This is a genomic window from Photobacterium sp. DA100, assembly GCF_029223585.1.
Lineage (GTDB): Bacteria > Pseudomonadota > Gammaproteobacteria > Enterobacterales > Vibrionaceae > Photobacterium.
This window is the reverse complement of sequence record NZ_CP119423.1, coordinates 2,936,786-3,050,854: the sequence shown is the minus strand read 5'-3', so window position 1 is coordinate 3,050,854 and position 114,069 is coordinate 2,936,786. Positions and strand designations below refer to the sequence as shown.

Annotated in this window: 116 protein-coding genes and 2 tRNA genes (1 of these 118 running past the window's edge); 88 read left to right on the top strand and 30 right to left on the bottom strand. The window is 51.3% G+C overall.

Annotated elements, in window-relative coordinates:
- Together PTW35_RS13950 and PTW35_RS13945 are read right to left on the bottom strand one after the other, a co-directional pair.
- Positions 1–228, bottom strand: partial view of a YajG family lipoprotein gene (locus tag PTW35_RS13950; RefSeq protein ID WP_281025509.1) — the start only. The gene continues 342 nt to the left of window position 1, outside the view; 228 of the gene's 570 nt are visible here — the first part of the coding sequence; its start codon is at positions 226–228; its stop codon lies beyond the left edge, outside the window.
- A gap of 64 nt (positions 229–292) precedes the next feature.
- A complete protein-coding gene (locus tag PTW35_RS13945; RefSeq protein ID WP_281025508.1) occupies positions 293–1,423 on the bottom strand; it encodes a methyltransferase in 1,131 nt (376 codons plus the stop codon).
- 181 nt (positions 1,424–1,604) lie between these two features.
- Between PTW35_RS13945 and bolA the strand changes: the two genes are divergently transcribed.
- From bolA to dinB, 10 genes are all read left to right on the top strand, one after another.
- Positions 1,605–1,919, top strand: coding sequence for a transcriptional regulator BolA (gene bolA, locus PTW35_RS13940; RefSeq protein ID WP_281025507.1), 315 nt, complete (start codon positions 1,605–1,607; stop codon positions 1,917–1,919).
- A 664-nt stretch (positions 1,920–2,583) separates the two neighbouring features.
- A complete protein-coding gene (locus PTW35_RS13935) occupies positions 2,584–3,924 on the top strand; it encodes a Na(+)-translocating NADH-quinone reductase subunit A (RefSeq protein WP_281025506.1) in 1,341 nt (446 codons plus the stop codon).
- 3 nt (positions 3,925–3,927) lie between these two features.
- Positions 3,928–5,172: an NADH:ubiquinone reductase (Na(+)-transporting) subunit B gene (locus PTW35_RS13930; RefSeq protein WP_281025505.1), complete on the top strand. Its 1,245-nt coding sequence runs from the start codon at positions 3,928–3,930 to the stop codon at positions 5,170–5,172.
- A complete protein-coding gene (locus tag PTW35_RS13925; protein ID WP_281025504.1) occupies positions 5,162–5,956 on the top strand; it encodes a Na(+)-translocating NADH-quinone reductase subunit C in 795 nt (264 codons plus the stop codon). The genes PTW35_RS13930 and PTW35_RS13925 overlap by 11 nt, the downstream gene beginning before the upstream one ends.
- Positions 5,949–6,581 carry an NADH:ubiquinone reductase (Na(+)-transporting) subunit D gene (locus PTW35_RS13920; protein WP_036831972.1) on the top strand — a complete coding sequence of 211 codons (633 nt, stop codon included), beginning with the start codon at positions 5,949–5,951 and terminating at the stop codon, positions 6,579–6,581. Before PTW35_RS13925 ends, PTW35_RS13920 begins: the two co-directional genes overlap by 8 nt.
- A gap of 7 nt (positions 6,582–6,588) precedes the next feature.
- Positions 6,589–7,185: an NADH:ubiquinone reductase (Na(+)-transporting) subunit E gene (nqrE, locus tag PTW35_RS13915; protein ID WP_039460611.1), complete on the top strand. Its 597-nt coding sequence runs from the start codon at positions 6,589–6,591 to the stop codon at positions 7,183–7,185.
- Positions 7,186–7,207: 22 nt separating this feature from the next.
- Positions 7,208–8,431, top strand: a complete 1,224-nt coding sequence (nqrF, locus tag PTW35_RS13910) for an NADH:ubiquinone reductase (Na(+)-transporting) subunit F (RefSeq protein ID WP_281025503.1) — start codon at positions 7,208–7,210, stop codon at positions 8,429–8,431.
- A gap of 165 nt (positions 8,432–8,596) precedes the next feature.
- A complete protein-coding gene (locus PTW35_RS13905) occupies positions 8,597–9,592 on the top strand; it encodes an FAD:protein FMN transferase (protein WP_281027514.1) in 996 nt (331 codons plus the stop codon).
- Positions 9,593–9,602: 10 nt separating this feature from the next.
- Positions 9,603–9,824, top strand: a complete 222-nt coding sequence (gene nqrM / locus PTW35_RS13900) for a (Na+)-NQR maturation NqrM (protein WP_107350587.1) — start codon at positions 9,603–9,605, stop codon at positions 9,822–9,824.
- 127 nt (positions 9,825–9,951) lie between these two features.
- Positions 9,952–11,037 (top strand): DNA polymerase IV, encoded by a 1,086-nt coding sequence (gene dinB, locus PTW35_RS13895; protein ID WP_281025502.1) that lies wholly within the window; start codon positions 9,952–9,954, stop codon positions 11,035–11,037.
- 231 nt (positions 11,038–11,268) lie between these two features.
- On the opposite strand, the gene PTW35_RS13890 is transcribed toward dinB, so the two are convergent.
- Positions 11,269–12,729, bottom strand: a complete 1,461-nt coding sequence (locus PTW35_RS13890; protein WP_281025501.1) for an aminoacyl-histidine dipeptidase — start codon at positions 12,727–12,729, stop codon at positions 11,269–11,271.
- Between the two features lie 132 nt (positions 12,730–12,861).
- Complete coding sequence (locus PTW35_RS13885; RefSeq protein WP_281025500.1) at positions 12,862–14,505, bottom strand: methyl-accepting chemotaxis protein; 1,644 nt, start codon at positions 14,503–14,505, stop codon at positions 12,862–12,864.
- Between the two features lie 1,076 nt (positions 14,506–15,581).
- Here PTW35_RS13885 and PTW35_RS13880 point away from each other — a divergent pair.
- Together PTW35_RS13880 and gpt are read left to right on the top strand one after the other, a co-directional pair.
- Positions 15,582–16,871 carry an NCS2 family permease gene (locus PTW35_RS13880; RefSeq protein ID WP_281025499.1) on the top strand — a complete coding sequence of 430 codons (1,290 nt, stop codon included), beginning with the start codon at positions 15,582–15,584 and terminating at the stop codon, positions 16,869–16,871.
- A gap of 53 nt (positions 16,872–16,924) precedes the next feature.
- A complete protein-coding gene (gene gpt, locus PTW35_RS13875) occupies positions 16,925–17,383 on the top strand; it encodes a xanthine phosphoribosyltransferase (RefSeq protein ID WP_281025498.1) in 459 nt (152 codons plus the stop codon).
- A 66-nt stretch (positions 17,384–17,449) separates the two neighbouring features.
- Here gpt and PTW35_RS13870 read toward each other — a convergent pair whose 3' ends face one another.
- Positions 17,450–17,746, bottom strand: a complete 297-nt coding sequence (locus PTW35_RS13870; RefSeq protein ID WP_281025497.1) for a hypothetical protein — start codon at positions 17,744–17,746, stop codon at positions 17,450–17,452.
- A gap of 272 nt (positions 17,747–18,018) precedes the next feature.
- Here PTW35_RS13870 and frsA point away from each other — a divergent pair, with 272 nt between their 5' ends.
- From frsA to PTW35_RS13850, 4 genes are all read left to right on the top strand, one after another.
- Positions 18,019–19,281: an esterase FrsA gene (gene frsA, locus PTW35_RS13865; RefSeq protein WP_281025496.1), complete on the top strand. Its 1,263-nt coding sequence runs from the start codon at positions 18,019–18,021 to the stop codon at positions 19,279–19,281.
- Between the two features lie 102 nt (positions 19,282–19,383).
- The gene (crl, locus tag PTW35_RS13860) at positions 19,384–19,788 is read left to right on the top strand and encodes a sigma factor-binding protein Crl (protein WP_281025495.1); all 405 of its coding nucleotides are present in this window, start codon (positions 19,384–19,386) and stop codon (positions 19,786–19,788) included.
- 114 nt (positions 19,789–19,902) lie between these two features.
- Positions 19,903–21,093 (top strand): glutamate 5-kinase, encoded by a 1,191-nt coding sequence (proB, locus tag PTW35_RS13855; RefSeq protein ID WP_281025494.1) that lies wholly within the window; start codon positions 19,903–19,905, stop codon positions 21,091–21,093.
- A 29-nt stretch (positions 21,094–21,122) separates the two neighbouring features.
- Positions 21,123–22,379, top strand: coding sequence for a glutamate-5-semialdehyde dehydrogenase (locus tag PTW35_RS13850; RefSeq protein WP_281025493.1), 1,257 nt, complete (start codon positions 21,123–21,125; stop codon positions 22,377–22,379).
- Between the two features lie 269 nt (positions 22,380–22,648).
- Here the strand turns inward: PTW35_RS13850 and PTW35_RS13845 are convergent, their stop codons facing one another.
- The 5 genes from PTW35_RS13845 to PTW35_RS13825 all read right to left on the bottom strand — a co-directional run bounded on the left by PTW35_RS13845 (position 22,649) and on the right by PTW35_RS13825 (position 25,557).
- On the bottom strand, positions 22,649–22,876 hold the full coding sequence (locus PTW35_RS13845) for a DUF2897 family protein (protein WP_039460638.1): 228 nt from the start codon (positions 22,874–22,876) through the stop codon (positions 22,649–22,651).
- Positions 22,877–23,587, bottom strand: a complete 711-nt coding sequence (locus PTW35_RS13840; RefSeq protein ID WP_281025492.1) for a M15 family metallopeptidase — start codon at positions 23,585–23,587, stop codon at positions 22,877–22,879.
- Positions 23,587–24,717, bottom strand: coding sequence for a succinyl-diaminopimelate desuccinylase (gene dapE, locus PTW35_RS13835; RefSeq protein WP_281025491.1), 1,131 nt, complete (start codon positions 24,715–24,717; stop codon positions 23,587–23,589). Before dapE ends, PTW35_RS13840 begins: the two co-directional genes overlap by 1 nt.
- Positions 24,718–24,731: 14 nt before the next feature.
- Positions 24,732–25,085 carry an ArsC family reductase gene (locus tag PTW35_RS13830; RefSeq protein ID WP_281025490.1) on the bottom strand — a complete coding sequence of 118 codons (354 nt, stop codon included), beginning with the start codon at positions 25,083–25,085 and terminating at the stop codon, positions 24,732–24,734.
- Between the two features lie 73 nt (positions 25,086–25,158).
- Positions 25,159–25,557: an MAPEG family protein gene (locus PTW35_RS13825; protein ID WP_281025489.1), complete on the bottom strand. Its 399-nt coding sequence runs from the start codon at positions 25,555–25,557 to the stop codon at positions 25,159–25,161.
- A 415-nt stretch (positions 25,558–25,972) separates the two neighbouring features.
- On the opposite strand from PTW35_RS13825, the gene ompW reads away from it, so the two are divergent.
- Positions 25,973–26,611, top strand: a complete 639-nt coding sequence (gene ompW, locus PTW35_RS13820) for an outer membrane protein OmpW (protein WP_281025488.1) — start codon at positions 25,973–25,975, stop codon at positions 26,609–26,611.
- Positions 26,612–26,853: 242 nt separating this feature from the next.
- Complete coding sequence (locus tag PTW35_RS13815) at positions 26,854–27,135, top strand: helix-turn-helix domain-containing protein (protein WP_281025487.1); 282 nt, start codon at positions 26,854–26,856, stop codon at positions 27,133–27,135.
- A 40-nt stretch (positions 27,136–27,175) separates the two neighbouring features.
- Here PTW35_RS13815 and PTW35_RS13810 read toward each other — a convergent pair whose 3' ends face one another.
- Genes PTW35_RS13810 through narQ form a run of 3 tightly spaced genes read right to left on the bottom strand, consistent with a single transcriptional unit; the run spans position 27,176 to position 29,836 of the window.
- Complete coding sequence (locus PTW35_RS13810) at positions 27,176–27,508, bottom strand: DUF4156 domain-containing protein (RefSeq protein WP_281025486.1); 333 nt, start codon at positions 27,506–27,508, stop codon at positions 27,176–27,178.
- Positions 27,508–28,134 carry a response regulator gene (locus PTW35_RS13805; RefSeq protein ID WP_044624035.1) on the bottom strand — a complete coding sequence of 209 codons (627 nt, stop codon included), beginning with the start codon at positions 28,132–28,134 and terminating at the stop codon, positions 27,508–27,510. The genes PTW35_RS13810 and PTW35_RS13805 overlap by 1 nt, the downstream gene beginning before the upstream one ends.
- 4 nt (positions 28,135–28,138) lie before the next feature.
- Positions 28,139–29,836, bottom strand: coding sequence for a nitrate/nitrite two-component system sensor histidine kinase NarQ (gene narQ / locus PTW35_RS13800; protein WP_281025485.1), 1,698 nt, complete (start codon positions 29,834–29,836; stop codon positions 28,139–28,141).
- 384 nt (positions 29,837–30,220) lie between these two features.
- Here narQ and napF point away from each other — a divergent pair, with 384 nt between their 5' ends.
- The 6 genes from napF (at position 30,221) to PTW35_RS13770 (ending at position 34,788) form a co-directional block, all read left to right on the top strand.
- A complete protein-coding gene (gene napF, locus PTW35_RS13795; RefSeq protein ID WP_281025484.1) occupies positions 30,221–30,712 on the top strand; it encodes a ferredoxin-type protein NapF in 492 nt (163 codons plus the stop codon).
- 2 nt (positions 30,713–30,714) lie between these two features.
- The gene (locus tag PTW35_RS13790) at positions 30,715–30,987 is read left to right on the top strand and encodes a chaperone NapD (protein WP_044624032.1); all 273 of its coding nucleotides are present in this window, start codon (positions 30,715–30,717) and stop codon (positions 30,985–30,987) included.
- Positions 30,984–33,470, top strand: a complete 2,487-nt coding sequence (napA, locus tag PTW35_RS13785) for a periplasmic nitrate reductase subunit alpha (RefSeq protein ID WP_281025483.1) — start codon at positions 30,984–30,986, stop codon at positions 33,468–33,470. Before PTW35_RS13790 ends, napA begins: the two co-directional genes overlap by 4 nt.
- 88 nt (positions 33,471–33,558) lie before the next feature.
- Positions 33,559–34,026 carry a nitrate reductase cytochrome c-type subunit gene (locus PTW35_RS13780; protein ID WP_039460653.1) on the top strand — a complete coding sequence of 156 codons (468 nt, stop codon included), beginning with the start codon at positions 33,559–33,561 and terminating at the stop codon, positions 34,024–34,026.
- A gap of 31 nt (positions 34,027–34,057) precedes the next feature.
- Positions 34,058–34,633: a NapC/NirT family cytochrome c gene (locus PTW35_RS13775; RefSeq protein WP_039460654.1), complete on the top strand. Its 576-nt coding sequence runs from the start codon at positions 34,058–34,060 to the stop codon at positions 34,631–34,633.
- Between the two features lie 20 nt (positions 34,634–34,653).
- A complete protein-coding gene (locus tag PTW35_RS13770) occupies positions 34,654–34,788 on the top strand; it encodes a TIGR02808 family protein (protein ID WP_082008502.1) in 135 nt (44 codons plus the stop codon).
- Between the two features lie 58 nt (positions 34,789–34,846).
- On the opposite strand, the gene PTW35_RS13765 is transcribed toward PTW35_RS13770, so the two are convergent.
- From PTW35_RS13765 to PTW35_RS13755, 3 genes are all read right to left on the bottom strand, one after another.
- Positions 34,847–35,044 (bottom strand): hypothetical protein, encoded by a 198-nt coding sequence (locus tag PTW35_RS13765; protein ID WP_281025481.1) that lies wholly within the window; start codon positions 35,042–35,044, stop codon positions 34,847–34,849.
- Between the two features lie 80 nt (positions 35,045–35,124).
- A complete protein-coding gene (locus tag PTW35_RS13760; RefSeq protein ID WP_281025480.1) occupies positions 35,125–35,583 on the bottom strand; it encodes a DUF1499 domain-containing protein in 459 nt (152 codons plus the stop codon).
- A gap of 19 nt (positions 35,584–35,602) precedes the next feature.
- On the bottom strand, positions 35,603–35,950 hold the full coding sequence (locus PTW35_RS13755; RefSeq protein ID WP_281025479.1) for a DUF2956 domain-containing protein: 348 nt from the start codon (positions 35,948–35,950) through the stop codon (positions 35,603–35,605).
- A gap of 496 nt (positions 35,951–36,446) precedes the next feature.
- Between PTW35_RS13755 and PTW35_RS13750 the strand changes: the two genes are divergently transcribed.
- The gene (locus PTW35_RS13750; RefSeq protein WP_044624029.1) at positions 36,447–36,908 is read left to right on the top strand and encodes a DUF2919 domain-containing protein; all 462 of its coding nucleotides are present in this window, start codon (positions 36,447–36,449) and stop codon (positions 36,906–36,908) included.
- A gap of 5 nt (positions 36,909–36,913) precedes the next feature.
- Complete coding sequence (locus PTW35_RS13745; RefSeq protein ID WP_044624028.1) at positions 36,914–37,324, top strand: hypothetical protein; 411 nt, start codon at positions 36,914–36,916, stop codon at positions 37,322–37,324.
- Positions 37,325–37,424: 100 nt separating this feature from the next.
- Here PTW35_RS13745 and PTW35_RS13740 read toward each other — a convergent pair whose 3' ends face one another.
- Positions 37,425–37,739 carry a hypothetical protein gene (locus tag PTW35_RS13740; protein WP_281025478.1) on the bottom strand — a complete coding sequence of 105 codons (315 nt, stop codon included), beginning with the start codon at positions 37,737–37,739 and terminating at the stop codon, positions 37,425–37,427.
- 470 nt (positions 37,740–38,209) lie between these two features.
- Here PTW35_RS13740 and PTW35_RS13735 point away from each other — a divergent pair, with 470 nt between their 5' ends.
- Positions 38,210–39,106 (top strand): Dyp-type peroxidase, encoded by an 897-nt coding sequence (locus PTW35_RS13735; RefSeq protein WP_281025477.1) that lies wholly within the window; start codon positions 38,210–38,212, stop codon positions 39,104–39,106.
- Between the two features lie 139 nt (positions 39,107–39,245).
- Here the strand turns inward: PTW35_RS13735 and PTW35_RS13730 are convergent, their stop codons facing one another.
- Positions 39,246–40,136, bottom strand: coding sequence for a hypothetical protein (locus PTW35_RS13730; protein ID WP_281025476.1), 891 nt, complete (start codon positions 40,134–40,136; stop codon positions 39,246–39,248).
- Positions 40,137–40,272: 136 nt separating this feature from the next.
- Here PTW35_RS13730 and PTW35_RS13725 point away from each other — a divergent pair, with 136 nt between their 5' ends.
- A complete protein-coding gene (locus PTW35_RS13725; protein WP_281025475.1) occupies positions 40,273–40,398 on the top strand; it encodes a hypothetical protein in 126 nt (41 codons plus the stop codon).
- Between the two features lie 7 nt (positions 40,399–40,405).
- On the opposite strand, the gene crr is transcribed toward PTW35_RS13725, so the two are convergent.
- From crr to cysZ, 5 genes are all read right to left on the bottom strand, one after another.
- Positions 40,406–40,915, bottom strand: coding sequence for a PTS glucose transporter subunit IIA (gene crr, locus PTW35_RS13720; protein WP_039460662.1), 510 nt, complete (start codon positions 40,913–40,915; stop codon positions 40,406–40,408).
- A gap of 40 nt (positions 40,916–40,955) precedes the next feature.
- Positions 40,956–42,683, bottom strand: a complete 1,728-nt coding sequence (ptsI, locus tag PTW35_RS13715) for a phosphoenolpyruvate-protein phosphotransferase PtsI (protein ID WP_281025474.1) — start codon at positions 42,681–42,683, stop codon at positions 40,956–40,958.
- 53 nt (positions 42,684–42,736) lie between these two features.
- The gene (locus PTW35_RS13710; protein ID WP_039460664.1) at positions 42,737–42,994 is read right to left on the bottom strand and encodes an HPr family phosphocarrier protein; all 258 of its coding nucleotides are present in this window, start codon (positions 42,992–42,994) and stop codon (positions 42,737–42,739) included.
- Positions 42,995–43,308: 314 nt separating this feature from the next.
- On the bottom strand, positions 43,309–44,277 hold the full coding sequence (cysK, locus tag PTW35_RS13705) for a cysteine synthase A (RefSeq protein ID WP_281025473.1): 969 nt from the start codon (positions 44,275–44,277) through the stop codon (positions 43,309–43,311).
- Positions 44,278–44,571: 294 nt separating this feature from the next.
- The gene (cysZ, locus tag PTW35_RS13700) at positions 44,572–45,345 is read right to left on the bottom strand and encodes a sulfate transporter CysZ (RefSeq protein ID WP_281025472.1); all 774 of its coding nucleotides are present in this window, start codon (positions 45,343–45,345) and stop codon (positions 44,572–44,574) included.
- Positions 45,346–45,772: 427 nt separating this feature from the next.
- Here cysZ and zipA point away from each other — a divergent pair, with 427 nt between their 5' ends.
- The 4 genes from zipA (at position 45,773) to PTW35_RS13680 (ending at position 51,469) form a co-directional block, all read left to right on the top strand.
- Positions 45,773–46,996, top strand: coding sequence for a cell division protein ZipA (gene zipA, locus PTW35_RS13695; RefSeq protein ID WP_281025471.1), 1,224 nt, complete (start codon positions 45,773–45,775; stop codon positions 46,994–46,996).
- A 130-nt stretch (positions 46,997–47,126) separates the two neighbouring features.
- Positions 47,127–49,142, top strand: coding sequence for an NAD-dependent DNA ligase LigA (ligA, locus tag PTW35_RS13690; protein WP_281025470.1), 2,016 nt, complete (start codon positions 47,127–47,129; stop codon positions 49,140–49,142).
- Positions 49,143–49,678: 536 nt separating this feature from the next.
- Entirely contained in the window at positions 49,679–50,725 is a 1,047-nt protein-coding gene (locus PTW35_RS13685) for a porin (protein WP_281025469.1), read from the top strand.
- 75 nt (positions 50,726–50,800) lie between these two features.
- Complete coding sequence (locus PTW35_RS13680) at positions 50,801–51,469, top strand: DUF2057 family protein (RefSeq protein WP_281025468.1); 669 nt, start codon at positions 50,801–50,803, stop codon at positions 51,467–51,469.
- A 49-nt stretch (positions 51,470–51,518) separates the two neighbouring features.
- On the opposite strand, the gene PTW35_RS13675 is transcribed toward PTW35_RS13680, so the two are convergent.
- Positions 51,519–51,719, bottom strand: coding sequence for a hypothetical protein (locus PTW35_RS13675; protein WP_281025467.1), 201 nt, complete (start codon positions 51,717–51,719; stop codon positions 51,519–51,521).
- Positions 51,720–52,457: 738 nt separating this feature from the next.
- Here PTW35_RS13675 and gltX point away from each other — a divergent pair.
- The 6 genes from gltX (at position 52,458) to PTW35_RS13645 (ending at position 60,262) form a co-directional block, all read left to right on the top strand.
- Positions 52,458–53,882 carry a glutamate--tRNA ligase gene (gene gltX, locus PTW35_RS13670; RefSeq protein ID WP_281025466.1) on the top strand — a complete coding sequence of 475 codons (1,425 nt, stop codon included), beginning with the start codon at positions 52,458–52,460 and terminating at the stop codon, positions 53,880–53,882.
- A 258-nt stretch (positions 53,883–54,140) separates the two neighbouring features.
- Positions 54,141–54,216 (top strand) — tRNA-Ala (locus tag PTW35_RS13665).
- Positions 54,217–54,512: 296 nt separating this feature from the next.
- Entirely contained in the window at positions 54,513–55,016 is a 504-nt protein-coding gene (locus PTW35_RS13660) for a hypothetical protein (RefSeq protein WP_281025465.1), read from the top strand.
- 206 nt (positions 55,017–55,222) lie between these two features.
- On the top strand, positions 55,223–55,981 hold the full coding sequence (locus PTW35_RS13655; RefSeq protein WP_281025463.1) for a methyltransferase domain-containing protein: 759 nt from the start codon (positions 55,223–55,225) through the stop codon (positions 55,979–55,981).
- Positions 55,982–56,536: 555 nt separating this feature from the next.
- Positions 56,537–58,444, top strand: coding sequence for a methyl-accepting chemotaxis protein (locus PTW35_RS13650; RefSeq protein ID WP_281025462.1), 1,908 nt, complete (start codon positions 56,537–56,539; stop codon positions 58,442–58,444).
- A gap of 117 nt (positions 58,445–58,561) precedes the next feature.
- Positions 58,562–60,262: a pyridoxal-dependent decarboxylase gene (locus tag PTW35_RS13645; RefSeq protein ID WP_281025461.1), complete on the top strand. Its 1,701-nt coding sequence runs from the start codon at positions 58,562–58,564 to the stop codon at positions 60,260–60,262.
- Positions 60,263–60,380: 118 nt separating this feature from the next.
- Here PTW35_RS13645 and PTW35_RS13640 read toward each other — a convergent pair.
- Both PTW35_RS13640 and PTW35_RS13635 read right to left on the bottom strand, forming a co-directional pair.
- A tRNA-Arg gene (locus PTW35_RS13640) sits at positions 60,381–60,457 on the bottom strand.
- 47 nt (positions 60,458–60,504) lie between these two features.
- A complete protein-coding gene (locus PTW35_RS13635; protein WP_281025459.1) occupies positions 60,505–61,641 on the bottom strand; it encodes a flagellar assembly protein FlgT in 1,137 nt (378 codons plus the stop codon).
- A gap of 227 nt (positions 61,642–61,868) precedes the next feature.
- Between PTW35_RS13635 and PTW35_RS13630 the strand changes: the two genes are divergently transcribed.
- The gene (locus PTW35_RS13630; RefSeq protein WP_281025458.1) at positions 61,869–62,504 is read left to right on the top strand and encodes a FlgO family outer membrane protein; all 636 of its coding nucleotides are present in this window, start codon (positions 61,869–61,871) and stop codon (positions 62,502–62,504) included.
- A gap of 8 nt (positions 62,505–62,512) precedes the next feature.
- Positions 62,513–62,938, top strand: coding sequence for an LPP20 family lipoprotein (locus PTW35_RS13625; RefSeq protein ID WP_281025457.1), 426 nt, complete (start codon positions 62,513–62,515; stop codon positions 62,936–62,938).
- A gap of 39 nt (positions 62,939–62,977) precedes the next feature.
- Here PTW35_RS13625 and flgN read toward each other — a convergent pair whose 3' ends face one another.
- The 3 genes from flgN to flgA all read right to left on the bottom strand — a co-directional run bounded on the left by flgN (position 62,978) and on the right by flgA (position 64,573).
- Positions 62,978–63,406 carry a flagellar export chaperone FlgN gene (flgN, locus tag PTW35_RS13620; RefSeq protein ID WP_281025456.1) on the bottom strand — a complete coding sequence of 143 codons (429 nt, stop codon included), beginning with the start codon at positions 63,404–63,406 and terminating at the stop codon, positions 62,978–62,980.
- Positions 63,407–63,423: 17 nt separating this feature from the next.
- Entirely contained in the window at positions 63,424–63,735 is a 312-nt protein-coding gene (gene flgM, locus PTW35_RS13615) for a flagellar biosynthesis anti-sigma factor FlgM (RefSeq protein WP_281025455.1), read from the bottom strand.
- A 103-nt stretch (positions 63,736–63,838) separates the two neighbouring features.
- Complete coding sequence (flgA, locus tag PTW35_RS13610; RefSeq protein WP_281025454.1) at positions 63,839–64,573, bottom strand: flagellar basal body P-ring formation chaperone FlgA; 735 nt, start codon at positions 64,571–64,573, stop codon at positions 63,839–63,841.
- A gap of 163 nt (positions 64,574–64,736) precedes the next feature.
- Here flgA and PTW35_RS13605 point away from each other — a divergent pair, with 163 nt between their 5' ends.
- From PTW35_RS13605 to flgJ, 11 genes are all read left to right on the top strand, one after another.
- Positions 64,737–65,654 (top strand): chemotaxis protein CheV, encoded by a 918-nt coding sequence (locus PTW35_RS13605; RefSeq protein WP_281025453.1) that lies wholly within the window; start codon positions 64,737–64,739, stop codon positions 65,652–65,654.
- Positions 65,655–65,692: 38 nt separating this feature from the next.
- Complete coding sequence (locus tag PTW35_RS13600) at positions 65,693–66,523, top strand: protein-glutamate O-methyltransferase (protein WP_281025452.1); 831 nt, start codon at positions 65,693–65,695, stop codon at positions 66,521–66,523.
- 176 nt (positions 66,524–66,699) lie between these two features.
- Positions 66,700–67,095, top strand: coding sequence for a flagellar basal body rod protein FlgB (flgB, locus tag PTW35_RS13595; protein WP_039460683.1), 396 nt, complete (start codon positions 66,700–66,702; stop codon positions 67,093–67,095).
- A gap of 3 nt (positions 67,096–67,098) precedes the next feature.
- A complete protein-coding gene (flgC, locus tag PTW35_RS13590; RefSeq protein ID WP_281025451.1) occupies positions 67,099–67,515 on the top strand; it encodes a flagellar basal body rod protein FlgC in 417 nt (138 codons plus the stop codon).
- Between the two features lie 18 nt (positions 67,516–67,533).
- A complete protein-coding gene (locus PTW35_RS13585; RefSeq protein ID WP_281025450.1) occupies positions 67,534–68,259 on the top strand; it encodes a flagellar hook assembly protein FlgD in 726 nt (241 codons plus the stop codon).
- 6 nt (positions 68,260–68,265) lie between these two features.
- Positions 68,266–69,576 (top strand): flagellar hook protein FlgE, encoded by a 1,311-nt coding sequence (flgE, locus tag PTW35_RS13580; RefSeq protein ID WP_281025449.1) that lies wholly within the window; start codon positions 68,266–68,268, stop codon positions 69,574–69,576.
- A 258-nt stretch (positions 69,577–69,834) separates the two neighbouring features.
- On the top strand, positions 69,835–70,587 hold the full coding sequence (flgF, locus tag PTW35_RS13575; protein WP_281025448.1) for a flagellar basal-body rod protein FlgF: 753 nt from the start codon (positions 69,835–69,837) through the stop codon (positions 70,585–70,587).
- A gap of 17 nt (positions 70,588–70,604) precedes the next feature.
- Complete coding sequence (gene flgG, locus PTW35_RS13570) at positions 70,605–71,393, top strand: flagellar basal-body rod protein FlgG (RefSeq protein ID WP_281025447.1); 789 nt, start codon at positions 70,605–70,607, stop codon at positions 71,391–71,393.
- Between the two features lie 13 nt (positions 71,394–71,406).
- Entirely contained in the window at positions 71,407–72,186 is a 780-nt protein-coding gene (locus tag PTW35_RS13565) for a flagellar basal body L-ring protein FlgH (protein WP_281025446.1), read from the top strand.
- A 3-nt stretch (positions 72,187–72,189) separates the two neighbouring features.
- Entirely contained in the window at positions 72,190–73,308 is a 1,119-nt protein-coding gene (locus tag PTW35_RS13560) for a flagellar basal body P-ring protein FlgI (protein ID WP_281025445.1), read from the top strand.
- Between the two features lie 14 nt (positions 73,309–73,322).
- Positions 73,323–74,408 carry a flagellar assembly peptidoglycan hydrolase FlgJ gene (gene flgJ, locus PTW35_RS13555; protein WP_281025444.1) on the top strand — a complete coding sequence of 362 codons (1,086 nt, stop codon included), beginning with the start codon at positions 73,323–73,325 and terminating at the stop codon, positions 74,406–74,408.
- Between the two features lie 20 nt (positions 74,409–74,428).
- Here flgJ and PTW35_RS13550 read toward each other — a convergent pair whose 3' ends face one another.
- A complete protein-coding gene (locus PTW35_RS13550) occupies positions 74,429–74,611 on the bottom strand; it encodes a flagellar hook protein (protein WP_281025443.1) in 183 nt (60 codons plus the stop codon).
- A gap of 669 nt (positions 74,612–75,280) precedes the next feature.
- On the opposite strand from PTW35_RS13550, the gene flgK reads away from it, so the two are divergent.
- The 37 genes from flgK to PTW35_RS13365 all read left to right on the top strand — a co-directional run bounded on the left by flgK (position 75,281) and on the right by PTW35_RS13365 (position 113,912).
- Complete coding sequence (gene flgK, locus PTW35_RS13545; RefSeq protein ID WP_281025442.1) at positions 75,281–77,257, top strand: flagellar hook-associated protein FlgK; 1,977 nt, start codon at positions 75,281–75,283, stop codon at positions 77,255–77,257.
- Positions 77,258–77,271: 14 nt separating this feature from the next.
- Positions 77,272–78,492, top strand: a complete 1,221-nt coding sequence (flgL, locus tag PTW35_RS13540; RefSeq protein ID WP_281025441.1) for a flagellar hook-associated protein FlgL — start codon at positions 77,272–77,274, stop codon at positions 78,490–78,492.
- Positions 78,493–78,831: 339 nt separating this feature from the next.
- Entirely contained in the window at positions 78,832–80,310 is a 1,479-nt protein-coding gene (locus tag PTW35_RS13535) for a flagellin (RefSeq protein ID WP_281025440.1), read from the top strand.
- A 79-nt stretch (positions 80,311–80,389) separates the two neighbouring features.
- Positions 80,390–80,809, top strand: a complete 420-nt coding sequence (locus PTW35_RS13530) for a flagellar protein FlaG (protein ID WP_281025439.1) — start codon at positions 80,390–80,392, stop codon at positions 80,807–80,809.
- 78 nt (positions 80,810–80,887) lie between these two features.
- Positions 80,888–82,294 carry a flagellar filament capping protein FliD gene (gene fliD / locus PTW35_RS13525; protein ID WP_281025438.1) on the top strand — a complete coding sequence of 469 codons (1,407 nt, stop codon included), beginning with the start codon at positions 80,888–80,890 and terminating at the stop codon, positions 82,292–82,294.
- 9 nt (positions 82,295–82,303) lie between these two features.
- Positions 82,304–82,600, top strand: coding sequence for a flagellar biosynthesis protein FliS (locus PTW35_RS13520; protein WP_281025437.1), 297 nt, complete (start codon positions 82,304–82,306; stop codon positions 82,598–82,600).
- A 9-nt stretch (positions 82,601–82,609) separates the two neighbouring features.
- Positions 82,610–83,005: a flagellar export chaperone FliS gene (gene fliS / locus PTW35_RS13515; protein ID WP_281025436.1), complete on the top strand. Its 396-nt coding sequence runs from the start codon at positions 82,610–82,612 to the stop codon at positions 83,003–83,005.
- A gap of 272 nt (positions 83,006–83,277) precedes the next feature.
- Complete coding sequence (locus tag PTW35_RS13510) at positions 83,278–84,717, top strand: sigma-54 dependent transcriptional regulator (protein WP_281025435.1); 1,440 nt, start codon at positions 83,278–83,280, stop codon at positions 84,715–84,717.
- A gap of 206 nt (positions 84,718–84,923) precedes the next feature.
- Entirely contained in the window at positions 84,924–86,033 is a 1,110-nt protein-coding gene (locus PTW35_RS13505) for an ATP-binding protein (protein WP_281025434.1), read from the top strand.
- Entirely contained in the window at positions 86,030–87,460 is a 1,431-nt protein-coding gene (locus PTW35_RS13500; RefSeq protein WP_281025433.1) for a sigma-54 dependent transcriptional regulator, read from the top strand. Before PTW35_RS13505 ends, PTW35_RS13500 begins: the two co-directional genes overlap by 4 nt.
- Positions 87,461–87,553: 93 nt before the next feature.
- Positions 87,554–87,865 carry a flagellar hook-basal body complex protein FliE gene (gene fliE, locus PTW35_RS13495; RefSeq protein WP_281025432.1) on the top strand — a complete coding sequence of 104 codons (312 nt, stop codon included), beginning with the start codon at positions 87,554–87,556 and terminating at the stop codon, positions 87,863–87,865.
- Positions 87,866–87,895: 30 nt separating this feature from the next.
- Positions 87,896–89,647, top strand: a complete 1,752-nt coding sequence (gene fliF / locus PTW35_RS13490) for a flagellar basal-body MS-ring/collar protein FliF (RefSeq protein WP_281025431.1) — start codon at positions 87,896–87,898, stop codon at positions 89,645–89,647.
- Positions 89,640–90,680: a flagellar motor switch protein FliG gene (gene fliG, locus PTW35_RS13485; RefSeq protein ID WP_039467359.1), complete on the top strand. Its 1,041-nt coding sequence runs from the start codon at positions 89,640–89,642 to the stop codon at positions 90,678–90,680. The genes fliF and fliG overlap by 8 nt, the downstream gene beginning before the upstream one ends.
- A 50-nt stretch (positions 90,681–90,730) precedes the next feature.
- Positions 90,731–91,570, top strand: a complete 840-nt coding sequence (gene fliH, locus PTW35_RS13480; RefSeq protein ID WP_281025430.1) for a flagellar assembly protein FliH — start codon at positions 90,731–90,733, stop codon at positions 91,568–91,570.
- Positions 91,570–92,892: a flagellar protein export ATPase FliI gene (gene fliI / locus PTW35_RS13475; protein ID WP_281025429.1), complete on the top strand. Its 1,323-nt coding sequence runs from the start codon at positions 91,570–91,572 to the stop codon at positions 92,890–92,892. The genes fliH and fliI overlap by 1 nt, the downstream gene beginning before the upstream one ends.
- 41 nt (positions 92,893–92,933) lie before the next feature.
- Complete coding sequence (gene fliJ / locus PTW35_RS13470) at positions 92,934–93,383, top strand: flagellar export protein FliJ (RefSeq protein ID WP_281025428.1); 450 nt, start codon at positions 92,934–92,936, stop codon at positions 93,381–93,383.
- Positions 93,384–93,473: 90 nt separating this feature from the next.
- Positions 93,474–95,048: a flagellar hook-length control protein FliK gene (locus PTW35_RS13465; protein ID WP_281025427.1), complete on the top strand. Its 1,575-nt coding sequence runs from the start codon at positions 93,474–93,476 to the stop codon at positions 95,046–95,048.
- A 48-nt stretch (positions 95,049–95,096) separates the two neighbouring features.
- Complete coding sequence (gene fliL / locus PTW35_RS13460) at positions 95,097–95,591, top strand: flagellar basal body-associated protein FliL (protein WP_281025426.1); 495 nt, start codon at positions 95,097–95,099, stop codon at positions 95,589–95,591.
- Between the two features lie 7 nt (positions 95,592–95,598).
- Positions 95,599–96,651 carry a flagellar motor switch protein FliM gene (gene fliM / locus PTW35_RS13455; protein WP_281025425.1) on the top strand — a complete coding sequence of 351 codons (1,053 nt, stop codon included), beginning with the start codon at positions 95,599–95,601 and terminating at the stop codon, positions 96,649–96,651.
- Positions 96,652–96,677: 26 nt separating this feature from the next.
- Positions 96,678–97,070, top strand: coding sequence for a flagellar motor switch protein FliN (gene fliN / locus PTW35_RS13450; protein ID WP_039467383.1), 393 nt, complete (start codon positions 96,678–96,680; stop codon positions 97,068–97,070).
- Positions 97,071–97,072: 2 nt separating this feature from the next.
- Positions 97,073–97,408 (top strand): flagellar biosynthetic protein FliO, encoded by a 336-nt coding sequence (gene fliO, locus PTW35_RS13445; RefSeq protein WP_281025424.1) that lies wholly within the window; start codon positions 97,073–97,075, stop codon positions 97,406–97,408.
- The gene (gene fliP / locus PTW35_RS13440; protein WP_281025423.1) at positions 97,395–98,228 is read left to right on the top strand and encodes a flagellar type III secretion system pore protein FliP; all 834 of its coding nucleotides are present in this window, start codon (positions 97,395–97,397) and stop codon (positions 98,226–98,228) included. The genes fliO and fliP overlap by 14 nt, the downstream gene beginning before the upstream one ends.
- Complete coding sequence (fliQ, locus tag PTW35_RS13435) at positions 98,225–98,494, top strand: flagellar biosynthesis protein FliQ (RefSeq protein WP_281025422.1); 270 nt, start codon at positions 98,225–98,227, stop codon at positions 98,492–98,494. Before fliP ends, fliQ begins: the two co-directional genes overlap by 4 nt.
- Positions 98,494–99,279 carry a flagellar biosynthetic protein FliR gene (gene fliR, locus PTW35_RS13430; RefSeq protein ID WP_039467395.1) on the top strand — a complete coding sequence of 262 codons (786 nt, stop codon included), beginning with the start codon at positions 98,494–98,496 and terminating at the stop codon, positions 99,277–99,279. The genes fliQ and fliR overlap by 1 nt, the downstream gene beginning before the upstream one ends.
- A complete protein-coding gene (flhB, locus tag PTW35_RS13425; RefSeq protein WP_281025421.1) occupies positions 99,279–100,409 on the top strand; it encodes a flagellar biosynthesis protein FlhB in 1,131 nt (376 codons plus the stop codon). The genes fliR and flhB overlap by 1 nt, the downstream gene beginning before the upstream one ends.
- A gap of 325 nt (positions 100,410–100,734) precedes the next feature.
- On the top strand, positions 100,735–102,834 hold the full coding sequence (gene flhA / locus PTW35_RS13420) for a flagellar biosynthesis protein FlhA (RefSeq protein ID WP_281025420.1): 2,100 nt from the start codon (positions 100,735–100,737) through the stop codon (positions 102,832–102,834).
- An 81-nt stretch (positions 102,835–102,915) separates the two neighbouring features.
- On the top strand, positions 102,916–104,592 hold the full coding sequence (flhF, locus tag PTW35_RS13415; RefSeq protein ID WP_281025419.1) for a flagellar biosynthesis protein FlhF: 1,677 nt from the start codon (positions 102,916–102,918) through the stop codon (positions 104,590–104,592).
- Complete coding sequence (locus PTW35_RS13410) at positions 104,585–105,475, top strand: MinD/ParA family protein (RefSeq protein WP_281025418.1); 891 nt, start codon at positions 104,585–104,587, stop codon at positions 105,473–105,475. Before flhF ends, PTW35_RS13410 begins: the two co-directional genes overlap by 8 nt.
- Complete coding sequence (locus PTW35_RS13405; RefSeq protein ID WP_281025417.1) at positions 105,468–106,190, top strand: RNA polymerase sigma factor FliA; 723 nt, start codon at positions 105,468–105,470, stop codon at positions 106,188–106,190. The genes PTW35_RS13410 and PTW35_RS13405 overlap by 8 nt, the downstream gene beginning before the upstream one ends.
- 53 nt (positions 106,191–106,243) lie before the next feature.
- Positions 106,244–106,615, top strand: a complete 372-nt coding sequence (cheY, locus tag PTW35_RS13400; RefSeq protein ID WP_039467413.1) for a chemotaxis response regulator CheY — start codon at positions 106,244–106,246, stop codon at positions 106,613–106,615.
- A gap of 34 nt (positions 106,616–106,649) precedes the next feature.
- Entirely contained in the window at positions 106,650–107,369 is a 720-nt protein-coding gene (locus PTW35_RS13395) for a protein phosphatase CheZ (protein ID WP_281025416.1), read from the top strand.
- A gap of 9 nt (positions 107,370–107,378) precedes the next feature.
- Complete coding sequence (locus PTW35_RS13390) at positions 107,379–109,679, top strand: chemotaxis protein CheA (protein WP_281025415.1); 2,301 nt, start codon at positions 107,379–107,381, stop codon at positions 109,677–109,679.
- Positions 109,680–109,830: 151 nt separating this feature from the next.
- Positions 109,831–111,012: a chemotaxis response regulator protein-glutamate methylesterase gene (locus PTW35_RS13385; RefSeq protein WP_281025414.1), complete on the top strand. Its 1,182-nt coding sequence runs from the start codon at positions 109,831–109,833 to the stop codon at positions 111,010–111,012.
- A gap of 10 nt (positions 111,013–111,022) precedes the next feature.
- Positions 111,023–111,802, top strand: a complete 780-nt coding sequence (locus PTW35_RS13380) for a ParA family protein (RefSeq protein WP_281025413.1) — start codon at positions 111,023–111,025, stop codon at positions 111,800–111,802.
- A complete protein-coding gene (locus PTW35_RS13375; protein WP_281025412.1) occupies positions 111,792–112,925 on the top strand; it encodes a chemotaxis protein CheW in 1,134 nt (377 codons plus the stop codon). The genes PTW35_RS13380 and PTW35_RS13375 overlap by 11 nt, the downstream gene beginning before the upstream one ends.
- 64 nt (positions 112,926–112,989) lie before the next feature.
- Positions 112,990–113,484 carry a chemotaxis protein CheW gene (locus tag PTW35_RS13370; RefSeq protein ID WP_039467430.1) on the top strand — a complete coding sequence of 165 codons (495 nt, stop codon included), beginning with the start codon at positions 112,990–112,992 and terminating at the stop codon, positions 113,482–113,484.
- On the top strand, positions 113,484–113,912 hold the full coding sequence (locus tag PTW35_RS13365; protein WP_281025411.1) for a DUF2802 domain-containing protein: 429 nt from the start codon (positions 113,484–113,486) through the stop codon (positions 113,910–113,912). Before PTW35_RS13370 ends, PTW35_RS13365 begins: the two co-directional genes overlap by 1 nt.
- Positions 113,913–114,069 lie beyond the last annotated feature (157 nt).

The following is a 114,069-nucleotide window of genomic DNA, read 5'->3' as shown; positions in this document are numbered from 1 at the left end:
GCGCAGGTTTTCGTTGCTGTGCAGCGGCTGGACATTTTCGCGGCCGCTGTCGACCACAGCAATGAATTGGGCGGTGCGAAGATCACGGCTATCGAGGTTCATGCTTTTGCCTTGTACCAGAGGCTGTGAGGCGATCACCGGCTCAGGGTTGATCGAGAGCTGGGGCTCTGACGGGCTAGAGCAGGCTGTCAGGGCAAGTATGGAGGCAGCAACAAGAAGCTTCTTCATAGTTATTCTATCCTTGGGTAAAGCGGGGGCTGCGCTAGCTCCCCGTAAAAAGTGATATTGTAATTTACTTATCTGATTGATAAACGACAAACTTGTTATTTTGGGCAATCACAGTGACATTGCCAAACAAACGCTTTAGCTTTGCGCCATAACCTAAGTGGCGGTTGCCAATCACAACCAACTTGCCGTTGGCGCGCAGGGCATGCTTGGCGTCGCAAAACATTTGCCAGGCAATATGGTCGGTGATAGCGGCCTGCTGGTGGAATGGCGGGTTACACAACACCAAATCAGCACTTTGGGCCGGAAAGCCGTCCAGGCAGTTATTGACCTTGGCGGTGAACTGGGCGGGATGGTCAAGGTTGCGTTCGGCATTCATTTGGGCCGACGCCGCAGCCATGTAACTCTCATCCACACAGACCACACGTGCCTGCGGGTTGAGGCGGGCGGCCTTGATACCGATCACCCCATTACCGCAGCCCAGATCGATGATGTCCTGATACTGCTCACCGCTAGGGATGTGCTCGAGCAGCAAGCGGGCACCGATATCCAGGCTATCACTGGAAAACACGTTGGCATGGTTGGCCAGGGTCATCTTATGCTCGGGGACATCCCATTGCTGAGGGGCCGGCAGCGGCTGGGCTAGTGCCGGGTTGGCTTGGCAGAAAATCAGCCTTGCCTTCTTCACTGCCAGCGAGGTCTTGGTCTCTCCCAGGTGCTTTTCGAACAGCTTCAGGGTCGAAGAATGGATATCGCGGGCTTTGGCTGCTGCAATGATCTGGCAATCAGCCGGCAGCAACTGGCAAAGTTGCTGCAGTTGCCATACCAGCAGGCGATTGTTTTTCGGCAGTTTCATCAACACCAACTGCGGATTGGCAGGCAGTTCTGCCAGGCAGTCGATGATGTTGGCTGCGGGCAGTTGGTTCTCGGCGAGGTTGGCAGTGCAACCTTGCTTGGAGATGAAAGAGTCGGTAACCGCTGTGACTTTCCCGTCCTCGGCAAACCAGCAGCTCAGCGCCCCGAAACTATCGTTGAGGATGAGGATTGGGCGGGCCGGGTCGAGGGGGATCTCCGCTTCTTTGACGTGGTTGATCAGGTACTCGTCTGCGGCGTCCCATGCCTGTAGGGTTTCATTGTTCCTTACTGGGTAGCGCTGCAGGGTCAGCGTACGCCCATGAAGGGTTAGCTCTGGTTTCATTAACGGTTACTTTACGGTATGTTTACTCATTGGGCGGTATTTTCGCAAAACCCGCCACCAGTTAAAACCCATTTTATGTCAGTCTTTATGCCTGAGTACCTCGCTGTTACTCGGATTTACTTTGCTACCCCACGCCAGTTGTCGGCGGTAGCGATGATTTTACCGTTGGAGAAGGCCCACCATGATCCAGGAACGTATACAAATCAAACTAGAGCAAGCGTTCTCGCCCCTTCATCTCGAGGTGATCAATGAGAGTTACATGCACAATGTGCCGGAAGGCTCGGAAAGTCACTTCAAGGTGGTTGTCGTCAGTGAGCAGTTCGAGGGGATGCGCCTGATCGGTCGTCATCGCGCCGTTAATACGGCACTGGCTGACGAGTTGGCCAATGATATCCATGCGCTGGCCGTGCATACCTACACCGAAAGCGAGTGGCAGAGTCAGCAGCAAGGTGCACCGGCCTCACCGGCATGCCGCGGTGGCAGCAAGCTGGGCTGACTGACAGCTGAACCAGATATTAAACCGCAGCCTTTGCGGTTTTTTTTATTCTGAAGTTTGAGATTTGCAGCATCATTTTTGCACTCGATTTCGTACTATTGCAGAGATACGGCCTATTATTGGTAGATTGAAATCGTATCCAGTGGCCGTGCCTAAATTCTGGCTTGGTAGAAACCTTGGAATTTTGCTTGTTTTTGTGGTGGAAACGTAAGGCTGCCAAGGGATTCTAAACACATTAGTTGTTAACAATGATTAACATGGCGACATATTTGAAACATATAATAATGGGGCATTTTGCCCCATTGTTGTGAGTGTATGGTAAATGTTGGTTTTTTATTAATATTCTGGTGGCTATGAAAAATAAATGATAATCGCACCAGATTGTCACTTTTGTGTGTCAGTTCAAAATAATTACCCAACAATGATATTGCGTTTAAAGAGTTAGCTGATTTTCAGCCCGATTAGCGTTGTTTGCCATGGTAAAATCCAACGAAATAATGCTAAAATTCCGGCCTCAAAATTACTCGTCGCCTAAAGTGTGACAGGTAAGTGAATAGGATGTTGCGTTGCTGGTTGCGGATCAAGCCGGCTTCGGACGAAGGAAAGTCGTGTCTAAATTGCGCAATAGAAAAGTTTTTTTCCCGTTAATGTAGTGCAAGTGCGTATGATTACAATAAAGAAGGGTCTGGATATCCCTATTTCAGGGACTCCTACCCAGGCGATAAATGATGGCAAGGCCATCACACGTGTCGCCTTGCTTGGCGAAGAATATGTTGGTATGCGTCCTACAATGCATATCCGCGTAGGGGATGTAGTGAAAAAAGGTCAGGTTCTTTTTGAAGACAAGAAGAACCCTGGCGTTAAGTTCACTGCTCCAGCCAGCGGCAAGGTTGCAGAAATCAATCGTGGTGCAAAGCGCGTTCTACAATCCGTAGTGATTGATGTAGAAGGCGACGAGCAGATTACATACAACAGCTACGACGCAGGTCAGATTGCTCAACTTGAGCGTTCTGTACTGGTAGACCAGCTGGTTGAGTCTGGTATGTGGACAGCGCTTCGTACGCGTCCTTTCAGCAAGGTCCCTGCGATCGATGCTGAAACGCAGGCTATCTTTGTAACTGCTATTGACACTAACCCTCTAGCGGCTAACCCAGAAGTTGTTATCAACGAGCAAAGCGATGCATTTACTGCAGGCCTGACAGTACTGTCACGTCTAACTAGCGGTAAAGTATTGGTTTGTAAGTCTGGTGCAAGTCTACCTCGCTGCAGTGAAGCCAATGTGGAAGAGCATGTATTCAACGGTCCGCACCCAGCGGGTCTGGTTGGTACCCACATCCACACCCTGTTCGGCGCAAGCATCGAGAACGTGGCATGGCACATCAACTATCAGGACGTTATCGCATTCGGTAAATTGTTCCTGACAGGTGAGATCTTCACTGACCGTGTGGTTTCTCTGGCTGGTCCTGTGGTTAACAACCCTCGTCTAGTTCGTACCCAGATCGGTGCGTCTATCGAGCAGATCACAGATGCTGAAATGATGCCGGGCGAACTGCGTATCCTTTCTGGTTCTGTACTGAATGGTGTTCACGCCGAAGGCCCTCACGCCTACCTAGGTCGCTACCACCTACAAGTTTCTGCCCTTCGCGAAGGCCGTGAGAAAGAATTCTTGGGCTGGATCGCGCCAGGTAAAAACAAATTCTCTGTTACTCGCTCTTTCCTAAGCCAGTTCTTCCCGGGTCAGCTATTTAACATGACTACGTCGACGAACGGTTCTGAGCGTGCGATGGTGCCAATCGGCAACTACGAAAAAGTGATGCCGCTTGATATCGAGCCGACTCTGCTTCTTCGTGACCTGTGTGCAGGTGACGTGGACAGTGCTCAGCAGCTAGGTGCACTAGAGCTGGACGAAGAAGATCTAGCACTATGTACCTTCGTATGCCCAGGTAAGTATGAATTTGGTCCTTTGCTACGTCAGTGCCTGGACACAATTGAGAAGGAAGGGTAATTCATGAGCCTCAAGAATTTACTCGAGCAGGTTGAACACCATTTTGAGCCGGGTGGTAAGCACGAGAAGTGGTTTGCGCTTTATGAAGCGTTTGCAACTTTGATGTACACACCGGGTCAGGTAACCCGTACAAGCGCACACGTTCGTGATAGCGTTGACCTAAAACGCATCATGATCATGGTGTGGTTTGCGGTTTTCCCAGCAATGTTCTGGGGTATGTACAACACCGGTCACCAAGCTATCGCAGCGCTTAACCACCTTTACGTGGGTGAGCAACTGGCAACTATCGTTGCTGGCGACTGGCACTACTGGCTAACAGAAATGCTAGGCGGCACTATGTCAGCAGATGCTGGCTGGGGTAGCAAAATGCTACTGGGTGCGACCTACTTCCTACCTATTTATGCTGTTGTATTTGCAGTAGGTGGTTTCTGGGAAGTCCTATTCTGTATGGTGCGTAAGCACGAAGTTAACGAAGGTTTCTTCGTAACCTCGATCCTTTTCGCACTGATCGTACCGCCAACACTACCACTATGGCAGGCAGCTCTGGGTATTACCTTCGGTGTTGTTGTTGCTAAAGAAATCTTCGGTGGTACTGGTCGTAACTTCCTTAACCCTGCATTGGCAGGTCGTGCGTTCCTGTTCTTCGCATACCCAGCTCAGATCTCTGGTGATCTAGTATGGACCGCGGCAGATGGCTTCTCTGGTGCAACAGCACTAAGCCAGTGGGCACACGGTGGTCAGGCGGCAGTGATCAATACTGTGACTGGCGATACTATCAGCTGGATGGACGCGTTCATCGGCCGTATCCCTGGTTCTATCGGTGAAGTTTCAACCCTAGCTATCATCCTTGGTGGCGCAATGATCGTGTTCATGGGCATCGCTTCATGGCGCATCATCGCGGGTACTATGATCGGTATGATCGCGACAGCGACGCTATTCAACATTATCGGTTCTGACACCAACGCAATGTTCAGCATGCCATGGCACTGGCACCTAGTTCTAGGTGGCTTCGCATTCGGTATGATGTTCATGGCGACCGACCCAGTGTCTGCGGCATTTACCAACAAAGGTAAGTGGTGGTACGGCGCACTAATCGGTGCAATGGCTGTTATGGTTCGTGTGGTTAACCCTGCGTACCCAGAAGGTATGATGCTAGCAATCCTATTTGCTAACCTATTCGCACCTCTATTTGACAACCTAGTAGTTCAGGGCAACATCAAGCGGAGACTAGCTCGTCATGTCAAGTAATAACGATAGCATTAAAAAGACGCTAATTGTTGTTATCGCACTGAGCCTAGTGTGCTCAATCGTGGTATCAGCAGCAGCGGTTGCTCTGCGTCCACTACAGCAGAAAAATGCTGTGCTTGATGTTCAGCGCAACATCCTTTCAGTAGCGGGCCTTCTGCAAGATGGCACCAACATCACTGAAGCTTACGACCAGTTCATCGAGCCTAAGCTTGTTAACCTGGAAACCGGTGAGTTCGTTGAGCAGACTGAAGAAGGTGTAACTGCATCTGAGTACAGTCAGCGTGACGCAGCGAAAGATCCAGCTCAGTCTATCCGCCTAACTGGTGAGCAAGACCTAGCGAAGATCATTCGTCGTGCAAACGTTGCAACAGTTTACCTAGTGAAAGATGCGAACGACAACGTTGAGAAACTGATCCTGCCGGTACACGGTGGTGGTCTGTGGTCAATGATGTACGCATTCATCGCGGTAGAAACTGACGGCAACACGCTTGCGGGTATCACATACTACGAGCAGGGTGAAACTCCTGGACTTGGTGGTGAGATCGAGAACCCGAACTGGCGTGCACAGTTCGTTGGTAAAGAACTGTTCGACAGCAACAACAAGCCAGCTATCCGCGTCGTTAAAGGCGGTGCACCTGAAGGTGACATCCACGGTGTAGATGGTCTGTCTGGTGCAACCCTAACTGCAAATGGTGTTCAGCACACCTTCGACTTCTGGTTGGGTGACATGGGCTTTGGTCCATTCCTGGCTAAAGTTCGTGAAGGAGGCCTAAACAATGGCTGATACTAAAGAAATGAAGAAGATTCTGTTTGCGCCGTTTATCGACAACAACCCGATCGCGCTTCAGATTCTTGGTGTTTGTTCTGCGCTTGCAGTAACAACCAAACTAGAGACGGCATTCGTAATGACCCTAGCGGTAACATTCGTTTGTGCATTCTCTAACTTGTTCGTATCTCTGATCCGTAACCACATTCCAAACAGCGTACGTATCATCGTACAGATGGCGATCATCGCATCGTTGGTAATCGTGGTAGACCAGGTACTGAAAGCCTTTGTTTACGATATCTCTAAGCAGCTTTCTGTATTCGTTGGTCTGATCATCACGAACTGTATCGTTATGGGTCGTGCTGAAGCATACGCAATGAAGTCTGAGCCTCTACCATCTCTTGTAGACGGTATTGGTAACGGTCTTGGTTACGGCTTCGTACTTATCACTGTAGCTTTCTTCCGTGAACTATTCGGTTCAGGCAAACTATTTGGTGTGGAAATCCTGCCGCTAGTGTCTGACGGTGGTTGGTACCAGCCAAACGGTATGATGATCCTAGCACCATCAGCGTTCTTCCTGATTGGTTTCATGATCTGGGCTATCCGTATCATCCGTCCAGAACAAATCGAAGCGAAGGAGTAAGGGGAACATGGAACATTATCTAAGCCTTCTGGTTCGTTCGATCTTTATCGAGAACTTGGCACTGTCGTTCTTCCTAGGTATGTGTACATTCCTAGCCGTATCGAAAAAAGTGAAAACTTCTTTCGGTCTGGGTGTAGCGGTAATCGTTGTACTAACGATCGCTGTTCCTGTGAACAACCTGATCTACAACCTACTGCTAAAAGACGGCGCCATTGTTTCAGGTGTTGACCTTAGCTTCCTGAACTTCATTACGTTCATCGGTGTTATCGCGGCACTGGTACAGATCCTGGAAATGGTTCTGGACCGCTTCTTCCCGCCGCTATATAACGCGCTAGGTATTTTCCTACCATTGATCACCGTAAACTGTGCGATCTTCGGTGGTGTATCTTTCATGGTACAGCGTGATTATAACTTTGCTGAATCTGTAGTATACGGTCTTGGTTCTGGTATCGGTTGGATGCTAGCAATCGTTGCTCTTGCGGGTATCCGTGAGAAGATGAAATATTCAGACGTACCTCCTGGTCTTCGCGGCCTAGGTATTACATTCATCACCGTTGGTCTAATGGCGTTGGGCTTCATGTCCTTCTCCGGCGTTCAGCTGTAATCAGGATAATAAGGAATAATCAATGGATATTATTCTTGGCGTAGTCATGTTCACCCTGATTATCCTGGCTCTAGTTCTAGTGATCCTATTCGCTAAATCTAAGCTAGTACCATCAGGTGACATTACTATCTCAGTAAATGGCGATCCGGAAAAAGCGATTAAAACCGCTGCCGGTAGCAAACTGCTAAATGCTCTATCAGCAAATGGTATCTTCGTATCATCTGCTTGTGGTGGTGGTGGTTCATGTGGCCAGTGCCGCGTGAAGGTAAAATCTGGTGGCGGCGATATCCTGCCAACAGAGCTTGACCACATCACTAAAGGTGAAGCGCGTGAAGGCGAGCGTCTAGCGTGTCAGGTTAACGTTAAAACTGACATGGACATCGAGCTTCCAGAAGAAATCTTCGGCGTTAAGAAGTGGGAATGTACCGTTATCTCTAACGATAACGAAGCAACCTTCATCAAAGAGCTTGTGCTTCAGATCCCTGAGGGCGAAGAAGTACCGTTCCGCGCGGGTGGTTACATCCAGATCGAAGCTGAACCGCACCACATTAAGTACTCTGATTTCGATATTCCTGAGGAATACCGTGAAGACTGGGACAAGTTCAACCTGTTCCGCTACGAGTCTATCGTGAAAGAGCACTCAATCCGTGCATACTCTATGGCGTCATACCCAGAAGAGAAAGGTCTGATTAAGCTGAACGTGCGTATTGCTACGCCGCCGCCTAACAACCCAGATGTACCACCTGGCGTAATGTCATCATACATCTGGTCGCTTAAGGCTGGTGACAAGTGTACTATCTCTGGTCCATTCGGTGAGTTCTTCGCGAAAGAAACTGACAATGAAATGGTCTTCATCGGTGGTGGTGCTGGTATGGCACCAATGCGTTCGCACATCTTCGACCAGCTTCTACGCCTGAAATCGAAGCGTAAGATGACTTACTGGTACGGTGCGCGTTCTAAGCGTGAAATGTTCTACGTAGAAGATTTCGATACGCTAGCGGCTGATAACGACAACTTCGAGTGGCATGTTGCGCTGTCTGATCCACTACCAGAAGATAACTGGGATGGTTACACAGGCTTCATTCACAACGTGATCTACGAGAACTACCTGAAAGATCACGAAGCACCTGAAGATTGTGAGTACTACATGTGTGGTCCACCAATGATGAACGCAGCTGTTATCGGCATGCTGAAAGATCTTGGTGTTGAAGACGAAAACATCCTACTGGATGACTTCGGTGGCTAATTAGCTGCACACTGAAAAACTGGCTGATCCCACTTGGGGTCAGCCTTTTTTCGTAATAAGCACATAATAACGGCATGCAGTTTAAGGTTATTAGCTTGCATGACAAAAATGACTGTCTTTCATTTGGGGAGTAGTTGGATGAAGACATTGCTACACCGCGCATTGATGATGCTTGCGTTGGTTTTTACCCTTTCGGCCTGTAGTGATCAGCGTGAGATGATCCACCTGAACGGCTCGACCATGGGAACCTACTATTCAATTAAGTTGATTAAGCAGGAAGGCTTACCCTCTGCCACGGATATTCAGGCAGAAATTGACCGTCGACTGGAGCTGGTTAACGACCAGATGTCGACGTACCGTAAGCATTCCGAGCTCAGCCAATTTAACCAGTCCCGCTTGACCGAACCGTTCGAGGTTTCGGCCGACACCGCCAAGGTCGTGACAGAGGCTATTCGTCTCGCCAAGCTGACTGACGGTGCACTGGATGTAACGGTTGGGCCAATCGTCAACCTTTGGAGCTTCGGCCCAGAAGCACGCCCGGAGAAAACACCGACCGAGCAAGAGCTGGCAGAGCGCCGCAAGATAGTGGGTATTCACCACCTAAGTGTGGACGGCAACACCCTGATCAAGGATATTCCGGAGCTGTATGTCGATCTGTCCTCGATTGCCAAGGGATTTGGGGTTGACGTGGTCGCCGATTACTTTGATGATCTAGGCGTGGCGGATTACCTGGTTGAGATCGGTGGCGAGCTGAGCTTGAAAGGTAATAACTTGGAGGGTGTGCCTTGGCGCATCGCGATCGAAAAGCCAACCGAAGACGGCAGCCGTGCTATCCAGGAAGTGATAGAGCCGGGTGACATGGCGGTTGCAACTTCGGGTGATTACCGCAACTACTTCGAAGAAGATGGCGTACGTTACTCGCATCTGATTGATCCAAACAGCGGCATGCCGATTTCCAACCATGTGGTATCGGTAACAGTGCTGCACCCATCAAGCATGACCTCGGATGCCCTAGCGACGGCGTTTTCTGTGATGGGTGAGGAAAAAGCACTGGCATTGGCCAACCAAGAGCAAATCCCGTTGCTATTGGTTGTGAAAACAGAGCAAGGCTTCAAGGAATATACCTCGGATGCTTTTGCCCCTTATCTGAAACAAAAGTAGAGATTGAACAATGGTAATCTATGTAACTACCTTTGCTGTGTTTTTGCTGGTCATCGCGGCGATGGCTGTCGGTTATATCTTCCAGCGCAAAAGCGTGAGCGGCAGCTGTGGCGGCCTTGACGGTATCGGTATTGCCAAAGAGTGTGATTGCCCGGAGCCGTGTGATGCCCGCCTGAAGCGCGAGGCCCGTGAAGCTCGCGCGGCAGAATGGAAGAAAAACCAGATCATCTGATCAGCGTGCATCAAGCTCATCGACTTCCAAGCCCGGCACTGCCGGGCTTTTTGTTAGGCTTCACAGTACAAGCCCTTGCCTCTATAATATTACTGTATAAAAAAACAGTAACCAGGTATTAGCGCGCATGTCTCTGTTGTCCCCCCCCAAGCCAGATAAGGCACAGAAGAAGATCATCCATGTTGATATGGACTGTTTTTTCGCGGCGGTAGAGATGCGTGATAACCCTGAGCTGCGCGATATCCCCATTGCGATCGGTGGCCGATCCGAGCAGCGTGGGGTGATCAGTACCTGTAATTACCTGGCACGTAAATACGGCGTACGCTCGGCCATGCCGACAGGCAGGGCGATGCAGCTTTGCCCCCACCTGACCCTGGTTTCCGGCCGAATGGGTGTTTACAAAGAAGTCTCGGGCCAGATCCGTGAGATCTTCCAGCGTTATACCGATAAGATCGAACCACTTTCCCTTGATGAAGCCTACTTGGATGTCACCGACTGTGAGTTGTGCCATGGCTCGGCCACGCTGATCGCCGAAGATATCCGCCGGGCTATTCGCGAAGAGCTGAACCTGACGGCGTCTGCCGGGATAGCCCCGGTCAAATTCATCGCCAAGATAGCGTCGGATCTCAACAAGCCGGATGGTCAGTATGTGGTGACGCCCGATCAGATCCCCGCCTTCGTGGCGGATTTGAAGCTTGAGAAAATACCCGGTGTCGGCAAGGTAACGATCCAGAAGCTCCATGATAAAGGTCTCTATGTTGGTAAGGATGTGCAGCAATACGACAGGCATCTACTGTTGCAGCAGTTCGGTAAGTTCGGTCAGTCTCTATGGTCGCGGGCCCACGGAATCGACGAGCGTGAAGTGGTAGTGGAAAGGGAGCGCAAGTCGGTCGGGGTAGAGCGGACGTTCTCACAAAATATCAGCACTTATGAGCAGTGCTGGGAGGTGATCGAGCGTTTGTTTCCCGAATTGGAAAAGCGGCTCAAGCGGGTCCGTCCCGAGCTCAATATTGCCAAGCAGGGCGTGAAGGTGAAATTCGCTGACTTCCAGCAAACCACGGTGGAGCATACTCAGCCGAAGTTGGACAAGGCCCAGTTCGAGGGCCTCCTGAAAGAGGCCCTGACCCGTCAGCAAGACAGGGAAATCCGCTTGATAGGGATCAGTGTCGGTTTGGAGCTTGGCACCCGGGCGCAGCAGCTATCGTTGTTTTAAGGGCGGGCCCTAGGAAAAGCGGGTACGAGGCCCTCGGAAGAGCAAAAAATAAGAGCGAAGTACTTTATTTCGTATAGCTATTAGAAAACGCTTTTGCAGGACCCAGGACCCAGGACCCAGGACCCAGGACCCAGGACCCAGGACCCAGGACCCAGGACCCAGGACCCAGGACCGATTTCGCGATCAAAAAAGCAGGCCGAAGCCTGCTTTTGTCGTGTTAGGTTAAGTGGACTAACCTTTCACCGGAATATTCTTCAGGATCGCAACCATTTGCTCCCAGAACAGGGCAACGGTGTCGATCTGGACTTTTTCGTCCGGCGAATGCGGGAACTTGATCGTCGGACCGAAAGAGATCATATCCATGTTCGGGTATGGTTTCTTGAACAGGCCACACTCAAGACCGGCGTGGATCACCATGATATTCGGTACGCGGCCGTAGATGCTCTCGTACGTTTCGCGGAACAGGTGCATGACTTCAGAGTCAGCGTCTGGTTTCCAGCCCGGGTAGGTACCGGAGAACGCACAGCTTGCACCCGCTAGCGAAGCAACGGCTTTGAGCATGCCTTCGACATTGCTGCGGCCTGAGTCGATCAGCGAGCGGATCAGGCATAGTACCGTGATTTTGTCAGCTTCTGTGGTGATCACACCGACGTTCAGTGAGGTTTCAACCACACCTTCGATGTCATCACTCATGCGGATCACACCGTTAGGTGTTGCGTTCAGCATGTTGATGAAGCGCTGCTGGTCAGCGGCTACCAATACATCAGCTGGTAGCTCTGTTGCCTCAGTAAACAGATTGATGTCCGTTTCGACACGGCCAAGCTCAGCCACAAGCAGGTCTTGGTAGTAAGCGAATAGCTCGTTAAGCTTGTCCACGTTCTCTGCTGGCAGGGTAACGACAGCGCTCGCTTCTCGTGGAATAGCGTTACGCAGGCTACCGCCCGTTAGTGAGGTCAGACGCAAACCAAGCTCTTCGGCATGGCCAAATAGGAAGCGGCCCAGAATCTTGTTGGCATTGCCTCGGCCTGTGTGGATATCACAGCCAGAGTGGCCGCCTTTCAGGCCTTTAACGACAAGTTTAACGGCTTGGTAGTCCGCAGGTGTTGCTTCGCGCTGGATCTCCACAACCAGTGAACCATCTACACCGCCTGCACAGCCCATGTAGACTTCACCTTCTTGCTCTGAGTCGGTGTTGAGCAGGATATCGCCTTCAAGCCAGCCTTCGTCTAGGCCGAAGGCGCCCGTCATACCGGCTTCTTCATCAATGGTCAGCAGCACTTCCAGTGGGCCGTGCTCGATATCTTTCGATGCCAGTACTGCAAGGCAAGCTGCCATCCCCATGCCGTTGTCAGCACCTAGGGTGGTCCCTTTTGCGGTTACCCACTCACCGTCGATATACGGCTGGATAGGGTCGGTCAGGAAATCATGGTCGGTATCTTCGTTCTTCTGCGGCACCATATCGATGTGGGCCTGAAGAACAACACCCTTGCGATCTTCCATACCTGGCGTCGCAGGTTTTTTGATGAAGACGTTACCCACGGCATCACGGCGCACGTCTAGGCCCTCGTCTTGGGCAAACTGAATGATGTGCTGGGCTAGCGCTTCTTCATGTTTGGATGGGTGCGGGATTGAGCAGATTTGATCGAAGAATTGCCACACTGGCTGAGGTGACAGTTGACTGATTTCTGACACAGCAGTCTCCTTTATAAACTTTTGGTTATAGGCGATGAGTTAGCGGGAAATTAACTATATTGCAAAGTTATTCAGAACAATTAACTATCGCGGTTAACCTCAAGGATACCACTGTGCCTGAAACGGTAACAGCTAAATCTTAAAGTGGCTGATATGGCTCTCGAGGCTCTCCCCACTGGCCAGCAGTTGGGTGCTGGCGGCAGCAATATGATCCCCGTGTTCGGCCGTCTGATGGCTATGTTCGGTGAGCTGGTGCAGGGTCTGGTTAATGGCTTCTGCTGCCTGTGACTGTTGATCGCTAGCCTCGGCAATATGCTGGTTCAGCGTTAAGATTGTGGAGACCTGCTGACCGATTGCCGATAGGGTTTGGGCTACCTCATCGGCATGCTCGGCGGTACTGGACGATTGCTCCCGGGTTTTGACCAGTGCCCCGCTCACACTGCCAGCTTTGTCTTGGAGGCTGGCAATGATGGTTTCAATTTCATTGGTGCTCGATTGGGTCCTCGTGGCAAGAGTACGGACCTCATCGGCAACAACAGCAAAGCCACGGCCTTGCTCTCCCGCACGGGCTGCCTCGATGGCTGCGTTGAGGGCTAGCAGGTTGGTCTGCTCGGCAATTCCGCGGATAACATCCAGTACTGATCCTATGGTTTGTGAGTCGCTTTCCAGTGCATGGGCACTGTCATTGGCCTCATCAAGCAAGGTGAGTAATGCGTGCATCTCTTTCGCAGAATTCGATACAACGGCGATGCTGTTGGTGCTGTAATGCTGGGCTTGCTCTGCAGCGTCGGCTGCTTGCTGCGCCGACTGGGCGATGTCTTGGTTATTGGTATGGAGCTGGTTCATGGCGGCGGCCACATTGTCGATACCGCGATAAGCTTGGTTGGCGCTACCTGCCGTCTGGGTGGCGACACTGTTGAGCTGGCTTGCTGCTGCACTGATTTGATCGCTGATCGGAGCAATGTCTCGCAACATATCGGACAAATGGCCAGAAAAAGTGTTGAACGATCGGGCTAGCTGACTGAGTTCGTCATCCCCTTGGCAGGGGAGTCGCTGGGTCAAATCACCGTCGCCCTCGGCGATGTCACGCATGGCGCAGGCCGTCTCGTGGCAGGGAATCGTGATGGAGCGGGTGATCACCCAAGCCAGTAACGCACTGAGTGCTAAGGCGCTGAGCAGGAACACGCTAAATTGCTGGAGCTCACTGAGGAATAGGGCAGTGACATCATCAACGTAGATCCCCGAGCCGACAATCCACCCCCAAGGGGCAAAGCCTTTCACGAAAGAGATTTTCTCGACAGGGGTACTAAAGCCTGGCTTCTCCCAATAGTAGTCGACAAACCCTTGTCCCTGCTGGCGGACGATATTGGCCATTTTGACAAACAGGGCAGTGCCATTGGGATCGGTAAAGGTATCCAAACGCTGTCCGTTGAGTGCGGGTTTGAAAGGGTGCATGACCATGGCGGGTGCCATGTCGTTAATCCAGAAATAATCAGTTTGTTCGTAACGCAAGGCGGCAAGTGCATCAATAGCTTGTTCTTGGGCTTGTGCTTGGGTCAGGGAGCCTTGTTGTTCCAGGGAATGGTAATAGCCGAGTAGGCTGTGGGCACTTTCAACCAAGTGGCGAGTCTTAACCCTTTTCTGTTCCATGATGTTGGTTTGGTAGTTGGCAATAAACAACGCCAGCGGCAGGAGAGTCAACACAGTAACGATAAAGCTCAGCAAGTATAATCGCTTACCAATAGACACTTTTCTGAGTAGTGGAAATGCCGCCATGTTATCCCTCATTCCTTTGTTGTTTTAGCCTTGCACATGGTTGAATAAGATATGTTGTAACTATGTGGTGGTTCAAGGGGGTAAAGGTTACACTTTGGTCGCAAAATGGTGAAAATGCGACCTTGCCCCGTGTAACTAAATTACAAGATTTGTTGTTAGAACACTCAATAACGGCAAAAGTGTGACGGAGTTAAAGAAAATGCTTGAAAGTTTATTACGGCGAGGGTATAGTTTCACCATCTTCTGAATGAAGACGAACGACATAAAATTTTGCTCTAGGATGAGCCCGAGATATCGCCTCCAAGGAACCGAGTTTAAGTCAGGCCGAGACGGCCAAACACGAATAACGTGTGTACTAATTGCTTAATAGTTAAGGTGATAAAATGAAAGTATTTGAATCTGTAAATAAATTTTGGAATAACCGCGCGGTTTACACTGGTAATTTTAAATACCCAAGCTCGTTCGGCTACTAATTCTTGCATCTTGCCTGGTTTTCTACATTGCCGGGCGGATCTGAGTGGTCAATTTTTTGTTCACCCCCTTTGTTTAAGAATCTCTTAAAACCGCATTTCGGTTTATAGTAACATTCTTGACGCCACTTCCAGTTGGAGTGGCGTTTTTTTTTGTCTTGCTGTTCGCTCTCCTCCTCCTTACTTTGCGCCCAACCCAAGCTGTGATCTTATCTTTGTTTAAGCTCCTTGGGCTGTATTCGATTACATTTTGTGTTGACTGTTAATTAATACAGTTTGATGCTCGATATTAACGTTTGCGCATAGGGGAAAAATATCAACAGGCTAAAATGTAACCACGCTGTTAAAATTTTAAGTTAATGTTTTTTAAGTGTATTTTATCTTGGTGTGTAAGGGTGGTTGGTTTTTTACCCTGTTATTTGGCTTCGCTGCTGATAATTGCGTTATTTACTGGAAATTGGCAATTATCGAGCATATAATCGCCCTCCAAAATAGGAACGCAATCGTTTTCTATTTCCAGATTGTTCGTGATGTGTGGAAACCGAGAAGCAGGTTCGGCTCATCCCATAAACCAAATTGCTTAATATCTCCAAGGAATCGAGAGCAATGCTTGAGAAACTTTTTAAACTCAAAGAGCACGGTACAGATGTTCGCACTGAGCTGCTAGCAGGTCTGACTACTTTCCTGACGATGGCTTACATCATTTTTGTAAACCCGTCTATGTTGTCGGCAACCGGTATGGATCAAGGTGCCGTTTTCGTGGCAACCTGTCTGGCCGCGGTTGTTGGCTGTTTCATTATGGGCTTTGTGGCCAACTATCCGGTTGCCCAAGCGCCGGGTATGGGCTTGAATGCCTTCTTCACCTACGGTGTGGTGTTGGGAATGGGCCACACGTGGCAGGTTGCGCTTGCGGCGGTATTCTTGTCTGGCCTGTGTTTTATTGCCCTGAGTGTGCTGAAGGTGCGTGAGTGGATTATCAACTCAATTCCTCATGCGCTTCGTATTGGGATCTCGGCGGGTATTGGTTTGTTCCTGGCGTTTATCGCCCTGCAAAGCTCAGGTATTGTCGTTGATAACCCTGCGACTCTGGTGCAGGTTGGCGATTTCACTAGCTTCCCGGCTGCAATGGCGTCACTGGGCTTCTTCCTGACCATTGCTTTAGTACACCGTGGTTACAAAGCGGCGGTTCTGATTGCCATTCTGGCGGTCACCGCAATCAGTGTGCTGGTGGGCGAAGTGAGTTATGCCGGTATTGTGTCGGCACCACCGAGCATTGCCCCGACGTTTATGCAGATGGATTTCTCGGGCGCATTGGAAGTAGGCTTGATCTCAGTTGTCTTTGCCTTCTTGTTCGTCGACCTGTTCGACACTGCGGGCACCTTGGTCGGTGTCGCAACCAAAGCAGAGCTGATCGACAAAGACGGTAAGCTACCTCGTCTGAACCGTGCGCTATTGGCCGACAGTACGGCGACTTCAGTGGGGGCGGTATTGGGTACATCGAACACGACCTCTTACGTTGAGAGCGTATCGGGGGTGGCTGTCGGCGGCCGTACCGGCCTTACTGCTGTGACGGTTGGCGTTTTGTTCCTGTTGGCATTGTTCTTTGCGCCGCTAGCAGGTATGGTGCCTGCCTATGCGACAGCAGGCGCCCTGTTCTATGTCGCCATCCTGATGATGTCGGGATTGGTGAGTGTTGATTGGCGCGACTTAACAGAAGCAGCACCAGTAGTTGTAGTTTGCCTACTGATGCCGTTAACATACTCCATCGCTGAAGGTATTGGCCTTGGCTTTATCACCTACGCTGCCGTCAAAACAATGAGTGGCAAAGGTCGCGATGTAAATATCAGCGTTTGGGTCATTGCTGCCCTGTTCGTTGCTAAGATTATTTTTCTATAACAGTAAATAAATACATACAGCAGTTTTTCTGCTGACTCAGAGGTTCATCGGATATGAGTAATAAGTTCATCATCACTTGGGACAACATGCAAATGTATACCCGCCAGCTAGCAGAGAAATTGCTTCCTGCCGATCAGTGGAAAGGTATCATTGCCGTTAGCCGTGGTGGTCTGGTTCCATCAGCAATCTTGGCGCGTGAACTTGGTATTCGTTATGTTGATACTGTATGTATCTCAAGCTACGACCATGATCACCAGCGTGAGATGAAAGTATTGAAGCAAGCTGAAGGTGATGGTGAAGGCTTCATCGTTATCGATGATCTGGTGGACACTGGCGGTACGGCGGAAATGATCCGTCAAATGTACCCTAAAGCGAAATTCGTGACGGTATGTGCAAAACCAGCAGGCAAGCACTTGGTTGATGACTACGTGGTTGATATCCCGCAGGAGACTTGGATCGAGCAGCCATGGGATATGGCAGTGACGTTTGTTGATCCAATCTCGAAGCAATAACATCGCTGACTGCGAGTAAAAAAGGAGCCTTGAGGCTCCTTTTTTTATGCCTATAACATCACTGGGCTAGCTGGCTTTGGTTTTGATATCCGACAGGGATTCGCCACTTGGCTTGTTGCGGTAATAGTTGTTGTAGTTGATGATATCAACCATGGTGTTGCCAGTGATTTCGCATTGGCGCTGATACTTGATCTGGTAGCTATCGGGAATACGCTCACCAGAGGCGTCGAGGCATAATGGGGTCTTGGCATTCACCGCGCCCGAAGCTTCGCCGGGGTTTGCGCCTAAGGAACCACCACTGCCAAAAGCGAGGACGGATGAAGAAAAGAGAAGCGAAGCACAAAGGCATAAGACATATCGCATACTTACCACCGTATGAAGTACTGATAGGTACATAAAGCATAGCTGACTTCTTCAATTCCGCTGTCCCGGTTCTGCATCTGGTGGATTTGTCTGCTGGCTCATACAGTAAGTATCTGTAGGGTGGTATACTTTAACAAAATAAACAACATGTACCCGAGTCATCCGGGTATAAGCACATGCTTGAGACCGAACTGGAATAGCTTGTTGTCGCATTAAACCGGAAGTGCTCGAGTCCGTATTATCAGCATGTGTCTATCGATATGGAGCAGAACGTGTCTGAACCGTCCAAAACCAATCTTTCCGAAAAGCTTTTTGCCCCGAGGCAAACCTCGAAAGAAACGTCTAGCTTGGTGAAGTTGGCTAACGTTGTCGATTCCCCGATCCACAGTGCACTCGATGGTGACACCGAGACTGGTTGGTATCGGGTGATGCGGCGCCCGCAGTGGATCTGGCAGGGAATCGACCCGATAGAGCTCGAAGCGATTCTGGCGAGGATCGCCCACTCCGAGGCCCCGCGGACCCGGGATGATTTGCTTGATACCGTCATCGGCTACAAGCCCGGAAACTGGGTCTATGAGTGGTGCCAGTCAGGGGCCATGTACCACAAGGCCGCGCGTGCGTTGCTGGATCAAGGCGAGAAGGAAAAAGCGGCCGAGCAGCTTATCACTGCCAGTATGTATTACAGTATCGGCGCTTACCCGCACCTTAAGGGGGACGACTTGGCCGCCCAGGCTGAGCTGCAAGCCAATCAGGCTTACCGGGATGCCATGGATAACCTGCCGCATCAAATGCGGACCATTGATGTCAAATACGAGAACAAGACCTTCCAGGCGTTTATCCATCTGCCCTGTACCGACAAGCTACTACCGACGGTAATCGTTAGTGGCGGTCTGGATATGCTGCAATCGGATTTGCTGCGGTTGTACCAGAAATACTTCGGGCCAGCCGGCTTTGCGATGATCACTTTGGATATGCCCTCTGTCGGCCATAGCAGCCATTGGTCCCTGACCGAAGATACCAGCCGCCTACACCAGGCATTGTTGCAGCAGGTCAAGGACGTGCCGTGGGTTGATCATACCCGGGTAGCAATGCTTGGGCTGCGGTTTGGCGGTAATGCCGCGATTCGACTCGGCTTCCTTGAGCCAACCCGTCTGAAAACCTGCGTCAGTATTGGCGGTATCATTCATAGTGGCCTGGCCGATGCCAAGCGGCTGGATGCCATGCCTCGCATGTATCTTGATATGATCGCCTCACGGCTAGGTAAGAATGGTGTTTCAAAGACCAGCCTGGTATCACACCTTCCGGCGTGGTCACTCAAGAACCAGGGCCTGTTGGGCCGTCGCAAGATCGATTTGCCGATGCTGGGAATTGGCCTCAAAGGCGATCCCGTCTGCTCGGAGTTCGACAATCAACTTATCGCCATGTCGAGCCGGGGGGGCAAGGCGGTGACCTTGCCGGATAAGCCGTTGCACGACGGTTACCACCGGGCCATGACGACGGTGGTTGACTGGCTCAAGGAGAAGCTGGCCGAGTGAGCCAAGTTACCAAACCGCTCTGTTTGTAAATAAATTGTTGCAAAATGAGCGGTTTACGGCTTAAATGGAAGAGGTAAATTATTGCTAGGGATGGAGATGATTATGACGATAGAAAAGACTTTCCCGCCACATGGGCGTTTGATGACAAAGCTGACGGCCCTGGGACCCTATTTACGTCAGCCTCTTTCCTCGGAAGGCCACTTTTTCTTTGACTGCCTGTCTAGTTGCGTCAGTGCCAAAAAGGCCCCGGAAGAGCGTGAGTTCTGGGGGTGGTGGTTCATTATTGAAGCCAATGAGCAAGGGTTTGAGTACCATTACGGTTTTGGTCGCTATAACGATGCGGGGGAATGGGTGGCTGATCCGGTGCCAGCCAAACATGAGAAAGCTGTGCAGCAGACGTTAGAGGATTTTTATCCGAAATTGGAAGGTTTGTTGCAAGATGAGTTTGAACTGACTTTATCTCCTTCAAAAGTCTTGAAAGAGCCTGAGCTTGGCAGTGCTGCCTGATTATCAAGCCTTAGCTTAAATGAAGAAAAATGCGCCTAATTGGCGCATTTTTCTTGTGATTTATAGAGGGTATTGATACAACATCATTCTACTTATTCTTTTTGTTTTATCCCCATGGCAGAGACAAATATCCTAAATGATCAAAACAAGGGCTTGGTAACCGTAGACTCTAAAGATGGGTCTCAAAACCAAGAGCTTAAGCACCGTTCACAGACTATCGTCGTCAAGCTGGGTACCAGCGTATTGACGGGTGGTACGCTGAAGCTGGACCGTGCCCATATGGTTGAATTGGTCCGTCAGTGCGCACAGTTGCGCCGTCAGGGCCACAAAGTCATTATCGTAACTTCCGGCGCCATTGCTGCCGGCCGCGAACATTTAGGATACCCCGAACTGCCCAAAAACATGGCCAGCAAGCAGCTTTTGGCGGCGGTTGGTCAGAGCCGCTTGATCCAGGAATGGGAGAGCTTGTTCGGTATTTACGGCCTCCATGTCGGGCAGATGCTGCTGACCCGTGCCGACCTCGACGATCGTGAACGCTACCTCAATGCCCGCGACATGATTGTTGCCCTGCTGGACAACGGTATTATCCCGGTCGTCAATGAGAACGATGCCGTCGCAACGACAGAGATCAAGGTGGGGGATAACGACAACCTTTCGGCGCTGGTTGGCATTTTGGCGGGAGCCGACAAACTACTGCTGCTCACCGACCAGCCGGGGCTTTTCACCGCGGATCCGCGCAATAACCCAGAGGCCGAGTTGATCCGTGAGGTGCATACCATTGATGAAACCCTGCGCAAGATTGCCGGTGGCAGTGTCGGTGGCCTTGGTACCGGCGGTATGGCAACCAAACTGCAGGCCGCGGATGTTGCCCGCCGTGCCGGTATCGAAGTGATCATCGCTGCTGGTAGCCGTCCCGATGTCGTCGCTGACTTGGCCCAAGGAACATCGGTGGGGACACGCTTCTTGCCGTTGGAGTCGCCGCTGGAAAGCCGTAAGCGCTGGATTTTGGCAGGGCCTCCGCCTGCCGGTGATATCGTGATCGACCAAGGTGCTGCGGCGGCCGTGCAGTTGCGCGGTAGCAGCCTGCTGTCGAAGGGGATCAGCGAAGTGAAAGGCGAGTTCGAGCGTGGTGAAGTGGCTCGGATCTTCAATACCCAAGGTGAGCTGCTTGCCCGTGGGATCAGCCGTTATTCCAGTAAAGATCTGGCAAAAATTGCCGGCAAACACAGCCAGGATATTTATCAGGTGTTGGGTTACGAATATGGCCCAGTTGCTGTACACCGAGACGACTTGGTCGTTATCTAACACCTATTGAAACCGTAAGGGAAAAGAATATGAATCTTGAACTGATGGGCCAAGCGGCGCAACAGGCTGCCTTTGAACTCGCAACAGCAGCAACCGAACAGAAAAACCGCGCATTGGCCGTGATCGCCGATGAGCTAGAGGCAAACCAAGATGTAATTTTGGCGGCCAACGCCAAAGATATCGCTGCTGCCAAAGAAGCTGGCATGACAGATGCCTTGGTGGATCGCCTACTGCTTAATGCTGATCGCCTGGCGGGGATTGCCAACGATGTCCGTAATGTGATCAGTCTAAATGATCCTGTCGGGGCCGAACTGGACAGCAAGGTGCTGGAAAACGGCATGCGCCTGAGCCGTCGTCGCGTTCCTCTCGGCGTGGTTGGCGTGATCTATGAAGCGCGCCCGAATGTCACCATTGATATTGCGGCATTGTGCCTGAAAACCGGCAATGCCAGCATCTTGCGCGGCGGCCGTGAAACTTTCCACTCTAATATGGAGCTGGTCAAAGTGATCCAGGTCGCATTGGAGAAAGCCGGCCTACCAACGGCATCGGTTCAGTATATCGAAAAGCCAGATCGCGAACTGGTTTCCCAGTTGCTGAAGATGGATCAGTATGTCGATATGATCATCCCTCGCGGTGGTGCAGGCTTGCACAAGATGTGTAAGGAGAACAGTACCATCCCTGTGATCATCGGTGGTTTCGGTATCAGCCATGTTTACGTTGATGCAACCGCTGATCTCTCCCGTACATTGGACGTGGTAGAGAATGCCAAGGTGCAGCGTCCGTCGGCCTGTAATGCGCTGGATACCTTGTTGGTGCACGAGAAGGTAGCAGAAGCTTTCTTGCCTCGCCTAGCAGAGCGCCTCAATGCCAGCCATGTGGATATGGTCGCTGACGAAAGTGCCTATGAGTTGCTTGAAGGTAAAGCAGCAAGCCTGCGCCGTGTCGCCGAAGGTGACTATGATACCGAATGGCTAAGCTTTACCCTCGGGATCAAGATCGTCAAAGATGTGGAAGAAGCCATCGCTCACATGCGCAAGCATAATGCCAGCCATTCCGATGCCATCATGACCAATGATTTGATGGCAGCAGAGCGCTTCGTCAATGCGGCAGGCTCGGCGGCTGTTTACGTCAACGCATCAACGCGCTTTACCGATGGAGCGCAGTTCGGCCTCGGTGCTGAAGTGGCCGTATCGACCCAGAAGCTGCATGCTCGTGGCCCTATGGGGCTGGAGGAGCTGACGAGCTATAAGTGGGTAGGCGTCGCAGACTACCTCCCTCGAGCTTAATTGATTTATCGTCGCCAGTTAATGCGATAACTGCATCGGAAGTGCTCATTTACATCCGTAAACTCCGCGCTTCCTCTTGGCTCTCACATGAACTGGCTTAGATAAAACAACAAGCAATGATAGCTGGGTAGAGCAGTGCTCATTTACCATCGTAAGCTTCGCGCTTGTTCTTTGTTCTTGGTGAGCTGACTTAGAACTCATTGCTCCAAATAGCTTTGAGCCAGATTGATTTAGATATAAAAAAACGAGAGCGTGATGCTCTCGTTTTTTTATGCCTGATCTTTGAGATTCTTTAAGTCTTTGTTCTCGTCGTTAGCAGCTTGCTTTTCGATCAGCTCATCAAGTTCTTGCTCGCGCTTGTTTTTGTCGTACATGTATTTGACTTTGTCCTTGTAGCCAAATTTCATGTTAGCGGTGTATTTCAGCGCCGCAATGTTACTGACCACCACGCTGACGACGATGATGCTGATAACCCACGGGTTGAGTAGCCATTCCATTTACACCTCACAGATATTCTCTATGTACCTACTATAGAGACTATCAAGGTTTTCCAGGATGTGCGACTTTCCTGCAAGCTCCGATTGGCTAAGTGTGCGCTTGAGCAGGTCTGGCGTGAGCTGTGAAAGTAAATATTTGCTAACCGGGAAGTAGCTGATATGCCAAGGCTCACAGGCTACGCCATGACGATCTTCTGCATAGGGCTGGTAGAAGCCAAAGTGTACCATATTGCCACTGAGCCATTGGCTGAATGCCGCTTGGTGACCTCCAGTTTGGTACTCCCAAGGTTCCAGCTGTAGCTGTTCGCCTTCCGGCAGGCAGTTTGCCGCGTAGACATCAATGTCGGTGCCCCAGTGGTGGCGGCTGGCACCGGGCAGGGCTGACCAGCGCATTATCGCGTGGATTTTTTCTAGCTCAGTAAGAGAGCTTGGGTCAAGCGGCTGGCTGTTGCTATCGAGCAGCGGCCGCTTGCCGGAAAACTTGTTGTTCCAAATCAGCAGCTGGCGCTCGAACGGACGGAAAGCACTGGCTATTTGAAGATCGAAACCCGCCTGTTTAGCCGCCTGTTGGAGGGCCACAAAGGCAGGCAGCATTTGCTGGTGGACGAATGGGTGGCCACCAGACGGGTTTAATGAGACCAGATGGCTGGTCTCTTGCCCGGTCAGTTGCCCGGCACTGTGCTGCCGGGCTTGGGTTGGGTGATTAACCATTAAAGGATTTTTTCCATCACTTTTTGGTACATGTCGGTGAGTTTTTCCAGATCGGCGACCTTCACGCATTCATTGACCTTGTGGATGGTTGCGTTGACTGGGCCGAGCTCGATAACCTGTGCACCGGTACGGGCAATGAAGCGTCCGTCAGAGGTACCGCCTGTGGTCAGCAGCTCTGGTTTTTTGTGGTTCACTTCTTCGATGGCTTCAACCACGGCTTCAAGCAAGGTGCCTTCGTCGGTCAGGAATGGGTGGCCGCTGAAGGTCCAGGCTAGGTCATAATCAAGGCCGTGGGCATCGAGCACGGAGTGGACCTTGCGCTTGATATCATCAGCGGTCAGCTCGGTGCTGAAACGGAAGTTGAACTGGACATGGAACTCACCCGGGATCACGTTCGACGCGCCGGTGCCGGCTGACAGGTTGGCGATTTGAAAGCTCGTCGGTGGGAAGTAGGCATTGCCGTTGTCCCAGGTTGTCGCTGCCAGTTCGGCCAGTGCCGGCATGGCACGGTGAACCGGGTTGTCGGCAAGGTGCGGGTAGGCGACATGGCCCTGGGTGCCCTTGATATTGACATCACCAGTGATCGAGCCACGGCGGCCGTTCTTCACCACATCACCAACAGAGTGAGTGCTCGACGGTTCACCAACAATGCACATGTCGATCTTTTCATTACGGGCTTCTAGGGTATCAATCACCCGGGTGGTACCGTTGATGAACGGGCCTTCTTCGTCGGAGGTGATCAGCAAGGCGATAGAGCCATTGTGATCAGGGTTATCGGCAAGGAAGCGCTCAATCGCCACAATCATACAGGCCAGCGAGCCTTTCATATCGGCTGCCCCTCGGCCGTGGAGATAACCATCGATGATGGTAGGCTCGAAAGGTGCAGTATGCCACTTGTCGAGATTGCCCGCGGGAACCACATCGGTATGGCCAGCAAAGACAAACAGCGGAGCTTCCGTGCCGCGACGGGCCCATAGGTTGGTGGTATCTTCAAACACCATGGTTTCGATCTTAAAGCCAAGCTTTTCCAGGCGCGCAATCATCACGTCCTGGCAGCCAGCATCTTCAGGGGTCACTGACTGGCGGCTGATAAAGTCTTTCGCCAGGGCGAGAACCGGGCTATCTGACATCCTTGTATCCTTTCTTAATGGGTGTGGAAAATTTCTTGGTACTGGGCCGGCTTGAAGCCCAAATGGTAGCCGTTGTTGTGGACCAGCAGCGGGCGCTTGATCATTGCCGGGTACTCCAGCATCAATTCGATGGCGCTTTGCTGGTTCAAGCCGGCTTTTTGCTCGTCGCTCAGCTGGCGGTAGGTAGTGCCGCGCTTGTTGACCATGGCCTCCCAGCCCAGCTCGGCCTCGAACTGCTCCAGCATGCCACGGTCAAGGCCGTCGACACGGTAGTCATGGAAGGTGTATTCGATATTTTCGGCTTCTAGCCACTTCTTCATTTTCTTGATGGTGTCGCAATTTTTGATGCCGTAAGCAATTGTACTCATAGTTATTCTGGCTGACTTGTTTTGTGAACTTGGTCTCCCTTTATAGCGGGAATAGCCATGGGGTGCAACGGCTTCAGCTGCCGTAGTGAATAGCCAGTTTGATCAGCCAGATATTGGTCAGGATCCCGAGGACGAAGATGATGGTGCGCCATGGGCTGAGCTTGAAGGCGTAGCAGATGAAATAGAGTACTCGGCTGATGACGAAGAGGTAGGCGGGGAGGGCGGATTCATGGGCGGGTACCCCAGCCAGGTGAGCAATGAAGACACAGCTTGAGAATACCGGCAGGATCTCCCAGCCATTGGCCTGGGCCGCTTTTACCCTGGCGGCAGCGCCGGTGAGTCCGCGGTCTTGGATGCGAGGTTGATTGATATCGAGTTTGCCGGTTTGGCGTACGGTCAACCACCCCCCGATCCCCGCCAGAAAATAGTTAATCAGGATCATGACGATAATACACCAGAATGCAGGGGTCATAGTTGCTCCTTGGTGGTGGGGACCTACGAAGTAGAAGCTGTCACAGTGAGTACTGATTTGACCCAAGTATAGGTGACAAGCTACGGAATGAGTATTGATAAGCATGTATAAGCATATTTATCGATAACAAAAAAGTGCTGTTAGCTTCTGTGTTTGTTCTTGATGGATTGCTATTTCTGCGAACTATTAACTGTTTTTCGGGTGGTGTTGGTCACATTTTTGCCGCCCATTTCTTTCGTGCAAAACTGTTATTGCAAGTAATTGATCTGTATCAAAAGTTATTTGTTATTGCTAATTTTTATAAATTGATTTCAATCAATGCTGTTGTGTTTCTAAATGGTTACATTTTGAGCCGCTTAACGTGAAGCCCAATTTTTCCCCATGTCGGGATTCAAAAGGAATGGAGTCAATAATAATGAAAAAGAATCTATGTACCGTCGCTATCCTAGCCGCAATGATGGTTGCCCCTCAGGCTATGGCACACAAGCAAGGTGACATCTTGGTCCGTGCCGGTACGGCAACGGTGGTTCCGAACGAAAGCAGTGATGATGTACTTGGTCTCGGTGAGTTTGGCATCGATTCAAACACCCAGCTGGGTATTACTGTGGGATATATGCTGACAGACAACATCAGTGTTGAGCTGCTGGCGGCAACCCCGTTCAGGCACAGTGTTTCGCTAAACGGTGTTGGTAAAATTGCAGAAGTTGAACACCTGCCACCGACACTGATGCTTCAGTACTATTTTATGGACAGCAGTAGCAAATTCCGCCCGTATGTCGGTGCTGGTCTCAACTACACCACTTTCTTCAATGAAGATTTTAATGGTACCGGTAAAAGTGCCCAGTTGAGTGATCTTAAATTGGAAGATTCATGGGGTCTGGCGGCCAATGTCGGTATTGACTACCAGGTGCAGGATAACTGGTTCTTCGGCGCTTCAGTGTGGTACGCCGATATCGGTACTGATGTGAAGTTCAAGGCCGGTGGCGAGCCCCAGAAAATCAGTACCGATATCGACCCGTGGATTTTTATGGTCACGGCAGGCTATAGCTTTTAATTGAGCCAAATAAGCGGAAAATGCAATTAAGGCGCAATGGGGTTTGCGCCTAATTGTGTGATTTTTCAAGTTGTTGTTTAAACATGTATTTTTTGTTTCTGGAATGACATGTTCTGATGTTTTGCGACCTAGATCACCGAAAATCACGACCAAAACCGGGAAATCCTCCTTCATATTGATCAAACTCAACACCCCGTAGGCAGAAGTCGGAATAATAAAAACCTCAAATTATGGAGGTCTCAATGGAATTGAATCCGGTTTTTGCCCGTCGTCTTTATCTTGCTTTGCTCGTTGAGCAGCTAGATCGTCCCAATGTTCCTAAGCTGATTGAAATTACCGGTTGGCCGCGACGTACCATTCAGGATGTTCTTAAAGCCCTGCCGGGGTTTGGCATTGAGTTGGCCTTTGTCCAAGACGGTAAGCGTCATAATGATGGCTATTACCAACTGAGCGACTGGGGACCATTTGATGTCAATTGGGTTGAATCGAAAGAAAGGGATATTATCTCTTCCGTGTCGAGTTGATGAAAAAAACCGCACTTGTGCGGTTTTTTTATTGCTGAAACTATTCGCAATAGTAGGCATTGCCTATCAGGGTCACTGATGTTGAGAAGTCGGGTGGGCTGTATAGTGATACCTTGTTCGCACCAAGCTCATAAGCTTGATTTTGCAGCTGGTTCAATGCCCCCCGAGTAAGATCCCTATCGCTGATGAACCAATAGTTGTACCAACTGCCTTGGGAGCCGATAAGTGTTCCCCGTCTTTCGCAGGTGTTGCGTATATCATTGGCATCCCAGGTCAGTGCGACCCCTCCGGCATTGTCTGACAGTGGCGTCGTACTGCATCCTGCCAGCATTATTGCCGGCAGCAGTAAAAGCCGTGGCCTTGTTTTGATCATTATTGTCCCTGCGACTCTAGATAAAGAACGGTAGCTGCTGTCCTGGATTTCACCTGCAGCTTTTTCAGCAAGCTCTTCATATGGACCTTGACGGTTGCCTCTGAAATGAACAGGTTATCGGCAATTTGCTTGTTGCGGTAGCCCTTAGCCACCTCTTTTAGGATCTGCATTTCCCGATCCGTCAGGGTATCGAGCAGCGAGTCTTGCTCGGCGCTGTCGGCCAGATATTCACGTACTAAATCACTGAAGGCCTGGCCACCGCACATGGCTTGTTTTAATAAGGCAATGAGTTGATCTGGCTCGGTATCTTTCAACAAGTAGCCATCGGCCCCGGCATTGACTAGGGCTTTGACATCTGAACGGCTGTCAGAGACCGTGAGTACGACTATGCGGGCCTGGATGCCTTCCGCGCGCATGGCATTGAGGGTATCAAGGCCTGACATCCCCTTCATGTTCAGATCGAGCAGGATCAGGTCTGGTTCTTTTTCCTGCGCGAGCACGACGGCATCAGCGCCGTTGCTGGCTTCGCCAACCATCTCGAAGTCGTTTTCAAAGCTTAGAAGTTGGCTGATCCCCCGGCGCATCAAGGGGTGATCATCAACAATCATAATTTTCCAACACGTCATATTGTTATCCTTGGGACTCAGGCTGAAACTGAAGGGTGACTTTGCTGCCAGAGTCCTTGGTTGTATTGATTTCCAGTGTACCGTGAAGGCGTGAAGCCCGCTCGGTCATAATTGCTAGGCCGTAATGATTGAGTTTTTCATCGGCCGGATCAAAACCTATTCCGTCATCGCTGATATTGATCGTCACAGTCTCGTTATCTTGCTGGCAGGTAATAATGATTTCATCAGCTTGTGCATGCTTGATGGCATTGAGTACTGCTTCTCTGATCAGTTGCAATAAGTGCACCTGATGATGGGCATCCAGACTCAGTGATGAAAGCTGGTTATCTATTATCAATAAAGCATCGCTCTGTTCTTCTAGAGGTTTTAGCATTTCTACCAATGCTTCACCAAAGTTTGCTTCCTTGATTGTGAGCCGGAAGGTACTTAGTAGCTCCCGTAACTGGGTATAAGCCCCGGAGAGCCCTTGGTCAATATCACTGATAATTGCCATGGTCTGCGTCTGATCGCCTTGCCCTAGCTGCCTTTTGAGCAGGGTGACTTGAATTTTAAGGTACGACAGAGACTGGGCAAGGGAGTCATGCAACTCGCGCGCAATCGTAGCACGCTCCTCCATCAATAATAACTGCTCTGACTGCTTCTGGGCACGGTTGTAGTAGATCCCACGGGCCAGCGTGCGAGAGATGTTTTCAATCAGGTTCTTATCGGGGCAAGGGAGGGTGTCTTGCCACCATAATTGGCCCAGTACCTGGCCGTCGAGCTCGAGGTCGTGGTAATGCCAGTTGTTGCCCGATGGTTCACCGGCGAGGATTTCAGTATTGTTGCCACTGCTCTCTTCGATGAGCAGCTTGGCTGCGGTCAGCCCCTCAATGGCCAGCAGAGTATCGAGCATCACCGCAAAGTTCTTGGTACTTAAGCGGCTTTGCGACAGCTCTTGCGAGCAGTCATACAGCACCTGTAACGATTCGTTGGCTTGGCGCAGGCGGCGGGTTTTTTCATCGACTTTTTTTTCCAGGTTCCGGTATAGCTTGCCGAGCTCGGTCGCCATGGTCGTAAACGTGCCGGCCAGGATGCCCAGCTCGTTGTCACTTTTGACATCGAGGGTAAGGTCGAACTTGCCTTCTTGGATTTGCTCACTGGCAATGACCATTTGGTTAAGCGGGGTGACGATTTTGCGCTGGGTAAAATGGATAGTGAACAGCGCGGCAATGAGGATCAAACTCAGTCCCAGCCCGCCGACGATCGACAGGAGCTGTAGCTTGATGATGGAAAATTCCTGTAACTCGTAGACAAATTGGTCGATACGGTCGACAAAATTTGCGACTTCGCTGAGAAATAGCCGTTCATTTCCGTTATGCAGCAAAGGGTGTAAGTCTTCCCAGCGGCCAATCAAGTTGTAGTAGTGCATCTTGATATTGGTCGGTACCGTCCAGTGTTCCAGTGCCGCCATTGAAGGCGAAAACAAGGACTTCTCAAACATATCCAGGTGTGCTTGAAGGTGAGGCGACTGGGTCTGGATATCATAAGCCAATCGGTAACTCTGCATGCGCAATGAGCCGGAGACGTTGACCGCTTCGGCATCATTCAAACTGGAAGCCAAAGTCAGTAAGGCAAAGCTGGTGGTCACCACGGAAAGAAGCAGGATTGCGAGCATCGCCCTGGCAATAGTGGTAGTGACGGGCTTTAGAGGCCTGTTTTTCACAGATTTTCCTTTTAAAACGCTATCTTAAAGATAAGTTGAATACGCTTTTCTATTTTAATCTGGTCTACATTTAATAGACAGACTGGTGGTTTTCGATGCAAATGGGGTGAGTAGTAGCCACCTTCGATAAAACATAGCTTTTTTATACTGAGAGGCTGAGCATTTAAATTTATTGATCCAAGACAAATTTAACCCCCAATTAGCCCTTACTAGGTATTTAAGCATTTATTACGGGATTTACACTTGTCGTGTAAAAAAATGACAGCTTGTGATTATTTGTTGTAATTCATTGAAGCTGTCTATTGGTACACCTTGCTTTGTATAGCCAAGCTGCTGCCCGTAATCACTATTTTTATTAATAATATTTTACGAAGGATAGAGTCAATGTTTGATCGTTCCCGTCGTCGATTACTGACACGGCGTCGCAAGCCTGACCTGCAGCGGATGCCCTGGGTGGTCGAAGAAGAGATTTTCACCGACACCTGTACCCGGTGCAACAAGTGTATCAATGCATGTGAAACACAAATTATTGCCAAAGGCGACGGAGGTTTTCCTTCCGTCGACTTTCAGCGTGGTGAATGCACATTCTGTTACCGCTGTGCCGAGGCTTGTCCCGAGCCGCTGTTTCAGCCGCAATCAGAGCAGCCATGGCCTTTGGTGGCACAGGTTAATGAGGGTTGCCTGGCCCACCACAACATTGAGTGCCGAAGCTGCGGTGATGCGTGCGAGGTGATGGCGATTCGGTTCAAACTGCAACCGGGCTGTGTTGCCCGTCCTGAGCTGGAGAGCTCAGTTTGCACGGGGTGTGGTGCATGTGTGTCGGTCTGCCCGGCATCGGCAATTACCATGGTGAATAACGATAACGAAGAGAGTTAGCGATGGCATTACAAGAAGTACACATTTCCAGTTTGGTTGTTCATGTCAAGCCGGCGTATCTGGCCTCTGTCAAAGAGCAGATTGCTGTAATGCCGAATGCGGAAATTTACGGCGACAGTGAAGAAGGGAAGATCATTGTGGTTCTGGAAACCGAAAACCAGGGCTACGTGACTGACACCATAGATAAAATCAATAACTTAGAACACGTTTTAACCACGTTTTTAGTGTATCACCAAATCGAACACTTCGACTCGCAATCTGAGGAAGATTCATGAAAATGACAAGACGTGCGTTTGTGAAAGCAAACGCCGCTGCATCGGCAGCAGCTGTAGCGGGGATCTCGCTGCCAGCATCAGCAACTAACTTAATTGTTAGTTCTGACGAAACCAAAATTAAGTGGGATAAAGCGCCTTGTCGTTTTTGTGGTACAGGTTGTTCAGTACTAGTCGGTACACAGAATGGTCGTGTTGTGGCGACTCAGGGTGATCCGGAAGCGCCGGTCAACAAGGGCCTGAACTGTATCAAGGGTTACTTCCTGTCGAAAATCATGTACGGCCGGGATCGTCTGCAGTCACCAATGCTGCGTATGAAAGACGGCAAGTTCCATAAAGATGGCGACTTCCAGCCAGTCTCTTGGGATCAGGCGTTCGATGTGATGGCCGAGAAATGGAAAGAAGCACTTAAAAAGCATGGTCCATCGGGCGTAGGTATGTTTGGCTCAGGCCAGTGGACCGTAATGGAAGGCTATGCCGCAGCGAAGATGATGAAGGCCGGCTTCCGCTCTAACAACATCGACCCGAATGCACGCCACTGTATGGCATCTGCCGTAGTGGGCTTCATGCGTACCTTTGGTATCGATGAGCCGATGGGCTGTTACGATGACTTCGAAAATGCGGACTCGTTCGTGCTTTGGGGCTCGAACATGGCGGAAATGCACCCAGTTTTGTGGACCCGTTTGACTGACCGCCGTCTGAGCAACCCGCACGTGAAAGTAAACGTGTTGTCGACGTACTACCACCGTTCGTTCGAGCTGGCTGACAACGGCATGATCTTCGAGCCGCAAACTGACCTTGCAATTGGTAACTTCATCGCTAACTACATCATCCAGAACGATGCAGTTAACTGGGACTTCGTCAACAAGCACACCAACTTCAAGCGTGCCGATACCGATATCGGTTACGGCCTGCGTGACGAAGACCCTCGCCAGAAGAAAGCGAAAAATGCCAACTCTGGTGCCATGCATGCCATGACATTCGAAGAGTACAAGGCCTCTGTTGCAGAGTACACCGTCGAGAAAGCGTCTGAAATGTCGGGTGTTCCGCAAGAGAAGCTGATCGAGCTGGCGAAGCAGTACGCAGACCCTAATACCAAGGTGATGTCACTGTGGACCATGGGCATGAACCAGCACACCCGTGGTGTGTGGATGAACAGCCTGGTGTACAACATCCACCTGCTAACCGGTAAGATTTCTCAGCCGGGCAACAGCCCATTCTCGCTAACGGGCCAGCCATCGGCATGTGGTACGGCGCGTGAAGTGGGTACTTTTGCACACCGCCTGCCTGCAGACATGGTGGTTGCGAATCCTAAGCACCGTGCGGTTGCCGAGAAGATTTGGAAACTGCCGGAAGGCACGATTCCACCGAAGCCGGGTTACCACGCCGTCTTGCACGACCGTATGCTCAAGGACGGCAAGATGAATGCCTACTGGGTAATGTGTAACAACAACATGCAGGCAGGCCCGAACATCAACCAGGAGCGTCTGCCGGGCTACCGTAACCCAGAGAACTTTATCGTATGTTCTGACCCATACCCAACCGCAACGGCTCAGGCTGCTGACCTTGTTCTTCCTACCGCGATGTGGGTCGAGAAGGAAGGTGCTTACGGCAACGCAGAGCGTCGTACCCAAGCATGGTACCAGCAGGTTGAAACCCAGGGCGAGTCTAAGTCTGACCTTTGGCAGATCATGGAGTTCTCCAAGCGCTTCAAGGTTGAGGAAGTGTGGGGCGAAGAGCTACTGGCGAAAGCACCGCAGTACCGTGGCAAGACCATGTATGACATCCTGTTCCGTAACGGTCAGGTTGATAAATTCCCAATGTCTGAAACCCAGCCATTGAACGATGACGCTAAAGCACAAGGCTTCTACGTCCAGAAAGGTCTGTTCGAAGAATATGCGGCGTTCGGTCGTGGTAAAGCGCACGACTTGGCACCATACGACACATACCATCAGGTGCGCGGTCTTCGCTGGCCGGTTGTTGACGGCAAAGAGACCCAGTGGCGTTTTGCTGAAGGCTCGGATCCATATGTACCCGCAGGTGAAGGCTTCCGCTTCTACGGCCACAAAGACGGCAAGGCAAACATCATCTTTGCGCCATTTGAGCCAGCACCCGAAGTACCAGATGAAGAATATGACCTTTGGATGTCAACTGGCCGTGTACTTGAGCACTGGCATACCGGCACCATGACTCGCCGCGTTCCTGAGCTTTACAAAGCGGTTCCGGATGCACTGTGTTACATCCACCCGGATGATGCCGCGTCACGAGGCCTGCGTCGTGGTGATGAAGTACTGGTTGCTTCTCGCCGTGGTGAAGTTCGCTGCCGTGTTGAGACCCGTGGTCGTAACCGTCCACCTGTGGGCTTGGTATTCATTCCATTCTTTGATGCCCGTATTTTGGTGAACAAGTTGATTCTTGATGCAACCGATCCGCTATCCAAGCAGACCGACTTCAAGAAGTGTCCTGTGAAGATCACCAAAGTATAAATAGCAACAAATTGAAGAGGTTGGTTGTCTGGCTATTTGCCGGACAGCCCTACCTTGACCTGAATTTAGCCTGTAGGCGGAGAATACAATGAAACGATTAGTTCTAGCAGTAATGGCATTTGGCATGATGCTGGCTGGTGCTGTGCATAGTGCAGAAGAGCTGCACAATCCGGGGGGTATCGGTGGTCTGGAGTCACTACGTGGTGCCAGCGAACTGGAAGCGACCCGCGCGGCGGATCCGATGAAGCGCTACCCTCGCGATCAGGGTACGATCGATAGCGATTATGTTTACCAGCCACCTTTGGTACCGCATACGATCCGAAATTACGAAGTGTCGAAAAATGCCAATAAGTGTCTAGCCTGTCATAGCTGGAAAAATGCCAACGAAATGGGGGCGACTAAGATCAGCGTGACACACTACCAGTCACCACGTGAAGGTCAGGTATTGTCAGATGTGTCACCAGCACGTTACTTCTGTTTGCAGTGTCACGTACCACAAGCAGATGCTAAGCCGTTGGTTGAAAATGACTTCCAGCGTGTTGATGCGTTGCGCTAATTATAGCCATCAGTGCTAAAGGGGCTATAAGATGAAACTATTGAAAACGTTTTGGCGTCGACTGACATCTCCGAGTAAGGTCGCTGTCGGTTTGGTGTTGTTCATGGGCTTCATGGGCGGCTTGCTGTTCTGGGGGGCATTCAACACCGGTATGGAAGCGACCAACACCGAAGAGTTCTGTGCTGGCTGTCACGCTCCGATCGTTAAAGAGATCCGTGAAACGGTACACTTTGCCAACCGCTCAGGTGTCCGCGCGATTTGTTCTGATTGTCACGTGCCACATAACTGGACCGATAAAATTGTTCGTAAGGTTCAGGCATCGAAAGAGTTGGTGGCATATGCGATGGGGACGATCAGTACCGAAGAGAAGTTTGAGGAACGTCGGGGCTATCTTGCTAACCGCGAGTGGCACCGGATGAAGGAAAATGACTCACAGGAGTGCCGAAACTGTCACGAGTTTGAGTACATGGACTTCTCTGAGCAGGGAAGCCGCAGCGCGAAACAGCACTCTACGGCATTGGCGTCCGGCGATAAGACCTGTGTAGATTGCCATAAGGGGATTGCCCACAAACTACCTGATATGTCTGGTATTGAAGGCTGGCAGTAAGCCTCAGATAAGGAGAAACAATGAGTACATTAGAGTCAATCATCTGGCATGTACTGGGTTATGCAGCCATGCCTGTAATCATCCTGTCTGGTTTTGCTGCGGTAGCTGTGATTTGTATCTGGCTATTGTCGCTGGGTAAGGACAAAAATATCTAACGGTAGTGTTTAGTTTGCCGAATAAAAACAAAGCCATGCATATGCTGCATGGCTTTTTTTAATGTCTGTGGGATGGGTTTTTGCACCACAGATAAACCCCATGGGCAATAATGGCTAACCAAGTGCCATAAATCGCTAACCACGACGTGAGCGCTGAGGAAGCTCCAGGGATCTGAACAGCAGCTTCTAGCCCTTGGATCACGAGCATGGTAAGGAATCCCAAGATGCCGAACATCAAATAACTGGCGATACTCATCTCGATCCTCCATTTGCCATTGAGCTTATTTTAGATCTAAGTGAGAATTATTTGCAACTGTAAGAGTGTGCCTGCTATGGCTAATTTTTCAGGTAACCTTCTTGTGCCAACAGCTTCCGGAATGCCTCGGCGCGCTTACGGTTGACACCGAAATCGGAATATCCCGTCCGGGATTCCGAGCGGACGGTAAGCTGCCCTGATTGCCGTTGTACCTCAAAATCATCAACAAAGCGGAAAACTTTGCTGGTGCACTCTACATGAAGGTAATCGTCAGTGCGCTTAGCGAGGGAGGCACCGGGAAGGGAAAGCGCTAGTTTCTCGATATGCGCCCATTGCTCCAGCCCTGTTTTACTGAGTTCAAAAGGGGCCAAAGCGTGCTCTTCGCGGTTATCCAGCGTGCTGACACAGTTTGGTTTCTCACCACAGATTTGATTGACTTTTACCGTGTGGCTGTAGGCAGAATCCGGGCTGCCGCACCCGGTGAGAACAGTCAGAAGTGCTAGCAGAGGAAAATAACGAAAACTTTGTTGTTGAGTCATCCATGAATCCTCATATGCGTTAACCGAATTGAAGGTAGCCAATAAACCCAACCCAAGAGGCAATAAGCAATAGCCAGGGCAGCCAATGTTGTTTACTCACAACCACTTGTTCTGCTGCTGGCGCATCTGTAGCGGGCTGTTCAATATCTTGCGATTTATCTCTGGCTTGTTTTTTACGCAGCTTGTCCCGCTCGCGGGCTTTGGCTTTTTGTTGTTTCTTATATTGCTCAATACCGTGCTGGATCCCTTGAGCGATCAGCTTGGTCTGTTCTTTGGTCTGGCCTGGTTTTTGCGTCGCACGGGCAATCTTCATTGCCTCTGCTTGGGTCTCTGGGGACGGTGCCCCTTGATTTTTGCTGGTTGCCATTGTTTGTCCGATCCATGATTTCTTTGGGTCGATTATACCGCTGCCAATATCAATTGGCACTTTTCTGTCTTTTCCCCCCTTCCAAAGTGGTAGGAATCTTACATTGTATGAACAGAAACTGAACAAGGGGTAATGGTGGTAAAATATTCATTAACACAATGAATATTAATGGATATTCCACTAAAGCGTTAGAAACTGAGCATATTTATTTCTGATGTGACTTTTGTAAGAAAACTAGAAAATTCGTCATTCTCATCCCACAAAACGTGATCATGTCGACAAGACGACTACCCAAATAGTGCGTTGAACCACAGAATTTACCACTTTGGCTGGTAGTTGCGACCAGATAGATTAAGGTGTGCCTAGTACTGAACAGTGTTGTTATATCGGTCCCGCTTTAGAATGATCCCCACAATGGCCATAGACAAAGTTGGCTATTGAAATATCAGGGGTAAGCCTCCATTGCACAGTAAGCAGTGAGAAACGGGGAAAGTAAGTGATATATCCGATAGACGCCTATGACAAGCATGGCTTGTTGAAACCTTCGACCATGTTATGGCTGTGTTGGTTGTTCAGTGCCAAAGGCTGGGTGGTTTTTGTCATGGCGGGCGCAAGCCGCGAACAAGGGGCCCAGGTCTTGGAGATTTTATATCCGTTGCGAGATAACCTTTATCTGGCAATGCTATTAGGCCTTCCGGCACTTATCTATATGTGGATGGCCGGATACCGCCACAAAAATAAAAAACTAATTAATTTCGTATGGCTGCATGGGAAAGGGATCCTGCTGCTGAGTTATACAACAGATTGTGTTTTGCAAATGTATCAGCTGATGTTGACCCACGGGGCCTTCAGCTGGACCCGGGCGGTCAGCCTACTGCTGACATTCTGGCTTGGAGGGTACCTGCTCAGAAGCTCCAGGGTCAGAAATACATTTGCGGACAAGCCCGTAGAGAGGTAAAGACAATGAATGACTGGGGTAAAGGGTTGGTGCTGTTCAGCGCACTGCTAAGCCCGTTAGCCATGGCCGACTGGCTATTAGATGTGAATTTTGAACTGACTGGTGCGTCTGGAAGTACCCAGTCCGTTAATACCTCACTGTCACTACTGCCTGGTGAAGAGACGGTCTTTTTTGGTAGTAATATCGATAGTGAAGATAGTCGCCGGGAACTGGTCGGAAGCGCAGAGCTGCTGGAGGTCTCGGCCGAAGAGGTCAAAATTGCGTTCAAGGTCCAGGAGCGTCTTGATGATGGTGGCTGGCGTACACTGGTGTCGCCAACATTGTCAACGGGCCTGAATACTCCGACCATGTTTGAAGGCTTGGACAACAACGGCGATAAGCAAGTGAAGCTCCAGGTCGAAGTGACGTCGGTGTAAGGTATTTACTGCCCGCACCCTATACTAAAAAAGCCCGCAACAGCGGGCTTTTTGTTTTTGGGTCTTCTGTAGCTTCTGATGTTGTGCTCAGCCAGCAGATTTATACAGAGGTATCAAGCACATTGCCGCTGCCTGTGCCGGGATCCGGGGTGATGCTCTGGCTGTAGAAGTCAGGCTTGTTAGGCAGGTGATCGTTTATCGCATCGGCGACTTTTTTCTTGATGATCAATTGCTCTTCTTGGGTCTGTGCTTTGGTGTCGGCCGTGATGACGACGGTATCCGGATCTTCCTGCGGATCGTCTTCGAACTTGTTCATGCTGGCCTGGTGAATATCTACCAGTTTTTGGGTCTGATTTGCTTGGTAGAGGGTACCAGCGACCTCTTTGGTCGGAAATGATGATGAACCCGTTTCCATGATCTTATCCTTATTATTGGTTTGAGCTAAATCGTTGTGCTTCTATACCCAAGTTACTTCAAGGTGCTGGATTCAGAGGGTCATCAGCCCATTCAATCCAAAGCGAAGGTTTGTAGGAATGGCATTCCCTTTCAAAAAGCTTCAACGCAGGAGTGGGTGGGCTGATACTTATAAATTCTCGCTGAACCGGCCTCTTGAAGTCGCTTGGGTGTATAGGTTTTGCCCTAGTATAACAGGTCAAAATAGACACAAATTGAACAATAAAGCGTTTTTTGGTAGTGGTGTCATTTCCCCATGGCCGGAGAGGGCGAGAATTGGCTAAACGTTTGGGAGATATTGATTTGCCTTATGTAATCCTGCTCTGCTGATAATGATCAACTTTCCTTAAGCTATTCTCGTTATACTTTGAACTGCATAATGTTGTATGCCCAAGTTGGGTATCAGCGATGATAATAAGTTAGGAGAAATATATGGCTACGGCACAACCTCTGATTTTGCCTGAAGCAGGACCGTTCGCATTGTATGTTGTTATGAAGGCAACAGGTGATACCAAGGCGCTTGTTGAGCGTTGTAAACAAGTCCACACTCTGGTTGATGAGATCAACAGCCAGCAGCCGGGGGCTGAGCTTAGAGCCAGTATTGCTTTTGGTAAGGCGTTCTGGACCTCATTGGAAAAAGGCTCGCCTGTCGAGTTCGAGGAGTTTGTCCCGCTAGGTGAAGGAGAGATCACTGCACCGGCAACCGGTGGCGATGTGCTGCTGCACCTTAACTCCAGTCGCCATGACTTGAACTTCTACTTGCTGCGCCAGTTTGTCTCGCCTATCGCCGAGCATGTTGAAATCATGGATGAGACCTACGGTTTCAAATACCTTGATTCGCGCGATATGACCGATTTCATTGACGGTACCGAGAATCCGAACACCCCAGAGTCTCGCCAAGACGTTGCCCTGATCAAAGAGGGTGACTTTGTCGGTGGTAGTTTTGTGATGCTGCAGCGTTTTGTTCACAACCTACCGGCTTGGAACCGCTTGAACATTCAGGCGCAGGAGAAAGTGGTTGGTCGTACCAAACCTGACTCGGTTGAGCTGGATGATGTACCGGCCGCATCACATGTTGGTCGTGTTGATATCAAGGAAGAAGGCAAGGGACTGAAGATTGTCCGCCACAGCTTGCCATATGGCTGTGTAAGCGGCGATCACGGTCTGCTGTTCATTGCTTATTGCCATACTCAACACAACTTCAAAGCTATGCTGGAGAGTATGTATGGTCATACAGACGGCAAAACCGATCAGCTGCTGCGTTTTACCACGGCGGTAACCGGGGCTTACTTCTTTGCGCCATCGGTAGAGATACTTAACTCGCTATAGGATTAGGGGCGGAGCCTAGCTTCACAACAGTGTTAAGGGTTTCGCTTCGCGCTGTGACAGTCAACGGGAGCCATTTGGCTCCCGTTTTTATGAACGGCAATTCACTCAGCTTACTCTCGATGCGCTATGGTGCATCAAATCAACCGTTGCGCGTTATCTGCCGAAAACGAGAGAACCCAGTTAACAGTAGGGCGAGAGAAAATAAAGCAGACGAAGGTGGCTCTGAGATCGCCGCTGAGGGGGTTGCTGGTGCAGTGAAGGAAGCGAGTGTAGGAATAGGTGCAGTAGAAGGACCCAACAGCGTCAGGGAAAAAAGCGCAGGAACTGTCGCCAAAGGAGGACTTAATGAAGTCAGCGTTGAAGGTGAAGGGGTAGGGTCCAGAGGGGGAGTCAAAGTAGTTAGCAGAGACGGTGTTGGGATGGAAGCTAAATAGGTACTGAGTAAAGAACCACTTTCCCAAAAAGAGATATGAGACAATGCCGGCTGGTTAGCTCCACCATTGCTGATCCCTGCTGTCGACCAATCCCCTTGCTGCTGCTGTGAACTGAAAATGTTTATGGAAAAGGAGGTTGCACTTTTGACGGTCATGATTGTGGCCGGATCTGGGATAGAGAATGTGCCACTCGTAAACCCTCCTGCATCGGTAAGCGAGCCATAATTGTCGTCCGATTTGCCCATTAAATTGAGCTCGGTTTGGCTGCCGGTAGGATCCAGGAGAAAATTCCAATATTGAGGGTTAACGCCTCCGCTAGTTGAAATTCCGGTATCAAATAAAAAAGCGAGAACACTGGCGACATCTTCAACTCGGTCATTAGCAAGCCGGCCGATAGTATGGGTATATGACTTCTCAGCGGACGGGGTGACGGGATCGGCAGCCTGCCATGTGTATATGTCTCCTGAATTAACCACACAGCTCATGTCTGCTGAGCCGTTTCCGTTACCGATATCCAGGCACGAAATCGGAGTGGCCAGTGAAAAGTAGGAACATGTGATCAGAAAACACCCTAATACTAACCGTTGTAACATCACCGTTAACTCCATTTTGAATAAAATTTCGTGATTCCGGTTAGAGAGCACAAGAAATCACTAACATTGCTTATTATTTTATTGATAACCCAATAAATTATAGTGCTGAATGTTATTTATACAAAAAGATAGGCTGCCTTTGATTAAACGTCTGTTTTTAGGTGAGGAGGGCGACTTATTTGCGGTACTTTTTGGCGTATTTATGCTGCTGAAAATGGAAAAACAAAAAGCGCCGCCCGAGGGCAGCGCTTTTAGCAAAGATTGAGACAATCTTACTTCTTGATGCGAAGAACTGGAGTTTCACCCACAGTTGTTGCGCCAGAAAGTTTGTTCAGCTCTTTGATTTCGTCCATGTTAGAGATAACAACTGGAGTAAGAGTTGATTTCGCTTTCTCTTCTAGAAGCGCTAGATCGAATTCGATGATAGTGTCACCGACTTTAACTGTTTGGCCTTCTTCAGCGATGCGAGTGAAGCCTTCACCTTTCAGTTCAACAGTGTCGATACCGAAGTGAACGAATAGCTCGATGCCGTCGTCAGACTCGATAGAGAAAGCGTGGTTAGTTTCGAAGATCTTGCCGATAGTACCGTTTACTGGTGCAACCATTTTGTTGCCAGCAGGTTTGATAGCGATACCGTCACCAACGATTTTCTCTGCGAAAACAACATCTGGCACATCTTCGATGTTTACGATTTCACCAGATAGTGGTGCGATGATTTCGATAGCACCAGCTTCAGTGTTGTCATCAGAAACCAGCTTCTTCAATTTGTCAAACAGACCCATATCGTTGCTCCTAAGCGTTGTTATTTTATCTGCAGCTATATTAGCAGATGGTCTTTTCTGCGATGAATTTTTCTACGTGAGCTTCAATTTCAGCAGCAGTAGGCATAGCAAGCGCCTGCTCAGCCATTGCTTTAACGTCAGCAAAATTAGCGTTGCGGATAATCTTCTTAACGCGAGGAATCGAAATTCCACTCATGCTGAACTCGTCCAGACCCATACCTAGTAGTAGTAGGGTTGCACGCTCATCACCCGCTAGCTCGCCACACATACCTGTCCACTTGCCTTCTTTGTGAGAAGCGTCGATAACTTGCTTGATCACAGTTAGGACTGCAGGTGATAGTGGGTTGTAAAGGTGAGAAATCAGCTCATTACCACGGTCAACAGCAAGAGTATACTGGGTTAAGTCGTTAGTACCAATACTAAAGAACTCAACTTCTTTTGCCAAGTGGTGAGCAATTGCTGCAGCTGCAGGGGTCTCAACCATTACACCGATCTCGATGTTTTCATCGAACGCGTGGCCTTCAGCACGAAGCTCTGCTTTGTACTCTTCAATTGCAGCTTTCAGTTCGCGGATTTCCTCAACAGAGATAATCATCGGGAACATGATACGGATCTTACCGTGTGCAGATGCACGTAGGATGCCGCGTAGCTGGTCACGTAGGATTTCGCGACGGTCAAGGCTGATACGAACCGCACGCCAGCCTAGGAATGGGTTCATTTCTTGTGGCAGATCCATGTACGGTAGATCTTTGTCACCACCGATATCCATAGTACGGATGATCACTGGCTCGCCATGCATTGCTTCCGCAACTTCTTTGTAAGCTGCGTACTGCTCTTCCTCGGTAGGAAGTGCGTCGCGGTCCATGAACAGGAACTCGGTACGGTACAGGCCTACACCTTCACCGCCGTTACGGTTAACGCCGTCACAGTCTTTTACTGTACCGATGTTGCCGCATACTTCCACTTGCTTGCCGTCAAGCGTGATAGCTGGCAGGTCTTTTAGCTTGGCCAGCTCTTCTTTCTCGGCAACGTGCGCGTCACGGATCGCTTTGAATTTGGTTAGTTCAGCGTCAGATGGGTTGATTACAATCTTGTTGTTGATTGCATCAAGAATCAGCATATCGCCGTTCTTAACCTGAGCTGTGATGTTGTTAGTACCTACGATGGCAGGTAGCTCTAGAGAACGGGCCATGATAGAGGTGTGCGAAGTACGACCACCGATATCAGTGATGAAGCCAAGTACGTAATCTAGGTTGATTTGCGCCGTTTCAGAAGGAGTCAGGTCGTTAGCAACCAGGATCACTTCTTCGTTGATAGCGCTTAGGTTTACGATGCTGATACCCAGTGCGTTTTTCACAAAGCGGTTACCGATATCACGGATGTCCGTTGCGCGCTCTTTCAGGTATTCATCATCCAATGATTCTAGCGTCGTAGCTTGCTCTTCAATGATAGAGTGAATAGCAAGATCAGCTGAAGCATTGTTGTCTTTAATGAAGGCTATGATTTCTTCTTCAAGCTCTTCATCTTCCAGCAGCATGATGTGGCCTTCAAAGATTGCTTCCTTCTCTTCACCGAAGGTCGCACGTGCTTTTTCTTTGATAACTTCTAGTTGCTCAGAAGATTTTTTTCGAGCATCGAAGAAACGCTGAATTTCGTTCTCGATTTGGTCTGCAGCGATTGGAGTTTTGTTTAGAACAATCTCTTCTTCCTGCAGAAGTAGTGCTTTACCGAAAGCAATACCAGGAGATGCCAGGATACCTGAAATCATAGCCTTACCTTAAATTGACTTAAAACTAGGGGAAGTAATAAACGGACTGCGTATTAGTGCAGTTCGTCCATTAGAGCAACTAGGTGGTCAACAGCTTGTTGAGCTTGAGCACCTTCAGCAGCGATAGTAACTACTGTGCCTTTTACTAGACCTAGAGTCTGAAGCTTGAATAGGCTCTTAGCGCTTGCGCTTTTGCCGTTTGAAGTCACTGTGATGTCAGCGTCGAAAGCTTTAGCTTCTTTAACGAACTGAGCCGCTGGACGAGTGTGTAGACCGTTTTCTGCAGTGATCTCAACTTGCTTCTGATACATTTTTCACCCCGATATAGATATTATTTATTTAATATTAACGTAACTGAAAGTAAGCTTAACCTGTTTATGCTAAGCTCGCTATCTGGGATTATAAACTACCCAACAGTTCGGTGTTTGAGATTAATCCAAGTCAATTTTTTGTGACTTTTCTCTCTGTTCCAACCTCTGGCCGTCCGATTTTTGACCGCTTTATTTTGAAGCTAGAAATAAAACACAACGGATTTATATTAAAGCTAGGGGCAAAATGCAACAAAAAAGCCCCCCAGAGGGAGGCTTTTGGGTAACAATCAGAGTGGTAACACCTAAAAGTGTGATCACTGTTGGGTTTCTTTGTCGGTAAAGATACCGGCAAACAGGGCTGATGACAGGTAACGCTCACCTGAACTCGGTAGCACTACAACAATATTTTTACCTGCATACTCCGGGCGTTCAGCAATGCGATTTGCTGCTACTACTGCTGCGCCAGAGGAAATGCCTGCCAAGATACCTTCTTCTTCCATTAGGCGGCGAGCCATATCGATTGCATCTTCCGAGCTCACGCGCTCAACTTCGTCAATTAAATCAAGGTCGAGGTTGCCGGGGATAAAGCCAGCACCGATGCCCTGGATCTTGTGAGGAGCCGGCTTGATTTCTTCGCCATTAAGCGCCTGGGTGATCACGGGTGACTCGGTTGGCTCCACCGCAACTGTGGTGATAGCCTTGCCTTTCTGCTGCTTGATGTAGCGGCTTACACCAGTCAGTGTACCACCTGTTCCCACGCCTGAGACAAAGACATCGATTTCGCCATCAGTGGCATCCCAAATCTCGGGGCCGGTGGTCTTTTCGTGGATCTCTGGGTTAGCTGGATTGTTGAACTGCTGCAGCAGCAGGTATTTGTTAGGGTTGGAGGCGACAATTTCTTCCGCCTTCTCGATAGCCCCTTTCATTCCTTTCGGCGCTTCGGTCAGTACAAGGTTTGCACCTAGGGCTTTTAGTAGCTTACGACGCTCAAGGCTCATGCTCTCAGGCATGGTTAGGGTTAGCTTATAACCACGTGCGGCGGCAACAAAAGCAAGAGCAATACCGGTATTGCCACTTGTTGGTTCAACAAGCTCGACACCTTCTTTCAAAATGCCTTTTTTCTCGGCATCCCAAATCATATTGGCACCGATACGACACTTTACGCTGAAGCTAGGGTTGCGAGCCTCAATTTTAGCCAATACGTTACCTTTACTGACTCGGTTAAGGCGAACGAGCGGAGTATTACCGATTGTTAGGGAGTTATCTTCGTAAATCTTGCTCATTGTTGTCGTTCCTTCGTAACGCGTTAAAAACATAAGACACGTTAAGCATAACCCTTAAACGGCGTTTGCAAAGTAATTTGTAGTTATATCTTATTGTTATATGGAAACATCAGTATGGTTAGCCAAGTGACTAAGGCTGGGGGGCGAATTTCGCGCAAGTCGGTGGGTTACTGGTAGCTGGGCCTGGGAATCAATGGTCCCGGGTCCTAGGGAAAACGGAGGTTAGAACATATCAACCTAGAACCCAGCCCCCAGAACTATCCAGGAACTAGGTTCCAGCCTCTAGGATCTAAATCAATAATGCCTATGCTGATCACGGTAATGGTCGACCCACATGGCTGTCGCGCCGCATACCGCAACCGGCATGACAAACAGGTTGAGAACCGGAGTCATGGTAAACAGCATCACCAGGCTGCCGAAGCTCAGCGAGGTGCCGCGCTTGGTTTTCAGCGCATCGCGCATGGCCGGAAATGGCACTTTGTGGTTATCAAACGGGTAGTCAGCATACTGGATACTCATCATCCAAGCGCTGAACAGGAACCACAGTACCGGGCCGATGGTTTGGCCAATGGCCGGGATCCATAGCAAAATGAACAGCCCGATCGCCTTTGGCAGGTAATATTTCAGTTTCACCCACTCGCGGTGCATGATACGTGGCAGATCTTTCATCACGCCGGTGATACCGGTGTCCGGCGCCTTCTGTCCCGTCAGTTTTGCTTCCAGGTGCTCGGCTAGCAGGCCATTGAATGGTGCGGCAATCCAGTTGGCAATGGTACTGAACAGATAAGAGAAGGTCACCAAGGTAGCGATGGCAAGCAGGGGCCACAGCAGATAAGACAGCCAGTCTAGCCAGCTTGGTAGTTGGTTCATCCAACCATCAATCCAGGTACCAAGTTGGCTTAGGACCAACCCAAAGGCTGTGCCGAACAACACGATATTGATCAGCAGCGGAAACAGAACGAAGCGTCGCGTGCCCGGCTGGGTCGCCAGTGAAATACCGCGAAAGAAATAACCGGCACCACTCAGCGGGGCAGAGAGTTGAGGGTGGGGTTGCCGGGGTGATTGCATATAGGCTCCTTGGCAAGAAACGAGAATTTATGTTTTGGTATTGGCAGTGATAGTAACGGTGAATCGTTGCTGTAAGCAAATTAACGCCGTGTCGAGTGCCTCGGCTGGCGGAAAAAGTGGTCAAAGCTTGTACATTTTTGTGCACGGTAGCACTATCTTGCACGAATAACGACATTCACCTTCTCATTCTGATTTGAGTTTTGATACATTAGAGTTAAGTTAAGTCCATAATGACTGTTGTATACTGCTTCAGTAAAGGGCTGATGTTGGCTTTTAAATTTGCACTGTATTGTCATAACGCCATGTCAGGCTGTGATAAAAAAGTGCCAAGCTAAGTAGTAGAGGTTACACACTGGTTTTATCAGTGGATGTAATCTGGATGTTGATTTACCCGGTAATGGGTTACAAGTAAATTCAGAGTATTCATATGCAGGAATTGCGTCTGGTTCTTATTATTGTCGGTGCTCTTGCCATTGCAGGGTTGTTGCTTCACGGCTTGTGGAGCAGCAGGAAGGAAAAGCCTGCTAAATTTGGTGAGAAGCCACTGGGGAAGTTGGATAAGGCTACCCGAGATTCGGAAGGTTTTGATAAGGATGGGGTTGGTAGCGTTAGAGTTGTTGGCTCTGAGCCCCTCAAGGCTGAAGCGCCTCGTCAAGAAAGGAAAGAACCAGAATTGCACTTTGGTGCGAAACTGGATGTTGACCCATTGCTGGACGGAACGACACAGGAGCAACCAGTGGTTGCTGCGGCCTCTCCGGTTGCTGGGCAAAGTGCACCAGCAACGGTAACGCGTGTTGATAAGCCTGTGTTTGCGCAAACGCCAGTTCCTGAACAGACTCCTTCGCAGACAGAAAGTGTTGTCGTAGCAGAGCAGCCAAGTCACTCACTTCCTCAGGAGCAATCAGCTCCGGAGATTGAGAAAGTGGAGCCGGTTCTTGATGTCGCAAGAGCTGAGCAAGTCACGGCTGACGACGAGCCGGTACTTGACAACTCATTGCTGGCAGCGGCCGAACAAGCCGGTGCTTCCGCAGTTGAATCTAATTCGCCGCAATCTGCTTCTGCTGAACCTGCAATGTCAGCCCCGGAGCCAGTGACGTGCGCGCTTGATGCTACTGGATCACACACTGAGGCGGAGCATGCCGAGGTTTCTGTCCCCGTTGTGGCTGAAGAACCTGTTGTTGACTCAACAGCGCCTGTTGAGGAGCCGCAGAAACCAGCCGAGAAAGAAGTCCTTCCTCCCGATTACTTGGTATTGAATGTTCATGCCCGTAATGGTGAGTTGTTCCGTGGTAGCCGTCTGTTCAATGCGTTTGAGCAAAATCATCTGATTTTTGGTGAAAACTCTGTTTACCATCGCCATGCGGATGCGGCGGGAACTGGACCGGCTATCTTTAGCGTGACGAACATGGTGCATCCTGCCCACTTCCCTGAAGGGGGAAGCGATAGCTTCGAAACGCCGGGAGTGGCTTTCTATTTGATGCTGCCTTGTGAGATCGGCCGCGCTGATCAGAATTTCAACCTGATGCTGCAAACTGTTCAGCGCATTGCCGACAGCCTGGGTGGCGACGTACTCGATCACGAGCGTAATCTCATCACGCCACACCGCATTAGCGGCTATCGCGACAAAGCCCAGCGCTATACTGTTAATTAAGCCGCACTAGTCTAGAACAATACAACTTGGCCCTTTATACATAACGGTATAAGGGGCTTTGTTTTTTTATATCCTTTTCCAAGCGCTTTCCCTGCGGGTAAACCGGCTTGGTTTTAGAACAGGTACACATATGAGCCACGACATTCAGCAGCAGCTCGATGAGCTGCGCGAACTTCTTGCCTATCACGGTCACCGTTATTACGTAGAGGACAATCCGGAGATCCCGGATGCAGAATATGACCGCATGATGCAGCAGTTGCTGGCGATTGAGGCTGAAAATCCAGCGTTGGTGACGGTCGATTCACCAAGTCAGCGCGTCGGTGGCAAACCGCTTGATGGTTTTACCCAGATCACCCATGAAATCCCCATGCTATCTCTCGATAATGCATTCAATGATGATGATCTGCAGGCGTTTGAGAAGCGCATGCTGGATCGTCTACTGTCTGAATCCTCGCTGACTTATTGCTGTGAGCCGAAACTGGATGGCCTGGCTGTAAGTTTGATGTATGAGAACGGGGTACTGACACAGGCCGCGACCCGCGGTGATGGGACGACGGGTGAAAACATTACCGAAAATGTTCGTACCATCCGCTCGATACCCTTGAAGCTTCGTGGCGAGGGCTGGCCTGAGCGGTTGGAAGTCCGCGGCGAAGTTTTCATGCCGAAAAAAGGCTTTGAAGCGTTGAATGAAAAAGCGCTCAAGAAAGGCGAGAAGACCTTTGCCAACCCGCGAAACGCGGCGGCGGGCAGCCTGCGCCAGTTGGACTCTAAGATCACCGCTACCCGACCTCTGAGCTTTTATGCCTACTCCGTGGGCGTGGTTGAAGGGATGGAGCTGTCGCCGAGTCAGTATGATCGCTTGGTCCAGCTGAAAGGCTGGGGTTTGCCGATGTGTCCTGAAATCCGCCAGCTTGCCACTATGGATGAAGTGATTGCTTACCATCAGGAAATTGGCAACAAGCGTGAAGCGTTGCCTTATGAAATTGACGGTGTGGTGATCAAAGTTGACGATATCGCCATTCAGCAGCAGCTCGGCTTTGTTGCCCGTGCCCCGCGTTGGGCGATCGCGTATAAGTTTCCGGCGCAGGAAGAGCTGACCACACTGAACAACGTAGAGTTCCAAGTTGGCCGCACCGGTGCCATCACCCCGGTGGCAAAACTGGAACCTGTTTTTGTCGGTGGGGTGACGGTAAGTAATGCCACGCTGCACAATGCCGATGAAATTGCCCGCCTTGGCGTCATGGTGGGGGATACGGTGGTGATCCGACGTGCCGGTGATGTGATCCCGCAGATTGCCTCGGTGGTGGAGTCGCGCCGTCCGGCTGATGCAAAGCCGATTATTTTCCCGGAATCTTGCCCGGTATGTGAATCCAAGGTGGAACGAGTAGAAGGCGAAGCCGTTGCCCGTTGCTCCGGTGGCCTGTTCTGTCAGGCGCAGCGCAAAGAAGCCTTGAAGCACTTTGTTTCTCGTAAGGCTCTGGATGTTGATGGCTGTGGCGAAAAAATCATTGAGCAGCTGGTGGACCGTGAGATGGTGGCAACACCGGCTGATTTGTTCAAGCTATCGGCCGGGGTGTTGACGGTGCTGGAACGAATGGGACCGAAGTCTGCGCAAAAGCTGGTGGATTCCTTGTCTGCTTCCAAACTGACCACGTTGCCGCGTTTCTTGTATTCACTTGGTATTCGCGAGGTAGGCGAGGCCACTGCCGCTAATTTGGCCTCCCACTTCGAAACCTTGCCAGCCATTGAGTCGGCAAGCAAAGAGCAGCTGGTTAAAGTTCAGGATGTGGGGGAGATTGTTGCTGCCCATGTCTACAACTTCTTCCGCGAAGAGCACAACCTGACCGTGATCAAGGAGCTTATCGAGGTCGGTATTCACTGGCCGGCGATTGAAAAGCGCGATGATGATGCTGAATTGCCTCTAGATGGCAAGACGGTGGTTTTGACCGGAAGCTTGTCGCAGCTAACGCGCTCGGAGGCTAAAGCCGCTCTGCAGAACCTTGGTGCCAAAGTGACGGGCAGTGTGTCGAAGAAGACAGATTTGCTTGTGGCCGGGGAGGCTGCAGGGTCAAAACTCGTTAAAGCTCAAGAGCTTGGCATTGAAGTTTGGGATGAGCAGGCACTGGTAGATTTCATGGCTCGTTAAAAACGTCAAAATATAATTTATTGACGAAATTAACGTTAAACGGCTCTAAAGGTATGTCTTTAGAGCCGTTTTTTTTATGTGTATGACTTTTTTTATGGTTATTTTTTACCTCGAACTCTTTAGCTTTTTTTTGCTTGATTCAGTTGTGTTGAATGGATGTAATCAATTTCACAAGAGCTGGCCAAAATTTGCTTTCAATGATAAAACACCAAGATTTGTATTTATATACTGCTGAAAATAAAGGTTTTTTTGTTGTTTCGGAGAGTGTGTAATTGCTGGGTTGATCCGGATCACTAATCAGCTCAAAGTTTGCACTGAGTCATATTTTTCGAAGAATAAATTAAGTTCTATTTGATGTTTTTTGTTGTGAAAGTAGTCTTAGGGGTGAAGTTAAACAGCAGTTCAACTCAGAACTAAAAAATATGAATTGGTCGGAGTATCCATCCGGCTGACATATCGGGAGAGTTACTTGTTGCCCACGGCGGCCAACCTTTTGGGCACAAGTAAACACAGCTAGTATTTTTAGGAGTTTTTCCATGGATAAAATGTTCAAACGTTCCCTTCTTGGTGCAGCTGTTGCAATGACTGCAATGGCAGGCAGTGCAAATGCAGCTATCGAATTGATGGGTGAAAATGTTGTCCTTTACGGACAGGCTGCGGGTAGCTTGCAGTACTGGTCAGCTGATGCCAAAGGTGCGGATGACAACACAGTTGTCGAAATCGAATCTCGTATCGGTCTTCGCGGTAAGGTTTCGTACGACAACTTTGCCCCTCACTTTATTTGGCAAATCGAGACTGGTAACGCATGGAACCGCGAAGGTAATGCTGACGGTCAAGGTGCCTTCGGTGGCCGTGATACATACTTGGGGCTTGAGTTTGATAACTTCGGTCAAATCAAAATCGGTCGTCAGCTAGTTGCGGCTTACGATTATGTTGACTGGCCACACTCAAACCCTGGCCTAGGTAACGTGTTTGACTGGCACAATGCCATCGGCGCAGGTTTCCAGGATCGTGCTAACGATGTGATTCGCTACGATTCGGCTAACTGGGGCGGTTTCAAGATGCAGGCTACAATGAGTGGCATGACTGATACTAACGATGCTCTGGTTGCAAGTATCGCGGCAGGTTATACCACTGATCTATTTAATATCCATGCTGGTTATTACAACCAAGGCTCTTTCACCAACTCGGACGGTGAGAAGGATGGTGATGTTTCCTACGCTATCATCGGTGGTACAGTGTGGGTTGATAACTTCCAGTTCACAGCAGCGTATAAGCCAATGTGGAATGACCGTACTGATAACAAGCAAGATGCGTACTCTGTTACAGCTCAGTACATCATGAACGACAAGTGGGTCTACAAGATTGGTTACGCAGCAACAAACGATGCAGACAAAGCTGTAGATCGTGATGACAATGGCGTATTCACTAAGGATACGGCTTCTCAAGCTATCACTGGTCGTCTAGGTTACTTGCTACCAAGCACATACCTGTTCTTGGATGTGCGTAACTACGACATGCTAGGTAACAGCGATGAGCATGACGGTACGCGTGTACTGCTAGGTGCGGAATACTACTTCTAAGCCTCTCTAGTGACGGTATAATCAATATGCGAGCATCGGGGTTAGATGCTCGCTTTTTTCTTCCAAGGGGTAGATATGAATAAAATACTGAAAACCTTTATTGCCACAACTGCGTTATTATCTGCCGGAATTGCGAATGCGGCAGTAGAGGTTTCATTTGATAAAGATTTAGAGCTGCTGGTCGCCAATGGTGAGGCGATGGGAAAGCTTGCTATGAGCCCGGAAACCATTACCTTGGAAAATGGACCGAATCAATTAGTTGTTAGGCTTTCAAAGCTGGTTTCATATAGTGGTGAATATAAAAAATTCCGATCAGAGCCAGTGGTAGTGACTTTTGACGTTGCAGATACTGAGCTGTTGGTGAAGCCCAGCCGCCATATTGTTCGAGAGCAACATATCAATGGATTTGATAAAAACCCTTCAATGAAAATTGATCAAGCAGGGAAGTCCTTTGATGCTTTTCATCAGGGGATCTTGTTACGAAGCTCCGGCATGATGCGTGATCATGTCAAAGAGCTGGAAGAATATAATATTGCACAAGGTTTTGTGGCAGAGGATCCTCGTCCGAAACTGGAAATGAAAACAACATCCGGTAAAGCTGTTGTTCCTGCCGCTGTCGTTAAGGTAGGTGAAAGTAATGCTACTGCGAATGGCGATAATGCACTGATCCTGCTTCAGGCAGATTACCTGCGCTTGCCCATAGAGCAGAAACAAGCTTTTCTGCGTTGGGCGCAGTCCCAATAATTCTTACAATGATTTTGTGGGAGTGGGTGACCACTCCCGTCTCGAATAACTATTTAACTTTTCCATTTTTCTGAAGCTTGCAAATCATCAGGGGCATATATTCGACCTTACCATCTGGCAGGATGCAGTCGATCCAAGGACCAGCTTCAGATGCCGCTTTAGCTCCTTGAGAGCCAGAACTTGAATTAGCCATGGCATTACCTGACATAAATAATAATGTGGCCATTGCTACAACAATTACACTTTTCATACAAACCTCAATTAGTCATTAGATGTAAGAGAGCAAGCCGTCCATTGCTTAAATTCAGATAATTAACTCCGTTGCTTATCGCTTCATTTCAGTTTATGTATAGGAAAAGGAAAAGGTCAAAAAAATTTCGAAAATTGACCTAAATTTATACAATTAATTAAGTGTAGATTTGTTGTTTGATGTTTTTTTCTTTTTATTCAGTGCTTTGTGTTTTTCTGCTGGCGAGGCTGCGCGTGTTGATATAGAGGCGCATACTTTTTATTTAGACGTTTATTTTCGTTTTTAATTCTCCCGTCATCGTTGTTTTTTTCTAGCTATTATTTTTGCCGAGTAAATTAATAAGAAAAATTATTAATCTATTCATGAGGTTTTATTTTTAAGATAACTGGGGCTAAGGGATTACCATTGTGAACTTTTAGGTGTTTAAAAAAGTACAAGTGTGAGCCATTTTATTGTTGTTGCAATGAAAGCATCTCTTCTGTTGCTTATAATCCTGTTCCTGCTTGCCTATCAATCAGGTCATTCTCGCTAAGCTAAGCATCATGAGGCTCCTTGGGGATCCGTAGGGACGCAAAATGGCTGCTCGGAAGCGACGAGTTGTGAGGGGTGTTTACCTGATAGCCCTTCTTCAAAGAGATAAGATTGTAGATTTGGTTAACAGTGATAGAATATCCGCCATATTTTTTGCAGTGGCGTGCTTCTCGCGCCCCTGCCTATCCATAAACTAGGTAATGTTCAATGACGGTTAAAACTCGCTTTGCACCGAGCCCAACAGGCTTTTTGCACGTAGGTGGTGCACGTACGGCTCTATATTCTTGGTTGTTTGCTAAACACATGGGTGGCGAATTTGTGCTTCGTATCGAAGACACTGACCTGGAACGCTCTACACAGGAAGCGATCGATGCCATTCTTGAAGGTATGGAATGGTTGGGCTTGGATTGGGATGAAGGTCCTTACTACCAGACCAAACGTTTTGATCGTTACAACCAGCTAATTGATCAATTGCTTGCTGAAGATAAGGCGTACAAGTGTTACTGCCCGAAAGAGCTGTTGGACGAAATTCGTGAAGAGCAGATGGCTGCGGGCTTGAAGCCTCGCTACGATGCTAACCACCCTAAGATTATGGCGGCGAATGCTGCGGCGACGGAAGAGTCTCCGTTTGTTATCCGCTTCCGTAACCCTAAAGAGGGTACGGTGGTGTTTGATGATCACGTTCGTGGCCGTATTGAAATTGCTAATAGCGAGCTGGATGATCTTATCATTCGCCGTACTGATGGCAGCCCGACGTACAACTTCTGTGTTGTTGTCGATGACTGGGACATGGGTATCACCCAAGTTGTTCGTGGTGAAGACCACATTAACAACACCCCGCGTCAGATCAATATTTACGAAGCGCTAGGCGCACCTGTGCCTGAGTTTGCACACTGTGCAATGATTCTGGGTGATGATGGTGCGAAGCTATCTAAGCGCCATGGCGCGGTAAGCGTGATGCAATACCGTGACGAAGGCTACCTGCCTCAGGCTCTTCTTAACTACCTGGTTCGCTTGGGTTGGTCGCACGGTGATCAGGAAATCTTCTCGCTAGAAGAAATGATCAAGCTATTTAGCCTAGACTCAATCAGCAAGTCAGCGTCTGCGTTCAATACAGACAAACTGCTGTGGTTGAACAACCACTACATTAAGACGGCAGAGCCTGAGTATGTTGCCAAGTACCTGCAGTGGCACTTGGATCAGAAAGAAATCGATTCTTCTCAAGGCCCGGCGGTAACTGATGTGATCAAGCTGGTCGGCGAGCGTTGTAATACTCTGATTGAGCTTGCTGAGCAGTCTCGTTACTTCTACCAGGACTTTAGCGAGTTTGAAGCTGGCGCGGCGAAGAAGCACCTGCGTCCAGTTGCGAAAGAAGCGCTTGAGCTGGCTTTGGCTAAAGTTGAAGCTCTGGAAGAGTGGACAACTGAAAACCTTCATAATGTGATCAAAGAAACGTGTGAAGAGCTTGAGCTAGGTATGGGTAAAGTGGGTATGCCATTGCGCGTATCTGTGACTGGTCAAGGCCAGTCTCCATCGGTTGATGCGGTCATGCAGCTGATTGGTAAAGAGCGCGTTGCGGCTCGTATCAAGATGGCGTTGGCGTTCATCGCTGAGCGTGAAGCCAATAGCTAATCTGGTTTAGCTGGTGATAACAAGAAACGGAAGAGCAAGGCTCTTCCGTTTTTTTTGATAGTTAATAGACTCGTTCGTATTGATAGATGGGTTGTTAACTTTTAAAAAGCCTATATATCAATGACTAATGATTGTTTTTTGAGCGTTTAGTTGGCTTGGAGTGTGATTTTTATCACGAAATAAGCGCTTTGCTTTCATTGTTAGAACTGCCCCTATTGACATGATTTAACTAAGTTTTTATTATCAGCCTCAAGATTTGGGGCTATAGCTCAGCTGGGAGAGCGCTTGCATGGCATGCAAGAGGTCGGCGGTTCGATCCCGCCTAGCTCCACCAAATTTTAAAACCTCGCTTAGGCGGGGTTTTTTCGTATTTATACCCAAGTTACCTCAATGTGCAGGATTCAGAGGGTTGTCAGCGCATGCAATGCTTTGTCTATAAGCTTATAAATTCTCGCTGAACCTGCATCTTGAGCTTGCTTGGGTATAGATCTTTTTAGCTTTTTTGCTTATCCCGCACATGGTTCCGCCGTCCTTTCACCGATCTTTTATGTGAATTAATACCCTCTGACCTTTTTCATCAATACGTGTTGCGGTAGTTTTGGCTCATTATTTTAAACGGTGTTTTTTATTATGGGTAAAAATTGGCTTCATCAGGGGATGCTAGTTGCCTGCGTACTTTCTTGCTCTGCTACAGTCTCGGCTGCTAACACGAAAGATTCCCAGTCATTTGTCGGGATAGGAATAACAGATGGGACGAAATATGAGTCGCCAATAGAGTTTGAGCCGGTTTTTCGTCTTGGGGCGATTTTCGATGACAAGCATCGAATCGCCGCGAATTACTCCCATGGTTTCTCGTCGGGGGTAACCAGTATCCATTTTGCTTATGATTATTTATATCCGTTTACCGATAGTGGGAACTGGCAAGTGTTTGGCGGTGGCAGCCTGGGGTACAAATTTGGCCTTCATGATAAAAATGACTGGACCTTTGGCGGGCAAACCGGCATTCGTTACCGGTTCAGCACCGAGACCAGTGTTGATTTTGGCTATCGGGTGTTCGATACGCGCGATGATTGGAAAGAGCATGAACTGGGGCAGTTAGGTAATTTATATATCAGTATAGATTTTACTATGTAAGCTATATGGGAAGCTTTGTCTCATTGAAGCATTTAGTCGTTTTTTCTTGAAATTTGTCCTGAGTCTCGCAATCTTTTTTTCTACTCTTTGTTTTTAGCTTGTGTCCCGAACACCTTGATTAGTGCTATTTCGAAAGCCATGGAATGGCTTTCTATCGTTGGCAAATCGCTCGGAAAACGAGGTTATGATGACAGAGAGAGTTGTTCATGCAGGATTTCAATAAGAGTAATCCAAAATTTATTCAGCTATACAAAGACACCGCAGAAGGTAAAACTGCAACCGCTGACAGCTACAAAGGGCTGCCGATCCATGCATTTAAAGGATTGCACGGTAGGGTTGGTGAGCTTATTGCGGATTATACAGCGGTAGCAAAATCAAATGTTCTCGATATTGCTGCAGGCTCAGGCGCGCTATCCTTGCGTTTGAAAGATATGGGAGCCAGTGTTACATCTGTTGATATCGTTGAAGAGAACTTTCGACCGGACAAGTCAGAAATTAACTTTCGTTGTATGGATCTGAATTCGTCATTTTCTGAGCAGTTCTATGAACGCTTTGATGTTATTACTGCGATTGAAATTATCGAGCACTTGGAAAATACACGGGTATTTATCCAGAATTGCCAAAGATTGCTGAAGCCGGGTGGGGTACTGTTTCTTTCAACACCAAATATATCTTCTAATCAAGCCATTTCGGAACTGATTTGCAAAGGAACATACCCATACTTCAACGAGGATTACTATAGTCATGGAGGCCATATAACTATGGTGCCTGACTGGTTATTTTCACTGACGTTGAATGACTTTGGCCTTGAAGTCATTTACAAAGAGAGTTATGGCACTCGGCCTGTCAACTTTTCTGAGTGGCCTAAGCTCTATCTTACATATCAATTAGTTAGGTTGCTGAGACTCAACCAGACTGCTTTAGATGGAGTGATCAATATCTATATTATCACTAGCCGTCAGTGATGGGCTGCCTGTCCGGCTGTTAGTAGGTCACTGCCAGGTAGCCTCAATTGCTGGCTTTGTTCCACATAGACCACCTCCCGGGGATGGCCTTTCCATACCGCATTATGCGTATCTCAATGTTTGTTCCCTGCACTTTGGGTGGCTAGGTATGGCTACTCGCAACGAGACGTTACAATTTTCCGAACATCTGATTTTATTATCTCATTACAATGTATATTTATCTGGTCAATAATATTGACTTATTAGTGCGTGCTGGGGGTATATGTCAAATTATTCCATATGGGCATGATTTTATATAGCGTTCGTAAATTTAACCACTGAAGAAGCTTGGTCGCTGTAACTAGTTAGCTATGCCTGATGCATCAGGTTAGAAATTGCAATGGCAGGCCGTTCCTCCTTCCTTTGGGATGAATTGTCTACCGTGGCCGTTGAGTTGAAACGCAGAGCAGAACAGTAGATTGCGTACTCATAGCATGCATACTTGGATAGAGCATGCTTTTTTTTGATTGGTGCTGCCTTGATTGGTTGGCACTTATGTTTGGTATTGTTTGCACGATGAAACTGAAACTTGGATTTAAAGCGCGGATACATCTGACAGTGATGTTGTTGATGGCTGTCTGTTTGACCACGCTCGGTATTGTTAATATTAATAGCCTGCAGCGAAATATGGTGGCATCACTCACCAGTGCGACTGAAGAAATACTGGCATCGCACGTCAGAGAGATCGAAACCTGGATGCAGACCCGCTTCGACCTGCTGGGTAACTCCCGCACTGAGTTCAACGCTGAGTTAACCCAGCAAGAAAATCTTAGCTTGGTTCGCGTGTTGGCAAAAAGCGCCGGTGTTGCTAACTTGGCCGTGGCCTATCAGGATGGCCGTACCTTTGCCGCTGAGGGGGGCGATAATGGTGTCTTTGATATCTCGGATATCTTTATTGGGCGTGACTGGTACATAAATGCGATGCGCAAGGGCGCGACAGTGATCAGTGATCCCTATCTAGATCTGGTCTCCGGCGAAATGGTGGTCAGTATCTCCACGCCTCTCGCCAACCAGGAAGGGGTGCTGACAGCGGATATTTCCCTGGCTGAGCTGACCGAGCATATCGGCCAGGTTCGTTTTGCCGGTGGTGCCGCGACCCTGTCTGACAGCAACAATGTGTTTATCGCCAGTGATGACCCGTCAGATATTGGCTACCGGCCGTCGCAGGTCACGCCGGCGTGGCGATTTATTGAAGACGCTTTCTCGAGCAAAAGGCAAGGGGTGCTGGATATTCATTACTTGGATACCGACTTCAAAGGCTATTTCAGACGGGTTGAGCTAGGTGATGGTTCTCACTGGACCATGATGGTGTTTATTGATGAATACACCGCACTGTCTGATGTTCGCGATGCTATTTTCAGTTCGGTGATCGCCATTGTGTTGCTGACTCTGGCCAGTGCCATTGCCGTGACGCTCTTGCTTAACCGTATTTACCAGCCGTTGGTGCGGCTGAAGCAGGCGGCCCAGAGCTTGAGCAGCGGGCAGGGAGATCTAACTCAGCGCCTCAGTGCTGAGGGGGAGGACGATCTGGCACAAATTGGTGCAGGGTTTAATCAGTTTATCGGCAACATCCAGCAGATGATGCTGCGGGTTAATCTTGCTTCGCAAGGTATTGCTGCCAGCATCGAGCAACTTGGTGTCTCGGCACAGCAAAGCAAGGATGGCCTGGGAGCGCACTCCCAGGAGACGGAGCAGGTTGTGACGGCGATGACCCAGATGAGCGAGGCCGCGAAATCTGTCTCCCAGAGCATCTCGCAGTCGACAGAAATTACCCAGTGTGCGAGCGCCGAAGCAACCCAGTCACAGAGGATCGTTAGTCATTCGGTCAGCACCGTCACATCGCTGATCGAGGAGTTTGATGTTATGGCGGCTGATATCGAGAACATGAATCAGGATGCTAACCAGATCAGCGCCGTTCTGTCTGTCATTGGCGAGATCGCCGAGCAGACAAACCTGCTGGCCTTGAATGCGGCAATAGAAGCCGCGCGGGCAGGGGAGCAAGGGCGCGGTTTTGCTGTTGTCGCCGATGAGGTGCGCGCGCTGGCAGGGCGTACTCAGCATAGCACCTCCGAGATAGGTGAAATGCTGACCAAGCTGTTAACTGGTACTCAAAATGTCGTTACCGCAATGGAGCGCACCCGCGAGCGCTGTAAAGAAGCGGCAGACACAAGCTCGGAGGTATCGGGAAGCCTCGAAACCCTGTTCGGGGCGGTGGGTAATATCGAACACCTCAGCGGCCAGATCTCTACGGCGGCAGAGGAGCAAAATGCCGTTGCACAAGAAGTTAACAACAATATGCTGGCGATCCGCGATATTGTCGATGTGCTGGTACAGGGTGGAGAGCAGACGCTGGCTGTCACCCAAGATTTGAAGAAAGCCAATACCGAACTCGCCTCGATGGTAGGGCATTTCAAGGTCTCGTAATTTTTCCTGAGGCAAGGGCTGTTGACCGTTGATGCCGGTTGAGATGGCATCGGTCAACAGATCCCTTTTCATCATATCCTCACCCAAGCAAACTCTAATACGTTATTAGGTATTACTATGTCAGACTCTTGTCTTTCACTTTTACACGATAGTGAAGCCAACCAGCTTAGCTCGCTATTTCAGCGTCATTATGATGCTGCATTTGCTGATTATTTCTCTCGGGATCCCGCCAAATGGCCGATTTTTTCCGATCCAGGACTAAACCGCATTCACCAGTTCCGTCAGCAGAAACTCAACCCGAATGAGCGGATTGCCGCGTATCCCGATGGGCTGGCGCTGCAACAGCAGCTGGCTGGCCATGCCTCGATTGCCCAGCAGCGTCAGGTACCCAATGGCATGCCCGATGATATGCTGACTTTTGCCGCAGCACTGTCGAAGGACTGGGAGAACCCGTCATCGGTGGAGAATGTGGTGACCATGCCGTGTGATCCGGCTATCTATGGCTCGATGATGGGGGCGATGGCCAATCCCAACCTGGCATACAGCGAGTATGCAGGTATGGCAGATCAGCTGGAAAAATATGTGATCCGCCAGATCGCCAACCAGGTTGGCTACGATCCGGAGCAGTCGACCGGTATTTTCACCCAGGGAGGAACCTTCTGTAATCTTTACGGTTATCTGTTGGGGCTGAGAAAATCTTTGCCGATGGCGCTGCAGCACGGTATGGGCCGGGTACCGGATTTCCGTATTATCAACTCGCAGGGTGGCCATTACTCTAATATGACCAACCTGTCGCTGCTGGGTGTCGATATCAAAGACAAAACCATCCGTATCAAAGTGACCGACAGCCACGATATGGATTACGAGGATCTGGAGCGTCAGCTGCGCGCATGCTTTGCGGTCAATTGTCGGGTACCGACTATTATGGTCACGATGGGCACCACAGATACCTTTGCTGTTGACCGTATCAAACCTGTATATGAGCTGCGTAACCGCTTGTGCGAAGAATATGAGGTTGAGGTGGCACCACATATTCATGTCGATGCCGCCGTTGGATGGTCGATGATCTTCTTCCTCGACTATGACTTTGCGCGTAACCCCCTGGATATCAACCCGGTGACTCTGGCGGGGATAGAGCGGACGATCTCTCGGGTGAAAGAGCTCAAGTATGCCGACTCGTTTACCGTGGATTTCCACAAGTGGGGGTATGTTCCTTACACTTCCAGTTTGGTGATGATCAAGAACAAGCAGGATATGAAGGCACTGGAGAATGAGCCGGAGAACTTCTCATATTTCGAGCATGATCTTCAGGGCCAGACCCACCTGCAATCGACCATCGAGTGTTCACGCGGTGCGGTAGGGGTATTCGGTGCCTATGCGGCGCTGAAGTACATGGGCATTGAAGGCTATCAAACGATCCTCGCTCACTGCCTGCAAAACGCCAACTACTTCCGCCACCAATTGCTTAAGCAGGGCAATGTCAAGCTGATGGCCCCGGAAAACCAAGGGCCGAGCGTGGGCTTTCGCATCTATAATCCGCAGTGGGTCGATGATGTGGTTGCTGAGTTTGCCAAAGAGCAGCAGTGCATGACCCACCCTGAGTATATGGAGTTGCTGCGCAGGAACAGCCAGTGGCACCGCAATGCCTTCAAGGGCAGGGGCAAAGTGGGGCTGTATACCAACTGGGTCGAGTTCATCTCGCGCTCTGCCTATAATACGGCCGGAAAATATTCCTATATCCCGGGCGAAAAAGCGGTGTTCATGAACCCGGCAACGGGCCGCAGCCAGATTGACCTCTTCATGCGCCATTACTGTTAAACCGCATCCGGGGTAACAGGGGCCAAACGATAAAGTCGGCTTGCGGAGCTGGCTTTATTGATTATTCAAAGGCAACAAAAAGGCCAGCCGGTGAGAACCGGCTGGCCTTTGTCGAAGATGGCGCTCCCTACAGGAGTCGAACCTGTGGCCTTCCCCTTAGGAGGGGGACGCTCTATCCAGCTGAGCTAAGGGAGCAGTTCCGTCATTATACAAAAAAATATCAATAAATTAAGTGATTAGTCCTAATCTTCAATCTGTTTGGTCAGCAAATCACCAGGCTGGATACTGTTGGCCAGCTCAGCTTGCTCGATACTGAGTTCGGCGGACTTCTCGTATACCCGATCGACAACCAGGGTGATCTCCGTTTGGACCATGCGGTTCCTTGGGATCCCGTTTTGATCGATAAAACCGGCACTGTGCCAGAGGGCAAGCCGATCGCCTTGCTTGACGCCATGCTTGCGGCCCTGATTGATATGGACCGTATTGCCATAGTGGCGGACAACCTCCGGAAGATTGGTGCGGCAGGCCAGCGTGCTTTCCAGATCGAGCATCATGTTTTGGCTGACACGCTGGATAGCCTGGCCGTAGGCGGATTGCCAGAAGCGCGCGCTGCCGGTATCGACCTGGCTAGTGCGGGAGAACGGCCAGTTGGCCACTTCGCGGTACTGGTTTTGCATTAGGACTTCGCCTGTTTTGCCGTCCAGCAGCTGTAGCTCGGCAGCAAATTGCCGGTTGATTTTGTCGCTGCGCAGCAGTTTTTGATCCAAGGTTGAGGTCAGGTCGGTGATTTGGCCATTGATGATGTACTGGGCGTCGTGATCTTCGGCCAGCATCACCATTTGACTCGGGTATCCTGGGTTTATTTGGACCCGGGTGGTGCCGGCCACCACGAAACTTTGCGAGCGGGTTTCCAGCTGGCGCTTCAATACCGAGGTAAAGCTATCCCCGAGCTGGTAGATCCCGCCGAGTGAGGCGTGTTGCGGCGAGCGGATGTCAAATTCACCGAGTAATAGTCCTTTTTTATATTGCACCTTGTGGCAAGTTCTTGCCGAGGGGAACACTTCGATCTGTGCTGTCAGGTAAAGGTTGCCGCTTTTCTTCTTCGTCTTGGTTATCGTGATTTGGCGCAGTTCACTGCCGCTGAACTGGTAATGTTCGCGGTTGTTTTTGAGATAGGGCTTCACGCGGTTGAATGAGGAAAGATCGGCCCCGGCATAGCGGATCACCTGTAATACGGCATCTTCCAGCGCGCTCTGGCGAGCTTGCTCTTCACTTTGCAGTATGACCGCAGAGCCGGTGACTTCATACCACGCGGCATTTGCCGGCATGGCAAGTATGAGCCAGAGGCTGTTAATGATGAGGAGGATCTTTTTAATCATGCCTTCCACTTTCGGTATAAAAATTGCTAAAAAACTATCAGTTGGATGCTTACGAGTTGAAGCGAGTGTGCCACTATCGGTAATGAGATTGAATGGCGGCGTTCATAGTATTCAAAGGTAATGCAAAGAGTATTCCCGATTTTTTATGTTTAGCAATAAAGTTTTTGTTTGAAGCTACGATAACAAGCTATGGGTCTGAAGTCTCTTTTCAATTGGAGCTGTAAATTATGAAAAAATGGGTAATTGTATTGATGGCAATGTTGGTAACATCGTGTGCCTATTCTCCCATTTATAACGGTAAAGAGCCTTATACCGGTAGTCGACATAGCTTGGATGAGATGCCGCGGCATACCATGGATTTCTTCATCGAGGGAATGGCTAACAAGCTGGTTGAGTCAAATCAGTATCTGACGGCCCGCACTCCATTGGCTGTGACTTCATTTGTTGACCTGCAAAATATGGATGAGACGAATTGGCTGGGCAATGCGGTGTCGGAGAGTTTGATTTACCAGATGCAGCAGCGTGGTTTTACTGTGGTTGACTACAAGATTACTGGCGGGATCAAGGTAACGCCGGATGGCGACTTTGCGCTCAGCCGTGATTGGCAGAAGCTTTCCGCCGAGCAACCGGTAGACTACGTATTGGCAGGAACCATGCTGCGCCAGTCAGCAGGCGTGTTGATCAATGCCCGTATAATTGGTATTCGCTCGCGGGTGGTGATAGCCTCGGCGCAAGGATTCCTGCCAGCAGAACGGATCGGCCGTGATCTCGATAGCCTCAATAGAATGCGTATGGATAATGGCTGGATCATCCGAGATGAGACCCTGTCCCACGATCGAAATACAGTAGTAATTAAGCCTTAGGAGTGAAAATGCGTTATTGGTGCCTGTTGGTGTTATCTTTCCTTGTCGGATGTCAGCCTTTGGTTGAGGTGCGTAACTCCGACATTTTGACCGCGGTTGGCTATGCCTCGATCAGCGAGCAGCCGGGGAGCAGTGAGGAAGAGAAGCGAATGCGTGCTATGCGGGCATCAAAGCTTGACGCCTACCGTGAATTGACCGAGCAGGTTTACGGTATCCGGATCTCCGCCCGTTCAGCGATGGATGACCAGCAGTTAAATTACGAGAGCAATGATAGCTCCGTCGATGGCAGTATCCGCGGCGCAGAAGTGATCCGTAGCTACCCGGTTGGCGACAATTATGTGACTGAGATGCAGCTGGATCTCAACAAGATGGAGCGTCTGCAGGGAAGTGTGGAAATTTATCCGGTTCCCCAGAGCCAGGAAGTGATGTTCTAAATGGAATTGGAATCAGCGTAGAAGCAAGGGACAGTCTTCTTACGCTTTAAGATCTGTACCCAGAGTACGAGTGTTCTGGGTCATGCCTTCGCTGGTATAGGTCATTTGGTGCTTGCCACGGCTCTGCTGCAGCAGGTTATTGAGTTTGTGGAAACTCAGCTGGGCACGCATCAGGGCCTCGCCGTTGACGTCATTGGTGGACTTGCAGTCGTCAGCCATCTCCCTCAATGAGGCCACTTTCGCGGCCAGATCGCCACCTTCGGCCAACCTAGATTGCTCAGGGTGCACCGCAAGCTGGTGGTCGACAAGCTTGATATTATCAATCAATGCTGACTTTTTCTGGGCGCACTCAAGAATGTGCTCCGACTGGCGTGCGACAATGGCTTGTTGCTCGTGCGCGAGCAATGCCGTGAGAGAGGTCAGGTTTGCCTGTTGCTGTTCAAGAAGTTGCTCTATAGACGTAGACATACTCTCTCACTCGTTTCCTAAAGGCCTTTTAGTTCGTCTTCTAGCTTGATCATGTTAGCCGCTAATTTGTCGGCATCAATGACGTAGGAGCCATTGGCTATCGCTTCTTTGATCGCGTTCACCTTTCCAGCGTCAAAGACTTCTTCTGTCGCAAGTTGCTGGTGGATCTGGCCCACAGATTGGCCTTGGCTGCTCAGGGATACGGAGTCAGACTCGGTACTGGTTGCTTTGGCTTCGGTGGACGGTTTGCTTTTGCCAGCTTCGTTATTGGAAATCTGGCCACCCGAGGTCATCGGCTGGTTTGTGCGTATGTTATTGATAGTAGGCATTAGAAACTCCTTGAACGTGCAGTTTGGCTCTATAGCTACTGTATTATCGGCAACGATAGCAAAACCTTTAAGGTATTGTACGTAAAATTTCGGTAATTTCGAACTAGTACCTAACCGTGACCTCGCCGACTGCACTGACCACACCGGTTATAACCTTTTTCGAGCGGTTGTTCTGCACTCGGATCTGCTCGCCCAGTGAGCCGTCCGATAGCGCCGTGCCCTCAGTGATAATCGAAAGCCCGTCATTGCCGGCCTTGATGAGTACCGCATCATTCCGGCATACCAGACAGATATCGCTGGCCAGGATGATCTCTCCTAGCCTGACAGGTCGTTTTACCTTCGAGCCGATCAGCTGCTCGGGATTGGCAAACGAGGCCCCGCGCTGGCGCCGCAGTTCGACCTGCTCGACAGCGATATCGGCACCGGTAATGACTGTCCCGCGGGGGAGGGGGGCCTTGGCGACAACCCGCTCGAGCACTTGTTGGACCCGAACCGGCACGTAGATTTGCCAGTTTAACGCTTCGCAGCGAACTAACACAGAAACGGTGCCGCTGAGCGAGCCCTGGTTGGGAATATCCGCCGTGAGGGGCTCAGGGCATTGCGGCAGGCGAAGTCGGTTGTCGAGACTCGGGGCAGAAATCGTAAAGGTGCCGTTTGCCTCGTTGGTCAATGCGGTGACATGATCCTGGGCGGCTTGGCTGATCGCTTCTGGCGCCATACTGACGGGGGCGGGGCTGGCAGGCGTTTGATCCGCTGCAGCGTGACTAATGCCGTTAAAGAAAAATACCACAAGGCCGATAAAACTAATTAGGTGAATGTTAAGCGAGTTGCTAAGCACGTAATTATCTCTTTAATGTCGCCAGTCACAATGGGATACTGTGCCTTAGCGCTGGTGTTTCAGTAGAGCAGCTTTAACTTGCTATGATATGTGATTTAACCACTTGTTTCTCTAGTAAACACGTATCAAATTATAAAAACAAACAACAAGGAGACGTCTTAATATGTCGGGGATATTAGATTCGGTGAATCAACGTACCCAGCTGGTTGGTCAAAACAGGCTAGAGTTGCTAACATTCAGGCTCAATCGACGTCAACGTTATGGGATCAACGTATTTAAAGTCAAGGAAGTCCTCCAGTGTCCGAAACTGACCACGATGCCTAACTTGCATCCGTTGGTGAAGGGGATTGCCCATATCCGAGGGCAGACGATTTCTGTCATTGATATGAGCCTGGCAACAGGTGGCCGCCCTATCGAAGATCTCGATAATTGTTTTGTCATTATTTCTGAATTCAACCGCTCGATTCAGGGATTCTTGGTCTCCTCCGTTGAACGTATTATCAACATGAACTGGGAGTCAATCCTTCCGCCGCCGAAAGGGGCAGGGAAGGCTAACTACCTGACGGCAGTTACCGAGATTGATAATGAGCTGGTTGAAATTCTGGATGTCGAGAAAATCCTCGACGAGATTTCTCCGGTCAACACCAATATCACCGGGACGGTGCTCGAAGAGCTGATTGAAGATCTACCTGCGGTACGTCGGGTCTTGGTCGCTGACGATTCCAGTGTCGCGCGCAAGCAGGTGCAGCGGGCAATAGAATCGATCGGCTGTGAATGCGTGTTGGTCAAAGACGGCAAAGAAGCCATTATCAAGCTGCGCGAAATGGCCCAGGAAGGGGATATCTATCAGCAACTGGCTTTGGTGATTTCTGATATCGAGATGCCGGAAATGGATGGTTACACCCTGACGGCAGAAATTCGCAACGATCCAAAGCTAAAAGACTTGCATGTGATCCTGCATACCTCCCTGAGCGGGGTGTTCAACCAAGCCATGGTTGAGCGTGTCGGCGCGAATGCCTTTATCCCTAAATTTAATCCTGACGAACTTGGTGCGGCAGTAAAAGCGGCAATGCCACAATAAGCATGCTCGAGTACAGAATAACCATACCAGAGTAGTAGATGACAGCTATAACGATAAACGATCAGGAATACCGTGAATTTTGCCGCTTCCTGGAAGCCCAGTGCGGCATTGTCCTGGGTGACAGCAAACAGTACTTGGTAAGAAGCCGGCTCAGCCCCTTAGTTAGCCAATTTTCTTTAGCGTCGCTATCTCAATTGTTGCAGGTAGTGATTGCCGGTCGCAATCGGGAATTGCGGGTCGCCGCGGTCGATGCCATGACAACCAACGAGACGTTGTGGTTCCGCGATACCTACCCTTACACCGTGTTGGCCGAGCGTATCTTGCCGGAGTTGGCGGCCAACAAGCGGCCGATCAAAATCTGGTCGTCGGCCAGCTCATCGGGTCAGGAGCCATATTCCATTGCCATGACCGTATTGGAAACCCAGAACCGCCGGCCGGGGATGTTGGCAAACCCGGTGCAAATCACGGCGACGGACATTTCGCAGACCATGCTGGAGACCTGCCGCACCGGTGCTTACGACAACCTGGCTCTCAGCCGGGGGCTGTCGATGGAACGCCGCCGGATGTTCTTCGAAGATAATGGCGACGGCCGCCTGAAAGTGAATGACAAGGTCAAGCGGATGGTTAACTTCCGGCCGCAAAACCTAAAAGACAGCTATGCCCTGCTGGGCAAGTTTGATGTTATCTTCTGTCGCAATGTGCTGATTTACTTCTCGCCCGAGATGAAGGCGAAGGTTCTCAACCAAATGGCGGCAAGCCTCAATCCGGGGGGCTACCTGCTGCTTGGGGCATCGGAGTCGCTGACTGGTTTGACCGATAGGTTCGAAATGATCCGCTGTAACCCGGGCATTATCTACAAGCTCAAGTAAGGGCGAACAACCCTTTAGCCTTAGGGCCTAGGAAGCGCATATCCTAGGCCCTAGATCCTAGCAGGTAAGCGAGGGACCCAGCTAACGCCCCCCTTGCCACCCCCCCTAATTTCTCCCCATTTACATTTTTGGCACAGCCTTTGCTTCTGTTTCGATAACGAATTTTGGAGGCAGGCATGTCCATTTCTTTTGATAAAGCATTAGGTGTTCACCAGCATACCGTTGGCGTCCGTGCCAAGCGGGCGGAAACACTGGCTAGCAACCTAGCCAATGCCAATACGCCGGGGTACAAGGCGAAAGATATCGACTTTCAGCGGGCTCTCAATGCGGCAACCTCGGGGGCAAAAGTTGGCCTCAGCCGCACCGATGGTCGGCATATTTCTGCCTCCACACAGGTCATGGGCGAGCAAAAGTACCGCGTGCCAACCCAGCCGGACACTGGCGACGGCAATACCGTTGATGCCCAACTCGAGCAGAACTTGTTTATGCAAAACTCGATTGAGTATCAGGCATCACTGGATTTTCTCGGGGCAAAATTCAAAAACCTGAGCAAGGCACTGAAAGGGGATTAATAAATGAGCTTGTTTAATATTTTCAACGTATCGGGATCGGCGATGAGTGCTGAGTCGGTGCGTCTCAATACCACTTCCAGTAACCTTGCCAATGCCAACAGCGTCAGTAGCTCGGCAGAGGAGACCTACAAGGCCCGGCATCCGGTGTTTGCCGCCGAGCTGCAGAATGCCAGTTACCGGCGCAGTGAGAGTGTCCCGGTGCAGGTCAGGGCAATTGTCGAGAGCGAAAAACCATTGAGTGCGGAGTACAACCCTGATCACCCGATGGCCAACGCAGAAGGATATATCTACAAGCCGAATGTCAATGTGATGGAAGAGATGGCCAACATGATTTCGGCATCGCGTTCATACCAGAACAATGTGCAGGTGGCAGATGCAAGCAAGCAGATGCTGATGAAAACATTGCAGATGGGCAAGTAAAGGTAGGGAGTAACGGCAATGAGCAGTATCAACGGTGCGGGTTCTAACAACCTCTCTTACCTCGACCAGCTAAAGTCGATGCAGGAAAAGAAGGTTCTGGAAGAGCAGAAAACAACAGGCCAGAACCAGCTAAAGCAAGAAGATTTCCTTTCCCTGCTGACCAAGCAGTTATCGCAGCAGGATCCGTTCGAACCGGTCGGCAACGACAAAATGATTGCCCAGATGGCTTCGTTTGCCACGGTCGATGGCATCAACCAGATGAACGAGCAGTTTGGCTTGCTCAACACCGCGATGACATCTAACCAGGCGCTGCAGGCCTCGACATTGGTGGGGCAGGATGTACTGGTGCCAAGTTCGACCGGTATGAAACTCGCCGAGGGCGGACTAAGTGGTCGTGTCCGTCTGACTAACTCGCTCGATCAGGCCATGATGCGGGTCGAAACGCCGCAGGGCGAACTGGTTCGTACCATCAACCTGGGCGCGAAAGGGGCCGGTGATCACGATATCGAGTGGGACGGCAAGAACGAGCAGGGCAAGATGATGCCGGAGGGGCAATACACTATCCGGGTATCGGGCCTTGTCGGCGGCGAAACACAGAACTACGACGTTTTCACCCATGCCAACGTCAACAGCGTGGTGATGGGGCAGGCAGACGGCCAGGTATTGCTGAATCTGGCAGGTCTCGACAAACAATTCAATTTGGCTGATGTACTTCAGGTCGGAAAAGCACAAGCGAAAGGATAATCAACTATGAGCATGAATATTGCCTTGAGTGGCCTGGGTGCGGCCCAAAAAGATCTCAACACTACCAGTAACAACATTGCGAATGCCAATACCTACGGCTTCAAAGAGTCGCGCGCCGAGTTTGCTGATGTGTATTCGAACTCCATCTTCTCGAACTCGAAGACCACTACCGGTGGTGGTGTGCAAACGGCAACGGTGGCCCAGCAATTCCACGAAGGCTCGAGCATTTACACCAATAACCCGCTGGATTTGCGTGTCTCGGGGACCGGTTTCTTTGCGGTCGCACCGAACAAGGCCGAGCCGGCGAACAACAACCTGACCCGTAACGGTGCTTTCCACCTCAACAATAACAACGAGATTGTAAACTCCGACAATAATTACCTGCTTGGCTATGAAGTGAACCAAGATACCAATACGGTCGCTTCCTACGAGCCAAAGCCGATGTCGATTGACGATACGTTCGGCCAGCCGAACATGTCGAAGAACATTAATATCGCGATGAACCTGCCGAGCGGCGAAGAGACGCCGAAGATCACACCGTTCGATTTCAATGACCCGGATTCCTATAACAAATCGACCTCTTCGACGATTTACGACTCTTTGGGGAATCCGCTGAAGATGTCTGCGTACTACGTTAAGCAAGATGACAGTCAGCCTGGTGCTCCAGAGAATACGTGGCAAGTCTATTACACCGTGAGTGACAGCGGCGGTGAAAAAGCCCTCGATGTTGCGCAGGGTGTTGATAACGGTAGCGGCCATTTAGGCCATACTCTGCAGTTTGATGCGGGAGGCCAACTGGTGACCAATCCACCATCTTTCCAGACCGTGGACTTCCAAACGGCGGGTATTCAGCTTGGCGGTGCTGATGGTTCCCAGAACCTGATTTTTAACTATGACGAGCCGACCCAGTATGCGTCACCGTTTGAAATTCGCAAGCTGGAAGATGAAGACGGCGCAACCACAGGCTACCTGTCCAATGTTGATATCGATTCCGATGGCAACATTCTGGCCTCGTACTCTAACGGCAAGGACAAGGTGATTGGCCGTGTGGCCATGGCCCGTGTTGCTAATGAGCAAGGCCTCGCCCAGCTTGGTGGTACCTTGTGGAATGTGACCCAAGATTCGGGCGCGGCCGTGTGGGGCGATGCGTCACAAGGTTCATTTGGCTCGATCAAGAACGGTACCCTGGAGCAGTCGAACATCGATATGACCCAGGAGCTGGTCGACTTGATCACCGCGCAGCGTAACTTCCAGGCCAGCTCGCGTGCCTTGGATGTGAATAACCAGCTGCAGCAGAACATCTTGCAAATCCGCTAATTGTTCTGTGCAAGACGACAAGCCCATAACCGCGGTTGTTATGGGCTTGCGTCGGTTTTTTGACATAGGATATCTTTCCTTATATGTATTTGTTTGTTTCTTGACCATGAACGTCAGTTAAGCGGCAACACTTTTCCTCTCTACGCTCTATAATCTCTCCTTTTTGCTTTGAGTCTTTTAAAATCAGTTACCTAGCTGTGTTTTATATGGTGGTATGCTTTTTGCATTCAGAATGCTATCGATATAGGGGACGGACAGATGGATCGCGCATTATTTCTTGCCATGAGTGGCGCCAAACAAGATATGTACGGCATGCAGGTTGCGGCCAACAACTTGGCAAACGTCAATACCACGGGTTTTCGCGCTGATCTGCAGCAGGCGAGAAGTATGCAGGCCTATGGCGAAGGGTTGCCGACCCGGGTCTTTGCCATGACCGAGCGTCCGGGCAACAACTTCGAGCAGGGCTCGGTCAAAATGACCGGTCGTGCCATGGATGTCGCTGTCGAAGGTAACGGTTGGCTGGCAGTTCAAGATGCATCTGGCCAAGAAGCCTACACCCGCGCCGGTCACTTGAAGATCGATGAAATGGGCATGCTGCAAAACAGCAATGGTCAGCTTATTTTGGGCGATGCCGATGCCCCGATCTTCGTACCGCTCCCAATCAACAAAATTGAAATTCAGAAAGATGGCTCAGTCAGCATCTTGCCGCAGGGGGCGCCGCCGGAAGCCATGGTGGTCATTAACCGGATCAAACTGGTTAACCCTAACAACAACGATTTATACAAGGATGTCGATGGCCTGTTCAAGCCAACGACCCCCAATCCTCAGGGGCTTGAAGCCGACGCGGGGGTAACCTTGCTCAGCGGCGCTCTGGAAGGCAGCAACGTCAATGCTGTTGGTGAGATGGTCAGCATGATTGACCTTCAGCGCCACTTTGAAATGCAAGTCAAATTGATGAAAACCGCAGAAGACATGGATAAAGCGTCTTCATCATTAATGCGAATCGGATAATAGCGAGGAGTTAACGAATGCATCCAGCTCTTTGGGTTAGTAAGACTGGCCTTGATGCCCAGCAAACCAATATCTCAACGGTTTCCAATAACCTAGCTAACGCCTCGACGGTGGGTTTCAAGAAAAGCCGCCCGGTATTTGAAGACTTGTTCTATCAGAACATCAACCAGCCCGGTGGCCAGGCAACCCAGGATACCACCTTGCCGTCAGGCCTGATGCTTGGTGCCGGCGCCAAAGTGGTTGCCACCCAGAAAGTCTTTACCCAGGGCAATACCCAAACCACGAACAATGCCCTCGACATGATGGTCGAGGGGGACGGTTTCTTCCAGGTCATGCTGCCTGACGGCAACATCGGCTATACCCGAAACGGCCAGTTTACGGTCAGTAACCAAGGCCAGATTGTGACGTCGGGGGCGGGGTATGTGCTGGAGCCTGAAATTGTGGTACCTGATAACGCCGTGGCCATTACTGTTGGTACCGACGGCGAGGTGTCCGCCCGTATTCGCGATCAGCAGGAAAACCAGGTACTGGGCCAGATCAACCTGACTAACTTCATCAATCCAGGCGGCTTGGAGCCGATTGGCCAGAACCTTTACCTGCCAACAGGCGCAAGCGGTGATCCGCAGGAAGGGATCCCAGGCCTTGACGGCTTTGGTAGCGTCCGCCAGTCGATGCTGGAAACGTCCAACGTCAATGTGACCGAAGAGTTGGTCAACATGATTGAGGCGCAGCGGGTTTACGAGATGAACTCCAAAGTGATCTCGACCGTGGATCAGATGCTGAGCTACGTTAACCAGCAGCTATAACAGGGAGTAGGGTATGGGTAAGTATTGGCCGGTACTGAGGGTGACACTGTTGGTGGCGATAATCTCGGGTTGTGCGCAGGATTTTGATACCGGCTCTGATCTCGATAGCGCGGTCAGTGATGTCGATGCGGTTGAAGGCTCGACCGAGCAAAGTGATGGCATCATCGGTCTGGTCCGGACGCGGGAAGATGCGGTGCAGGGCGATCCGAACTGGTCTTCGGTCCGTCCGCCGGAAAAGCCGGAACATTACGCAACCTCAACCGGTTCACTGTTTAGCAGTACCAGCTCTATGGGGCTATACAACGATTCCCGCCCGACCGGCCTTGGCGATATTGTCACCGTGCTGCTGGAAGAAAATACCCAGGCCAGGAAGAGTGCCAGCTCGGACTTGGGCAAGTCGACCGATATGAACATGCAGCCGATCATGCTGGGTGGTCGTCCGGTCAATATTGGCAGCTATGATCTGTCTTATGCCATGACCAACGACAACAAATTCTCCGGTAGCCTGTCGTCGGATCAAAGCAACAGCTTCTCCGGCTCCATCTCGGTGGAAGTGATCGAAGTGCTGCCTAACGGCAATTTGCTGGTACGCGGCGAGAAGTGGCTGACTCTCAACAGCGGCGATGAATACATCCGGGTGAGCGGTACGATCCGCCCTGATGATATCGACTCAGAGAACTCGATCCCGTCGACGCGGATTTCCAATGCGCGCATCCAATATTCGGCGACCGGCGATCGTCAGGACACCCAAACCCCGAGTTGGTTTGCCCGATTCTTCAATGCGGCGATGTAATGCATGAAAAAGTTAACCCAATCACTGTTATTTGGTTTGTTGGTACTCTCCGTATTGCCTGCCGTCTCACCGCAGGCGTACGCGGCAAGGATCAAAGATGTTGCTGCCGTGGCGGGGGTCAGGGATAACCAGTTGGTCGGCTACGGCCTGGTGGTTGGCCTGCCGGGAACCGGCGAGTCGTCATCGGCGTACTATACCGAGCAAAGCTTTCGCGCCATGCTGAATAATTTTGGCATTAACATTCCGGAAGGCGAGCGCTTTCGGACCCGAAATGTGGCTGCGGTAGCGGTGCATGCGACCTTGCCGCCTTTCTCCAAGCAGGGCCAGCAGATTGATGTGACCGTTTCTTCGGTAGGCTCGGCAAAGAGCCTGCGTGGCGGTACCCTGCTGCAAACCTTCCTCAAAGGCTTGGACGGCAATATTTATGCGGTTGCGCAGGGCAGTTTGGTGGTTGGGGGCTTCACCGCCGATGGTGCGGATGGTTCGCAGATTGTCAGCAACACCCCGACTGTCGGCACGATCCCTTCCGGGGCGATTGTCGAGCAGGAAGTCCCCAACCCGTTCGGCCGCGGTGATTTCCTGACCTTCAACCTGTTCGAGCCGGATTTCTCAACGGCGCAGAATATGGTGGATGCGATTAACAACTTTCTGGGCCCCGATGTGGCCTCGGCAATGGATGCTACATCGGTTCGCGTGCGCGCCCCGCGTGATGTCAGCCAGCGGGTGGCTTTTCTTTCCACCATTGAGAATGTTGAATTCGAAACGGCAGATTCGGGGGCGAGGATCATTGTCAACTCGCGTACCGGCACCATTGTTATTGGCCAGCATGTTCGTTTGAAGCCTGCCGCCATTACCCATGGCGGTATGACGGTGTCCATCAAGGAAAACCTGTCGGCCAGCCAGCCGAACGCGTTCTCCGGAGGGCAAACGGTGGTGGTGCCCAATAGTGAGATCACGGTGACCGAAGAAGATTCGCGGATGTTTTTGTTCGAACCGGGCGTGACACTCGATGATCTGGTTCGGGCTGTGAATCAGGTTGGCGCGGCACCGTCAGATCTGATGGCGATTCTGCAGGCATTGAAACAAGCTGGTGCGATTGAAGGCCAGCTGATCATTATCTAACGGGAGCAGGCAAGGTGAAAAGTCCGACCGACACCAGTTTTATCCTCGATATCTCAAGCCTTGATCGCTTGCGTGCAGGGGTGAAAACGGGAAAAGAGGGAGAGCAGGCCAGCCTGCGAGCCGCCGCCGAGCAGTTTGAGGCCATCTTTACCCAGATGATATTCAAATCGATGCGCGAGGCCAACTCTGCGTTCGAGTCGGACTTGATGAGCAGCCGCAACGCCAAATTTTTTGAGCAGATGCATGACGAGCAGATGGCCAGTGAACTGAGCCGCAGCAACTCGCTCGGACTGGCCGATATGATTGTCCAGCAGCTCGGCGCCCACCAAGAGGACAGCACTGTTCAGCAGAGTGATGGTACGCTGGCCAAAGAGCCGCACTTTGTTGAGCTGGACAGGGGCGGCAATTTCCTGCCCTTCGAGCGGCAAGACGTCGGTGCGGATAACCGTACGGTGAGCAACTCAAGCCTGTCGTTGCCAGCCAGCAATGCGCCTGCACAGTCTGCGATGAGTGAAGAGGAAATCATCCAGATAGCCAACAAGGCGATCGCCCAGCGTACCGCGGCCAATGGTGCCTCCGGCCCGAATACGCCTGGTCTGGTTCAGCCATCACCTCAGCCGCAAAGTTTCGATACGCCGCAAGCATTTGTTTCCCATATGGCACCCTATGCGCGCCGTACTGCCGGTGTCTTGGGTGTTGATCCCGCGGTACTGATAGCCCAGGCTGCCTTGGAAACGGGGTGGGGCAAAAAAGTGATCAGCAATGCGGCCGGTAACAGCAACAACTTATTTAATATCAAGGCTGATCCGAGCTGGAAAGGGGAGCGAGTAACGACACAAACCTTGGAGTATCATCAGGGTATTGCCGTCCAAGAGCGCGCGGCGTTTCGTTCTTATGATTCTTTTGACGCCAGCTTCAATGACTACGCACAGTTTTTGAAGCAGAATCCTAGATACTCAGTGGCTTTGGAAAATACCCAAGATCCGAAAGCTTTTATCAATGAGATCCACAAGGCTGGCTATGCGACTGATCCGAGGTACAGTGAGAAGGTCATGCGGGTATACGAGCAGGTGAGTGATTTGATGGAGCAAGAACAGTAATTGAGCCTATCAAAAATAGGTTAGACAAAAATATCTACAATTGAAGAGATAATCTTCAGCGTATCCTCACTCTCAGACAGCGCCGACTTAATTTCGTTGGTCTCTACCTTTTCCTGGTTTCCTTCACGAATATTATCAAGCACCACAGGTGCAATGATCTCCTTGATGGCATAACCCAGCAATGTTGCAATACCAATATTCATACACCCTGCCTATGAATTGTGCGTGTCAATTTATATTTATTATATATACAAGTTATACTGTTTATCTAGTGTAAATCTAAATAAATTATAAATGTTAGATCTGGTTATCACTTGGTGGTGGTGATGTTGCTGTTATGTGCGTTGCTTTGTTTTTTGCTAAAAAATTATCATTATTTTATAAAGGCTAAGCGCCCGCATTTATTTATATTTATTTTAAATCAATGGTTTAGTTTGATTTTTTTGTTTTTTAGGAAAGTTGATGATTTTACCTAGCCAAAAAAATGGCTAATTATGCGTCAATGAACAGGTGTGAATGAATAAACGGATCGAACACTTTCTTTCATATCCCTAAATAGTCGATTTTCAGGCTAGATTCTGAAAAATTTAATATTTAAAAGTATGGAATACTGAAAATATTACTTCGATAGTTTTCCTGTAATAAGTTTGCAGAGAAAGGAGCGCTTAAAGTTGAAAAGGCTTTATGTGGTTGGCGGGGATATATCTAACAATATCAGGAAGCCTGTCAGGAAGTTTGATGTCTTGATTATTATAGCTGGAATGATAAAGGCGTTAACTCGCTGTGTCCTTGACTTGGCCTAAAATTTGCATTGTTATCCTTGTCGAAGCAATGATAGTGATTGCTGCTGGTAATGGCTGGAGATTAAGTACATGGCGTTAGATTTGCTCAATATTGGTATGAGTGGGCTGAGAACCTCTCAGAAACAACTGAATGTGACCAGCCACAATATCAGTAACGTCAATACGCCTGGATACAGCCGCCAGAGTGCAGAACAGAAAGCAGATGATGCACACTGGATTGGTGGTAGCCAGTATGGCACGGGCGCTTATATCGATAATGTCCGTCGAGCTTACGATCAGTTTGCTGCAAGAGAGCTAACCCAGTCGACTACCCAACTCCACCAAGCCAATGAAAGCCATGCCCAGCTAGCTGTGATGGATGAGTTCATTTCCAACAATGCCAGCAAGACCATCTCCAGCATGAACGACTACTACGATTCAGTGAAAAGCCTTGCTGATCATCCCAACGATCTTGGCTCACGCAAAGCGGTATTGGAAAATGCCGCTCTTGTCAGCCAAACCGTCAATAGCACATACGATACCCTTGCCGGTATGCAACGGGATGTAAATGATCAGCTAGTTGCAACAGTTGATCGGGTAAATAGCCTGGGGCAAGAAATTGCCACTTTGAATAAGCGTATTCAGGAAAATCCGGCAGGGGAGAAAAATGATTTGTTTGACCAGCAGCAGAGCTTGGTCAATGAACTGGCGCAGCACACCAAAGTGACTGTACTCAAGGGTAAAGATAACCTGGCGAATACGGTGATCATCGGTGATGGGCAAACTCTTGTGTCGGGCACAGAATCATCTCGCCTTACAGTGATACCGGGTGAGCCCGACCCGCTACAGACACAAATCGCGGTAGATGATGGCCACAATGCCACCCCGCTGGATGCCGATAATATGGGCGGTATTCTTGGCGCCATGATTGGCTTTCGCCGTGATGTTGTCGAGCGCAGCATCGATGAAGTCGGGCGAATGGCTATCGGTTTTGCCGGGCAGGTGAATACCATCCAGCGCCAGGGCTTGGATTTGAAAGGTGAGCAGGGCAAGAACATGTTTGCCGATATCAATGATCCGATTGCGATGCAGCAGCGGGTGCTTAAACCGATGGGCAGTAGTGCCGATATGACCGTAGCCATTGATGATGTCTCCAAACTTCAAGTGGGTGATTACCAGTTAAAGGCGAACACTGATGGGATAACCAATAGCTATCAGATGTTTAATGCCAAAGGCGAAGAAGTCTTGAACCAAACCATTGCAGCAACTGACCCGCAAGTACTGCAGGTGGATGGTATGCAAATCAACGTTAATAATTTATCAGCGGCCCCGTCTGATGAAACCTTTACCATCCGTCCTGTAAGGCTTGGCGGCGCGCAGATGACCATGAATGCCACAGAAGCATCAGATATTGCCGCCCAGCGGGTAGTAATGGCAGCGGAGGCAAACCAAGGTACAGCACAACTAGAGCCGTTACCGTCAGCACAAGTTAGTGGCACATTTCGGGTTGAGATTAATGGGACCGGCGATGCACTATCAGTGCTGGATGATCAGGATAACCCGATCAGCTTGATTGGTTATGACGCTCAGGGCAATGCATTGCCGCCCAGCACAAGTATTGCTTATCCAGTAACCAATGGTGTTATCCACTTTGAGGGTGCCCCGAACACTCCGGTGCCAACGTTGGCACTTAGCAGTGGTGCGGCGGCCAATGACAGCTTTACGGTAACTTTGGGGGCAAAGCCTGCAGAAGGGGACAACAGCAATTTGCTGGAAATTCAGCACCTGCAAACAGAGAAAACCATGAACAACGGCCGCTCTAGCGTCATTGATTTGTTCCAGACACTGACCACCGATGTCGGTATCCAGAAAATGAATGCTGAGAAGTTTGGCCAGATCAGCCAACTGGATTTTGACGCCGCCAGTGAGCGGGTGTCCAGTGTGTCCGGTGTCAACTTGGATGAGGAGGCGGCAAACCTGATGAAGTTCCAGCAAGCGTATATGGCTTCCTCTCGCATTATGAGCGTGGCCCGCGAAACCTTTGATACGCTGTTGCGTGCTGTTTAAGGATAGGAGGCATTATGATCAATCGTGTATCTACCTTTTCCCAGTATCAGAACCTGACTTCTAACCTTATGCGCAAGCAAGGGGCGGTAAACAACACCAATGAGCAACTGGCCACGGGTAAGCGTATCAAAACCGCCGGAGACGATCCGATTGCCTCGGTGTCGACCCAAAACTATAAACAGCAACTGGTACAAATCGAACAGTTTCAAAAATCTATCACTCTAGCCAATAACCGTTTGGGCACCCTTGAAACCTCCCTCAAGAATGTGGAAAGCCACATTGATAGCTCCAAGCAGAAAGTGATCGGCATGATCAATGGTGCAATGGCTGGCGATGACAAGACCGCTTTTAAAAATGAGTTGGAAAGTTTGTATGAGGGCCTGCTGAACCTTGCCAATACCCAGGATGAAGGCGGCAATTATGTGTTTGCCGGAAACCAGTCCTCGACTCAACCTTTTGTTGAAAACTCTTTGGGTGAAGTGGTTTACATGGGGGATGCTGGTTATCGTGAAGCACGCATAGATACATCGGTTCATGTTCAAACGAGCCAGCCCGGCAGCCAGGTATTCATGGAAATCGATAATCCTTTCGGGGATTATCGTCCCGACTATAAAGGGCTTCAGAGTGAGTCGGGTTTGTCGCTGTTGTCAGCGACCAACAGTGAGTCCGGTGATAATTCTATTTATGAAGTAGATTTTCAAGACGATGGTGCTGGTGGCCTAAACTATGTTTTGATTCGGGATGGTACGCCTTACGGCCCTTCCGCCTATGATCCTAGTGTTGGTATCCAGTTTGTCGACACAACACCGGGCTCGGAGGCAAATCTCGATCTTAAGTTCGATGGTGAGATAAAACCAGGTGATAGTGTTTCCTTTGACAAAACTGACACCATTGATTTGTTCCAGACCATGAATGATGTCATTAAGTACTCAGAATTTGATTCGGCTTCTCCTGAGGCTAGGGCGAGCCTGCAACGTTCCATTGAAGAGCTAAACTCGGCTTATGTCCACATGAACCAACGTCGGGCAGAAGTCGGCACTGGCTTGAAAACCCTCGAAACCTATGAGGCTCAGCATCAAGATTTCGAATTGAGTCTCAACAAGGCCAAGGGAAGCTTGGAAGATCTGGACTACAGCAAGGCAATCATTGAACTCAACGAAGACATGCTGGCCCTGCAGGCCTCCCAGGCTGCCTTCAACCAAACCAAGCAGCTCAGTTTGTTTAACTACTTATAATTTTCCTCTCCTTTCGGGATTAAAGCGGCAGAGTTTTGCCGCTTTAAAATCACCGGTACTGTGGAGTGAAGAGCGGTGCTATGGCCCTATGGGACAGTTTGCGGCGATACATGGCATATAAAGTTAGAGTTTGACTGGGAAGTGTAGCTCGTAGAGTCTTATTGCAGACCCACAGACCCACAGACCCACAGACCCACAGACCCACAGACCCACTCTGAAATTTTTTTAAAAAAATTCCTAAAGGTATTTTTGCTTGTGCCGTTAATAGAAGTACTTAAACAAAAATAGATATTTACCCCCCGCTTATAGGCTGGGTTGTAACTCAACAAGGAGCGAAATATGTCTGTTACCGTAAATACTAACGTTTCAGCGATGACGGCCCAGCGTCACCTAGGTAATGCCACTAACAACGTAAGCAGCAGCATGGAGCGTTTGTCTTCTGGTTTGCGTATCAACAGTGCGAAAGATGATGCGGCGGGTCTGCAAATCTCTAACCGTCTAACCAGCCAGAGCAACGGCCTTAACGTAGCAATGCGTAACGCCAACGACGGTATCTCGATTGCACAGACTGCTGAAGGTGCAATGCAGGAGTCAACCAACATCATGCAGCGTATGCGTGACCTGTCTCTACAGGCCGCTAACGGCTCGAACTCTGATGATGACCGTGCTGCACTGCAGAAAGAAGTTGGTGCACTGCAAGAAGAATTAACACGTATTGCTGAAACCACAACGTTTGGTGGCCAGAATTTGCTTGATGGCTCGTACGGCACCCAAGCTTTCCAAGTTGGTTCTAATGCTAATGAAACAGTTGATTTATCATTGTCTGATGTTAGGTCAACTTCATTAGGTAACTCTACTATGGAACTTGGTGGAGCGGCTATTGGTGCTTTTGTGCAAGGTGCTGCTAATGCTGTCACTGACCAGGATCTAACGATTACAGGTGCTAGTGGTCAAAAAGATGTCAATGTATCTGCAAATGCAACTGCAGGTGATATTGCTGAAGCCATCAATAATGTTTCTTCTGATACTGGTGTTACTGCAGAGGCGTTTACTGGTGTTAGGCTTGATAGTTTGACATTAGATCCTGCAGGAGACAATACCATTGATATTGACTCCGGTTCAGGTGTGAAAAGCTATTCAATGCCAACAGGCAGTGAAATTACTGACCTAGCAGACCGAATAAATGCAGATAGTAAAGATACTGGACTCAGAGCTGTTGCTAATGATGACGGTACACTCGATATTGTTTCTGATAAAGGAGATGATATCCATATTGAAGCAACTGGTACTTTGACTAACTTTAGTTTGGGACTTACTGAGTTGAACTCTGATATGACAACGACTGGTGGTGATACTGCGACTATTGTAACTGGTGCTGCCGAACAAATTTTAACTGGTAAAGTTGAAGTCCAGACAAGTATTAAAGATAGTGATCGTTTGGAAATTACAACATCTGAAGGTACGCCAGCTAACGCGATTACTACAGGCTCTGAAGCTAAGTCATTAAACTCAGTGGACTCTATTGATATTTCAACAGCAAATGGTGCCCAGAGCGCAATTGATACCATTGACTCAGCAATCGCTCAAATTGATGATCAGCGTGCCGACCTTGGTGCATTCCAAAACCGAATGAACCACACCCTGAACAACCTTTCGAACATCAACGAAAACGTAAATGCGTCAAACAGCCGTATCAAAGACGTTGACTTTGCAAAAGAAACCACAGACCTGACTAAGAACCAGATCCTACAACAGGCGTCTACTTCGATTCTTGCCCAGGCGAAAATGAATCCACAGGCAGCATTGAGCCTACTGTAATTCATTAAATGAAAAGAGGCATGGCTGCGTAGCCATGCCTCTATTCACTTTTTGTAAACATTAAGGAGAAGTGATTATCATGGATAAATTATCAGATAACCCCTCAGCTTCTTCTCTTAATTCAGCTTTCTCCGCAAAAGCAAAGCTGAACCTTTCCCCAAGTAAATTAGGTAGCTCAAAGCCAACTGATGCTGCCAAAACAGAGTTGCCGTTTAAGTCCGCGGTTAATCAAACAGAAAAAGCTGATTCATCTCGACTGATGAGTGAGCCTTCAGCAGATGAACTCAATGAATTTCACCGGGAGCAGATTGAAGCTTTGTCAAAGCGTATTAACCGTGAGCTTAAGTTTGAATATGACGACGAGCACGGCGAGCAGGTCGTCTACATCTATGACAAAACCAGTGGTGATCTGATCCGGCAGATCCCGGCACAGGAGTTATTGGAGCTAAATGAAAATTTGGCTAAATATTCCGTGAGTTCATTTCAAGAGAAAATCTAACTTGGCTTGTTTTTTGCATTAGTTCCGTATCCGCAATAAGCGTCAAGTCACAACGACTGAATGGGGTAGAGGTTTCACATGGCAGGTTTATCGGTAGGCGGTTTAGGCTCTGGCTTGGATGTTGCGGGAATGACCCAACAACTAGTTGCGGCTGAGCGTACGCCGAAAGAAATCCGGATCACCAACGAAAAGTCGAAAGTTGATGCCAGCCTGAGTGCCTATGGCCTGGTGAAATCCTCGGCAAGTTCACTGCAGGATTTGCTCGAGTCTTTTGATGAAGATGAAGCTTTTACCAGCAAATCAGCCTCTTCCTCAGAGTCTGGCTACTTAGATGTCAGTGTCGAGAGTAATGCACAAAATGGCCGCTATTCCGTTGAGGTCAAGCAACTGGCAGAAAGCCATAAAGTTGCCAGTACCAGTTTGACGGCTGATCCCGATGCCAGTTTGGGTTCTGGCGATTTGGTCATTGGGGTAGGTAGCAACTCAATGACTCTCAATATCTCTTCAAATAAGAGTAGCCTAAAAGACGTCGCGCAGGCGATTAACGATGCTGATGATAATCCTGGAATTACAGCGACTATCATCACCGATGATACGGGTGCCAAGTTGGTATTTTCCAGTACCAAAACGGGTGAAGAAAACAAGATCAGTATCGATGCGTCAGGGGCTACTGGGGATTTGGGCGATTTGGACTTTGATCCAGATAATATTACCGGCAACCCGAATATGATGGAAATGCAAGAAGCCAAGGACGCAATCATTGTGATTGACGGCTTCTCTACCGTGACCAATGCGACGAATACCTTTACCGATGCAATTGATGGGGTCACCTTCAATGCAAAAAAAATTACCGGTACTTATGGTACGGGTAATGACACCGATGATATTGATGTTAAAAATGCCATCATCGAGATAGAAAATGACACCGGTAAGCCTAAGACCGCGATTGATGAGTTTGTCGAGGCTTACAATAGCTTATTTGAAATGGTTGACTCTCAGTCAAAATACAATGTAGAAGAAGAGAGTGGCGGTCCGTTAGTTGGTGACAGTATTTCACGTTCGCTCCTAGGGCAGATGCGTAACTTGCTTAACGAACCCGTCGAAGTCAACGGCAGAAGTTATCTGTTATCCGAGTTTGGTGTAACGACCGACAGATACGGCAAGCTTGAGGTCGATGATGAAATCCTTAATGATCAATTGGATGAAAACTTTGTCAACTTTGGTCGCTTCTTTAACGGCGATGAAGGGTTTCTGAAAAAAGCCGATGATTTACTCGATGGTTTTGTTGGCCGCGAGGGCTCGATTACCAGCCGGGAAGACAGCCTCAAAGAGCAGCAAAAGCGGCTTGACGATGATATGGTTACGCTAAATGAGCGGATGAAAGCTTACGAAGAGCGAACCTACAAACAATTGTCGGCCATGGATGCCGCCATCTACAAAATGAACAATGAACTGAATACTATGATGAGCTTGCTGGTGTTCTAAGGTTGAAGCATGAAAGAATTAACCGTTTTAGAGAAGCAGATCGAAGCCCTTCTCGCACTCGATGAGTATCCAGATGATTTTCCCGAGCAGCTCGAGCAACTCGTTGCGGCAAGGCATGAGCGGGTCAAGATGATCCTGGCAGACCGGGAGACGCTGAGCCGGGAGACCTTTGAGGATGTCCAGCAGCGGACCCGCGATCTAAAAGCGCTTCTTGAACAGAATAAAGCCCGAATTAGACAGAAGTTATTGACCGCCAAGCAAGGCAAGAAGTCTGTCTCTGTCTATCAAATGTATCAAAATAAATAGGAAAGAATTATGCGTGGTTCACTTCAGGCATATAAACAAGTGTCAGTTAATTCTCAGTTGGCCAGTGCGTCGCCGCACCGTGTGGTGTTGATGCTGCTTGGTGGTGCCATCGAGCGTTTGATCCAGGCCAAGGCGGCAATGGAAATGGGCAATGTGGCAATGAAAGGGGAGCGAGTGTCTAAAGCGCTGGCGATCATCGGTACATTGCGCGACAGCCTATCGATGGAAGATGGCGGTGAAATTGCGACCAACCTCGATAGTTTGTACGATTTTATGATGCGCCATGTTATTGACGGTAGCTCTAATAACAAGCCGGACAACTTCACCGAGGTGGTAGATTTACTGCGTGAAATCAAGTCAGCGTGGGAGCAAATTCCTGCTGAGTACCACCACCTGGCAGAATAATAGGAGAAACTTCACAATGTTATTGTGAAGTTTTTGCTCTGCTTTTTACCGGGTTTTTTACCCCAAAGCTATCTCAAGCTTGCTTTTCATTGGGATAGCTTCACAGCTTTTGCCCCCCGTTGGTTGCCTTATTCTGTACTTTAATTACAATGGTCAGATTAGATTTGAAGTGGTTTCTCGTCGCATTACGCAGTTCTTTTCATAATTTTTAATATGAATGTCGATAATGCCAGCACGAAATAACTCTTAAGTAGGCAGGCAAACTCTTTTCTATGCAAGTTCATACCCTCGTTATTGATGATGACCAACAGCATCGCCATGATTTAAGCGTGATCCTTACCTTTATCGGTGAGCAATATGAGGCCTATTCGTCTCAAGAGGTTAACAGTTCGCACTGGGAAAAAGAGTGGGGCGCGTGTTTACTCGGTAAGATCTCTTCTAGCCAGTCACTCAGCACACTGCTGAACTTCCTGCGTACCCATCACCATATCCCGGTGATCTCGATGGGCGATCATGAAAACGAGCTCGCGGCATTGTCCAACTATGTAGGCAACCTCGATAAGCCATTGCACTATGGCCAGTTGATGGATGCCTTCCGCCACTGCAAAGAGTTCCTGGGCAAGCAAACTTTCCAGATGCCCACTTTCGGCCGTAAAAACACCCTGTTCCGCAGCATGGTTGGCCGCAGTGAAGCGATCAGCCAGATCCGCCATTTGATGGAGCAGGTTGCTGCGACCGATGCCAGTGTGCTGATCTTTGGCGAGTCGGGTACCGGCAAAGAAGTGGTTGCGCGCAATATCCATTATCATTCGACGCGCGGCAAAGGGCCGTTTGTTCCGGTCAACTGTGGCGCAATCCCGCCGGACTTGTTGGAAAGCGAATTGTTCGGCCATGAGAAAGGCGCGTTTACCGGTGCGGTATCGGCGCGTAAGGGCCGTTTTGAGCTGGCTGAAGGCGGCACCCTGTTCCTTGACGAGATTGGCGATATGCCTATGTCGATGCAGGTGAAGCTGCTGCGTGTGCTGCAGGAGCGTTGCTTCGAGCGTGTGGGTGGCAGCGAGACCATCAAAGCCGATGTACGCATCGTGGCGGCGACGCACCGCGATCTTGAATCGATGATTGCCGAAGAGAAGTTCCGCGAGGATCTCTACTACCGGTTGAATGTGTTCCCAATCGAGATGCCGGCACTGCGCGAGCGAATGGAAGATATTCCATTGTTGCTGCAGGAGCTGTTGGCGCGGATGGAAGCCCAGGGCGCAAAACCGATCCACTTTACCCCGCGAGCCGTGACCTCGTTGATGGAGCACGACTGGCCGGGCAATATCCGGGAGTTGGCGAACTTGGTTGAGCGTTTGATCATTCTTTATCCGGGCGAAATGGTGGATATCAGCCACCTGCCGATGAAGTACCGCTATAGCCAGTTCCCTGAATTCCAGCCGGAAGAGAGCTTTATGTCGGTTGATGATCATGAAAGATTGGCCTTGGCCGATATGTTCAGCAGCCAAGCATCGGAACTCGACAATACACAGAGTCACAGTGATTTGCCGCCTGAAGGGGTGAACTTGAAGGAAATGCTGGCCGAGCTGGAAGTAGACATGATCAGCCAGGCACTGGAGGCGCAAGGTGGAGTCGTGGCCCGAGCCGCAGATATGCTGGGTATGCGCCGAACCACACTGGTTGAAAAAATGCGCAAATATGGCTTAAGTCGCTAGTCAAAACACTATCTTCTTTCTGGCGCCAATATATTGGCGCCTTTTTATATCCCTTCTTGTAGATAAAGTGCTGATAATAAAGATATAATTTTGGCACTATTCATGCATTACTCGTTTTTTGACAGTGTATCGCTGGGTGTTCAGTACCGAACATACCATTTTGCTTTACGCGTCGTGATAAGCCCAATTTTAGTTTTAGGTTTTCCATGGATGATAATCAGCCGGCTCAGAGCACCCCGCACAGTACAAGTTCTGCTTTGGGCACATTGTCACAACAGGTCAGTCGCTACCAGCAGATGCTGGAGGTCATGCCTTCCGGGGTGATCTTCTTGGATTCTGGTGGCATTGTCCGTGAGGCCAACCCTGAAGCCATCCGACTGCTCGGCGAGCCGCTACAGGATCAGCGTTGGGTTGATGTGATTCAGCGCGCTTTCTCACCCCGTGACGATGATGGCCATGAGATTTCATTGAAAAATGGCCGCAGGGTAAGGTTGGCGATTTCTGCGTCCAACAGCGGCCAATTGATTTTTATCACCGATATGACAGAGACCCGTTTGTTGCAGTCCCGGGTCAGCGAGATGCAGCGCCTGTCTTCGCTCGGCAAGATGGTCGCGTCCTTGGCGCATCAGGTCAGGACGCCTTTGTCCAGTGCTATGCTGTACGCCTCCAATCTGGCGGCACCAAACCTGACACCGCCGATACGTGAGCGCTTCCAGAGCAAGCTGGTTGATCGCCTGCATGACTTGGAAAAACAGGTCAATGACATGCTGCTGTTTGCCAAGGGCGGCGACAACAAGGTGGTGGAGTGCTTTACCCTGGAGACCCTGCTCAATGAGCTCGACGGTATGGTTGAAGCGCAGGTGATCAATAGCCAGGTTGATTTCAGTATTGATTGCGATGACGAATCCCTGACCTTGCTGGGCAATGCCAATGCGCTGGCCAGCGCCATCAGTAATTTGATCACCAATGCTATCCAGATGGCTGGCAAGCAGTGCCGGGTCGCGGTCAAGGTGATCGCCCAGGGGGACTGGATCCATCTGGCGGTACTGGATAACGGCCCTGGTATTGCGCCGGAAATGCAGAAGAAAATCTTGGAACCCTTTTATACCACCCGCAAACAGGGAACGGGGCTCGGGCTGGCCGTGGTGCAGATGGTTGCCAATGCCCACAAAGGAAGGCTGACACTGGAATCTGAGCTTGGCAAAGGGGCATGCTTTACCCTGTCAGTGCCGCAAGCGGAAAGCCTGAATATCGCGCCGGGCCAAGAGCCACAACAAAACGAACATCAATTGGATCCGACAGGAGTGACCCTATGAACCAAAGCCGTGTGTTAGTCGTCGAGGATGACGAGGGTTTGCGAGAAGCCTTGGTTGATACGTTGGCCTTGGCCGGCTACCACTCGCTCGAAGCCGACAGTGCCGAGCAGGCGCTGTTGCTGCTCAAAGCCAATACGGTTGATCTCGTGGTGTCGGATGTTCAAATGGCCGGTATGGATGGGCTGGGCCTGCTTCGTAGTATCAAGCAGCACTGGCCGAAGTTGCCGGTATTGCTGATGACCGCCTATGCCAACATTGAAGATGCGGTCTCGGCGATGAAAGAGGGCGCGATTGACTACATGGCCAAGCCGTTTGCCCCTGAAGTGCTGCTTAATATGGTCAGTCGCTATGCACCGGTGAGTACGGAAAGTGGCCAGACGATCGCGGCCGACGAGAAATCCCTGAAGCTATTGGCGTTGGCCGAGAAAGTCGCCAAGACCAATGCCAGTGTGATGGTACTTGGTCCGAGCGGCTCGGGTAAGGAAGTGATGTCGCGCTATATTCACCACAACTCGAACCGCAGTGATGGGCCTTTTGTCGCCATTAACTGTGCCGCCATTCCGGAGAATATGCTGGAGGCGACCCTGTTCGGCTACGAGAAAGGGGCATTTACCGGCGCGGTACAGGCCTGTCCCGGTAAGTTTGAACAGGCACAGGGCGGGACCATTTTGCTCGATGAAATCAGCGAAATGGACTTGAACTTGCAAGCCAAGCTGCTGCGGGTATTGCAGGAGCGTGAGGTGGAGCGCTTGGGGAGCCGCAAGAGTATCAAGCTGGATGTCCGGGTACTGGCAACCAGTAACCGGGATCTCAAAGACTATGTGGCCAAGGGCCATTTCCGCGAGGACTTGTATTACCGCCTCAATGTTTTTCCGTTGATGTGGCCGGCCCTGGCCGAACGCCCGGGTGATATCGAGCCGCTGGCCCAGTATTTGATGAAACGCCATTGTACAAAGCAGGGGCAGCCGGTGCCCGAACTCTCCCCTGCGGCGGTCGGCAAGCTTAAGCAGTATACCTGGCCGGGCAATGTCCGTGAGCTCGATAATGTGATTCAGCGTGCGCTGATTTTGTGCCAGGGCCACTCGGTGGCAGAATCTGATATTTTGCTGGAGGGGCTCGATTGGTTGCAGGCAGACGGTTTGCAAACATTGCTCGCGCCGACTGTCGGCTCTCCTTCGGAAAGCGATGACACAGTTGCGCCAAATATTGCCACAGAGCAGCAGGTTGCGGATAAGACCAAAATCGCCATGCCAGCGGATGGGTTAGGAAATGAGCTGCGGGAACAAGAGTTTTCGATTATTCTAGACACCATTCGTGCTTGCGATGGGCGCCGCAAGGATGTCGCAGAAAAACTTGGCATCAGCCCAAGAACATTGCGCTATAAATTGGCAAAAATGCGTGATGCTGGGATAGATATCCCAGTTTGACCACCGCAATGACGGACGAAATCCTTCATACTTAACGTAATCATATTAATAAAGAAATCTGACTGACACTATTTTGACGGGTGGGAGAGACAAATGAAAGTAAATGGACTTCAGGCCGAAATGCAGGCGATGAAACTGGAAGCCACCAATGCATCCCGCCCGGCAACAGGGCAGCAGGTCAGTGCAGATTTCGGGGCGATGCTGGGCGATGCCATTAAAGGTGTCAACCAACTCCAATCACAATCCAGTGAGCTAGCGACACGCTTTGACCAAGGGGACCGCAGTGTTTCCCTGTCTGATGTCATGATCGCGCGAAACAAGTCGAGCGTTGCCTTCGAAGCAACGGTTCAGGTGCGCAATAAAATGGTCGAAGCGTACAAAGAGCTCATGAATATGCCGGTTTAATTTCGACTGGATAATGTAGGAAAATAGTACGTGTCGGAATCATCAACTAACAATGAGCTCGCTGTTGCTGGCCATTCTCCGTCAACCGCGGTAATGGCCGATAGTGAACTGGATCTCCAGAACCCGGATGCCGGAGAGAAGAGTGCCTCGCGTGTCGATAACATGCTTGGCAACCTTGATGTGCTTCGCCAGGTTGTTCTGGTTTTGTCGGTGGCCATTTGTGTCGCTTTGATTGTCCTTGTCGTTTCTTGGATCAAAGAGCCGGAAATGCGCCCTCTCGGTACCTATGAAACCGCAGAGCTTATCCCTATTCTTGATCACTTTGACCAGAAAAAAATCAACTATACCCTCGATGGCAATACCATCCGGGTGCCAGCCGATAACTTCTCGGCCATCAAACTCGAGCTGACTCGGGCGGGACTGAACCAAACGGCGTCTGTGGGCGATGACATCCTGCTGCAGGACATGGGGTTTGGCGTATCGCAGCGCCTTGAGCAAGAGCGCTTGAAGCTGAGCCGTGAGCGGCAGTTGGCACGGGCGATCGAGCAGATCCGCCAGGTTCGCCAGGCCCAGGTACTGCTGGCGATGCCAAAGCAAAGTGTGTTTGTCCGCCATAACCAGGAGGCTTCAGCCACCGTCTTTTTGACCCTGTCCAGCGGGGCGTCGCTGGGCCAGCAAGAGGTCGACTCGATCGTTGATATGGTCGCCACCGCGGTACCGGGGCTAAGGCCAACCCGGGTTACCGTGACCGATCAGCACGGGCGCCTGCTCAGCTCGGGTACAGCCGATCCACAGGCCACTGCCCGGCGCAAAGAATATGAGCTTCAGCGCAAGCAGGAGCAAGCACTGCGCGAGAAAATCGATGCGATCCTGATCCCGGTTCTGGGCCTTGGCAACTATACCGCTCAGGTGGATGTCTCGATGGATTTCAGTGCGGTGGAAGAGACCCGCAAGCAGTATGATCCGGCGACGCGCTCGACCCGCAGTGAATACACCCTAGAAGATATTAACAATGGCCGCATCGTAGCCGGCATCCCGGGGGCGCTCAGCAACCAGCCGCCGGCAGACAGTGCGATTCCCCAGGAGGTGGCCGAGCTGCAGTCGGGCAGCACTGGCGGGAATAACTCGGTGCACCGCGAGGCGACCCGAAACTACGAACTTGATACCACCATCAGGCACCGCCGGGCCCAAACCGGTACAGTGGACCGCCAGACGGTCTCGGTTGCCATTGACTACAAGCAGGTTGTTAATCCGGAAACCGGCGAGGTCACCCGGGTTGCGCTGAGTGAAGCCGAGTTGGCAAAAATTGCCCGCTTGCTCAAAGGTGGCGTCGGTTTTTCTGAAATGCGCGGCGATATGCTGGAAGTGATCTCGGTACCGTTTGCCGTGCCGGAAGAGCAAATGGTGGCCGACTTGCCGATTTGGGATCATCCGAATTTCAACACCTGGGTCCGTTGGCTTGCCGCGGCGCTGGTGATTGTGGTGATCATGGTGGTGATGGTGCGCCCGGCAATGCGCAAGTTGCTTTATCCAAACCAAGCGGCAGATGGTACGCCGCTGGATGAAAACGGGTTGCCGGTACCGGTCGGTGGTCAGGACTCGGTTGACCTGATCGGTAGCGAGCTTGATGGCGTGGAAACGCTGGAGCTGAGCAGCAGCAACTTGGATCTACCAAACCTGCATAAAGACGAAGATCTGCTCAAAGCCGTGCGTGCACTGGTTGCGAATGAACCGGATCTGGCGGCGCAGGTTGTTAAGAGTTGGGTAACTGAAGATGGCTAATGAAGTAGCAACTACAGACGGCAAGAAATTTGATATCTCCACCCTGACTGGGGCCGACAAGGCAGCGATTTTGCTGTTGAGCCTCAACGAGCAGGATGCGGCCAGCATTATCCGCCACCTTGAGCCGAAACAGGTCCAGCGGGTGGGTGGGGTGATGGCGCAAATGGCCGATCTGAACCAGGAGAAAGTGTCTGCGGTTCATCGCCACTTCCTGGAAGATATCCAGAAATACACCAGCATTGGTATGGGCAGCGAGGACTTTGTTCGCAATACCCTGATTGCGGCGCTGGGCGAAGACAAGGCCAATAACCTGGTTGATCAGATCCTGATGGGGAGCGGCTCGCGTGGCCTGGATTCCCTCAAGTGGATGGATCCGCGCCAGGTGGCCAGCATCATCCTCAATGAACACCCGCAGATCCAAACTATCGTGCTGTCCTACCTTGAGCCGGAGCAGTCGGCCGAAATTCTGGCGCAATTCCCCGAGCGGGTCCGTTTGGATTTGATGATGCGAATTGCCAACCTCGAGGAAGTCCAGCCAGCAGCCCTGCACGAGCTGAACGATATCATGGAGAAACAGTTTGCCGGCCAGGCTGGCGCGCAGGCAGCGAAAATTGGTGGCCTGAAAGCGGCTGCCGAAATCATGAACTACCTCGACAACAATGTTGAGGGGGCGCTCATGGATCAAATTCGCGATAACGACGAGGATATGGCGACCCAGATTGAAGATCTGATGTTTGTCTTTGATAACCTGGCCGAAGTGGACGACCGCGGTATCCAGACCTTGCTGCGCGATGTGCCGCAAGATCTGCTGCAAAAAGCCCTCAAGGGTGCCGACGATATGCTGCGCGAGAAAATTATGCGCAACATGTCCAAGCGGGCGGCTGAGATGCTGCAGGACGATCTTGAAGCGATGGGGCCAATTCGTGTGGCCGATGTGGAATCAGCCCAGAAAGAAATCTTGTCGATTGCCCGTCGCCTGGCCGATGCCGGCGAGCTGATGCTGAGCGGAGGCGGAGCGGATGAATTCCTGTAACCGTGGTATCGCCGCTACCCCGCGACCACTGCAATGTGTAAAGGCCAGCTATGTCTTCTGACCGCCCTATGGATCGCCGTCGCGGTTTCCTGCGAGTGTCTGAGCATCAGGCCCAAGAGCTTGAGCGCTGGGCCTATCCGGATTACTCCCCCGAGCATGAGGGGATGGCTGAAAATGCCCTTAATTATGATCCCGACTGGCAAGTCGAACCGCTCGATGACGAGCCAGAACTGCCACCGCTGACGGCGGCAGACTTGGATGATATCCGTCACTCTGCCTACGAAGAAGGTATCGCTGAAGGGCGTGCGGCTGGGCACAGTGAGGGCTTTGAGCAAGGCCAACAGCAAGGGCTGGAACAAGGCCAGCAGCAAGGGCTTGAGCAGGGTTTGGCTCAGGGCTTGGCGCAGGGGCTGGAACAGGGCAAGGCGCAAATAGACGAGCAAGTTGGCTATTTGACCCAACTGGTGGAGAAGCTGGCAACCCCGCTCCAGCAAGTGGATAGCGCGGTTGAGCAGCAGTTGGTCCAGCTTGCCACGAGCTTGGCGCGCGAATTGGTTCAGGTTGAACTCAAGACCAACCCGCAGGTGATTTTGCAAACCCTGCGTGAAGGGATTGCCGCGCTGCCGATGGCAGGCCAGCAGACGACCATTCAACTGCACCCAGACGATCTGGACATTATCAAACAAGCCTATGGTGCCGAGAGTTTGGCTGAACGCCACTGGACACTGCAGGCCGAGCCGGCAATGAATCGCGGTGACCTGTTCGTGGCATCTGGCAATTCGACCGTCGACTACCAGATGGAAAACCGCTTGCGGCATCAGCTTGAGCAATTTGTCGGCCTCAACAACCAGCCTCAACCTTTGCCTAATAACGAGCACGGGGAAGGGTGATGGCCAGTCTGGCTGAACGCCTATCCCGTTATCAAACTGCCAATACCGCCTGTCGGCCGGTCGCATCCGGCCGCTTGGTGCGGGTGGTTGGCTTGACCCTGGAAGCGGTCGGCTGCCGGGCACCTGTCGGCAGTCTGTGCAAGGTGGAAACCCTGACCGGCGAGATGGAAGCCGAAGTGGTTGGCTTTTCCGGCGAAACCCTATTCTTGATGCCCAGCGAGCAACTGACCGGTGTGATGCCCGGTGCGAGGGTCACGCCGCTTACCGAAGCGGGCGGGATCCCGGTGGGCATGGAGCTGCTCGGCCGGGTGATTGATGGCGTTGGTAACCCCCTTGATGGCCTTGGTGATATTTTTACCGGCGAGCGGGCGGCGTTCAATGCCGAGCCGATTAACCCGCTGGCCAGAAAGCCGATCAAGGAGCCGCTGGATGTGGGGCTGAAAGCGGTTAACGGCCTGCTGACCGTTGGCAAGGGCCAGCGTATCGGCCTGTTTGCCGGCTCGGGCGTGGGCAAGTCGGTGACCTTGGGGATGATGACCCGGGGGACCACGGCACAGGTCGTAGTGGTCGGGCTGATTGGTGAGCGTGGTCGCGAAGTTAAAGAATTTATTGACGAGATCCTCGGCAGCGAAGGCCGGCAGCGGGCGGTGGTTGTTGCCGCACCGGCCGATGCCTCTCCGCTGATGCGCCTTAAGGGGTGCCAAACGGCCCTGACCATCGCGGAGTATTTCCGTGACCAGGGGCTGGATGTCCTGCTGCTGATGGATTCGCTAACCCGCTTTGCTCAGGCGCAGCGGGAGATCGCACTTTCTGTCGGTGAGCCGCCGGCAACCAAGGGCTATCCGCCCTCGGTATTTGCCAAGTTGCCCGCCTTGGTGGAGCGGGCCGGTAACGGCGGTGAGCATCAGGGCTCGATTACCGCCTTTTTCACCGTACTGACCGAGGGGGACGACCTGCAGGATCCGATTGCCGATGCGTCACGGGCGATATTGGACGGCCACATCGTACTCTCACGCGAGCTTGCCGATGCGGGCCACTATCCGGCCATTGATGTCGAGCGCTCGGTGAGCCGTGTCATGCCGGCGATTGTCAGCGAGGAGCATATGATGATGTCCAAGGCGGTGAGGCAGGTGCTGTCGATTTGCCGCAAGAACCAGGACCTGGTGTCTATCGGTGCCTACAAGCCAGGTACCGATCAGGCCATTGATCAGTCATTTGCCCTCAAACCGAGGTTGGACGGCTATCTGCAGCAGTCAATGAAAGAAGCGGTGCCTTACGAGATGTGTGTGAACATGTTGCGCGCCGTGCTTAGCGGCCAATAGCAGGGGTAATAGCGTGTTGATGGATATACCGGGAGGCGGTAATGGCGGCCGATAGTGCACTCGATCTGATTTTGACCCAGGCCGCCGATGCGGAGCACAAGGCGTCGCTGGCGCTGAACCAAGCCCGTATCGAGCGTGAAAATTACCTCCAGCAGCTGCAGCAAATTGAACAGTACCGTTTGGATTACTGCCGCCAATTATCCGAGCGCGGCCAGCAGGGTCTCACGGCCAGTGCCTATAGCCACCTGCAGAAATTTTTAAACCAGCTGGATGAAACCCTGGTCAAGCAAAAGAGCGCGGGCGCCCATTTCGACCAGCAGGTCGAGCAGTGCAGCCAGCACTGGCAGGAGATGCGCAAGCAGCGGCGCTCGATAGAGTGGTTGATCGAGAAGAAGCAGGAAGAGCGGCAGCGCTTGCTGGATAAGCAAGAGCAGAAGATGATGGATGAGTTTGCCACTATGCAATACGCCCGCCGCTCGATGACCCGTTAATGGCGGCTCTGTGAGTCGTCGCCAAAGCCTATTGGCTTAGTTTTTGCATCTGTTTAAACCATAGGCCACAGTCAAAGCGCGAACACCATTATGTTTCTATCTCAATTACTCGCGGCGGATCCCTCTTCGGCAACGGCAAAGCGCCCGTCGGCAACGGATAGCCAGTCGAAAGAGCAAGCTGCCCAGTCAAGTTCGGCAACGGGCTTTACTGAAACCCTGCAGGGGGCGATCGGCAATGACACGGGCAATGGGCTGTCCTCGCGCCGCACGGTCTCTGTGGCTGAAGGTAAAGAGAATAGCGGAAAAAACGTTGCCCCGGACTCTGCTGCTGTTGCTGGGCAAAGTAGCGAAATAGCTCTGCAGGATATTGAAAACACAGAACTCGTTCAGGGTGAGGTGGCTGAAGAACTGGCTGGCTCAGGTACTACAGGCAAAAAAGAAAAGCCGGAAGTATCCGGTACGGCACCGGATGGCGATATCGCCATTATTGCAGCGAGTTCGGCGCAGGTAGCCCAGCCGCAGGTAGCCGCCCCTGATAGCACCAAGGCATCAATGAGCGAAGGCGAAGAGCTGCTTCAGCGCTTGTCGGCATCGCATAGCCAACTGGCCGGTGCGTCCGGTGTCGGGCACGCTCAGGCCGCTGACGGTAAACAAGTCGCAACCGGGGAGGAGGGCAAAGTGTTGCCGCCCGGAGTTATGGCAACATGCAGCGCCGTTGAGGCTGATGGCAAAGCCAAGCTCTCTGATGAGGTAAGCAAAGCGGGAGTGTCTGTTACTCAAGAAGCGCAAGCGGCAAAGGAGATGTCGGCCAAGGACGCATTAGCCAACGGCGAAGCAAAGCCGGCCAAAAGCGAGCCGGCCGGTAAGGCGGTGTTAGCGGGCATGACCTTGTCCGGCAGCGAGCTGGCCGAGCTCAAGAACAACCAGGGAGCATCGCCACTGTCGTCAGGCGTAACGGCAAATGGTGTCCTCCAGTCAACAGCGAACAGTCAATCAGCCGCCTTGGAAGGGTCTTCTCCCGTCATGTCGGCGAAAAGTACGCAGGGGCTAAAAGCGGGGGCCGGAGTTTTGGCTGGCGCTTCGCTCGATGAGGCCTTGGGCGCCAAGGGCGATGATGGTGCCGGGACTAACCCGGCAGAGCTCCATGGGCCGCATGCCCTTCGGACGGCAACAGCAACCTTGCTGACCGCCGAGGGGGAAAAGCCGAGTGCCCAGCCCCCGATGCTGCTTAGCAAAGAGCAGGCCGGGGAGCAGCTGGCTGACCGGGTTCAGATGATGATGTCGAAGAACCTCAAGCATGTCGATATCCGGCTTGATCCGCCCGAGCTTGGCAAACTGCAGATCAAACTATCGATGAACAACGATCAGGCATCGGTACAGATCACGGTCGCCAACCAGCAGTCTAGAGATCTGGTCGAACAAGCCATGCCGCGATTGCGTGAACTGCTGCAGCAGCAGGGGCTCCAGTTAGCTCAGAGCACGGTCCAGCAAGACAGCAGTCGCTCGCCGCAACATAACAGCCAGCCGGGGCAGCAGCACCCGCATGGCCAGCAGGGTAATGGCCAGGTGGCAGGTCATGAGATGGTACCGGGCAACGGTACGCCAGGCCATGCAGCAGATTTATGGATGGCAGCACCAAAAGAAGGTGTTGATTATTATGCCTAACGGGTAAACTGGCACTGGAAAAAATTAATAGCAAAGGATGATTCAAAGATGGCAGATGAAGCACAAGCCGGCGGTAAGAAGAAGCTGATAATCATTGCCGTACTGGCTGTTGTTCTGCTTGGTGGTGCAGGGGCAGGAGCGTGGTTTTTCTTTGGCAGTTCGTCGCCTGAACCGGAAACGGCTCAGTCTGGCTCGGCGTCCTCTGCGGCACCGGCCGCGGTGGAATCCGCATACTATGTCATTCTTCCCCAGCCTTTTATCTTCAACGTGACCGGCGATGCCCGTGACCGGCTGGTGCAGGTTAAGGTACAGCTGATGGTCAGGGGGGATCGCAACGAGGCGATTGCCCGCCAGCATATTCCGCTGATAGAAAGTACGCTGTTGCAGACCTTTGGTGCTGCAACGGTCGAGCAATTGAGAACGCCGACAGGGAGGCTGGATTTACGCGGCCAGTCGCTGGCGGCAGTCCAAGATGCTCTGGTTAAGGTATCCGGTCGCCAGGCGGTTGAGCGGGTTCTATTTACTGGTTTTGTAATGCAATAGGTTTTATGTGAGTGACTTATTAACCCAGGACGAAATTGACGCGCTATTACACGGCGTCGACGATGTCGATGATGATGATGACGGTGGCCAGAATGAAACTGGCGTGATTACCTTTGATTTTTCATCACAAGACAGAATAGTCCGTGGGCGGATGCCCACACTGGAGCTGATTAACGAGCGCTTTGCCCGCCATATGCGGATCAGCTTGTTTAATATGTTGCGAAAAACCGCCGAGGTCTCCATCAACGGGGTACAGATGCTCAAGTTTGGCGAGTATCAGAATACCCTGTATGTCCCGACCAGCTTGAACATGGTGCGTTTCCGTCCACTCAAGGGGACGGCCTTGATCACCATGGAGGCTCGCCTGGTCTTCATTCTGGTGGAGAACTTCTTCGGTGGTGACGGCCGTTTCCACGCCAAGATCGAAGGGCGGGAGTTCACTCCGACCGAGCGCCGCATTGTGCAGATGCTGCTCAAGCTGGTATTTGAAGACTACCGCGAGGCTTGGTCACCGGTGATGGGCGTCGAGTTCGAATACCTCGACTCGGAAGTGAACCCGACCATGGCCAATATCGTCAGCCCGACCGAGGTGATCGTGGTCAGCTCGTTCCATATCGAAGTTGACGGTGGTGGCGGAGATTTCCATGTGGTCATGCCGTACTCCATGGTAGAGCCGATCCGTGAGTTGCTCGATGCCGGTGTCCAGAGTGACAAGATGGATACCGATGTGCGCTGGAGCAAGGCGCTGCGTGACGAAATAATGGATGTGCCGGTGAACCTCCGGGCCAAGCTGCTGGATGTTGACCTGACACTGCGTGACTTGATGGAGCTCCAGCCGGGGGATGTGATCCCGATTGATATGCCGGAGGCGGCGACGGTTTTTGTCGAAGATCTGCCGACATACCGCGCCAAGATGGGTAAGGCCGGGGAAAATGTCGCGCTCAAGATCACCGATAAGTTGAAGCGTCCGGATATGGTGAAAAGCGATTTGGCGTTCCTCGATCGCGATGAATTAGGCTCGGCACTGTTGAACCTCCACAGTGACGATACAGACAATTAAGGACGAGATCCGAATAGGTACAAAACATGTCTAATAATGATCAACAAATTGCCGACGATTGGGCGGCGGCACTTGCTGAGCAGGCCAGTGACGAAGGGGTGCAGCCAGCGCCGCTGGAAGAGCTGACCGATGAATCTGCGCCGATTGGCGACGATGAGCGCCGCAAGCTCGACACCATTCTGGATATTCCGGTAACTATCTCAATGGAGGTCGGCCGGACCCAGATAAGTATCCGGAACCTGCTGCAGCTTAACCAGGGCTCAGTGGTTGAACTCGATCGCGTTGCCGGTGAGTCTCTGGATGTCATGGTGAACGGTACGCTGATCGCCCACGGTGAAGTGGTGGTGGTCAATGATAAGTTTGGTATCCGCCTGACTGATGTGATCAGCCAGACAGAGCGCATTAAGAAGTTACGTTAATCATGGCACCAGAACTGAATTTAGCCACCACCCTTGCGTCCCTGATGCTGGTTGTGGCCGTGATTGTCTTGTTGGCATGGCTGATGAAGAGAATGAAGTTGCCGGGCCTGCAGGGCGGCGATAGCGCCATTCGTATTCTGCGCCAGCTGCCGGTCGGCCAGCGCGAGCGCATCGTGCTGCTGCAGGTGGGTGAAGAGCAGATGCTGGTCGGGGTGACACAGCATAATATTTCACTGCTTGGCAAGCTGGACTCGCCCATCGTCGCCGAGACGGGCCAGGACGGTGCCGAGTTTGCCAGCCAGCTGGGAAAGCTGTTGAGAAAAAATGATAAGAACTAATTTCATTGCCGCCTTATTGGCGGCTTTTTCGCTGTTGTTGGTTTTTCCTGCTGCGGCTGAAACGGCGGTCCAGCCGGGCATGACCCTGAGCGAGATGCAAGGCGAAGCCGGCTCGACGCAGATGTCGTTGACCCAAGGTGGCGGCAGCGGTATTCCTGCCTTTTCGGTTACGGTGAACCCTGACGGCAGCGAGGACTATTCGGTTACCCTGCAGATCCTTGCTCTGATGACCGCACTGGGGTTCTTGCCGGCCATCGTGATCCTGATGACCTCGTTTACCCGGATCGTGGTGGTGATGTCGATCTTGCGCCAGGCGATGGGGCTGCAGCAGACCCCGTCTAACCAGGTGATCATCGGTATTGCCATGTTCCTGACTTTTTTCGTGATGTCACCGGTATTGGATAAAATCAATACCGATGCGGTTCAGCCCTATATCAACGAGCAGATGAGTGCCGCCCAGGCCTTGGAAGCGGCACAAGAGCCGTTGCGCCAGTTCATGCTCAAGCAGACTCGGGTCAAAGATCTCGAAACTTTCGTCGAAATGTCAGGCTCCAATGCGACCGATCCGCAGGACGTGCCGATGACCGTGTTGATCCCGGCCTTCGTCACCTCCGAGCTGAAAACCGCGTTCCAAATCGGCTTCATGCTGTTTTTGCCGTTCCTGATCATTGATTTGGTGGTCGCATCGGTGCTGATGGCGATGGGTATGATGATGCTCTCGCCGATGATAGTCTCGTTGCCGTTCAAGCTGATGCTGTTCGTGTTGGTGGATGGCTGGAACTTGATCCTATCAACGTTGGCGGGGAGTTTTGGCACGTGACGCCGGAGTTTTTTGTCGAAATCTTCCAGGATGCACTCTACATGGTACTGCTGATGGTCAGTGCCATCGTGGTGCCGGGGCTGCTGATCGGCCTGGTGGTGGCCATTTTCCAGGCGGCGACCTCGATAAACGAGCAGACGCTGAGCTTCTTGCCGAGGCTGATTGTCACCTTGCTGGCGCTGATGTTTTTCGGCCACATGATGACCCAGATGCTGATGGACTACTTCCACCAGATGATTGAATACATCCCGCGGCTGTTGCACTGATGCTCAATTATTCTGCACCGCTGATACTGGACTGGCTGGCGACCGTTTTCTGGCCGCTGACACGGATCTCGGCCATGCTGATGGTGATGACGTTTTTCGGCGCCCGTTATGTGGCACCGAAAATCCGGCTGTATGTTTCGCTGCTGTTCACCTTTGCATTGTTGCCGGTCTTGCCGGTGGCCCCGGTCGACATTCCGCTGCTGTCGCTGCAGGGGTTTATCACAACCGGCCAGCAGGTGGTGATAGGGGTGGCGATGGGAACGGTCACCACCTTTGTGACCCAGACCTTTATCTTGCTGGGGCAGATCTTGGGGATGCAGTCGAGCTTGGGCTTTGCCTCCATGGTTGACCCTTCCAACGGGCAAAATACCCCGGTACTGGGCCAGTTCTATATGTTCCTGGTGGTGATGATCTTCCTGGCCACCGATGGCCATCTGATGATGCTCAAACTGGTGGCAATGAGTTTTCATACCCTGCCTGTTGGCGAGTCGATGCTCGAAGCCGGGGATTATTACCAGCTGGCGCAGTGGTTTGGCCATATGTTCAAGTTTGCCCTGACCATGGCGATTGCCGGTGTGGTGGCCCTGCTGGTGGTCAATATGTCGTTTGGTGTGATGACCCGTGCCGCGCCGCAGCTGAATATTTTTGCCCTGGGTTTTTCCTTTGCGCTGGTGCTGGGCTTTGTGATCAGTTGGTTTTTGATTGGTGGGATATTGCCGCACTACGAGGCCATTTGGCAGGTCGGTGTCGAGCAAGTGTGTAGTTTAATTCGGTTGGATTGCTGATGGCTGAGTCTGACGGACAAGAAAGAACCGAAGAGGCCACGCCCCGAAGGCGGGAGCAGGCCCGCGAAAAAGGACAGGTTCCCCGTTCGAGGGAGCTGGCATCGATCGCTGTGCTGGTCGCCGGTGCGGTGGGGCTGATGTGGTTCGGCGAGGCGATTGGCCGTGGCCTCGGCGAGGTCATGACCCGGCTGTTTAGCCTGACCCGTGATGAAGTCTTTGACCTATCCCAGCTGCTCAACCTGGTTGTGGTGGCGGTCGGCAATGTGCTGTTTCCGCTGTTTACCTTCCTGTTGTTTGTCTATGTGGCCGCGTTTATTGGCGCGACGGGCCTTGGCGGGATCCGCTTCTCGTCGCAGGCGGCGGCTCCGAAGCTATCCAAGCTCAACCCGATCAACGGCTTCAAGCGGATGGTCGGCAAGCAGAGCCTGGTCGAGCTGATCAAGTCTATCCTCAAGGTCTTGCTGGTGGTCGGGGTTGCCTTTTTCCTGCTTAAGGCCAGCCTGACCGACTTTTACCAGCTCAGCCGCGAGATGTATCCGCAGAATATCACCCATGCGCTCGATATCTTGCTCAACTTTATCTTGCTGATCAGCTGCTCACTGCTGGTCGTGGTGGCTATCGATATTCCTTTCCAGATCTGGCAGCACAACGAGCAGCTCAAGATGACCAAGCAGGAAGTGAAGGATGAGTTCAAGGACTCGGAAGGTAAACCGGAAGTGAAGGGGCGGATCCGTATGCTCCAGCGCGAGATGGCACAGCGACGGATGATGGCGGATGTTCCGCAGGCCGATGTGGTGATCACTAACCCCGAGCACTTTTCGGTGGCACTGCGCTATGACTCCAAGATAGACTCGGCGCCGGTGGTCGTGGCCAAAGGGACCGACTTTTTGGCATTGAAAATCCGGGAGATTGCCAACGAGCACGAGATTGAAATTGTCCCGGCCCCGCCACTTGCCAGGGCACTTTATCACACTACCGAGCTGGAGCAGCAGATCCCTGACGGCCTGTTTGCAGCGGTGGCGCAGGTGCTGGCATATATCTACCAGCTCAAGCAATACCAGAAAGGCCGGGGCCGCAAGCCGACTTTATCCAAGGAAGCATCGGATCTACCCAATGAGTTCCGTTATTAATCTGTCAGGCTAGAAGTTAGGTATATCTTCTCCCCCTTGTAAAATCCCAGCAATAGCGTCAAAAATATGGCAAAAATAGTGGCGTGATAATTGCTTTTAAGTTGCGGTCGGTCGCTTTTTGTTTGGCGGCGAAAACGGTACAATAACAAATTCCAAACTAAGTGATCTTCATTGCGGATAATCCAGAATTTTACTTAGTTTGGTATTACTTAGATTCTAATAATTATTCCTCGCAGATCCCTCTCGATACAGTATTGTCGGTAATGGTTACCGGTTTATTGAAGGCATTTCGGTTTGGCGGGAACAGAACCATTACAGATATTGCATGAAGCTATCTTTACCCTTTGCCGATAAGTTTAATCCAGCACGCCTGCAGAGCATGCCTGCGATCGGTGCGCCTGTCTTGGTACTGGCAACCCTGGCAATGGTCATATTGCCGATGCCGCCGTTGCTGCTGGACATGGCATTCTCGTTTAACATTGCGCTGGCGCTGGTGGTGTTGCTGGTCACTGTCTATACCCGCCGTCCGCTGGATTTTGCCGCATTCCCGACCGTTCTGCTGATCGCCACCTTGTTGCGCCTGGCACTCAATGTTGCCTCCACCCGGGTTGTCTTGCTGTATGGCCATGAAGGGCCGGATGCGGCCGGCCAGGTGATTGATGCCTTTGGTTCGGTGGTCATCGGCGGCAACTATGCCGTCGGTTTGGTGGTCTTCCTGATCTTGATGATTATCAACTTCATGGTGGTGACCAAAGGTGCCGGGCGTATTTCCGAGGTGAGTGCCCGCTTTACCCTTGATGCCTTGCCCGGCAAGCAGATGGCGATTGATGCCGACTTGAATGCCGGTTTGATTGATCAGGAGCAGGCCCGTACCCGCCGTTTTGAAGTGACCAAGGAAGCGGACTTCTACGGCTCGATGGACGGTGCCTCCAAGTTCGTGAAGGGGGATGCCATTGCCGGTATCCTGATCCTCTGTATCAATATCATCGGCGGGCTGGTCATCGGTATGGGCCAGCATGGGCTGGGTTTCGGTGAGGCGATTGAAATCTATAGTTTGCTGACCATCGGTGATGGCCTGGTTGCCCAAATCCCATCACTGCTGCTGTCCATCGGTGCCGCCATGATGGTGACACGTCAAAATACTGACGAAGACATGGGCCAGCAAATGATTTTCCAGATGTTCAACAACCCGCAGGCGTTGATCATCACCGGCGGGATCCTGTTTGTCATGGGGATTGTGCCGGGCATGCCGCATATTCCGTTTTTGCTATTGGCGTTGCTGATTGGCGGGGTGGCCTATTGGCGGATCAAGTCCCAGCGCGCAGCGGCAGAAATCCAAGAGCAGGAAGCCTCTACCGATGTGGTGGCACCGCAATTGCCTAAAGAGTTGTCGTGGGACGATGTCAAACCGATTGATGTCATCGGGCTGGAAGTCGGCTACCGCCTCATTCCGATGGTGGACAAAGATCAGGGCGGAGAGCTGCTCGAGCGGGTTAAGGGCGTGAGGAAGAAACTGTCGCAGGACTTCGGGTTCTTGATCCCGGCCGTCCATATTCGCGATAACCTTGAGCTACCGCCGAATACCTATCGCATCAGCCTGATGGGCGTTGCCTGCGGCGAGGCCAATATTCATCCTAACCGTGAGCTGGCCATTAACCCAGGCCAGGTGTTTGGCAATGTCGACGGGGAGCGCTCGGTGGATCCGGCCTTCGGTCTCGAAGCGGTATGGATAAACGAGTCGCAGCGCGAACATGCCCAGGCGCTGGGTTATACCGTGGTCGATTCTGCAACCGTGTTGGCCACCCACCTGAGTCAAATTCTGACCAACCGTGCGGCGCAGTTGATTGGTTACGAAGAAGTCCAGAATCTCCTCGACCTGCTGGGTAAATCGGCTCCTCGCTTGGTAGAGGGCTTGGTGCCGGATCAGCTCAGTCTGGGGGTGATTGTCAAAGTACTGCAGAACCTGCTCAATGAAGCCATTCCGATCCGTGATATCCGGACGATTGTCCAGACGCTGGCCGAATATTCCACCAAGAGTCAAGATCCTGACATTTTGACGGCGGCCGTCCGGGTTAGCTTGAAACGACTAATTTGCCAAGAAATCAATGGTATAGAGCCGGAGTTGCCAGTTATCACCCTGGTGCCAGAGTTGGAGCAAATCTTGCATCAAACCATGCAGTCTTCCGGCGGCGAGTCGACCGGTATTGAACCTGGTCTGGCTGAACGCCTGCAGCGTTCCTTGATTGATGCCACCCAGCAGCAAGAGCTGAAAGGTGAACCTGCAGTCTTGTTGACCTCGGGGGTATTGAGACTGACGCTTGCGAAATTTGTCAAGAATACAATTCCTTCATTGCGTGTGCTGTCCTATCAGGAAGTCCCTGATGAGAAGCAGATCCGTATTGTCAATGCAGTTGGGAATTCATAATGAAGTTTATGGCGATGACGCTGATGGAGATGGCTTCAGGGCAGTTATCACCTCTCGGCCTGAAATAACGGGAAGGTCACATTGAAAATTAAACGTTTTTTTGCCAAGGATATGCGTGCTGCACTTACCCAAGTCAAGGAAGAGCTGGGTGCCGATGCGGTGATCATGTCGAATAAAAAGGTCACCGGCGGGGTGGAGATTGTTGCGGCCCTCGATAGTGAAGAGCCTCGTTCCCAGCCATCCCCGGCTGCCACTAAAGCACGTGAAGAACTCGCCGGACGGTTTGATTCTGCCAAGCGACAGTTGGCAGATGACAAAGTCCAACTGCAGTCGTCCTCGAGCCGTTTTGCCAAAGTGCTGCACAATTTCACCGGCCAGTCTGGCGATACCGAGCAGGACAGTGGCCAAGGCAGTGAGGCAGACTCGTTATCGGCACTGCTGCAACGCCAGTCGAAACACTACGGTGATGACCAGCGCCATGGCCGGCGCGATGAGCCGCAGCCAAGCAACCACTCATACGGCGAGCGAGGCTATGTTGGTGGTGGCCGGGCACAGGAAGCTGCCCGCCAGCAACCGGAGTCTTATTTTAACGATGGGGCCGCTCGCCAGCCCAACGGCCGTCAGCAAGCGAGGCATCAGCTAGATATTGGCGATTACCGCCGCCCGGCAGTGCCGCAGGCCGAGCCGCTTTATGGTTCCCGTTCAGTAGATAACCGTAAGGATTCATACCGCGCCGAGTCACGCTTTGGTGCCTCGTCGCAGCCGAAAAACCGCTTGGATCCAAGCCGCTATGATCCCAAGGCGCGAAGTCATAGTGCCGATGAAATCGATGCGATGCGCAATGAGATGGCCTCCATCCGCCGCTTGCTTGAACATCAGGTCTCGGGCTTGATGTGGCAGGAGATGGAGCGCCGCGAGCCAATGCGGGCGATGATGATCAAACGGCTGGAGAAAATGGGCCTGTCGCAGGAGCTGGCCGATCAGCTGGCATGTTATATCCCTGAAGACGTACCGGCGAACGAAGCGTGGCCGGCACTGCTCGATCTGCTGTCCGATCAAATTATCACCGCCAAAGACAGCATTCTGGAAACCGGCGGGGTAGTCGCCCTGCTGGGGCCGACCGGTGTCGGCAAGACAACGACGATTGCCAAGCTGGCTGCACGGGCGGCAATGGAGTTCGGTCCCGACCAAATTGCCATGGTCACGACCGATACCTTCCGTATTGGTGCCCACGAGCAGTTGGCTACTTATGGCCGAATTATGGGCTGTCCGGTTCGAGTTGCTAAAGATGCCGAGGAATTGGCCGATATATTACATCAGTTGCGCCATCGCCGATTGGTTCTGCTCGATACCGCCGGAATGGGGCAGCGTGATATTAGGTTGTCCGAGCAACTCGATACCCTGATGCAAAACAGCGGCTCGCAAATTCGCAGCTTCTTGGTACTGCCATCAACGGCTCAGCGTCGGGTGCTGCATGAAACCATCGAGCACTTCCGCCGTATTCCGCTTTCGGGCTGCGTCCTGACCAAGCTGGATGAGTCGCTGAGCTTGGGTGAGGTGATCAGTGTGTCTATTCAGCACGCACTGCCGATTGCTTACCTTGCCGACGGGCAGCGGGTGCCGGAAGACATTAAGGTCGCCTCGGGGAACTATCTGGTTGCCCGGGCAAATGAATTACTTGAACAAGAGTTAAGCCAGCAGACCCACTTCTGGAGTAGCGAAAGCTCTGAAAGCCAGGGGGCAGACTTTTATGACTGAGAACGCCATGTACGATCAAGCTAGCGGTTTACGCCGTATGACACAGCTAACTTCAACCAAAGTGATTACCGTAACCGGCGGTAAGGGAGGCGTGGGCAAAACCAACGTAACCCTCAACATGGCGATTTCAATGGCCCGCCAGGGCAAGCGGGTGATGGTGCTGGATGCCGACCTGGGGCTGGCGAATGTCGATGTCATGCTGGGACTGCGGGCTAGGCGCAACCTGTCGCACGTGCTGGCGGGAATGTGCGAGCTCAAGGACATCATTGTCGAAGGCCCTTACGGGGTGAAGATTGTGCCGGCGGCTTCCGGTACGCAAAATATGGCCGAACTGACCACGGCCCAGCACATGGGGCTGATCAGGGCGTTCAGTACCCTCGAGGAAGATATCGACGTCTTGCTGGTCGATACTGCCGCAGGGATCTCCGACATGGTATTGAGTTTCTCCCGCGCCGCCCAGGATGTGGTGGTCGTGGTGTGTGATGAGCCGACATCGATCACCGATGCCTATGCGCTGATCAAGATCCTCAGCCGGGAGTACGATGTCCAGCGCTTCAAGATTGTTGCCAACATGGTGCGCAGCTACCGCGAGGGGCGCGAACTGTTTATCAAGCTGACCCGGGTTACCGAGCGTTTCCTGGAGGCCAACCTTGAACTGGTGGCCTGCATCCCGCTTGACGACCGAGTCCGCCAGTCGGTGAAACGCCAGAAGCTGGTGGTGGAGGCCTTCCCGCGCAGCCCGGCCGCGCTGGCTCTGGGGGCACTTGCCAACAAGGCCGCCATGTGGCCGGTGCCGCAGAGCCCGGGTGGCCACCTGGAGTTCTTTGTGGAAAGGCTGTTGGTCAACAACCGCCGTCCGCGGGAGGTGCCGGTCAGTGAATAAGGCCCTAACCTACGGACGCTACCAGCAGAGCCCGCAGGCGTTTATCGAACGTTACTCGTCTTTGGTCAAGCGCATCGCCCATCACCTGATGGGGCGTTTGCCGCCGAGCGTCATGCTTGAAGATCTCATACAGGCCGGGATGATTGGCCTGCTCGAGGCGCAGCAGAACTATGACCCTACCAAGGGGGCGAGCTTCGAAACCTTTGCCGGGATCCGTATTCGCGGGGCAATGCTGGACGATATTCGCCGCGGGGACTGGGTGCCTCGCTCTGTATACAAAAACAACCGACGGATTTCCGAGGCCATTTCTGCCCTCGAAAGCACGCTCGGCCGGGATCCGAACGATCAGGAAATTGCGGCATATCTCGAAATGACGCTCGAACAGTACCACCAGGCCTTAAATGATGTTAATTGTGGTCGCTTAGTGGGTATGGATGATCTGGGTGTATCGGAAGACGCGGTTGCAAATGAAGAGTCGGTTGAAGAAAATCTTCCCTTTCAGGGGGTTGTGGATGATAATTTTCGCCAATCCTTGGCCGAAGCGATAAAAACCCTGCCTGAAAGAGAAGCACTAGTTTTGTCCCTGTACTACGACGAGGAACTGAACCTCAAGGAGATAGGGGCGGTTATCGGGGTGAGTGAATCCCGAGTTTGCCAGATTCACAGTCAGGCGATGCAACGTTTGCGGTCCAAGTTGACTGCGTGGACTTCGTAATAATCACACTATAAGACACTGATAATTCAGTGGGGGCAACTTTGAATAAAAACATGAAAATCCTCATTGTTGATGACTTTTCAACAATGCGCCGAATCGTAAAGAATTTGCTGCGTGATCTGGGCTTTAACAATACCCAGGAGGCGGATGATGGATTGACTGCGCTACCAATGCTTAAAAAGGGCGGTTTTGACTTTGTGGTCACGGACTGGAATATGCCGGGCATGCAGGGCATCGATCTACTCAAGCATATCCGCGCCGATGCCGAGCTTAAGCACTTGCCTGTGCTGATGATCACGGCGGAAGCCAAGCGCGAGCAGATCATCGAAGCCGCCCAAGCCGGTGTTAATGGCTATATCGTGAAGCCATTTACTGCAGCCACGCTAAAAGAGAAGCTTGATAAAATCTTCGAGCGTATGCAGTAAGACACTTTTCGGGCATCAAAGGACAATAATAACAATGATTACACTTGAACAGGCAAAGCAGCTTGTCAGTATGCTTGAATCTGGCGATCAGGATGGAGCAAATACACTATTCGCCCGTCTGGTGTCGGATAGTCGTGATCCCGTCTATGAAGAAGTGGGCAAACTCACCCGCCAACTTCATGACTCGCTGGCCAACTTCCGCCTTGATCCCCGTATTACCGATTTAGCAAAAACGGAAATCCCTGACGCACGCGATCGGTTGTCTTATGTGATAGACAAAACCGAGTCCGCTGCCAACAAAACCATGGATGCTGTCGACAGCATTCAGCCGGTGGCAGAGCAGCTTGGGGATACCCTACAGCAGGTTTATCCAAGATGGCAGCGTTTGATGGGGGGGGAGATCGCACTTAATGAATTTAAGTCGCTCTGCCACGATATCGACGGGTTGCTCACTCAGGTTGAGAGTGATAGCAATGTACTGCGCGCCCAGTTGACGGAAATTCTCATGGCCCAGGATTTCCAGGATCTGACCGGCCAGATTATTCGCCGGGTGATTGAGTTGGTGCATGAAGTTGAAGATCAACTGGTCGAAATTCTCAAAGCGTTTGGCATGGAACAAGAAGACCGAACCGACGAGCTGCGCGAGGAGCGGATCCTTTCTCCGGAAGGGCCTATCGTCAACAGTGAAAGCCGTGAGGATGTTATGTCCACCCAGGATGATGTTGACGACCTGCTGTCGAGCCTAGGATTTTAAGGGAACATTATGAGCTTTGATTTAGACGAAGATATCCTACAGGATTTTTTGATTGAAGCAGGCGAAATTCTCGAACTGCTTTCGGAGCAGTTGGTTGAGCTGGAACGCAGTCCGGATGACTCGGATCTGCTCAATGCGATTTTCCGTGGCTTCCACACCGTAAAGGGCGGGGCGGGCTTCCTTTCCCTGACCGAGCTGGTGGATGCGTGTCATGGTGCCGAGAATATCTTCGATTTGCTAAGAACAGGTAAACGCACCGTCACTCCTGAACTGATGGATGTGATTCTTGAAGCGCTGGATACCATTAACGTGATGTTTGGCCAGGTGCAAGAGCGTGAACCGGTTGAGCCGGCCGAGCCTGCGCTGCTTGAAGCCCTGCACCGGTTTAGCCAGCCACCGACAGAACAAGAGTTGGCACAGGCCAATGCTCCCCAAGTTCATAGCGCGGAGGTTGCTGCAGTCGCCGATGTAGTGAGCGAGCCTGTTTTCACGGAGCCTGTAGTCGAAGCGCCCGCTGAGCCTGTTTCGGCCTCAGCGATTGCGGGTGATTCAGTTGATGATATCACCCAGGATGAATTCGACCGTCTACTTGATGAGCTACATGGTCAAGGTCGTGGCCCTTCTGCCGCGGCCTCTGCAAAGGAGGCGGCCTCCGCTTCCCTTTCCCCTGTTGCCGGTGCGGACATCGTTGATCAAATCCAGTCCGAAAGCGGCGATATTACCGATGATGAATTCGAGCGCCTGCTCGATGAACTGCACGGCGCCGGCAAAGGCCCGGGCAACAGTGACTACAGCGCAGCCGTCAGCGAGACGCCTGCCGAGCCAGTGCCAGCTGCGCCGACAGCGGCCAATAGTGATGATGGCAGCGATGACCTGATGACCGATGACGAGTTCGAGCGCTTGCTCGATGAGCTTCACGGTGTCGGCAAAGGGCCGTCGGATGAAGAGCTGGAAGCGGCCACCAAATCGGTCGTCGATATGCTGGAAGAGGATAACCCTCAGCGCCAGCCGCATATTCAGTCTGCATCGGTGCCGCCTCAAGCTCAAATTCAGCAAGCGCCGGCACCACAACCGGTAGCCGCGGTAAAACCAGCGGCTGAACGACGCGCCAAGCCTGCGCCCGGTAAAGAAAAAAGCAAAGCGGCTGAAGCTACTGTGCGCGTTGATACCTCAACGCTCGATACCATTATGAACATGGTTGGTGAACTGGTGCTGGTGCGCAACCGTCTGGTTAGCCTTGGCCTCAACACCAATGACGAAGAGATGTCCAAAGCGGTTGCCAACCTCGATGTGGTAACGGCAGATCTCCAGGGTGCGGTGATGAAAACCCGCATGCAGCCCATCAAGAAAGTGTTTGGCCGTTTCCCTCGCGTGGTACGCGACTTGGCCCGCAACCTCAGCAAAGAGATTGTATTGGAAATGCGCGGCGAGGAAACCGATCTCGACAAGAACCTGGTCGAGGCACTGGCCGATCCGCTGATCCACCTGGTGCGTAACTCGGTTGACCACGGCATTGAAATGCCGGACGTGCGCGAGAAAGCCGGCAAGCCGAGGGTTGGCACCGTGCTGCTGTCGGCGTCCCAAGAGGGTGACCACATCTTGCTGACCATCGAGGATGACGGTGGCGGTATGGATCCGGATAAGCTGCGCGGCATTGCAGTTGAGCGTGGTGTGATGGATGCCGATGCGGCTTCCCGCCTGACCGACAGTGAATGCTACAACCTGATCTTTGCCCCGGGTTTCTCGACCAAGAAAGAGATCTCCGATATCTCCGGTCGCGGTGTGGGCATGGATGTGGTGAAGACCGGGATCAGCCAGCTCAATGGCTCAATCTCCATTGATTCGGCTATGGGCAAAGGGACCCGTATTGATATCAAGGTCCCGCTGACCTTGGCGATTCTGCCGACCCTGATGGTTGGCGTGGCAGAGCAGCCGTTCGCCCTGCCGCTGGCCAGCGTGAATGAGATCTTCCACCTTGACTTGCGCAAGACCAATACGGTCGATGGTCAGCTGACGATTATCGTGCGCGACAAAGCGATCCCGCTGTTCTATCTGCAAGACTGGTTATCGGGTGTCGGTGTGCCGAAACGCGAGCGTGACCATGGTCATGTGGTGATTGTCCAGATTGGCCATCAGCGGATTGGTTTTGTGGTTGATACCCTGATTGGCCAGGAAGAAGTGGTGATCAAGCCGCTGGATGAATTGCTGCAGGGTACGCCGGGTATGGCGGGAGCGACCATTACCAGTGACGGTCATATTGCGTTGATCCTCGATGTGCCGAACCTGCTCAAGCACTACGCAGGTCGCTAGAGTCCCAGCAGTAGCAAGACCAAGATGGCTTCCCTGGAAACGGGAAGCCATTGTCGTTACTTCAAATGGCGTAACGCACAACGCTGCACAACATAACTCATAGAAAGCCTGTCCAAAGGCGCAAGGTTTGTCATCAACAGGATAAATTGACATGGCAGTAAAAGTATTGGTGGTGGATGATTCAAGCTTTTTCCGCCGGCGCGTAAGTGAAATCCTCAATGCTGACGCAAGGTTGGAAGTGGTTGGCAATGCCGTTAACGGCAAGGAAGCGGTCGAGATGGCTTCCCGCTTACATCCTGATGTGATCACCATGGATATTGAAATGCCAGTGATGGATGGTATTACCGCGGTCCGTGAGATCATGCAGGCCAATCCAACCCCGATTTTGATGTTCTCTTCCCTGACACACGAGGGGGCAAAAGCGACCCTTGATGCCCTCGATGCCGGCGCGCTGGACTTCCTGCCGAAAAAGTTTGAAGACATTGCCCGCAACCGTGATGAAGCGGTTAGCCTGCTGCAAAAGCGGGTGACAGAGCTTGCTCGCAAGCGGGTGTTTATGCGCCGTCCGGCACGCACGACAGCGCGTGAGACTGCCGCTGAAACTACACGTCCGATGGCAACGCGCAGTGCGTTGGGGAGCCAGAGCTTGGCATCGTCGCCTGGTTTGAAGGCGGCCAGCCAGCCATCGGCCCTGCGCCAGCCTGCCGCTCGTCCTGTGGCCGCCAAGCCTGCTGCCCGCTTTAAACCATCCGGTAAAAAATACCAGCTGATGGCGATTGGTACCTCGACCGGCGGCCCGGTGGCGCTGCAGAAGATCCTGACCGCGCTACCGGCGAATTTTCCGTTGCCGATCGTGTTGGTCCAGCATATGCCCGCGACTTTTACCGCCGCGTTTGCCGCTCGTCTTGATAATCTTTGCAAGATTGGCGTCAAGGAAGCCCAGGATGGCGATGTGCTGAGGCCGGGCATGGCTTATTTGGCTCCGGGCGGGATGCAGATGATGCTCGATGGCCGTCCGGGAGCGGCACGCCTTCGGATCATCGACGGGGGCGACAGGATGAATTACAAACCGTGTGTTGATGTGACTTTCGGCTCTGCCGCCAAGGTGTACCATGACAAGGTCTTGTCGATGGTGCTGACCGGCATGGGGGCTGACGGCCGTGAAGGGGCGCGGATGCTGAAGAACAGTGGTGCGACTATTTGGGCGCAAGACGAAGACAGCTGTGTGGTCTACGGTATGCCCCAGGCCGTGGCCAAGGCGGGTATCTCATCAGAAGATCTGCCGCTGGAGCGAATTGCCGAGCGTATTTCGGTAGAGCTCGGGCTGGTATAGGGAGTAGGCCTTGATAGTCTGGAGTATTGCTAACCAGAAGGGTGGCGTCGGTAAGACCACCACAACCGTTTCACTGGCGGGGTTGCTGAGCGAGCGCAACAAGCGGGTGCTGCTGGTCGATACCGATCCGCATGCGTCCTTGACGACCTATCTGAACTTTGATGCCGATGGCGTATCGGCAAGCTTGTTCGATCTGTTCCAGCTAACCGAGATCAACCGCGATACCGTTATGCCGGTGATCTTGCGCACCCAGTTTAACAACATCGATATTATACCCGCCCATATGTCGCTGGCGACGCTCGACAGGGTCATGGGCAACCGGGGTGGGATGGGGTTGATCCTCAAAAAAGCCCTGCAGTGTCTGGCCGACGATTATGATTACGTGTTGATCGATTGTCCGCCGATCCTCGGGGTGATGATGGTCAATGCGCTGGCGGCCAGTGACCGTATCCTGATCCCGGTGCAGACCGAGTTCCTGGCGATGAAGGGGCTCGAGCGTATGATGCGTACCTTGCAGATTATGCAGAAATCCCGCCGTTCGCCGTTCAAGGTGACGATTGTGCCGACTATGTATGACAAGCGGACACGGGCCTCGCTGCAGACACTGCAGGAGCTGAAGCTGCGTTTTCCGGATAAAGTCTGGGCATCTGCGGTACCGATTGATACCAAATTCCGTGATGCGAGCATCAAGCACATGCCGCCTTCACTCTACTCACGCAGCAGCCGTGGGGTTTTCGCATATAAAACATTATTGAACTATTTGGGGCGTCTGCAACAGGATGAGCGATAACACCCGTTTATCCAGCTCCCAGGCGCTGGAAGACTACTTTGATGATTTACTGCTTGAGCCAGAACTCGAGCTTGAGCCCGAGCCTGTCCCAGAGCCAGCACCAGAGCCAGAGCCAGGCTATATCGCCGAGCAACCGGAGTCAGAGACGGCGCAGCCCGCAGTCGATAGCAAGGATATCCCGGCCCCAGATCGTGATGAGGTGCGTGGTGAGGACTCTCCCAGGCGAGGTTTCGCGCTATCTCAAGATGCTGGGGTGCTGACATCACAGGTAGCCAAGGCAGCGGAATTGGCAAAACCGGTCGGAAAGTCCCTGCCGGCAGCCAAGCCGTTTGATTTTGCCAGCCTGGACGGCGAGGGGGCCGAAGGTGGCCGTGGTATGCCATCGCCAGTGCTCCATAATGTCCAGCGTTTGCTGAACCAGGTTAGCCAGCTCAACCCGCAGGCAGCGAGTGAGGCCGAAGCGAGTACGATGGATGCCGAGCTGGCGGATGAATGGCAGTTGGTGATGGCACATGAACAGGCAAAAGATCAGCCTGCCGCGCCCTTACCGGCCCAGCAAGTCGATGGTGTAGCCGCTGAGCCGCTGCCTGAAGCCGAGTATGAACCAAAGACCCAAGCTTCGGAGGATTTGCCGCCCGATAATTGGTCGCAGCAGATCCACCAAGGTGATGAGTTCCAGGCTTTGTTCTTCGAGGTAAACGGGGTGACCTTTGCCGTGCCGCTTACCGAGCTGGGTGGGATCCACCAACTGGGTGACGTGAGCCGCCTGATGGGGCGCCCGCCGTGGTACCTTGGTTTGATGAGCAGCCGCGAGCACCAGCTCGATGTGGTTGACACCGCGTGCTGGGCGATGCCCGACAAACTCGATGGCGAGGAGTACCGCGAGCAATATAAGTACGTCGTGGTGCTGGGCGAAAGCCGTTGGGGGCTGGCATGCAGTACCCTGCTGGGAACCGAAACCTTGTCCGAACACAGTGTCCGCTGGCGCGAGAAAGCAGGTAAGCGCCCTTGGCTGGCTGGCATGGTAAAAGAAAAAATGTGTGCGCTAATTCATGTTAGTGAGCTAATTTCCATGCTCAAAGCGGGATTAGATGTTAATACCAAACTTAGGCAATCATGTTAGGCTCCTGTATCATCGCAGGCGCTAATGCGTTGAATGCAGCAAAATAGATCAAAGAGGAAACAGCATGTCACAGGTGAGTGTCGCTGAAATACAAAAAGAAGACAGTAATGATCAGGTCCTGCAGTGGGTGACCTTCCAGCTGGAAGACGAAACCTACGGTATTAACGTCATGCAGGTTCGCGAAGTGTTGCGCTATTCCGAAATTGCCCCGGTACCGGGCGCGCCTGACTACGTACTGGGGATCATCAACCTGCGTGGTAACGTTGTGACCGTTATCGATACCCGCTCCCGTTTCGGACTGATGCCGGGCGAAATTTCAGACAATACCCGTATTGTGATCATCGAGGCAGAAAAGCAGGTGATCGGTATCTTGGTGGATAGCGTGGCAGAAGTGGTGTACCTGCGCAGCTCCGAGATCGACAGTACGCCAAGCGTCGGCACGGAAGAGAGCGCGAAGTTCATTCAGGGCGTGAGCAACCGTGACGGCCAGTTGTTGATCTTGGTTGATCTCAATAAGCTATTATCAGATGAAGAATGGGACGAGATGGCGTACCTGTAATGCTAGAGATGTTGTTGCAATGGTTACCGCTGGCCTTGTCGCTGTTGGCGATTGTGGTCGCCTGGCTGATGGTAAAGCGTGAGCGTACTGCCCGCCAGGCCCTTGAAACCAAATTTGCAGCGACAGAGCTGGTGTTGAAAAATGCCCGCCAGCAGCAGGAAAGTTTGGTCAAGCAGTTCAACGAGCTGCGCGCTGGTACCATGGGGATGAGCCAGAAGTTGGCCGACATGGCCCGTCACCTGGAAGAGCTGGCTGATCGCCAGGGTGAGCTGGCAATGCAAGATCCCGACAGCCGCCTGTACAGCCGTGCCAGCAAAATGGTCGAACTCGGTGCGGATGTCAATGAACTGATGCGTGAGTGCGACTTGCCAAAAGCCGAAGCCGAGTTGCTACTCCGGCTGCAGCAGATGCACCATTCCCGTCGGTAGTTGAAATTACCAACGTGCTTTTATGACATAAAGCCCTTCCGGTTATGGAGGGGCTTTTTTGTATATTGAGATGCTAGAACCCAGAACCCAGAACCCAGAACCCAGGATCCAGGATCCAGAACCTCGGGCCTGCACTTCCAGCTCTTCCTTCGCTTTT

Excerpts from the sequence above, each read along its gene's own strand:
- crr (WP_039460662.1), bottom strand. The coding sequence starts at position 40,915 with ATGGGTCTGTTTGACAAATTGAAGAAGCTGGTTTCTGATGACAACACT.
- PTW35_RS13830 (WP_281025490.1), bottom strand. The coding sequence starts at position 25,085 with ATGAGTACAATTGCTTACGGCATCAAAAATTGCGACACCATCAAGAAA.
- PTW35_RS13675 (WP_281025467.1), bottom strand. The coding sequence starts at position 51,719 with ATGAAAAGTGTAATTGTTGTAGCAATGGCCACATTATTATTTATGTCA.
- dinB (WP_281025502.1), top strand. The coding sequence starts at position 9,952 with ATGTCTCTGTTGTCCCCCCCCAAGCCAGATAAGGCACAGAAGAAGATC.
- gltX (WP_281025466.1), top strand. The coding sequence starts at position 52,458 with ATGACGGTTAAAACTCGCTTTGCACCGAGCCCAACAGGCTTTTTGCAC.
- zipA (WP_281025471.1), top strand. The coding sequence starts at position 45,773 with ATGCAGGAATTGCGTCTGGTTCTTATTATTGTCGGTGCTCTTGCCATT.
- crl (WP_281025495.1), top strand. The coding sequence starts at position 19,384 with ATGACGATAGAAAAGACTTTCCCGCCACATGGGCGTTTGATGACAAAG.
- PTW35_RS13605 (WP_281025453.1), top strand. The coding sequence starts at position 64,737 with ATGTCGGGGATATTAGATTCGGTGAATCAACGTACCCAGCTGGTTGGT.
- nqrF (WP_281025503.1), top strand. The coding sequence starts at position 7,208 with ATGGATATTATTCTTGGCGTAGTCATGTTCACCCTGATTATCCTGGCT.
- fliJ (WP_281025428.1), top strand. The coding sequence starts at position 92,934 with ATGGCGGCCGATAGTGCACTCGATCTGATTTTGACCCAGGCCGCCGAT.
- PTW35_RS13535 (WP_281025440.1), top strand. The coding sequence starts at position 78,832 with ATGTCTGTTACCGTAAATACTAACGTTTCAGCGATGACGGCCCAGCGT.
- PTW35_RS13395 (WP_281025416.1), top strand. The coding sequence starts at position 106,650 with ATGATTACACTTGAACAGGCAAAGCAGCTTGTCAGTATGCTTGAATCT.
- PTW35_RS13680 (WP_281025468.1), top strand. The coding sequence starts at position 50,801 with ATGAATAAAATACTGAAAACCTTTATTGCCACAACTGCGTTATTATCT.
- PTW35_RS13635 (WP_281025459.1), bottom strand. The coding sequence starts at position 61,641 with ATGATTAAAAAGATCCTCCTCATCATTAACAGCCTCTGGCTCATACTT.
- ompW (WP_281025488.1), top strand. The coding sequence starts at position 25,973 with ATGAAAAAGAATCTATGTACCGTCGCTATCCTAGCCGCAATGATGGTT.
- PTW35_RS13520 (WP_281025437.1), top strand. The coding sequence starts at position 82,304 with ATGAAAGAATTAACCGTTTTAGAGAAGCAGATCGAAGCCCTTCTCGCA.
- PTW35_RS13870 (WP_281025497.1), bottom strand. The coding sequence starts at position 17,746 with ATGCGATATGTCTTATGCCTTTGTGCTTCGCTTCTCTTTTCTTCATCC.
- PTW35_RS13790 (WP_044624032.1), top strand. The coding sequence starts at position 30,715 with ATGGCATTACAAGAAGTACACATTTCCAGTTTGGTTGTTCATGTCAAG.
- flgE (WP_281025449.1), top strand. The coding sequence starts at position 68,266 with ATGAGCATGAATATTGCCTTGAGTGGCCTGGGTGCGGCCCAAAAAGAT.
- PTW35_RS13825 (WP_281025489.1), bottom strand. The coding sequence starts at position 25,557 with ATGACCCCTGCATTCTGGTGTATTATCGTCATGATCCTGATTAACTAT.
- PTW35_RS13370 (WP_039467430.1), top strand. The coding sequence starts at position 112,990 with ATGTCACAGGTGAGTGTCGCTGAAATACAAAAAGAAGACAGTAATGAT.
- PTW35_RS13815 (WP_281025487.1), top strand. The coding sequence starts at position 26,854 with ATGGAATTGAATCCGGTTTTTGCCCGTCGTCTTTATCTTGCTTTGCTC.
- PTW35_RS13585 (WP_281025450.1), top strand. The coding sequence starts at position 67,534 with ATGAGCAGTATCAACGGTGCGGGTTCTAACAACCTCTCTTACCTCGAC.
- PTW35_RS13510 (WP_281025435.1), top strand. The coding sequence starts at position 83,278 with ATGCAAGTTCATACCCTCGTTATTGATGATGACCAACAGCATCGCCAT.
- PTW35_RS13365 (WP_281025411.1), top strand. The coding sequence starts at position 113,484 with ATGCTAGAGATGTTGTTGCAATGGTTACCGCTGGCCTTGTCGCTGTTG.
- fliE (WP_281025432.1), top strand. The coding sequence starts at position 87,554 with ATGAAAGTAAATGGACTTCAGGCCGAAATGCAGGCGATGAAACTGGAA.
- PTW35_RS13755 (WP_281025479.1), bottom strand. The coding sequence starts at position 35,950 with ATGGCAACCAGCAAAAATCAAGGGGCACCGTCCCCAGAGACCCAAGCA.
- fliN (WP_039467383.1), top strand. The coding sequence starts at position 96,678 with ATGTCTAATAATGATCAACAAATTGCCGACGATTGGGCGGCGGCACTT.
- PTW35_RS13650 (WP_281025462.1), top strand. The coding sequence starts at position 56,537 with ATGAAACTGAAACTTGGATTTAAAGCGCGGATACATCTGACAGTGATG.
- PTW35_RS13925 (WP_281025504.1), top strand. The coding sequence starts at position 5,162 with ATGTCAAGTAATAACGATAGCATTAAAAAGACGCTAATTGTTGTTATC.
- PTW35_RS13840 (WP_281025492.1), bottom strand. The coding sequence starts at position 23,587 with ATGGTTAATCACCCAACCCAAGCCCGGCAGCACAGTGCCGGGCAACTG.
- dapE (WP_281025491.1), bottom strand. The coding sequence starts at position 24,717 with ATGTCAGATAGCCCGGTTCTCGCCCTGGCGAAAGACTTTATCAGCCGC.
- PTW35_RS13935 (WP_281025506.1), top strand. The coding sequence starts at position 2,584 with ATGATTACAATAAAGAAGGGTCTGGATATCCCTATTTCAGGGACTCCT.
- nqrM (WP_107350587.1), top strand. The coding sequence starts at position 9,603 with ATGGTAATCTATGTAACTACCTTTGCTGTGTTTTTGCTGGTCATCGCG.
- flgN (WP_281025456.1), bottom strand. The coding sequence starts at position 63,406 with ATGTCTACGTCTATAGAGCAACTTCTTGAACAGCAACAGGCAAACCTG.
- PTW35_RS13685 (WP_281025469.1), top strand. The coding sequence starts at position 49,679 with ATGGATAAAATGTTCAAACGTTCCCTTCTTGGTGCAGCTGTTGCAATG.
- fliG (WP_039467359.1), top strand. The coding sequence starts at position 89,640 with ATGGCTAATGAAGTAGCAACTACAGACGGCAAGAAATTTGATATCTCC.
- flhB (WP_281025421.1), top strand. The coding sequence starts at position 99,279 with ATGGCTGAGTCTGACGGACAAGAAAGAACCGAAGAGGCCACGCCCCGA.
- PTW35_RS13885 (WP_281025500.1), bottom strand. The coding sequence starts at position 14,505 with ATGGCGGCATTTCCACTACTCAGAAAAGTGTCTATTGGTAAGCGATTA.
- flgB (WP_039460683.1), top strand. The coding sequence starts at position 66,700 with ATGTCCATTTCTTTTGATAAAGCATTAGGTGTTCACCAGCATACCGTT.
- flgF (WP_281025448.1), top strand. The coding sequence starts at position 69,835 with ATGGATCGCGCATTATTTCTTGCCATGAGTGGCGCCAAACAAGATATG.
- PTW35_RS13530 (WP_281025439.1), top strand. The coding sequence starts at position 80,390 with ATGGATAAATTATCAGATAACCCCTCAGCTTCTTCTCTTAATTCAGCT.
- PTW35_RS13845 (WP_039460638.1), bottom strand. The coding sequence starts at position 22,876 with ATGGAATGGCTACTCAACCCGTGGGTTATCAGCATCATCGTCGTCAGC.
- cheY (WP_039467413.1), top strand. The coding sequence starts at position 106,244 with ATGAAAATCCTCATTGTTGATGACTTTTCAACAATGCGCCGAATCGTA.
- bolA (WP_281025507.1), top strand. The coding sequence starts at position 1,605 with ATGATCCAGGAACGTATACAAATCAAACTAGAGCAAGCGTTCTCGCCC.
- PTW35_RS13850 (WP_281025493.1), top strand. The coding sequence starts at position 21,123 with ATGAATCTTGAACTGATGGGCCAAGCGGCGCAACAGGCTGCCTTTGAA.
- fliL (WP_281025426.1), top strand. The coding sequence starts at position 95,097 with ATGGCAGATGAAGCACAAGCCGGCGGTAAGAAGAAGCTGATAATCATT.
- PTW35_RS13550 (WP_281025443.1), bottom strand. The coding sequence starts at position 74,611 with ATGAATATTGGTATTGCAACATTGCTGGGTTATGCCATCAAGGAGATC.
- PTW35_RS13880 (WP_281025499.1), top strand. The coding sequence starts at position 15,582 with ATGCTTGAGAAACTTTTTAAACTCAAAGAGCACGGTACAGATGTTCGC.
- PTW35_RS13645 (WP_281025461.1), top strand. The coding sequence starts at position 58,562 with ATGTCAGACTCTTGTCTTTCACTTTTACACGATAGTGAAGCCAACCAG.
- flhA (WP_281025420.1), top strand. The coding sequence starts at position 100,735 with ATGAAGCTATCTTTACCCTTTGCCGATAAGTTTAATCCAGCACGCCTG.
- PTW35_RS13945 (WP_281025508.1), bottom strand. The coding sequence starts at position 1,423 with ATGAAACCAGAGCTAACCCTTCATGGGCGTACGCTGACCCTGCAGCGC.
- PTW35_RS13930 (WP_281025505.1), top strand. The coding sequence starts at position 3,928 with ATGAGCCTCAAGAATTTACTCGAGCAGGTTGAACACCATTTTGAGCCG.
- PTW35_RS13565 (WP_281025446.1), top strand. The coding sequence starts at position 71,407 with ATGGGTAAGTATTGGCCGGTACTGAGGGTGACACTGTTGGTGGCGATA.
- PTW35_RS13775 (WP_039460654.1), top strand. The coding sequence starts at position 34,058 with ATGAAACTATTGAAAACGTTTTGGCGTCGACTGACATCTCCGAGTAAG.
- PTW35_RS13810 (WP_281025486.1), bottom strand. The coding sequence starts at position 27,508 with ATGATCAAAACAAGGCCACGGCTTTTACTGCTGCCGGCAATAATGCTG.
- fliI (WP_281025429.1), top strand. The coding sequence starts at position 91,570 with ATGGCCAGTCTGGCTGAACGCCTATCCCGTTATCAAACTGCCAATACC.
- PTW35_RS13660 (WP_281025465.1), top strand. The coding sequence starts at position 54,513 with ATGGGTAAAAATTGGCTTCATCAGGGGATGCTAGTTGCCTGCGTACTT.
- PTW35_RS13905 (WP_281027514.1), top strand. The coding sequence starts at position 8,597 with ATGATGCTTGCGTTGGTTTTTACCCTTTCGGCCTGTAGTGATCAGCGT.
- PTW35_RS13920 (WP_036831972.1), top strand. The coding sequence starts at position 5,949 with ATGGCTGATACTAAAGAAATGAAGAAGATTCTGTTTGCGCCGTTTATC.
- PTW35_RS13780 (WP_039460653.1), top strand. The coding sequence starts at position 33,559 with ATGAAACGATTAGTTCTAGCAGTAATGGCATTTGGCATGATGCTGGCT.
- ligA (WP_281025470.1), top strand. The coding sequence starts at position 47,127 with ATGAGCCACGACATTCAGCAGCAGCTCGATGAGCTGCGCGAACTTCTT.
- PTW35_RS13385 (WP_281025414.1), top strand. The coding sequence starts at position 109,831 with ATGGCAGTAAAAGTATTGGTGGTGGATGATTCAAGCTTTTTCCGCCGG.
- nqrE (WP_039460611.1), top strand. The coding sequence starts at position 6,589 with ATGGAACATTATCTAAGCCTTCTGGTTCGTTCGATCTTTATCGAGAAC.
- PTW35_RS13600 (WP_281025452.1), top strand. The coding sequence starts at position 65,693 with ATGACAGCTATAACGATAAACGATCAGGAATACCGTGAATTTTGCCGC.
- flgM (WP_281025455.1), bottom strand. The coding sequence starts at position 63,735 with ATGCCTACTATCAATAACATACGCACAAACCAGCCGATGACCTCGGGT.
- fliH (WP_281025430.1), top strand. The coding sequence starts at position 90,731 with ATGTCTTCTGACCGCCCTATGGATCGCCGTCGCGGTTTCCTGCGAGTG.
- PTW35_RS13770 (WP_082008502.1), top strand. The coding sequence starts at position 34,654 with ATGAGTACATTAGAGTCAATCATCTGGCATGTACTGGGTTATGCAGCC.
- ptsI (WP_281025474.1), bottom strand. The coding sequence starts at position 42,683 with ATGATTTCAGGTATCCTGGCATCTCCTGGTATTGCTTTCGGTAAAGCA.
- gpt (WP_281025498.1), top strand. The coding sequence starts at position 16,925 with ATGAGTAATAAGTTCATCATCACTTGGGACAACATGCAAATGTATACC.
- PTW35_RS13465 (WP_281025427.1), top strand. The coding sequence starts at position 93,474 with ATGTTTCTATCTCAATTACTCGCGGCGGATCCCTCTTCGGCAACGGCA.
- PTW35_RS13630 (WP_281025458.1), top strand. The coding sequence starts at position 61,869 with ATGAAAAAATGGGTAATTGTATTGATGGCAATGTTGGTAACATCGTGT.
- PTW35_RS13765 (WP_281025481.1), bottom strand. The coding sequence starts at position 35,044 with ATGAGTATCGCCAGTTATTTGATGTTCGGCATCTTGGGATTCCTTACC.
- cysK (WP_281025473.1), bottom strand. The coding sequence starts at position 44,277 with ATGAGCAAGATTTACGAAGATAACTCCCTAACAATCGGTAATACTCCG.
- fliR (WP_039467395.1), top strand. The coding sequence starts at position 98,494 with ATGCTCAATTATTCTGCACCGCTGATACTGGACTGGCTGGCGACCGTT.
- PTW35_RS13410 (WP_281025418.1), top strand. The coding sequence starts at position 104,585 with ATGACTGAGAACGCCATGTACGATCAAGCTAGCGGTTTACGCCGTATG.
- PTW35_RS13735 (WP_281025477.1), top strand. The coding sequence starts at position 38,210 with ATGGCTACGGCACAACCTCTGATTTTGCCTGAAGCAGGACCGTTCGCA.
- PTW35_RS13560 (WP_281025445.1), top strand. The coding sequence starts at position 72,190 with ATGAAAAAGTTAACCCAATCACTGTTATTTGGTTTGTTGGTACTCTCC.
- cysZ (WP_281025472.1), bottom strand. The coding sequence starts at position 45,345 with ATGCAATCACCCCGGCAACCCCACCCTCAACTCTCTGCCCCGCTGAGT.
- PTW35_RS13740 (WP_281025478.1), bottom strand. The coding sequence starts at position 37,739 with ATGGAAACGGGTTCATCATCATTTCCGACCAAAGAGGTCGCTGGTACC.
- fliS (WP_281025436.1), top strand. The coding sequence starts at position 82,610 with ATGCGTGGTTCACTTCAGGCATATAAACAAGTGTCAGTTAATTCTCAG.
- PTW35_RS13390 (WP_281025415.1), top strand. The coding sequence starts at position 107,379 with ATGAGCTTTGATTTAGACGAAGATATCCTACAGGATTTTTTGATTGAA.
- napA (WP_281025483.1), top strand. The coding sequence starts at position 30,984 with ATGAAAATGACAAGACGTGCGTTTGTGAAAGCAAACGCCGCTGCATCG.
- fliO (WP_281025424.1), top strand. The coding sequence starts at position 97,073 with ATGGCACCAGAACTGAATTTAGCCACCACCCTTGCGTCCCTGATGCTG.
- napF (WP_281025484.1), top strand. The coding sequence starts at position 30,221 with ATGTTTGATCGTTCCCGTCGTCGATTACTGACACGGCGTCGCAAGCCT.
- PTW35_RS13760 (WP_281025480.1), bottom strand. The coding sequence starts at position 35,583 with ATGACTCAACAACAAAGTTTTCGTTATTTTCCTCTGCTAGCACTTCTG.
- PTW35_RS13655 (WP_281025463.1), top strand. The coding sequence starts at position 55,223 with ATGCAGGATTTCAATAAGAGTAATCCAAAATTTATTCAGCTATACAAA.
- flgK (WP_281025442.1), top strand. The coding sequence starts at position 75,281 with ATGGCGTTAGATTTGCTCAATATTGGTATGAGTGGGCTGAGAACCTCT.
- flgG (WP_281025447.1), top strand. The coding sequence starts at position 70,605 with ATGCATCCAGCTCTTTGGGTTAGTAAGACTGGCCTTGATGCCCAGCAA.
- fliD (WP_281025438.1), top strand. The coding sequence starts at position 80,888 with ATGGCAGGTTTATCGGTAGGCGGTTTAGGCTCTGGCTTGGATGTTGCG.
- flgC (WP_281025451.1), top strand. The coding sequence starts at position 67,099 with ATGAGCTTGTTTAATATTTTCAACGTATCGGGATCGGCGATGAGTGCT.
- PTW35_RS13745 (WP_044624028.1), top strand. The coding sequence starts at position 36,914 with ATGAATGACTGGGGTAAAGGGTTGGTGCTGTTCAGCGCACTGCTAAGC.
- PTW35_RS13625 (WP_281025457.1), top strand. The coding sequence starts at position 62,513 with ATGCGTTATTGGTGCCTGTTGGTGTTATCTTTCCTTGTCGGATGTCAG.
- PTW35_RS13500 (WP_281025433.1), top strand. The coding sequence starts at position 86,030 with ATGAACCAAAGCCGTGTGTTAGTCGTCGAGGATGACGAGGGTTTGCGA.
- proB (WP_281025494.1), top strand. The coding sequence starts at position 19,903 with ATGGCAGAGACAAATATCCTAAATGATCAAAACAAGGGCTTGGTAACC.
- PTW35_RS13505 (WP_281025434.1), top strand. The coding sequence starts at position 84,924 with ATGGATGATAATCAGCCGGCTCAGAGCACCCCGCACAGTACAAGTTCT.
- flgL (WP_281025441.1), top strand. The coding sequence starts at position 77,272 with ATGATCAATCGTGTATCTACCTTTTCCCAGTATCAGAACCTGACTTCT.
- PTW35_RS13375 (WP_281025412.1), top strand. The coding sequence starts at position 111,792 with ATGAGCGATAACACCCGTTTATCCAGCTCCCAGGCGCTGGAAGACTAC.
- PTW35_RS13805 (WP_044624035.1), bottom strand. The coding sequence starts at position 28,134 with ATGACGTGTTGGAAAATTATGATTGTTGATGATCACCCCTTGATGCGC.
- fliP (WP_281025423.1), top strand. The coding sequence starts at position 97,395 with ATGATAAGAACTAATTTCATTGCCGCCTTATTGGCGGCTTTTTCGCTG.
- PTW35_RS13710 (WP_039460664.1), bottom strand. The coding sequence starts at position 42,994 with ATGTATCAGAAGCAAGTTGAGATCACTGCAGAAAACGGTCTACACACT.